Origin of the sequence: Longicatena caecimuris (assembly GCF_004341945.1) — a bacterium.
GTDB classification, from domain to species: Bacteria; Bacillota_I; Bacilli_A; order Erysipelotrichales; family Erysipelotrichaceae; genus Longicatena; species Longicatena caecimuris.
This window is the reverse complement of record NZ_SMBP01000003.1, coordinates 1-115343: the sequence shown is the minus strand read 5'-3', so window position 1 is coordinate 115343 and position 115343 is coordinate 1. Positions and strand designations below refer to the sequence as shown.

General features: G+C 38.0%; 108 protein-coding genes, 2 tRNA genes and 1 riboswitch (1 of these 111 running past the window's edge). Of the genes, 23 read left to right on the top strand and 87 right to left on the bottom strand.

What is annotated here, in order from left to right; genetic code table 11:
- The 3 genes in view from lon to EDD61_RS02920 are tightly spaced (at most 56 nt apart) and all read right to left on the bottom strand, a layout consistent with a single transcriptional unit that may run on beyond the window.
- Positions 1 to 488, bottom strand: the start of a protein-coding gene (lon, locus tag EDD61_RS02930) for an endopeptidase La (protein ID WP_008688966.1). Its footprint begins 1837 nt before the window's first position; only the first 488 of its 2325 coding nucleotides appear in the window; the start codon lies at positions 486 to 488; its stop codon lies off the left edge, out of view.
- A 56-nt stretch (positions 489 to 544) separates the two neighbouring features.
- On the bottom strand, positions 545 to 1822 hold the full coding sequence (gene tig / locus EDD61_RS02925) for a trigger factor (RefSeq protein WP_008688968.1): 1278 nt from the start codon (positions 1820 to 1822) through the stop codon (positions 545 to 547).
- 39 nt (positions 1823 to 1861) lie between these two features.
- Positions 1862 to 2587: a DUF3196 family protein gene (locus EDD61_RS02920; protein WP_008688969.1), complete on the bottom strand. Its 726-nt coding sequence runs from the start codon at positions 2585 to 2587 to the stop codon at positions 1862 to 1864.
- Positions 2588 to 3094: 507 nt separating this feature from the next.
- On the opposite strand from EDD61_RS02920, the gene EDD61_RS02915 reads away from it, so the two are divergent.
- Positions 3095 to 3171, top strand: a tRNA-Arg gene (locus EDD61_RS02915).
- Positions 3172 to 3351: 180 nt separating this feature from the next.
- Positions 3352 to 4653, top strand: coding sequence for a MerR family transcriptional regulator (locus tag EDD61_RS02910; RefSeq protein ID WP_132223889.1), 1302 nt, complete (start codon positions 3352 to 3354; stop codon positions 4651 to 4653).
- Between the two features lie 485 nt (positions 4654 to 5138).
- Here the strand turns inward: EDD61_RS02910 and EDD61_RS02905 are convergent, their stop codons facing one another.
- Positions 5139 to 6440, bottom strand: coding sequence for an alkyl/aryl-sulfatase (locus EDD61_RS02905; protein ID WP_008688973.1), 1302 nt, complete (start codon positions 6438 to 6440; stop codon positions 5139 to 5141).
- A gap of 546 nt (positions 6441 to 6986) precedes the next feature.
- On the opposite strand from EDD61_RS02905, the gene EDD61_RS02900 reads away from it, so the two are divergent.
- Entirely contained in the window at positions 6987 to 8306 is a 1320-nt protein-coding gene (locus EDD61_RS02900; protein ID WP_132223886.1) for an ISL3 family transposase, read from the top strand.
- Between the two features lie 174 nt (positions 8307 to 8480).
- Here the strand turns inward: EDD61_RS02900 and hpf are convergent, their stop codons facing one another.
- A complete protein-coding gene (gene hpf, locus EDD61_RS02895; RefSeq protein WP_008688975.1) occupies positions 8481 to 9014 on the bottom strand; it encodes a ribosome hibernation-promoting factor, HPF/YfiA family in 534 nt (177 codons plus the stop codon).
- A gap of 162 nt (positions 9015 to 9176) precedes the next feature.
- Here hpf and EDD61_RS02890 point away from each other — a divergent pair, with 162 nt between their 5' ends.
- Entirely contained in the window at positions 9177 to 9584 is a 408-nt protein-coding gene (locus EDD61_RS02890) for a DUF1893 domain-containing protein (protein ID WP_008688977.1), read from the top strand.
- An 88-nt stretch (positions 9585 to 9672) separates the two neighbouring features.
- Here EDD61_RS02890 and EDD61_RS02885 read toward each other — a convergent pair whose 3' ends face one another.
- On the bottom strand, positions 9673 to 10635 hold the full coding sequence (locus EDD61_RS02885) for a dipeptidase (protein WP_243642680.1): 963 nt from the start codon (positions 10633 to 10635) through the stop codon (positions 9673 to 9675).
- Positions 10636 to 10664: 29 nt separating this feature from the next.
- On the bottom strand, positions 10665 to 11642 hold the full coding sequence (locus EDD61_RS02880) for a zinc dependent phospholipase C family protein (RefSeq protein WP_008688980.1): 978 nt from the start codon (positions 11640 to 11642) through the stop codon (positions 10665 to 10667).
- Positions 11643 to 12011: 369 nt separating this feature from the next.
- Here EDD61_RS02880 and EDD61_RS02875 point away from each other — a divergent pair, with 369 nt between their 5' ends.
- Positions 12012 to 14285 (top strand): bifunctional diguanylate cyclase/phosphodiesterase, encoded by a 2274-nt coding sequence (locus tag EDD61_RS02875; RefSeq protein WP_132223880.1) that lies wholly within the window; start codon positions 12012 to 12014, stop codon positions 14283 to 14285.
- A 62-nt stretch (positions 14286 to 14347) separates the two neighbouring features.
- On the opposite strand, the gene ftsH is transcribed toward EDD61_RS02875, so the two are convergent.
- Positions 14348 to 16201 carry an ATP-dependent zinc metalloprotease FtsH gene (gene ftsH, locus EDD61_RS02870; RefSeq protein ID WP_008688984.1) on the bottom strand — a complete coding sequence of 618 codons (1854 nt, stop codon included), beginning with the start codon at positions 16199 to 16201 and terminating at the stop codon, positions 14348 to 14350.
- Positions 16194 to 16625 carry a MarR family winged helix-turn-helix transcriptional regulator gene (locus EDD61_RS02865; protein ID WP_008688987.1) on the bottom strand — a complete coding sequence of 144 codons (432 nt, stop codon included), beginning with the start codon at positions 16623 to 16625 and terminating at the stop codon, positions 16194 to 16196. The genes ftsH and EDD61_RS02865 overlap by 8 nt, the downstream gene beginning before the upstream one ends.
- Positions 16626 to 16893: 268 nt before the next feature.
- Between EDD61_RS02865 and EDD61_RS02860 the strand changes: the two genes are divergently transcribed.
- Positions 16894 to 17982, top strand: coding sequence for a peptidoglycan-binding domain-containing protein (locus tag EDD61_RS02860; protein WP_132223877.1), 1089 nt, complete (start codon positions 16894 to 16896; stop codon positions 17980 to 17982).
- 103 nt (positions 17983 to 18085) lie between these two features.
- Here EDD61_RS02860 and EDD61_RS02855 read toward each other — a convergent pair whose 3' ends face one another.
- From EDD61_RS02855 to uvsE, 16 genes are all read right to left on the bottom strand, one after another.
- The gene (locus EDD61_RS02855; RefSeq protein WP_117547301.1) at positions 18086 to 18787 is read right to left on the bottom strand and encodes an LrgB family protein; all 702 of its coding nucleotides are present in this window, start codon (positions 18785 to 18787) and stop codon (positions 18086 to 18088) included.
- Positions 18780 to 19139, bottom strand: coding sequence for a CidA/LrgA family protein (locus EDD61_RS02850; RefSeq protein ID WP_008688992.1), 360 nt, complete (start codon positions 19137 to 19139; stop codon positions 18780 to 18782). Before EDD61_RS02850 ends, EDD61_RS02855 begins: the two co-directional genes overlap by 8 nt.
- Positions 19136 to 21037, bottom strand: coding sequence for a YgiQ family radical SAM protein (locus EDD61_RS02845; protein ID WP_132223874.1), 1902 nt, complete (start codon positions 21035 to 21037; stop codon positions 19136 to 19138). Before EDD61_RS02845 ends, EDD61_RS02850 begins: the two co-directional genes overlap by 4 nt.
- Positions 21038 to 21470: 433 nt before the next feature.
- Entirely contained in the window at positions 21471 to 22091 is a 621-nt protein-coding gene (locus EDD61_RS02840) for a hypothetical protein (RefSeq protein WP_132223871.1), read from the bottom strand.
- Positions 22092 to 22238: 147 nt separating this feature from the next.
- Complete coding sequence (locus EDD61_RS02835; RefSeq protein WP_132223868.1) at positions 22239 to 24725, bottom strand: ABC transporter permease; 2487 nt, start codon at positions 24723 to 24725, stop codon at positions 22239 to 22241.
- Positions 24726 to 24729: 4 nt separating this feature from the next.
- Entirely contained in the window at positions 24730 to 25449 is a 720-nt protein-coding gene (locus EDD61_RS02830) for an ABC transporter ATP-binding protein (RefSeq protein WP_008688999.1), read from the bottom strand.
- A 5-nt stretch (positions 25450 to 25454) separates the two neighbouring features.
- On the bottom strand, positions 25455 to 27926 hold the full coding sequence (locus EDD61_RS02825) for an ABC transporter permease (RefSeq protein ID WP_132223866.1): 2472 nt from the start codon (positions 27924 to 27926) through the stop codon (positions 25455 to 25457).
- A 4-nt stretch (positions 27927 to 27930) separates the two neighbouring features.
- Positions 27931 to 28650: an ABC transporter ATP-binding protein gene (locus EDD61_RS02820; RefSeq protein ID WP_017144623.1), complete on the bottom strand. Its 720-nt coding sequence runs from the start codon at positions 28648 to 28650 to the stop codon at positions 27931 to 27933.
- A gap of 1 nt (position 28651) precedes the next feature.
- The gene (locus EDD61_RS02815; RefSeq protein WP_132223863.1) at positions 28652 to 31180 is read right to left on the bottom strand and encodes an ABC transporter permease; all 2529 of its coding nucleotides are present in this window, start codon (positions 31178 to 31180) and stop codon (positions 28652 to 28654) included.
- 326 nt (positions 31181 to 31506) lie between these two features.
- Positions 31507 to 32433 (bottom strand): magnesium transporter CorA family protein, encoded by a 927-nt coding sequence (locus tag EDD61_RS02810; RefSeq protein WP_008689003.1) that lies wholly within the window; start codon positions 32431 to 32433, stop codon positions 31507 to 31509.
- 9 nt (positions 32434 to 32442) lie between these two features.
- Complete coding sequence (locus tag EDD61_RS02805; protein WP_008689004.1) at positions 32443 to 33297, bottom strand: DMT family transporter; 855 nt, start codon at positions 33295 to 33297, stop codon at positions 32443 to 32445.
- Complete coding sequence (locus EDD61_RS02800; RefSeq protein WP_132223860.1) at positions 33290 to 34756, bottom strand: DUF2779 domain-containing protein; 1467 nt, start codon at positions 34754 to 34756, stop codon at positions 33290 to 33292. Before EDD61_RS02800 ends, EDD61_RS02805 begins: the two co-directional genes overlap by 8 nt.
- Before the next feature lies 1 nt (position 34757).
- A complete protein-coding gene (locus EDD61_RS02795; protein WP_132223857.1) occupies positions 34758 to 35756 on the bottom strand; it encodes a helix-turn-helix transcriptional regulator in 999 nt (332 codons plus the stop codon).
- A gap of 18 nt (positions 35757 to 35774) precedes the next feature.
- A complete protein-coding gene (locus EDD61_RS02790; protein WP_008689009.1) occupies positions 35775 to 36137 on the bottom strand; it encodes an ankyrin repeat domain-containing protein in 363 nt (120 codons plus the stop codon).
- Between the two features lie 162 nt (positions 36138 to 36299).
- Positions 36300 to 36974, bottom strand: coding sequence for a hypothetical protein (locus EDD61_RS02785; protein ID WP_008689011.1), 675 nt, complete (start codon positions 36972 to 36974; stop codon positions 36300 to 36302).
- Between the two features lie 47 nt (positions 36975 to 37021).
- Positions 37022 to 37927 (bottom strand): UV DNA damage repair endonuclease UvsE, encoded by a 906-nt coding sequence (gene uvsE / locus EDD61_RS02780; RefSeq protein ID WP_132223854.1) that lies wholly within the window; start codon positions 37925 to 37927, stop codon positions 37022 to 37024.
- Positions 37928 to 38025: 98 nt separating this feature from the next.
- Here uvsE and EDD61_RS02775 point away from each other — a divergent pair, with 98 nt between their 5' ends.
- Both EDD61_RS02775 and EDD61_RS02770 read left to right on the top strand, forming a co-directional pair.
- Complete coding sequence (locus EDD61_RS02775; RefSeq protein ID WP_132223851.1) at positions 38026 to 38802, top strand: HAD hydrolase family protein; 777 nt, start codon at positions 38026 to 38028, stop codon at positions 38800 to 38802.
- The gene (locus EDD61_RS02770; protein ID WP_132223848.1) at positions 38799 to 39344 is read left to right on the top strand and encodes a GNAT family N-acetyltransferase; all 546 of its coding nucleotides are present in this window, start codon (positions 38799 to 38801) and stop codon (positions 39342 to 39344) included. Before EDD61_RS02775 ends, EDD61_RS02770 begins: the two co-directional genes overlap by 4 nt.
- 119 nt (positions 39345 to 39463) lie before the next feature.
- On the opposite strand, the gene EDD61_RS02765 is transcribed toward EDD61_RS02770, so the two are convergent.
- The 8 genes from EDD61_RS02765 to hrcA form a co-directional block, all read right to left on the bottom strand.
- Positions 39464 to 40837, bottom strand: coding sequence for an MATE family efflux transporter (locus EDD61_RS02765; RefSeq protein WP_008689018.1), 1374 nt, complete (start codon positions 40835 to 40837; stop codon positions 39464 to 39466).
- 222 nt (positions 40838 to 41059) lie between these two features.
- On the bottom strand, positions 41060 to 43123 hold the full coding sequence (locus tag EDD61_RS02760) for a sensor histidine kinase (protein ID WP_132223845.1): 2064 nt from the start codon (positions 43121 to 43123) through the stop codon (positions 41060 to 41062).
- Between the two features lie 9 nt (positions 43124 to 43132).
- Positions 43133 to 43849 (bottom strand): response regulator transcription factor, encoded by a 717-nt coding sequence (locus tag EDD61_RS02755; protein ID WP_008689020.1) that lies wholly within the window; start codon positions 43847 to 43849, stop codon positions 43133 to 43135.
- Between the two features lie 137 nt (positions 43850 to 43986).
- Positions 43987 to 44190, bottom strand: a complete 204-nt coding sequence (locus tag EDD61_RS02750; RefSeq protein ID WP_132223842.1) for a hypothetical protein — start codon at positions 44188 to 44190, stop codon at positions 43987 to 43989.
- Positions 44191 to 44464: 274 nt separating this feature from the next.
- Positions 44465 to 45574, bottom strand: coding sequence for a molecular chaperone DnaJ (gene dnaJ / locus EDD61_RS02745; RefSeq protein WP_008978936.1), 1110 nt, complete (start codon positions 45572 to 45574; stop codon positions 44465 to 44467).
- A 239-nt stretch (positions 45575 to 45813) separates the two neighbouring features.
- Complete coding sequence (dnaK, locus tag EDD61_RS02740; RefSeq protein ID WP_008978935.1) at positions 45814 to 47625, bottom strand: molecular chaperone DnaK; 1812 nt, start codon at positions 47623 to 47625, stop codon at positions 45814 to 45816.
- 18 nt (positions 47626 to 47643) lie between these two features.
- Complete coding sequence (grpE, locus tag EDD61_RS02735; protein WP_008978934.1) at positions 47644 to 48321, bottom strand: nucleotide exchange factor GrpE; 678 nt, start codon at positions 48319 to 48321, stop codon at positions 47644 to 47646.
- 9 nt (positions 48322 to 48330) lie between these two features.
- Positions 48331 to 49347: a heat-inducible transcriptional repressor HrcA gene (gene hrcA / locus EDD61_RS02730; protein WP_020991171.1), complete on the bottom strand. Its 1017-nt coding sequence runs from the start codon at positions 49345 to 49347 to the stop codon at positions 48331 to 48333.
- 247 nt (positions 49348 to 49594) lie between these two features.
- Between hrcA and pgeF the strand changes: the two genes are divergently transcribed.
- Positions 49595 to 50359 carry a peptidoglycan editing factor PgeF gene (gene pgeF, locus EDD61_RS02725; protein ID WP_132223839.1) on the top strand — a complete coding sequence of 255 codons (765 nt, stop codon included), beginning with the start codon at positions 49595 to 49597 and terminating at the stop codon, positions 50357 to 50359.
- Between the two features lie 107 nt (positions 50360 to 50466).
- On the opposite strand, the gene EDD61_RS02720 is transcribed toward pgeF, so the two are convergent.
- The gene (locus EDD61_RS02720; protein WP_008689029.1) at positions 50467 to 51666 is read right to left on the bottom strand and encodes a cation diffusion facilitator family transporter; all 1200 of its coding nucleotides are present in this window, start codon (positions 51664 to 51666) and stop codon (positions 50467 to 50469) included.
- 177 nt (positions 51667 to 51843) lie between these two features.
- Here EDD61_RS02720 and EDD61_RS02715 point away from each other — a divergent pair, with 177 nt between their 5' ends.
- The gene (locus EDD61_RS02715) at positions 51844 to 52737 is read left to right on the top strand and encodes a hypothetical protein (RefSeq protein WP_132223836.1); all 894 of its coding nucleotides are present in this window, start codon (positions 51844 to 51846) and stop codon (positions 52735 to 52737) included.
- Between the two features lie 69 nt (positions 52738 to 52806).
- Positions 52807 to 53658 (top strand): NAD(P)-dependent oxidoreductase, encoded by an 852-nt coding sequence (locus EDD61_RS02710; RefSeq protein WP_132223833.1) that lies wholly within the window; start codon positions 52807 to 52809, stop codon positions 53656 to 53658.
- A gap of 69 nt (positions 53659 to 53727) precedes the next feature.
- Here EDD61_RS02710 and EDD61_RS02705 read toward each other — a convergent pair whose 3' ends face one another.
- The 3 genes from EDD61_RS02705 to EDD61_RS02695 all read right to left on the bottom strand — a co-directional run bounded on the left by EDD61_RS02705 (position 53728) and on the right by EDD61_RS02695 (position 56224).
- Positions 53728 to 54888: an iron-containing alcohol dehydrogenase gene (locus tag EDD61_RS02705; RefSeq protein ID WP_128125226.1), complete on the bottom strand. Its 1161-nt coding sequence runs from the start codon at positions 54886 to 54888 to the stop codon at positions 53728 to 53730.
- Positions 54889 to 54978: 90 nt separating this feature from the next.
- A complete protein-coding gene (locus tag EDD61_RS02700; protein ID WP_020991168.1) occupies positions 54979 to 55722 on the bottom strand; it encodes a copper homeostasis protein CutC in 744 nt (247 codons plus the stop codon).
- A gap of 121 nt (positions 55723 to 55843) precedes the next feature.
- A complete protein-coding gene (locus EDD61_RS02695; RefSeq protein WP_008689034.1) occupies positions 55844 to 56224 on the bottom strand; it encodes a desulfoferrodoxin family protein in 381 nt (126 codons plus the stop codon).
- Between the two features lie 234 nt (positions 56225 to 56458).
- On the opposite strand from EDD61_RS02695, the gene EDD61_RS02690 reads away from it, so the two are divergent.
- Positions 56459 to 57340 carry an RluA family pseudouridine synthase gene (locus tag EDD61_RS02690; RefSeq protein ID WP_132223830.1) on the top strand — a complete coding sequence of 294 codons (882 nt, stop codon included), beginning with the start codon at positions 56459 to 56461 and terminating at the stop codon, positions 57338 to 57340.
- A 31-nt stretch (positions 57341 to 57371) separates the two neighbouring features.
- Here the strand turns inward: EDD61_RS02690 and EDD61_RS02685 are convergent, their stop codons facing one another.
- On the bottom strand, positions 57372 to 58676 hold the full coding sequence (locus tag EDD61_RS02685; RefSeq protein ID WP_132223827.1) for a sensor domain-containing diguanylate cyclase: 1305 nt from the start codon (positions 58674 to 58676) through the stop codon (positions 57372 to 57374).
- Between the two features lie 279 nt (positions 58677 to 58955).
- On the opposite strand from EDD61_RS02685, the gene EDD61_RS02680 reads away from it, so the two are divergent.
- Positions 58956 to 60281 (top strand): class II D-tagatose-bisphosphate aldolase, non-catalytic subunit, encoded by a 1326-nt coding sequence (locus EDD61_RS02680; RefSeq protein WP_008689039.1) that lies wholly within the window; start codon positions 58956 to 58958, stop codon positions 60279 to 60281.
- A gap of 83 nt (positions 60282 to 60364) precedes the next feature.
- Here the strand turns inward: EDD61_RS02680 and EDD61_RS02675 are convergent, their stop codons facing one another.
- The 13 genes from EDD61_RS02675 to EDD61_RS02615 form a co-directional block, all read right to left on the bottom strand.
- A complete protein-coding gene (locus tag EDD61_RS02675) occupies positions 60365 to 61153 on the bottom strand; it encodes a nucleoside phosphorylase (protein ID WP_132223823.1) in 789 nt (262 codons plus the stop codon).
- A gap of 21 nt (positions 61154 to 61174) precedes the next feature.
- Positions 61175 to 61984, bottom strand: coding sequence for a GDSL-type esterase/lipase family protein (locus EDD61_RS02670; protein WP_207900948.1), 810 nt, complete (start codon positions 61982 to 61984; stop codon positions 61175 to 61177).
- Positions 61965 to 63182 (bottom strand): AI-2E family transporter, encoded by a 1218-nt coding sequence (locus EDD61_RS02665; protein ID WP_132223817.1) that lies wholly within the window; start codon positions 63180 to 63182, stop codon positions 61965 to 61967. The genes EDD61_RS02670 and EDD61_RS02665 overlap by 20 nt, the downstream gene beginning before the upstream one ends.
- Before the next feature lie 301 nt (positions 63183 to 63483).
- Positions 63484 to 64788 (bottom strand): patatin-like phospholipase family protein, encoded by a 1305-nt coding sequence (locus EDD61_RS02660; RefSeq protein ID WP_132223814.1) that lies wholly within the window; start codon positions 64786 to 64788, stop codon positions 63484 to 63486.
- A complete protein-coding gene (locus EDD61_RS02655; protein WP_008689046.1) occupies positions 64785 to 65336 on the bottom strand; it encodes a glycerol-3-phosphate responsive antiterminator in 552 nt (183 codons plus the stop codon). The genes EDD61_RS02660 and EDD61_RS02655 overlap by 4 nt, the downstream gene beginning before the upstream one ends.
- The gene (locus EDD61_RS02650; RefSeq protein ID WP_008689047.1) at positions 65336 to 65698 is read right to left on the bottom strand and encodes a DUF1667 domain-containing protein; all 363 of its coding nucleotides are present in this window, start codon (positions 65696 to 65698) and stop codon (positions 65336 to 65338) included. Before EDD61_RS02650 ends, EDD61_RS02655 begins: the two co-directional genes overlap by 1 nt.
- Complete coding sequence (locus EDD61_RS02645) at positions 65695 to 66945, bottom strand: NAD(P)/FAD-dependent oxidoreductase (protein WP_008689048.1); 1251 nt, start codon at positions 66943 to 66945, stop codon at positions 65695 to 65697. The genes EDD61_RS02650 and EDD61_RS02645 overlap by 4 nt, the downstream gene beginning before the upstream one ends.
- Positions 66942 to 68372, bottom strand: a complete 1431-nt coding sequence (locus EDD61_RS02640) for an NAD(P)/FAD-dependent oxidoreductase (RefSeq protein WP_119983522.1) — start codon at positions 68370 to 68372, stop codon at positions 66942 to 66944. The genes EDD61_RS02645 and EDD61_RS02640 overlap by 4 nt, the downstream gene beginning before the upstream one ends.
- A gap of 388 nt (positions 68373 to 68760) precedes the next feature.
- On the bottom strand, positions 68761 to 69198 hold the full coding sequence (locus EDD61_RS02635) for a MarR family winged helix-turn-helix transcriptional regulator (protein WP_008689050.1): 438 nt from the start codon (positions 69196 to 69198) through the stop codon (positions 68761 to 68763).
- 15 nt (positions 69199 to 69213) lie between these two features.
- Positions 69214 to 69582: a 50S ribosomal protein L20 gene (rplT, locus tag EDD61_RS02630; protein WP_008689051.1), complete on the bottom strand. Its 369-nt coding sequence runs from the start codon at positions 69580 to 69582 to the stop codon at positions 69214 to 69216.
- Between the two features lie 18 nt (positions 69583 to 69600).
- Complete coding sequence (rpmI, locus tag EDD61_RS02625) at positions 69601 to 69795, bottom strand: 50S ribosomal protein L35 (RefSeq protein WP_008689053.1); 195 nt, start codon at positions 69793 to 69795, stop codon at positions 69601 to 69603.
- Positions 69796 to 69817: 22 nt separating this feature from the next.
- Positions 69818 to 70369 (bottom strand): translation initiation factor IF-3, encoded by a 552-nt coding sequence (gene infC / locus EDD61_RS02620; RefSeq protein WP_020991162.1) that lies wholly within the window; start codon positions 70367 to 70369, stop codon positions 69818 to 69820.
- Between the two features lie 311 nt (positions 70370 to 70680).
- Positions 70681 to 71847 carry a DUF6348 family protein gene (locus tag EDD61_RS02615; RefSeq protein WP_008689058.1) on the bottom strand — a complete coding sequence of 389 codons (1167 nt, stop codon included), beginning with the start codon at positions 71845 to 71847 and terminating at the stop codon, positions 70681 to 70683.
- Between the two features lie 295 nt (positions 71848 to 72142).
- On the opposite strand from EDD61_RS02615, the gene EDD61_RS02610 reads away from it, so the two are divergent.
- Positions 72143 to 72218: transfer RNA gene (locus EDD61_RS02610), tRNA-Lys, on the top strand.
- 157 nt (positions 72219 to 72375) lie between these two features.
- Here EDD61_RS02610 and EDD61_RS02605 read toward each other — a convergent pair.
- Positions 72376 to 72843 carry a hypothetical protein gene (locus EDD61_RS02605; RefSeq protein WP_008689060.1) on the bottom strand — a complete coding sequence of 156 codons (468 nt, stop codon included), beginning with the start codon at positions 72841 to 72843 and terminating at the stop codon, positions 72376 to 72378.
- A gap of 238 nt (positions 72844 to 73081) precedes the next feature.
- On the opposite strand from EDD61_RS02605, the gene EDD61_RS02600 reads away from it, so the two are divergent.
- A complete protein-coding gene (locus tag EDD61_RS02600; protein WP_008689062.1) occupies positions 73082 to 73282 on the top strand; it encodes a cold-shock protein in 201 nt (66 codons plus the stop codon).
- Positions 73283 to 73325: 43 nt separating this feature from the next.
- Here EDD61_RS02600 and EDD61_RS02595 read toward each other — a convergent pair whose 3' ends face one another.
- From EDD61_RS02595 to EDD61_RS02530, 14 genes are all read right to left on the bottom strand, one after another.
- On the bottom strand, positions 73326 to 74393 hold the full coding sequence (locus EDD61_RS02595) for a glycoside hydrolase family 25 protein (protein WP_132223811.1): 1068 nt from the start codon (positions 74391 to 74393) through the stop codon (positions 73326 to 73328).
- Between the two features lie 220 nt (positions 74394 to 74613).
- Positions 74614 to 75108 (bottom strand): GNAT family N-acetyltransferase, encoded by a 495-nt coding sequence (locus EDD61_RS02590; protein ID WP_119983523.1) that lies wholly within the window; start codon positions 75106 to 75108, stop codon positions 74614 to 74616.
- A 191-nt stretch (positions 75109 to 75299) separates the two neighbouring features.
- Entirely contained in the window at positions 75300 to 75782 is a 483-nt protein-coding gene (locus EDD61_RS02585) for a DNA-deoxyinosine glycosylase (RefSeq protein ID WP_132223808.1), read from the bottom strand.
- Positions 75776 to 77077 carry a 30S ribosomal protein S12 methylthiotransferase RimO gene (gene rimO, locus EDD61_RS02580; RefSeq protein ID WP_132223805.1) on the bottom strand — a complete coding sequence of 434 codons (1302 nt, stop codon included), beginning with the start codon at positions 77075 to 77077 and terminating at the stop codon, positions 75776 to 75778. Before rimO ends, EDD61_RS02585 begins: the two co-directional genes overlap by 7 nt.
- 135 nt (positions 77078 to 77212) lie before the next feature.
- Positions 77213 to 78019, bottom strand: a complete 807-nt coding sequence (locus EDD61_RS02575) for a Cof-type HAD-IIB family hydrolase (RefSeq protein ID WP_117547267.1) — start codon at positions 78017 to 78019, stop codon at positions 77213 to 77215.
- Between the two features lie 356 nt (positions 78020 to 78375).
- Positions 78376 to 78951 (bottom strand): nucleotidyltransferase family protein, encoded by a 576-nt coding sequence (locus EDD61_RS02570; protein WP_119983526.1) that lies wholly within the window; start codon positions 78949 to 78951, stop codon positions 78376 to 78378.
- Entirely contained in the window at positions 78941 to 81217 is a 2277-nt protein-coding gene (locus EDD61_RS02565) for a xanthine dehydrogenase family protein molybdopterin-binding subunit (RefSeq protein WP_132223802.1), read from the bottom strand. Before EDD61_RS02565 ends, EDD61_RS02570 begins: the two co-directional genes overlap by 11 nt.
- Entirely contained in the window at positions 81214 to 81678 is a 465-nt protein-coding gene (locus EDD61_RS02560; RefSeq protein ID WP_132223799.1) for a (2Fe-2S)-binding protein, read from the bottom strand. Before EDD61_RS02560 ends, EDD61_RS02565 begins: the two co-directional genes overlap by 4 nt.
- Positions 81669 to 82445, bottom strand: coding sequence for an FAD binding domain-containing protein (locus EDD61_RS02555; protein ID WP_132223796.1), 777 nt, complete (start codon positions 82443 to 82445; stop codon positions 81669 to 81671). The genes EDD61_RS02560 and EDD61_RS02555 overlap by 10 nt, the downstream gene beginning before the upstream one ends.
- A 6-nt stretch (positions 82446 to 82451) precedes the next feature.
- Positions 82452 to 83225, bottom strand: a complete 774-nt coding sequence (locus EDD61_RS02550; RefSeq protein ID WP_132223793.1) for an ABC transporter ATP-binding protein — start codon at positions 83223 to 83225, stop codon at positions 82452 to 82454.
- Positions 83222 to 84199: a FecCD family ABC transporter permease gene (locus tag EDD61_RS02545; RefSeq protein ID WP_424353160.1), complete on the bottom strand. Its 978-nt coding sequence runs from the start codon at positions 84197 to 84199 to the stop codon at positions 83222 to 83224. Before EDD61_RS02545 ends, EDD61_RS02550 begins: the two co-directional genes overlap by 4 nt.
- Before the next feature lie 57 nt (positions 84200 to 84256).
- The gene (locus EDD61_RS02540) at positions 84257 to 85270 is read right to left on the bottom strand and encodes an ABC transporter substrate-binding protein (RefSeq protein ID WP_132223790.1); all 1014 of its coding nucleotides are present in this window, start codon (positions 85268 to 85270) and stop codon (positions 84257 to 84259) included.
- A 164-nt stretch (positions 85271 to 85434) separates the two neighbouring features.
- Positions 85435 to 85959: a nucleoside-triphosphatase gene (locus tag EDD61_RS02535; RefSeq protein WP_132223787.1), complete on the bottom strand. Its 525-nt coding sequence runs from the start codon at positions 85957 to 85959 to the stop codon at positions 85435 to 85437.
- 1 nt (position 85960) lies between these two features.
- Positions 85961 to 87286: a uracil-xanthine permease family protein gene (locus tag EDD61_RS02530; RefSeq protein ID WP_132223784.1), complete on the bottom strand. Its 1326-nt coding sequence runs from the start codon at positions 87284 to 87286 to the stop codon at positions 85961 to 85963.
- Between the two features lie 56 nt (positions 87287 to 87342).
- Positions 87343 to 87441, bottom strand: a riboswitch (purine riboswitch).
- A gap of 315 nt (positions 87442 to 87756) precedes the next feature.
- On the opposite strand from EDD61_RS02530, the gene EDD61_RS02525 reads away from it, so the two are divergent.
- The 4 genes from EDD61_RS02525 (at position 87757) to EDD61_RS02510 (ending at position 89906) form a co-directional block, all read left to right on the top strand.
- Positions 87757 to 88041 carry an ArsR/SmtB family transcription factor gene (locus EDD61_RS02525; RefSeq protein ID WP_132223781.1) on the top strand — a complete coding sequence of 95 codons (285 nt, stop codon included), beginning with the start codon at positions 87757 to 87759 and terminating at the stop codon, positions 88039 to 88041.
- An 82-nt stretch (positions 88042 to 88123) separates the two neighbouring features.
- Positions 88124 to 89134 carry a permease gene (locus tag EDD61_RS02520; RefSeq protein ID WP_132223778.1) on the top strand — a complete coding sequence of 337 codons (1011 nt, stop codon included), beginning with the start codon at positions 88124 to 88126 and terminating at the stop codon, positions 89132 to 89134.
- Positions 89135 to 89152: 18 nt separating this feature from the next.
- Complete coding sequence (locus EDD61_RS02515) at positions 89153 to 89497, top strand: thioredoxin family protein (protein WP_132223775.1); 345 nt, start codon at positions 89153 to 89155, stop codon at positions 89495 to 89497.
- On the top strand, positions 89490 to 89906 hold the full coding sequence (locus tag EDD61_RS02510; RefSeq protein WP_132223772.1) for an arsenate reductase/protein-tyrosine-phosphatase family protein: 417 nt from the start codon (positions 89490 to 89492) through the stop codon (positions 89904 to 89906). Before EDD61_RS02515 ends, EDD61_RS02510 begins: the two co-directional genes overlap by 8 nt.
- Before the next feature lie 196 nt (positions 89907 to 90102).
- On the opposite strand, the gene EDD61_RS02500 is transcribed toward EDD61_RS02510, so the two are convergent.
- The 4 genes from EDD61_RS02500 to mnmM all read right to left on the bottom strand — a co-directional run bounded on the left by EDD61_RS02500 (position 90103) and on the right by mnmM (position 92689).
- Entirely contained in the window at positions 90103 to 90648 is a 546-nt protein-coding gene (locus tag EDD61_RS02500) for a type IV toxin-antitoxin system AbiEi family antitoxin domain-containing protein (RefSeq protein WP_207900956.1), read from the bottom strand.
- Between the two features lie 126 nt (positions 90649 to 90774).
- Positions 90775 to 91314: a flavodoxin family protein gene (locus tag EDD61_RS02495; protein WP_132223769.1), complete on the bottom strand. Its 540-nt coding sequence runs from the start codon at positions 91312 to 91314 to the stop codon at positions 90775 to 90777.
- Between the two features lie 176 nt (positions 91315 to 91490).
- A complete protein-coding gene (locus EDD61_RS02490; RefSeq protein ID WP_132223766.1) occupies positions 91491 to 92129 on the bottom strand; it encodes an HAD family hydrolase in 639 nt (212 codons plus the stop codon).
- Positions 92126 to 92689, bottom strand: coding sequence for a tRNA 5-(aminomethyl)-2-thiouridylate-methyltransferase MnmM (gene mnmM / locus EDD61_RS02485; RefSeq protein WP_132223763.1), 564 nt, complete (start codon positions 92687 to 92689; stop codon positions 92126 to 92128). Before mnmM ends, EDD61_RS02490 begins: the two co-directional genes overlap by 4 nt.
- A gap of 56 nt (positions 92690 to 92745) precedes the next feature.
- Here mnmM and EDD61_RS02480 point away from each other — a divergent pair, with 56 nt between their 5' ends.
- Together EDD61_RS02480 and EDD61_RS02475 are read left to right on the top strand one after the other, a co-directional pair.
- Positions 92746 to 94104, top strand: coding sequence for a CCA tRNA nucleotidyltransferase (locus EDD61_RS02480; protein ID WP_132223760.1), 1359 nt, complete (start codon positions 92746 to 92748; stop codon positions 94102 to 94104).
- Positions 94105 to 94121: 17 nt separating this feature from the next.
- Positions 94122 to 94580 (top strand): GNAT family N-acetyltransferase, encoded by a 459-nt coding sequence (locus tag EDD61_RS02475; RefSeq protein ID WP_132223757.1) that lies wholly within the window; start codon positions 94122 to 94124, stop codon positions 94578 to 94580.
- Between the two features lie 49 nt (positions 94581 to 94629).
- On the opposite strand, the gene EDD61_RS02470 is transcribed toward EDD61_RS02475, so the two are convergent.
- The 6 genes from EDD61_RS02470 to EDD61_RS02445 all read right to left on the bottom strand — a co-directional run bounded on the left by EDD61_RS02470 (position 94630) and on the right by EDD61_RS02445 (position 99469).
- Entirely contained in the window at positions 94630 to 96375 is a 1746-nt protein-coding gene (locus tag EDD61_RS02470) for a carbohydrate-binding domain-containing protein (RefSeq protein ID WP_132223754.1), read from the bottom strand.
- On the bottom strand, positions 96365 to 97039 hold the full coding sequence (locus EDD61_RS02465) for a DUF4956 domain-containing protein (RefSeq protein WP_132223751.1): 675 nt from the start codon (positions 97037 to 97039) through the stop codon (positions 96365 to 96367). The genes EDD61_RS02470 and EDD61_RS02465 overlap by 11 nt, the downstream gene beginning before the upstream one ends.
- The gene (locus tag EDD61_RS02460; protein ID WP_008689101.1) at positions 97021 to 97740 is read right to left on the bottom strand and encodes a polyphosphate polymerase domain-containing protein; all 720 of its coding nucleotides are present in this window, start codon (positions 97738 to 97740) and stop codon (positions 97021 to 97023) included. The genes EDD61_RS02465 and EDD61_RS02460 overlap by 19 nt, the downstream gene beginning before the upstream one ends.
- Before the next feature lie 133 nt (positions 97741 to 97873).
- Positions 97874 to 98197, bottom strand: coding sequence for a hypothetical protein (locus EDD61_RS02455; protein ID WP_008689103.1), 324 nt, complete (start codon positions 98195 to 98197; stop codon positions 97874 to 97876).
- Between the two features lie 145 nt (positions 98198 to 98342).
- Positions 98343 to 98906, bottom strand: coding sequence for a chromate transporter (locus tag EDD61_RS02450; RefSeq protein WP_008689105.1), 564 nt, complete (start codon positions 98904 to 98906; stop codon positions 98343 to 98345).
- Positions 98903 to 99469, bottom strand: coding sequence for a chromate transporter (locus EDD61_RS02445; protein ID WP_008689107.1), 567 nt, complete (start codon positions 99467 to 99469; stop codon positions 98903 to 98905). Before EDD61_RS02445 ends, EDD61_RS02450 begins: the two co-directional genes overlap by 4 nt.
- A gap of 100 nt (positions 99470 to 99569) precedes the next feature.
- Between EDD61_RS02445 and EDD61_RS02440 the strand changes: the two genes are divergently transcribed.
- Both EDD61_RS02440 and EDD61_RS02435 read left to right on the top strand, forming a co-directional pair.
- The gene (locus tag EDD61_RS02440; RefSeq protein WP_008689109.1) at positions 99570 to 100454 is read left to right on the top strand and encodes a LysR family transcriptional regulator; all 885 of its coding nucleotides are present in this window, start codon (positions 99570 to 99572) and stop codon (positions 100452 to 100454) included.
- Positions 100455 to 100533: 79 nt separating this feature from the next.
- On the top strand, positions 100534 to 101001 hold the full coding sequence (locus EDD61_RS02435; protein WP_008689111.1) for a transcription factor: 468 nt from the start codon (positions 100534 to 100536) through the stop codon (positions 100999 to 101001).
- Positions 101002 to 101258: 257 nt separating this feature from the next.
- On the opposite strand, the gene EDD61_RS02430 is transcribed toward EDD61_RS02435, so the two are convergent.
- From EDD61_RS02430 to EDD61_RS02380, 11 genes are all read right to left on the bottom strand, one after another.
- Complete coding sequence (locus tag EDD61_RS02430; protein WP_008979562.1) at positions 101259 to 102404, bottom strand: amidohydrolase; 1146 nt, start codon at positions 102402 to 102404, stop codon at positions 101259 to 101261.
- A gap of 69 nt (positions 102405 to 102473) precedes the next feature.
- Positions 102474 to 103553 carry a 3-isopropylmalate dehydrogenase gene (gene leuB, locus EDD61_RS02425; RefSeq protein ID WP_008979563.1) on the bottom strand — a complete coding sequence of 360 codons (1080 nt, stop codon included), beginning with the start codon at positions 103551 to 103553 and terminating at the stop codon, positions 102474 to 102476.
- Positions 103550 to 104041 (bottom strand): 3-isopropylmalate dehydratase small subunit, encoded by a 492-nt coding sequence (gene leuD, locus EDD61_RS02420; protein WP_008689117.1) that lies wholly within the window; start codon positions 104039 to 104041, stop codon positions 103550 to 103552. Before leuD ends, leuB begins: the two co-directional genes overlap by 4 nt.
- A gap of 3 nt (positions 104042 to 104044) precedes the next feature.
- The gene (leuC, locus tag EDD61_RS02415) at positions 104045 to 105307 is read right to left on the bottom strand and encodes a 3-isopropylmalate dehydratase large subunit (protein ID WP_008979564.1); all 1263 of its coding nucleotides are present in this window, start codon (positions 105305 to 105307) and stop codon (positions 104045 to 104047) included.
- Between the two features lie 215 nt (positions 105308 to 105522).
- On the bottom strand, positions 105523 to 107211 hold the full coding sequence (leuA, locus tag EDD61_RS02410; protein WP_132223748.1) for a 2-isopropylmalate synthase: 1689 nt from the start codon (positions 107209 to 107211) through the stop codon (positions 105523 to 105525).
- 389 nt (positions 107212 to 107600) lie between these two features.
- Complete coding sequence (pyk, locus tag EDD61_RS02405) at positions 107601 to 108617, bottom strand: pyruvate kinase (RefSeq protein ID WP_132223745.1); 1017 nt, start codon at positions 108615 to 108617, stop codon at positions 107601 to 107603.
- A 364-nt stretch (positions 108618 to 108981) separates the two neighbouring features.
- Positions 108982 to 111609 (bottom strand): pyruvate, phosphate dikinase, encoded by a 2628-nt coding sequence (ppdK, locus tag EDD61_RS02400; protein WP_008689122.1) that lies wholly within the window; start codon positions 111607 to 111609, stop codon positions 108982 to 108984.
- A 318-nt stretch (positions 111610 to 111927) separates the two neighbouring features.
- Positions 111928 to 112575 (bottom strand): YfjL-like protein, encoded by a 648-nt coding sequence (locus tag EDD61_RS02395; RefSeq protein WP_132223742.1) that lies wholly within the window; start codon positions 112573 to 112575, stop codon positions 111928 to 111930.
- Positions 112572 to 113063 (bottom strand): zf-HC2 domain-containing protein, encoded by a 492-nt coding sequence (locus tag EDD61_RS02390; RefSeq protein ID WP_132223739.1) that lies wholly within the window; start codon positions 113061 to 113063, stop codon positions 112572 to 112574. Before EDD61_RS02390 ends, EDD61_RS02395 begins: the two co-directional genes overlap by 4 nt.
- Entirely contained in the window at positions 113053 to 113541 is a 489-nt protein-coding gene (locus EDD61_RS02385; protein WP_132223736.1) for an RNA polymerase sigma factor, read from the bottom strand. Before EDD61_RS02385 ends, EDD61_RS02390 begins: the two co-directional genes overlap by 11 nt.
- A gap of 189 nt (positions 113542 to 113730) precedes the next feature.
- On the bottom strand, positions 113731 to 115005 hold the full coding sequence (locus tag EDD61_RS02380; RefSeq protein ID WP_008689126.1) for a glucose-6-phosphate isomerase: 1275 nt from the start codon (positions 115003 to 115005) through the stop codon (positions 113731 to 113733).
- Positions 115006 to 115343: the final 338 nt, after the last annotated feature.

Genomic DNA, 115343 nt, shown 5'->3' with positions numbered 1-115343 from the left:
GCACTGACCCCTTTTGCCAACTCATTAATCATCTCTTTCGGAATGCTTTGCGAAATTGCTTCAATCTCTTCAAACTGTTTTGCAATTTTGCGAATTAAAGCTACTTCTTCCATCGCATCCTGTGTTACATCATACATAACCTCAGCAGATGTGCTCATCATCTCATCGTCATTGATGATCGTATGAATCTTTACACGCTGAAGCCCTTTAAATTTTACTCGCAGATAGCCATCCATACGACGGATATGGCGAATTTGACACAATGTACCAAAGGAATATAAGTCATCAATGTCTGGTGAATCCATCGCTAAGTCTTTCTGCGCTACCAGAACCACCTGACTCTCAAACTTTTCCTGAGCCTCTTCTACAGCACACGTAGATTTGTCTCGTCCTACATCAATGATTACTTCTTGATTTGGGAAGACAATTACACCGCGCGTACAAACCAAAGGCAGTCGTACAATTGGATTAGCATCGTTTTCACTCATTTGTCTACACTCCTTTCATAAGCCAAAAAAGACGCGGATGCGTCTTTTACGCGGCTTTACTTACCAGCTGTCTCTTTCAATAATTCAAGAGCTTTGCGAATACGCAGATCATACGCAATCGCATCTTTGCTAATCAGCTGTTTCACCTGTTCTAATGGCATGTTGTAAGTAGTTGCAACTGTTTCCAGTTCTTTTTCTACTTCTTCATCGCTGATTTCCATTTTTTCTTCAGCAGCAATTGCCTCTAGAACTAAACGCACTTTTACTTTGTTGTATGCGTCTTTGCCCATTTCTTCACGAATCATTTCATCTGTTTGTCCAGTTACCTGTTTGAACTGATCCAAGCTGAATCCCTGAGACTGTAAACGCTGTGCAAATTCATTTACCAAAGTATCCGTTTCTTCTTCTACCATAACATCTGGAATTTCTACTTCTGCAGCATCCGTTACCGCAGTCAGCAATTCATTTTCAAATTTCTGATTAGCCGCATTTGCTTTACTAGTTTCCAGATTTTTACGTGCATATTCTTTGTACGCATCAACCGTTTCAACATCTTTGATTTCTGCCTGTTTGATTAATTCATCATTTACTTCAGGCAATACCTTTTCTTTAATATCATGTACCGTAACCTTGAAGACCACTGGTTGACCAGCTAATTCTTCTGCCTGATATTCTTCAGGGAAAGTTACATTGATTTCTTTTGTTTCTTCGCTCTTCATGCCTAACAGCTGTTCTTCAAAGCCTGGAATGAAAGAACCGCTACCGATTACTAATGGATAAGCCTCTGCTTTTCCACCTTCAAATGCAACACCATCTTTAAATCCTTCAAAGTCAATGACAGCTGTATCGCCATTTTCAACCTTGCCGTCTTCCTTTATTACTAGATCAGCAAAACGTTCCTGTAAAGAAGTCAATTCTGCTTCAACATCTTCATCGCTAACGGCTGCATCATCTTTTTTAATATCCAAGTTCTTATATGCGCCAAGTTTTACTTCTGGTTTCACTGTAACTGTGAATTTAAAAGTTACTTTATCTTCATCAATACTGTCGATGCCTAAAGAAGGACGAGAAACGACCCACAAGTCATGTTCCTTGATACCATCACTTAAAGCTTCACCAGCAACTTCATCAATTGCCTCCATTAATATATTTTGTGTACTGATTTGTTTTCTAACCAGTGCCTCAGGAGCATGTCCTTTACGGAAGCCTGGCAGATTTACTTTCTTAGAAAGTTTGCCAAATGCTTTCTTTTGAGCAGCTTTCCAAGCATCTCCTTCTACAGTTGTTGTTAATTCACCTGTTGATTTTTCTTTTAATTCCCATGTTGAACTCATGTTCATACCTCCTACGTACCCAATACGATTTTCACATGTTTAAATTTCATGCTTACTTAATAATAATTCATAACCACTGTTTCGCGCAAGTCCTTTTTCATTCAGAAATATTGCAAAAGCATCCATTTCTTCATGTGCCGCAAAGACATATTGTGCAACACCGATTGCAATTCCCAAAGCATCATCTTCTTCGATATTGTATGGCAATCGAAGATATGCCTCTTTTACTAGTGTTTCCACACACATCATCGTGAATGTCGGATTATCGCTTTCAAACCAATCCTTTAGGTATGCGACTGCTTGTATGACACCATCACTCTCCATTGGCGGCTCAATAAAGCATGGAGCAAAGGTTATGACTAACCCATCCATCTCAATTGTGAACTCGTCACTGATGTTTTGTTCCATCATCGCTTCAATTAGATAAGAGCGAATTAAGTAGTGTGGCGCATTGCCAAGGTAATCGCGTATCGCATCCAGATGATTACGAATATTACTTTTTCTTAACTGTTCAATCGCAAGAAACTGTTCTTCCAAGGAACCCTTTAGCAGCATTTCAATATCCTCTTCACTATAGCTTCGCTGTGCTTGTGGTTGCAACTCACTGCGACAGGCATTATAAAGATCGATCAAACGCTGTTCATATTCCTTAGGAATATAAGGCATGGAAAGCTCTTCCTCAAGAATCTGGTAAGCAGCTTGATGGTCATGTTGTTCCATCTGCATTTCTACTTTTTTTAGAATATCTTCATAATAAGTATCCATGGTATCTCCTTTACGACCAAACATACATTAATATAGCATATTTACCTTGTTTTATCAATTAGTATGTCCATAGTTGCGCCAATTTCACGCATTTTTTGTCCGTTATCACATAAAGTGTGTTATTTTCATTTCTTATGTGATGATTTTCCTTTGCCCATCCTGCTTTTACAACAGTCTTTCTAGGCAACGTACACACTTCATGCAGTAAAATCCCTAAAAATGAAAATACTTTTATTTTCTTTAAAATCATAAAAGCGAAGTTTCTTTTACAAACCGCTATATTATATAAGGATATGATATTTTAAAAATGCCAAACACATACTACTATTTTACAAAAAGTATTAATACATATGATTGACTTTTCATATTTGAAGGTGCATATACCTCACTTTACACTTAACATTCTTTGTGTACTGCAGTTGGAAAAACTGTTCAGAAATGAAAAAAAACAAATTATATATTGAAATTCAATATGAAATTTGCTATTATAATTAGGCATTGATTGTTGTCCACGTAGCTCAGTTGGATAGAGCATGCGCCTTCTAAGCGCACGGTCAGGGGTTCGAATCCCTTCGTGGACGCCATATGTGTATTACCCGCTGATGCAAGCGGGTTTTTTATTTATCGCAAAAAGTGACATGTGAAGCAACAACAATCACAAGATGATATAAAAATGTCGTAAATATAGCAAAAAGTTTACTTTTTCCTTGACCTTCCAGCTGCTAGAAGGTGTTTACTACCTCTATAAAAGAAGGAGCATAGCTATGAAAATTGGAGAAATTGAAAAATTGAGTGGCATCTCTGCCAAGACGATACGCTATTATGAAACTAAGGGTCTATTACAGATCAAACGTGGTGAAAATGCCTATCGCGAGTATGGCGAAGAAGATTTAACGCAATTACAAACAATTGCTTTATTAAGAAAATGTGGTTGTTCTATAGCTGCTATTAAGGATGTTACAGACGGAAAATGTACGCTAGTAGAGTTATTAGAAAAACAAATTCATATGTTGGAAAAACAGAAATGGCAAGAAGATCTTCGCCTATCTATTTTATATGATATGCAAAAATCTTTTCAGAAAAGTGATGCCTCTGCATTATCTGCATGGCTACAAACTTTAAAAGAAATCGAAACGGATGAATTCCAACAATTACACGAAGATGTCCAAATGTTGACGCAGCATTCCCCGCTTTTTTATGTTGTATGGACTCTCATTCTTAGTGGCCCTATTCTAACTTTATTTCTTAAAATTAATGAACATAATGTAGAACACCAAGGATTGCTAACCTTACTTTCTCTAGCTGACATGAGCGTGCTAACATTATTATGGCGTAAGTATTTTACTACAAGACACCAATTTAAAGAACGGAAAAAGAGAGGATGGATCTTACTCTTGTGGTTGCCTTTTTCTTTATGCATAGGATTTTTATTCATCTTTGTCATACAGTGGCTAAAAGAGCTGCTTTATCTTAAAGATGGCTACATACTGTGGAGTTCCACGATGCTTGCCGATATCCTTCCCTTTTTCTTCCTCATTGAAGCGATGGTCATAAATGGCGCCTACATTGCCAAGAAAACGCATAATATTGATTTTGAAGACTATCAAGTCATCTTTCACAAACTGAAACACTACCGTTTCCTAATGCTCTTTGTAAATCTCATCGTTCTTTATATATCTTTAACAAACATCAATGTGCTATATCCATCACATCTTGAAACAGCACGCTGGTATGCGCCTATCCTGCAAACAAATGATTATCAAAATATCACAAAAGTAAAAACTGGTTTTCAATCAGCCAAATCCTTTTTATCGCAACACAATAAAGGTGATTTCTATTATTTTCTTTATCTGAAGGATGGTAAAAAGATTGATATTTCCATGCCAAATGCGGCACATGAAAAACGTTATGAAGAGCATACATATTTAGAAATTGAAGAATGTGATGCCATCTTCATGCAACTCGGTATAAAAAAAGAAGGCAGTATGCAGCATTTTCAAGACAATACTTTGGCAGCCGAATATCGAAATCGTTTTAAAAAAATTGTTGAAAATAAAACAAAGTAAGAGCAATAATGGTAGTTTATATTGATGTATTTTAATGAAGATACAAACATTTCTTCTTTAACATAAGTTACATTTCATATATGATTATCTGTATAAAAAATATTTTATCTATGTACCTATTAAGAAATCGGCTTTCCCACAAAGCCGCTATCATAACATGATCATTGAAATGACATTTCATAACAGATAATATAAAAAACATAAGGTGCCAATTATTGATAGACACCTTGTGCTTTTCATTAATAAATATAGTACCTAGATGAAAGACACTGCCTAACCTTAACAACTGTACGATGACTCCTCTAGGTTCTTTCTTACTTTAGGTTAGCTTTGTAAAAGTGGTTTCTAAATGGTTACTATGTATCGTCATTTTGGAAATCTCCATTTTTTAATTCCTATTTTTCAATTACCCATTTTCCAGTAGGGATTCTCTTCTGGAAAGATCCATTTTTATCAATCGTTTAGTGCAAAGCGCTCGTTTGTCCTTATAAGACAACATCATTGTCAGGAAATTCTTTTGAAATTTTATTTCTTAATTCTTTAGCACAAGCGATATAGTAGTGCCGCCCATTGGCACTTGTTTCATATTCTGCAATTTTCTCTAATGCAGTTGCTTTTACTTCCAATATAGTTTTATCTATATCTATTTGTATCAGCAAATCACAAAGTTCTAAACACCATTGATAATCTCTGTCTTTAAGCGCTGTTTGCGCAGCTGCAAACACATTTTCTTTTCCTCCCATTAATTTAACCGTTTTACTTGCTTTTTGCTCAGGAGAAAGAGGGTGAAGATTGGTTGGATTTCCATCGAACCAGCCTAAATAAGCTGCATAGATTTCTCTTACTGTCCACTCTACACAACCATAATATTCACCTAAATATGGTAAGTCAGCATATTCAGCTGGTAAATGAATTTCAGAAGCTAATTGTTCTGCGTTTTTGCCTTCATTCATACCTTTCAGTGTTTCATTCAAGACATAATCCATCGCATTCTTGTAATTCGTTAGTACTTCATGAATTTTTTCTTTTCCCTGTATCAAAGCTGTGTGTCCAGCTAAAAGATATTTGGCAGGATAAGATAACATAAAGTCGATACTGTTAATCCATGTCGCAAGGTTTCGATATTGTCCGCCACGAATAGCGTATAGGTTTGGAAAACAACCAAAATAGTTATCCCCGCAACATAAAACTTCTTTTTGAGGAAGCCATATCATCATCTGATCCTCAGATTCGCCAACAAGTCTAACCAACTCTAATTGTATACCATCAATTTCTCTAATGACTTTATCTTGCTGATAACAAGTGGTCGGTGAAACAAAAGCACGCTGTTCACCATAAACAACTCCCTCACGTATCCCAATTCCTTGAGAAATGGCTTCATTATCATCTAGCGCATAACCAAACTGTCTTGCCCCTCGTAAAGTTTGAATATCCTTTAAAAAAGCTGTTTTCTCTAATTCCGCCATCTTAGGCTCAAATGCAATAATCTCCGAAACACTTTCTGAAAAAGCACCTGCGCCACCTCTGTGATCTGGATGTCCATGTGTGTAAAGAATGGTTTTAACTTTCTTTTCTGTATGATTTCGAATGATATTTGCCAATTTTTTGCCACGTTCTAAAGAATCTAAAGTATCAATCAGAAGAATACTTGTAGCACCTTCAATAAAAATAGCATTACTATGCCCCACGCCAAAAACGAACCATACACCTGATGTTATTTCTATAACAGCTTCTTTATAGTTTTTTGTAAAACTTGTTAATTTTTGTTTTCCATTAGATATTAACATATGATCTCTCCATTCCTTTTATTTTACAATATACCTTCTAACAAGAACAGCACTACTATGATACAAGGAAAAAATCACTTCAAATATACCTGCTTTTTCTTATTATAACAGTTTCAAATACGTGTTACAATTTTATTTGATTTCCACACGGTCTTAAGTCTATCTTTTCCTTACTTATCTTCCCTAAACAAAGCGGTCAAGTCCTGCAAGCACCTACGCTTCATAGCAATGTTGAACTATATGCTTGATTCGGCATGTTATAGTCTATTGGCACAAAGAAACCTTATCATTTAACAAACACCTACCATTAAACAAACAAGAAACCATTAGAAAAGTGTGCGATTGCACACTTTCTTTCATTATGTTTATTCGGATATTTAAATTATCGTGGGGATAAAACCTGCCTCTAAATTATCATGGGGTTTACAGAGAGCTTACCTTTAAACTATTGTGGGGTGGGTTCTTTTGTTCATTTCACAAAAAAACCTTTCGTTGTAGAATATCATTGTCAAACATTATTCTTAACGAAAGGAGTGGTTTTCCACTATGGATATTATAACAGATTTATTGAATATACCTCAAGAAGATGTTTTATCCTCTTCCTCTTCTCAAAGTGAAAACGGTTCTTTGATTATCGACATTACTCTCGTATCTAAAAAGTTTAGCTGTCCTTCTTGTGGTTCTTATTCCACACATATTAAAGACTATAGAACTAAATCTATTACCCATTCTGCGCTGAACAGCCGTTCTTGTCTGATACGCTATCGTGCCAGATGCTTTGTGTGCACTGTATGTGGCAGAACTTTTTTTGAATCAAATCCCTTCCTGCCTTCCGGGCATACTATAAGCAGCCTTACTGTTCTTAATGTGCTGAATGAGCTGAAAGAGTCAAATTCTACTTTCTCCAGCGTTGCACGGCATAATTATATTTCTCCAACTAAGGCTCAGGAAATCTTCGATCTTTATGTCCGTATAAAGCGTAGAACTTTTCCTAAAATCATATGTATCGATGAAGTCTATGCTTTGAAGGATAATCATAGTAAGTATGTCTGCCTTCTTCTTGATTTCAAATCTCATCAGCTGATTGATATGCTTCCTGAGAGAAAAAAGTATTCTCTTCTCAATTACTTTGAAAGGATTCCTATAGGTGAAAGATCAAATGTCCAATACTTCATTATGGATATGTATCAGCCATATAGAGATGTTGTTCATTTCCGTTTTCCTAAAGCCAAAATTGCTGTAGACTCTTTCCATGTTGTTAAAAATATCAATGATTCCCTAAATGCAGTCAGGGTCCGTATTATGAAAGGATATAAGTCAAACACTGTAGAATATTATCTGCTGAAGAATTTCAACTGGCTTCTTCTTGAAAAAGAAGTACGAGAAGGTAAGCGCAGGTTCAATAAACGGTTAAATCAATATATCAATTATCCGCAGCTGCTTGACCGCATATTGGCTATATCCCCAGAATTAAAGGAAGCCTATCAGATCAAAGATAGATACCTTCTCTTCAATACATACAGCGATTTCAGTAATGCAGAAAAAGATTTCAATGAGATGATGTCATTGATACGAAAATCTCATATTCCTGAAATAGTAGTAATCCATAAAATGTTGAATAACTGGAAAGAAGAAATCATCAATTCTTTTATTCTCGTAGATGGAAGACGGTTGTCGAATGGCATCATGGAATCTCGTAACTCTATTGTAAAACTGATCAAGAAAACGGGTAATGGATATGTGAATTTCGCGCGCTTCCGTAACCGTTGTATGTACTGCATGAACAGAGATGCACTGCCTTGCCTCTCTGATGCACAGCTTCCAATCAGAATGAACGGAAAGAAACGCGGTACCTATAAAAAATAACTATCATGCATACAATGTTTGACATATAAAAAAGAAGTAATTTGTTCATTCCCGAACCTTATTACTTCTTTTTTGAAACCCCACGTTAATTTAGAGCGTAGCAGTTAGATGCTAAAACCCCACAATAATTTAGAGCCTTTTTTCGCTCAACCCCACGTTAATTTAGAGCCCCGTTTATTCCGTTTCAATTAAGCCATAGCCACCATCATGACGTTTATAGACAACGGCAATTTCCTTTGTTTCATCGTCGCGATAAATAAAGAAATTATGATTCAACATTTCCATACGCATAATCGCTTCATCTAATTCCATGGTGTCTGGGACAATGGATTTTGTCTTAACGACTTCATCCGCTTCATCATACTCTTCATCTAATTCTTCTGTTTCAAGGAACGCATATGCCAATTTCTCTTTGTTCTTTCTCGTTAATCTTGTTTTTTGTCTGCGAATCTGATCTTCCAGTTTGTCGATAGCCAAGTCAATGGCTGCATATAAGTCATCATGCACAACTTCTGCACGCAGAACTGCAAACTTTGTTGGAATCGTCACCTCTATTTTCTGTTTGTTCGGATACACCCGAACTACCACATTTGCAATCACATTCTCATCAATGATGAAATACTTTTCGAGATGATTTAACTTCTTCTCAATTTTCTCAGCGATTGCTGGAGTTACCGTAATGTTCTTACCGTAGATCTGGACTTTCATAATAAAATCCCTCCTTGTATTTATACCTTTATTATAGTCAAAAAAATTCCTTTTACTAGACTATCATTTTTAGATAAAATATGATAGACTTGTACTGTAAGGGCGATCATGGAAGTTTCGCTTTTTTTATGCAAACTATTTGTAAGAAAGGAAAAGAAAAAAATGGAAAGCCTGATGAAAATTTTAAAGGAAGAACACTTATCCTGTATAGTGTCACAAAACAATCATATTTATAAAGAAAAGGCTGATGGAATACGCCCCATTCTAACCCTCCTTGATAAGGGTGTATTGAAAGATGCGCAAATCGCAGATAAAGTGATTGGCAAAGCGGCAGCAATGATGTTAGTATTCGGGGGCATCAAAGAAGTTCATGCTGGTGTGATATCTGAACCGGCACTGCATTTTTTACAAGCACATCATATTCTTGTTCATTACGAACTACTTGTACCAAATATCATCAATCGCAAAAAAGATGGTATCTGCCCCATGGAAACATGTGTATTGCATATAGACGATATGGAGCTTGCCTATCACAAACTGGTACATTTGCTAGCACAAATGACCAAGTAAGAACGTCTTCCTACAAATAAATTGTTTAAAAAAAGAAAGTCTTAAGGTGAATTTTAAACTACCTGAAAACTTTCTTTTTTGAATGTTTCTATATGGCATTATGGGCCTGCCAAATCTTTTTAAAATAATCGCATGCATTACGATATGCAATTGCTGCAATCTCCTCTTCACTAAAATACTTACGCATTTCCTGAAGGATATTACCAGTCTGCGTACAATCCTTCGCACCCTTTAAATAATCATATTGTTCCTCATAAAAATCCATATAATCAAAGCCAAAAGCAATGCTATCAACCTTATTATGATGAAACTCTTTTAACCAGACCATGTGCTGTACAAGATGGGCAACATCCTGTTTTTCTTTATTGCTATGCACAAATTGTGGTGCTGTATTCATACCAATCAAAGTGCCACGTTTCAGCAATGCTTCAATCTGTTCATTCTTAAGATTACGCGGATGATCACACAATTCTCGAACATTAGAATGACTCGCGATGATATTGGCCTTAGGATGAGAAAGAATATCCCAGAAAGTTTTTTCATTTGCATGTGAGACATCAATGACCATATTCAGTTTTACCATTTCGTCCAATGCTTCTTTTCCCATTGCCGTAAGTCCACGTTGTGTATCACCTTTCACACCGGTTGCCAGCGCATTTTCATCATTCCAGCAAAAGGACGCCAAACGCACACCCTGTTCATACATCCAACGTATCTTTTCACGCGGATGCTCCTTGATTCCACACATCCCTTCTACACTCATAATGGCATGAACCTTAGCAGGTACAAAAAAGTCTTCTGCTTGCAAAAGAAGACAGACATCTTCGCACTCCTGTATGGCTTTTTTGGTATTTTGGATCATATCCTGCATATCCGTCCAATCTTCATGCCCATCAAAAAAAGATGCCATGCAAATATAAGCGATTTCTCCCTGCTCAAATTTAGGCAGATGATACGTTTTTAAAATATTCTCTTTATATCCCTTATTTTTCTTTTGCATAATATCGTAGCCGATATCTGCATGCAGATCAAAACTCTTCAAATCATACACCTCCGTTTAAAAAAGCAGCATATATGCTGCTAATGCTCATAGATGACATCAAAATACTGCATCTTAGGATTGCCATCCATACCAGTATCATATGCCTGATTTTGTAAAATATCCATAACACTTTGGACATTTGCATCATATTCTATACATCCATAGGCCTTTTCCACTACCGCAACTGCCAACGATTGCGCCTCTTGGAATAACTCAAGGAAGGATGCATTTGATCGCATAGCAGAATCACAAGGATGCAGCCATTCGCGTTTTTCTTCATTCAAGATATCATAGCGTTCATCAATCTTTGTTTTAACGATATTGCCACTGATCTTCCATGGTTGTCTAAACAAAGTTTCCACACCTTTAACAATGGGATATTTCAAATTATTAGGATCATACAATAATTTTTGAATATCATACCAGGAATTTAAAGCTTCTCGTATGTCATGTACCTTTACATCTACATGATACACTTCTTTTGCGCTAGGAACATATATCCTGGCAATAGCCTTTAGTATATCTTCATCATATTCACAAATTTCATAACAAGGGAATTCTTTAATATTAATACCCTTATATTTTTCTAACATCATGGTATCCATCATAGATTCAAAACGGTGATGATATCCGGCACTTTTTCCTTTACAGTTCCCGGTACGATAAAAAATATAAGGATGTGTTGTTTTATCTAATGCCCAATGACATAAATGTCCAAACAAATATGCCATCATTGTTTCTTTTATTTGTATGTTTTCCTGAGCTTTCACACAGCGCAGTGCAGTTTCATAAAAAGCGTTGATATGGGTTGCATGCATACGGCTCCCTAGATGATTTAAGACATGGCTCTTATATGCCTCCCAAGGCTTACTATGCGAAAAAAACAGAAAATCCGGTCCGTTACTGCCAATATAATAGCTTTGCGGATGTTTTTCAATAATTGAGCGAATATCTTGTTTTTCTAATTGTTTTAATACCTCTTCAGCAAATATTTTGTGTGTGATAATATTTGGCATGTGCTTCCCTCCTATTGTCGTCTAGTGGTATTATAGCATTTCATTCCTCTTTTTCACAATGCTTTATTATGAAAGCGAAACCCTTCTTTTCTTTTATGCTTGATTCCATAGGATGGTAACTGAAAGAGTAATGCTATATTTTTTATTTCTTATCATTTGCTGAAGGTGGTATCTTATTTTCGGTAATTGTTATCTTCATTCATTACAGATTACTTGTAGAAGTATGATATATACATGATATATGCTAAAAATAAAGTGAATAGATAGGAATTCTTATTCTAGTACCACTCTTTACATAATCCATGCTATAATGTAAGAACTATAACCGATGTAAGGGATATCGGATGATGATTTATATAGGAGATAGTCATGGTAACAAAAAAAACAAGTAGATATTATCGTATTATTCTTATATTATGCCTGTGCTTTTTCGTCTCAGGTGTCGGTTTTATTTTCTATATGATGAAAGAAAGCAATCAGAAAAATATTGCTTATTTTGAAGAGTCTGTAGAAAATATGAAGACAACGGTTAACGAACAAATAGCGAATAATATGGAAACCCTTGACGGTGTGGCACTTACACTTGGTGAAATGAAAGTTATGGATTTAAAACATTTACTTCCTATTATCCGTAAGATCAATGATCGCAACGCGTTTTATCGCATGGGTATCATTCATAGCAATGGGAAAGCCGACATGGTTGATTTAGATGGCACCATTCATCATAAGGTTGATTTTAGTTCCTCTCCTATTTTTCAATCAGGCATGCAAGGAAAACTTACCATTTCTAAGACATTAAAAGATCCTTTCAGTAATAACTACCTCAATTATTATAGTGTTCCTATTATCAGTAATAATCAAAATATCGGTGTGTTACTAGCGGCTGATAAAACTCAGCGACTGCGGAGTGTTTTGGATAATGCCATCTTCAGTCATAGTGGCTATTCCAATATCATTGACAGCAACGGCACTTATATCATTCGTTCTATGAAATCAGCAACGGTGGAAAATATAGGGGATATTGGTAATCTTAGTGAAGAACAATTAACAAGTATTCATCAAAACCTTAAAGATAAAACATCACATTTCTTCACGTATGATGAGGATAAACAAACTTATTGGTGCTTATATACACCATTATCGTATAACGATTGGTATTTATTAAGTATCGTAAATGAAAATATGATTAATGAAGATCATACGCTGATCTATGGAACCATTCTGTTAACAGGCTTTGCCTTATTGATCTTTTTACTACTCTTTTACCTTATTAATCGCACGCACAATCGCACAAAGCAACATCTTGAAAGACTAGCCTTTGCAGATCCTGTGCTCGGTATATCAAACTTTGTCAAATTTTCTATAGATGTGGAAGAACAGATAATCCAAAGAAAAGACGCATTTCAACCATTCGCCTTTTGGTATGGGGATATTGATAATTTTAAAATCTATAATGACACCTTTGGCTATGAGGCCGGTGATGCTTTATTAAAAATCATGTGCAATTGCCTACTTGCCAATATGCAAACACATGATTTCTTCTGTCGTGAAAGTGCCGATCATTTTACGGGTATACGTTTTTTCCAAGAACCTAACCAATTAATCGAATGGCATGAACATATCATGAAAGCTGTTATTGCGAAAGAGCATTGCAATACACATTCTTTCCCTATTTCATTTGCAATTGGTTTTTACTGTGTAACAAAACCAGAAGATGTGTTAAGTGTAAATAAGATGTATAACCGTGCTAAGATGGCGCAACAGTCAATTAAAGCAAATCGTGAAATACGGCAAGCATTTTATTCCGATACCATTCGTCAAAATATCCTACATGTTAATGAGATTGAAAGTCAAATGCAGCTTGCCTTGAAGAATGGTGAATTTAAAATGTATATACAGCCTAAAACGGATACTCATCATAATCATCGCATCATGGGTGGAGAAGTTTTGGTACGTTGGCAAAAAAGTGATGGAACCATCATTCCTCCAAATGACTTTATTCCGATATTTGAACGTAATGGATTCATTGTTCTTTTAGATCGTTATATGTTTGCTTCTGCCTGCAAATGGCTGCACGATTATTTTGAAAATCACACACATCGCATTCATCTAGCAGTCAATGTTTCAAGATTAGACATTTTCCAGGAAGATTTCATAAGCTATTATGTTTCGATAAAAGAACAATATGAACTTTGTGATGATGTGATAGAATTGGAATTCACCGAAAGTCTAGCGATTGAAGACCATGCGTTATTAAGTGCCAAGATCAGTGAACTGCGTACTCATGGATTCCTTTGTTCAATTGATGATTTCGGTGCTGGCTATTCTTCCTTGAATACATTAAAAGAACTTCCTATTCAGGTCATAAAATTAGATATCTTATTCTTTCGCAAAGGTGCTTCTATAGAGAAAGCTCGCATCATTGTTTCCCATATTATTCATTTGGCGAAACAGCTTCATATCGCGGTCGTTGCAGAAGGTATTGAAGAGCCTGATCAAGTGTACTTCTTAGAAAAATGTGGCTGTGATATCATCCAGGGATATGTCTTTGCTAAACCAATGCCGGCAAATGATTTTAAGAAGTTATTGTTGAAAGATCCTGTTGGCTATTGGGGAGAAGGCTTTCTTAAAGAATCTGATTAAGTAAATAAAAAACGTCATAACACAGTTGCTGTTGACATGCATCCTGTCCTATGACGTTTTCTTTATTCCTGCACCGCGCTTGTTTCAATTTGCCGCGGGCGATTCAAAATTGCCATAAACTGCTCACCGGTAATCGTTTCTTTTTCATATAAGAACTTTGCCAGCTCATGCAATTTATCTTTATTTTCTTCAAGTATTCGATATGCTTGTTGATATGCATCCTGTATCAGTTTCACTACTTCTTCATCAATTTTGGTTGCCGTTTGATCACTGCAAGCAAGTGTCGCATCTTGTCCAAGATAGCGATTATTCACTGTTTCTAAAGCAGTCATGCCAAACTGTTCACTCATTCCTAAACGAGTGATCATACTTCTGGCAATTTTGGTTGCCTGTTCGATATCATTTGCTGCACCACTGGTAATGGAATGGAAAATCAATTCTTCCGCAGCTCGTCCGCCACAGAATGTTACGATTTTCGTAAAAGCCTCATCCTTTGTAATCAAATTACTTTCATCTTCCGGTACCTGCATAGTATAGCCAAGAGCTCCACTTGTTCTTGGTACAATCGTAATTTTTGCGACTGGCATGGAATGTTTACTGCGGGCTGCTACTAAGGCATGACCAATTTCATGATAGGATACAATGAGTTTTTCTTTCGCTGAAATCACAGCATTTTTACGTTCATAACCGGCAATCACAATTTCAACAGCTTCTTCTAAATCCTTCTGCAATACTTGATTACGATGATCTTTTACAGCAATCAAAGCTGCTTCATTAATAATATTAGCAAGTTCTGCACCGCTGGCCCCTGCTGTAGCTCTGGCAATCGCGCGGAAATCAACTTGTTTACTGATTTTAACATCTTTCGCATGAACTTGTAAAATTGCTTCACGTCCATGCAAGTCAGGCAATTCCACCGGAATGCGGCGATCGAATCGTCCCGGACGCAACAATGCCTGATCTAAGGATTCCGGACGATTGGTCGCAGCTAGGATGATAACACCGGTACTGCCATCAAAACCATCCATTTCGGCTAATAACTGATTTAACGTCTGTTCTCGTTCGTCATTTCCACCAACGCCTGCACCATCTCGCTTTTTCCCTATCGTATCAATTTCATCGATAAAAACGATGCATGGAGCTTTTTCACGAGCCTGTTTAAATAAATCACGTACTCGGGCAGCTCCGCGTCCAACAAACATTTCAACAAATTCGGAACCGGATATAGAGAAGAAAGGCACATTGGCTTCTCCGGCAACAGCTTTGGCTAATAACGTCTTACCGGTACCCGGTGGACCTACTAATAATGCCCCTTTTGGCATTTGTGCACCAATCTTACTATATTTTTCTGGATCCTTTAAAAAGTCAACCATTTCCTGTAAGGATTCCTTCGCCTCTTCCTGTCCTGCTACATCACGAAAGGTTTTACCGCTTTGACTTTTTACATAAATTTTAGCATCGCTTTTGCCAAAATTACCAAAACCACCGCCAAAACTCATGGCATCGCCACCCATTTTCTTCTGCATCTTTTTAAACATCCGATTACCTAGCCACCATAAGAAAGCAACCGGTAAGATAAATGTCAATAGAAAAGATAACAAAGGATTCATTTCTTTCGTATGAATACGCGTAAATTTAGCTCCGGCATCATATAAGCGCTGTGATAAACTCGTATCTGTTTCCATCGTTTCTGTTTTATACAGCTGTTTCGTTTCCCCTTTAAGTGAATACGTAATATTCTGATCACCTATTTCTACTTCATTTATCTGATGCTGTTCAATTTGTTTCATAAAATCATTGTAGTTCACGTTTTTAATTTTATCCCCACGAAACATAGTAAATACAAGATTAATTCCTAACAGAACGATTAAGATGATTAAATAATAGTAATATAATGGCTTTTTCTGCTTATTCATAGGTAACCTCCTGCAAAAGATCATCAAGTCGTTTCAGACTCTGTATCATTTGCTTAATACTTTCTTCATCTTCTTGCTTCAGAAAGTCCAACTTGGCATCCATACGCTTTTTAATATCCGCAAGGATAGCTGCGCCCTCATTGCTTAAGCGTACATAGACAATACGCTCATCCTGAGGTGAACGGCATCTGCGTATCCAACCATGCTCTTCCATTCGTTTGATAATGGCGGATAGATTTGAATTCGTCATTAGCAAGCGCTGTGCCAATGCCCCCAGTTTACATTCTTCATCATTTGCCACTTCCATCAGTACAAGCCCTTGAATACCCGTCATTCCATAATCTTCATAACAGCGATTCATACAGCTATGCAAATGTGTAGTTATCGTTCTGATCAAACGAACAATACGTTCCTCATTGCCCATAACAGCGTCCTCACTTCCTATTATTTCACGCATGAAATAGTTTATGTGATGAATATACACCTTGCCTTTTATAACGTCAATACCTTTGCTGTTTTCAACATCAAAACTCTATACTTCTCACATAATTCACATATTGAAAAGGTTATCATTCCATTTCCTTCCATTTTTGCTTTTGCTAGGCATTCCACCCATGCCCTTTGTCTAGTGAAACATACCGTAATGTAGGGGAGGTGAAACAATCGCAACCGCATATTTACAAGTTCATGTCATGACACAGGAAACCTTTTCACCTGTTGCCCAAGCCTGCATACGTATTTATCGCAAACAACAAAACATTCTGGTATTTGAAGATTTTCTGTTAAGTGATGCTTATGGTATGACTTCCTGGATTCCCCTTTATGTGGATGGTAAAAACCCCGTGGAATATCTGGTTGATATACGTATAGGAAACTATCGTAATTTACAGCAAAAAGTCATCCTGTATGCGAATGAACGAAGTTGTCTATTAACTTTGATGCGTACAAATACCCAAAAAGGCAATACTCATCAAGTGACAAAAGATTGTCTATGCTTTGCCCATGACCCACCTGTTTCTTGTTTCCCTGCCGGTGTTTTTCAACCCGTCATCAGTAAATTAATGCACCTTTTAAGTGAAAAGATGAATCCTACCTCATCTGATGAACAACTTGAGGCTGCCATTATGAAACTGTTGAGCTTGCAGGAACAAGACTCCACAACAGATGAAGGTGGTAAAGCTGCAACTGCCACTTATTGCTTCTATCCTGACCTTTTAGCAAAAGCCGTACACTATTTTAATGCTTATAGTAATCAAAAAAATCCTATTACTGCTCTATCTGATGAGCAGAAAAAAACCTATCGATTACAGTTTCAACAACAATACCATATCATATCCAGCTTTCACCAGGCATTGCCTATCATCGCTAAGCAGAATGGTCAATGGAACCATGACAGCATGGAAGCACTTCTTGCCTTCCACAGGTATTGGCATCTTCCTTGCATGGATCATTTGACCCCATTTACGATACAATGGGCATATGAGCTTGCTTTTACCATCATGCAGCATACTGCTGGCTCTTTGCCTTTGTTCACCCCCCTATCCATAGCAGCAACAGAACAATTAAACACATTAACAGAAAAGCTGAACATCTTGCATGCCTATTATCCTACGATTCCTTACTGTGCTATGGAAGATGCTCAAACAACAAGACAAGCCATAAAAAGCTTTCAGCGACTGCTCGGCCTTCCAGTCAATGGCATCCTGGATGAGACACAATGGCAGCTGATAAAGCAGATGTGCAAAGAACTTGAAGTCTATGAAAAAGCGATTTCTCCATAAGCAAGCATAATGAAAAAATAGTGATAAAGATATAAAAACACATTAAAAAAGGAAGCAACATGATCATCCAAAAAATTGCATGATAACATGGACTTCCTTTTTTTTATAAAATCGACATTACGATATTCCATACATACGGAGCTATCATGACGGTGATAATACCGCTGACGCCTATTGCCAAAGAGCTCATCGCACCCTCTACTTTGCCTAACGATAAAGCCTTGGTCGTTCCAATGGCATGAGCGCTAGTTCCCAAAGCAATTCCTTTTGCGACAGGATGTTTGATATGAAAAATACGAAAAACGACATCCGCTGCAACTGCTCCAAAAATCCCAGTAACTAAAATTGTCAATACACTAATAGCAGGTATCCCGCCCAGCTGTGCACTTACTTCAATTCCAATCGGCGTTGTGATTGATTTAGGAACTAAAGAAGCAATGATGTCAGCATCAAAATGAGTTAAAAGACATAAAGATATCGTTGAAATCATACCAACTAAGATCCCCACACAAATTCCTATCATGATAGGAACAAAATAATTTTTCAGATTATGTAACTGTTGATACAAAGGAACCGCTAAAACAACTGTCGCCGGTCCTAAAAACAGATTGATAATATCGCCACCAAGCTGATAGCTTTCTAATGGAATGTTACTAATCAGCAACACGATAATGATAAGAGCGATGGCAATCAGTAATGGATTCAGAAATAAGAGCTTTGTTTTCTTTTGGATAAATAACCCTATTTCAAAAGCAAGCAATGACAATAAGATGCCAAACATAGGGGTATTGATAAGTTCATCCATGCTTTTTCCCCCATTTCTCCATCACCTGTTGCATGCTCCATCCACTCAACCCCATCGTAATCACTGTAGTCACCATGCAGATTAAGAGGATTGGAATCCAAATATCGGCGATATGATAAAATTTTGCCATCAAAGCAACACCAGCCGGAATAAAGAAAAATGGTAGATGTCCTAACAAAAAATCCGAAACTGTTGCGATCATATCCAGCCGCAGAATACGAAAAGACAACAGTAACAACAGTAACAGCATTCCTACCAGACTACCTGGCAAGGGTAAATGTAAAAGCGTAGACAGACATTCTCCAATATAGCTAATGCCAAAGATGATGATAATTTCACGAAACAATTTCATCGCTGCGCATTCCTTTCTCTTTTATGTGCGTTTGTCCTTTTCTTTGTTCCTACATTCTTTTTATTCATAGTCTTATCTTTCCCTTTTGCTTGTTTGTGTGAAAAATTATTAGCGGATGGACGACGATATGAGATCAAACACTTTGGACCATTGCCAATCAAATCTTCTCTTCCTGCTTTTTTTAATGCTTTGTACACCAGATCATAATTTTGTGGATATGTAAATTGCATCAAGGCACGCTGCATTGCTTTTTCTTCCCAAGTCTTCGCTACATAAACAGGACGCATCGTCTTAGGATCCAAACCGGTGTAATACATACAAGTAGCCGGTGTCCCCGGTGTTGGATAGAAATCTTGTACCTGTTTCGGTGTATAATGGATCTTCTTTAAATAACAAGCCAATTCTATGGCTGCCTGTAAATCACTGCCTGGATGTGAACTCATCAAATAAGGCACAATATATTGATCCATATGGAACTGTTCATTCTTCTCTTTAAATTTTTCAACAAATTTTAAATAGAGCTCCTTGCGTGGTTTTCCCATTTTATCTAACACAGCCGCATTGATATGTTCAGGAGCTACCTTCAACTGTCCGCTGATATGATATTTTACCAATTCATCAAAGAACTCATCATTCTTATCCTGCATCAAATAATCATAACGAATACCAGAACGAATAAAAACTTTCTTAATTTTAGGTAATTCACGAACGGAACGCAAGATATCCAAATAACGACTGTGATCCACTACCATGTTGCCACAAGGCTTTGGAAATAAACATTCTCGTTTCTTACAGGCCCCAAATTCTCGCTGCTTATCACAAGCTTCTCGTGAGAAATTAGCTGTAGGCCCTCCTACATCATGAATATACCCCTTGAAATTCGGCATCTCGGTTATGCGTTTTGCTTCTTCGACAATGCTTTCCTTACTACGTGTAGAAATTACACGTCCCTGATGATGGGTGATGGCACAGAAAGCACAGGAGCCAAAGCAGCCACGATTAGATACGATGGAAAACTGCACTTCTTCAATTGCCGGGATATAATGATATTTTGGATGGAAGGTGCGTTCATATGGCAAGGAATAGGTAAAGTCCATCTCTTCCTGTGTCAATGGCAATGGTGGTTGATTTTGTACGACATACCAACCATCATAAGGCTCTACCAATACACTTGCCGCAATGGCATCAATATTTTCATGCTGGATATGAAAACTCTTGGCATAAGTGCGCTTATCCGCTTTTACTTCCTCATAGCTGGGCAACAAGATATAATCACTCAAATACTCTAGACTTTTGGTTTTCCAGCAAGTACCGCGTATATAACATAGATCCTTTGCTGCTAAGCCACTTGCCAATGCATCCGCAACCTCAACAATCGTATTTTCTCCCATGCCATACATCAATAGATCTGCCTGTGAATCCATCAGAATACTGCGTCGTACAGCATCATCCCAATAATCATAATGCGATAGGCGCCGTAAGCTAGCCTCAATGCCACCAATCAATACCGGTTTATGTGGAAACAGTCGTTTCAAGATTTGAGTGTATACGATCGTAGGGCGATCCGGGCGTTTTCCCATGACACCATCATCACTATAAGAATCATGATCACGGCGGCGTTTATTTACAGAATAGTGATTCACCATAGAATCAATATTGCCGGCAGATACTAGAAAACCTAACCGTGGTTCTCCAAATTGTAAAAATTCTTCATCCTTATGCCAATCCGGTTGAGCTAAGATTGCACAGCTATAGCCATACGCCTGTAAAACTCTGGTAATGATGGCACAACCAAAGGAAGGATGGTCCACATAAGCATCCCCATTAACATAAACAAAATCTACTTGTTCATATCCCTGTTCCAGCATTTCCTCGCGTGTTGTTGGTAAAAAAGCCATAATAACGCCTCCATCTCTATAAGCCATATAATAGTACCATAGAAGGCATTCATTCGTCACCTCATGAAAGGAATTTTTTGATTATTTTCATGATGCGCGTAATTTAGAAGAAGAAACAAAGGAATGTAGCAGTTTCTATCTTTTCCTTATGATCCAGATATCGCACGGATGCACTTAACTAATTATCAGCCGCTCATACTGTATCCTTTTAATTCTTTAAAACTCATGATCTTCCATTTTAAATTCATGAATCAAAAAACGAATTATGCTTCATAAAGTTTCTAATAAATAATATTCTGCAAATTGTTGATATTTACTTATTTTCAGTATTTATTAGCTATATAACTAACAATCGTAAATCATTAGCTGAATCACTAACAATATACGATCATTAACGAATTAAATTTATATATTTCATAATAAGTTAGCAAAACTAACCTTTTTGTGCCATCTTTAACTTCTCTACTTTCTCTAATTCCTGTAGGATTGCTTTTTCTTTATTACCGTTTGTTGCAGGAGAAGGATTCCAAAATAGAGCCTTTGTATCATAGGCAAATTTTGCTTCTACATAATTTTCTAAATGATCGTTGATATCGTTGCTTTCCATATCTTCAGGTAGCTGATTAGCACCCACATAGGAATCGATATCAATTTCACACCAACAAAATTCCTCACATAGCTGTAACATGCCACGATATTTACAACTGGCTCTATCCATGTAGGTTTGGAATGCAAACAATTTTTCATCCTTATGAAAATAAGCACCTTTCCATACCGCTTTTGGCTCTTGCTGCATACTCTGTAGATTTGATAGTATTTCTGTTTGTATGTTATTGCTGGAACCGACTTCTAAACAGTACCAATATTTTCCATCTTTTCCATCTTTTCCAAACAAAGCCCATACACGTTTTTTATCATTACCAATATCAAGATTGTCTTTAATATCCTTTTTTGCGGAATTAATTGTATCTTTCGTAAATCTGCATATACACTTTATATAGTTTAGCTTACTTAAGTTCAACTTCTTACAGGTTTTCTTTATGCTCTCATCCACTTTATTTACCTTCTTTCATTTCCTAACATCGGGCATTACATACTTTGCAATTAAAAATATACTTCTATTATAAAAGAGAAAATCGTTACGCAATAGCTACAGTAAACAGATTTCCTCATCATACTATGAAATACCTATCTTACACCATCAGATATTGGGTTGTTTTCGTTTTCTGGTTATTACAACAAGCAGCAGGTATAGCAGTACCACAATAACGAGGCAAACAGGAAGAATCCAGATAGCACCTGATGGCAATTCATATAAACCAAGATAAACTCCTAACACCTGGAAATAAGGATATTGTAAAATACCATATAAGAAAATGGCTAAAATCATAGCTGCTACAATAATAATACCTTGATATAAGATATCTCGCTGCAGCCGAATCTTTTTTTGCATACCGATATGTGTATAACAAATATTGCTCATCTTTTGCATAGCTTCATCTGCACGCACATTGGCATACAAAGTCAACAATAAGACAAAACCGCCCATCATTGCAACACTAATCATGACATAGCGTAATTTCAGACTCAAATCGTTATTATTCTCCTGCAAGATGTGTAATACCGTATCATAGCTATCATAGGTAATACCTTTTTCCTTTAAAGCAGCTTCAAAAGCTTGCTTTTGTGAGCTGTCCTTTAGTTTTAGGATAGTCTTAGGCATTTGTGGATAATGCTCTCTATCTAAAGGACTCATGTTACGACTGGCAAATGCCACATAGCCTTGATTTACGATAGACTCTGTAAAGCCATAGATTGGATATCCATTTACTCGCCATCCCTGTGAGAATTCAGCATAGGTGTCATTGGCAACTTCAGGATGTTTTTTCACATAGTCAGAATACATGATATAGCGATGAAAATCATGTTGAATACGACGTGGCACCATAGTTCGCATCTTTTCCATCAATGTTTCGCCACCTTCTGCTCCAACCGGTGGCGGATAAACACCCTCTTTTACCGGTAGAAAATGCTTTAAACTTCCGGTCAAGGTAATGCGCATGCCTGGATAATAATGAAATTCTACACTATCTCGCGTGCTTTTATCATATACCATGAATTCCTTATCAATACTAGTAAAACGCTTTGTTTCATCCATAAACGCAAAGACATCAAAATATTCCTTTTTCAGTTCCATAAAATCATCATAAGCTATCCCATTATACAACTGATAATCAAATTGTAAGCCAAAGGTAGCCGGCGTATACAAATGCCATAAAATACTTTGCGTCATAAACAGCAGCAAGATTGTTAAAAAGATAATAGCTAAAGAAAGAATATTACGCATGGAAGAAAACGGATGTGTTAAAACTTCTCGCCATGCCATATGCAGACTCTGCCAACGATACCGAATACGATGTGTACGTTTTGTAATATGCACGTCTTTCGCCTTCATCGCATGGGATAGATTTGCCTGGAAACAGGCATGTACTTGCCATAGCATCAAAGCGAGCAATCCGATAAAGAAAAGGATGGTAACCGGCAAAAGATATAACACTGTTTTCGTTGATAAAGAAAATAATAGACGCAAGACATAGTTTTGTTGATGTGCCAACACTAGCTGCAACACGATATCAAAAACAATCAGCAGACCAAGCGCTGCAGCAAACAGCTGTCCATATTCCATTCCATATGCCTTTTGAATGTTTTTCTTCATGATCCCATTGGCAATCAGAATATGCAGCTTTTCACGATCTTCAATCAGTTTACGTTTCATAAAGGCAAACAAAACAAATAAACAGCTTACCACCAAGCAAGAGGTAACACTTAAGGATACAAATTGGAAGATACCATCTTGTACATGATTACCATCAATTTCATCCGCAAGTAAACGAAAATCTATCTGAGCGGAAGAAGTACGATCATCATTATACGCATCACTGCGCAGGGCATACTCTTTCTGTGCTGAATAGTCCTTGATTTTCAATTTTAAGATGCGTTCATATAGACCTGCCGCCTTTTCAAGACCATACGTTTTCACATAATGACCGTTTATTTGTTCTATGGTTTTCTCATTAACGATACCTACGGCACGTCTGGTAATCTGATAATCCTGAATAGCTTTACTATTCTTTTGATTGGCATAGCCATCATCGTAATTAGGATAATCAAAAACACTTGTTATCGTAAATTTTTCTTTTTCTTGGAAGGATCCAGTAATTTCAATCTCATGTCCTAAAGGTTCAATGCCCTGTTTTCGTAAAGAACGTGCATAGCTTTCCATGACCCCGATTTCATGCCCCTTTAAATCTTTTAAGGGCTTACCTTCTAATAACGGATAATGCGCATCGCTTTTCACGAATCCTTCTAAATAGATAGGAGATGTTTCTTGCATCCAGCTTGTTGAAAAAACGCCATACGGCCATACCAAACTTTCTTCATAAGTGAAGTCTAAGTTGCCATCTTCTTTATACTCTTGCAAAAAATCCTTGATTTCATCATCATATTCTTTATAAAAGATATTGGTCGTGGCAACATCCATCTTATCGATACGTTCTGCCATATTTTGCCCTTTTGTAAACACTGTAAAGGTGATTTGCAAAGATAATAGGGAAAGAAAGAGCAGCAGTATCAGCATAGCATGCAGGAAAGCTTGTTTCTTATGCAAGGTTTTATATACAAGTTTCATAAGCTTAGCGCTCCGTGATTTCCATCACTCGCTGATAGTTAGCTTCTAGATCATCACCGGTAAAGGCTTCATCGCATTCAAATACCCCACTTTCCACAAACACCATTCTTGTTCCATATGCGGCAATTCGCGGACTATGGGTTACCATCAAGATCGTTTGTCCTTGTTTATTCAGTTCACTTAGGATGTTCATGATTTCATCAGCAGTCTGTCGATCCAAGGCTGCGGTTGGTTCATCCGCAAATAAGATCTTTGGTTCATTTACCAAGGCTCTGGCAATTGCACAACGCTGTTTTTCTCCTCCGGATACCTGAGATGGATAGTTATCCTTTAAATGGTCAATATGCACCTTCTTCAATAGTTCCATTGCTTTATCATACGCTTTCGCATCGTATTGCAAGCGTGTAATCGCTACATTTTCTAAGATCGTCAGATTATCGATCAAATAATTGTCCTGAAAGATAAAACCAAACTGATGCAAGCGCAATTGTTCTAACGCTTTGCCTTTGATTTCATTTAGCTTTGTGCCACCAATTTCAATGCTTCCCTCATCAATCGTATCAAAACCGGAAACACAGTTCAGAAAGGTCGTCTTTCCACTGCCGCTTTCCCCCATGATGATCATAAAATCACCGGGATTTACATGAATATTGATACCTTTCAAGATTTCAACGGTTTTATCCTGCGTCTGATAAGACTTTCGCAAGTTTTTTACATCAATCATACTGTTCACCCTTCCTTTTTATGCTGCGCTTTTCCATAAAACAGCATTCCTGCGCTTAATACGATAACGAAGATTACCATCAGCATAGGCATCATGCTTAACGATGAAGGTAATTCATATACACCAAGATAAATGCCTAATACATTAAAATACGGATATTGTACAAGTATATACAGCAACGCCGTCATAAGAAAGGCCAGAAGCAGCATCAACGCTTCATAAGAAAATTCTTTGCGCCGACGCAAGCTGTTCTTAACACCGATGCGTGCAAAACATGTATACATCGCTTTTTGCTGCGCCTTATCGGCCATGACATTGGCGTATAGCGTAATGGCTAACACAAGGATTTCCATTCCAAAGACAACACTCATGACATATCGCAGCTTCTGGTTCAATTCATCATTATTTTCCTGCAGCATCGCTAAGACGCTATCATAAGAATCATACGTTAATGCACTTTGTTTCATCATCTTTTCCATATCTGCTTTTGCTTTCTCATCCTTGACCTTTACCAACATCTTAGGAAGATATGGATAATGGACTTTGTCAACCGGACTTTTTCTTCGCGATGTAAAAGCGACATAGCCTTGATTCATAATGGATTCTGTAAAACCATAAATCGCTGCGCCATGAACGGAAAAGCCTTCGACAAATTCGGCATACGTATCATTGGCATATTCAGGATGTTGATTTACATAATCCGAATTGGCGATATATTTATCAAAATCATATTGAATGCGCCGCGGCACCATGGCACGCTCTTTGGAATAATCTATTCCGTTATGTTTTTCATCCGGAATCCGTGGATAAGAGCCTTCTCGTAATGGAAGAAATTCATCCAAATCTCCGGTTAATACCAAACGCATCCCCGGAAAATAACGAAAATCTACACTCTCGCGTGTACTGCGATCATTTACCATATATTCTTTCATAATACCATTTTCTTCTTTGTTCATCTCTAGAAGTGCATATTCTTTTATATATGGTTTGATTTTTTCATAATCATCATAAGGCATACCCGCAGCTATTTGATAATCAAATTGTAAGCCAAAGGTAGCCGGTGTATACAAATGTGATAAGATTCCTTGCGTCATGGACAAAAGCAGGATCGTTAAGAAAATAACGGCTAAAGAGAAGATATTCCGTATTCCCATAAATGGATCTGTCTGAAATTGTCGCATTGCCATATGCAGTGGCTGAAAGCGATAACTGATGACACGTCGTTTCCGTTTTACCGACAGATGTTTTCCTTTGATTTGTCGAAATAAATTGCCATGGAAGCAGCGATGCACTTGCCAACGAATCATCAGCATTAAAACAATGATGAAAGCAACTAATAAAGGTAACAACCATTTTGCCGTTTCCCATGACATGGTAAATAGTAAGCGCAAAATATAATCACTTTGCTGCTGAAGAACAAGATATGTGAAAAGATCAAAAAGGATTAGATAAAGGATTGCGAATACAAACAATCGTCCATATTCCAGATCATAAGCTCTTTGGATATTGCGTTTGGTGATGCCATTGATGACAAGAATACTTAATTTTTCCTGATCATCCAGCAGTTTCCGCTTTAAAAAGGCATATAGAACAAATAAGCAGCTTAGCAATAAACATGCCGTTACACTCATTGACACAAAACGGAAGATAGCATCTTGTACTCGATTGCCATTTAATTCATCCGCCAATAAACGAAAATCTGCCGATGACATATAATAGGTATCTAAAGCATCCTGGCGAAATTCATATTCATCCTGCATATCATAACTATCAAAACGTACTTTTAACATCGTACTGAAGGCCCCTGTCGCACCTTCTCCTTTGGCTTTGATAATCTCATTACGTAAGTTTTGCAAAGTTTCTTGTTTTACGATACCAACAGCCGGTGGTAAGATTTGATAATCTTTTATTGCGTCTTCATTTTTATGATTCACATAGCCATCTTCATAGTTTGTATAATATAGGATGCTTTCAATTTGAAAGGTATGCGCATTTCCCATATCATCTTGAATACTAATTTGATGATGCAAGGGTTCTATGCCTTGTTTTCGTAAAGCATTGGCATAGCCGTTCATAACGGCAATCTGATTACCCTTTAATTCTTTGCATGGCTTTCCTTCTAACAAAGGGTATGCATCATCACTTTGAATATAGCTTTCTAAATATAATGGAAATTTTGACTGCATCCAGCTAGTTGAATAAGGCAGGTATGGCCATGCACTACCTTTTTCATACGTGAAGTTAAATTTACCTTGTTCCTGATATTCTTTCAGATACGTATCAAAATTCATCGAAGGACTGCTGAAGATGGTTGTTGTGGCAACATCTAAATGTTCAATACGTTTTGCCATGCTTTGATTCTTCGTAAAAACCGTGCAGGTTACTTGTAAAGACAGCATAGATAAAAACAGCAGTACGATCAATAAGCCATGTGTAAACATCTGTTTCTGATGCAACGTTTTATATACAAGTTTCATAAGCTTAGCGCTCCGTGATTTCCATCACTCGCTGATAGTTGGCTTCTAGATCATCACCGGTAAAGGCTTCATCGCATTCAAATACCCCACTTTCCACAAACACCATTCTTGTTCCATATGCGGCAATTCGCGGACTATGAGTTACCATCAAGATCGTTTGTCCTTGTTTATTCAACTCACTTAAGATGTTCATGATTTCATCAGCAGTCTGTCGATCCAAGGCTGCGGTTGGTTCATCCGCAAACAAGATCTTTGGTTCATTTACCAAGGCTCTGGCAATCGCACAACGCTGTTTCTCTCCTCCGGACACCTGAGATGGATAGTTATCCTTTAAATGATCAATATGCACCTTCTTCAATAATTCAATTGCTTTTTCATACGCTTTCGCATCGTATTGCAAACGAGTAATCGCTACGTTTTCTAAGATTGTTAAATTATCAATCAAATAATTGTCCTGAAAGATAAAACCAAACTGATGCAAACGCAATTGTTCTAACGCTTTGCCTTTGATTTCATTTAGCTTAGTGCCACCAATTTCAATACTTCCCTCATCAATCGTATCAAAACCGGAAACACAGTTCAGAAAGGTCGTCTTTCCACTGCCGCTTTCCCCCATGATGATCATAAAATCACCGGGATTTACATGAATATTGATACCTTTCAAGATTTCAACGATCTTATCTTGCGTCTGATAAGATTTTCGCAAGTTTTTTACATCAATCATATTATATCTCCCTTCCACGATGTCTTCCGATAACCAATAACAGTAAGACACCGCCTGCACATAACAAGGCCATTAGCCATGGCATTATTGAATATGCGGATGGCAACGTATATAAACCTAGATAATCACGCAAAATAGCAAAATAAGGTAGTTTGAATACCGCATATAGCAATAACCCCAGCAAGAACGCCATAACCAGCAAAATAATTTCATGCAACAGCAATCGTTTCTTTTGCATGTTTCTTTGCCAGCCCAGTTTTAACAGATAGCCTTCTTCCCGACGTTTTTCTTCGATGTCACTTTGGACATTTGCATACATCGTCATACAGCCAACTAAGATCGTTAAGCTGGCAACTCCTGCCATAATAGCAAATAAGCGTGCTTGTAAGGCATTGTTATTCTCCTGCAGCACATCTAAGATATCCTTGTAGCGAACATAAGTGATTCCTTGTTGCTTACATGTCGTTTCAAAAGTAGCTGCTTGCTTTTCATCCTTTAAGCGTAGCAATGTCGTTGGAATTTCCGGATACCAATAGGTATTTAAAGGTCTTCGCTTTGCGCGAAAGAATGTAATATACCCATTATTGATAATGGATTCTGTAAAGCCATGTAACTGGGATGCGGATAAGTAATGATTAAGACTATACTCTACATAAGTTTTCGTACGTAATGTATCATCTTGTGCCACCTTTTTATCTTGCATGGTGTATAAGCCAAAATCATGTTCTAAACGTCTGGTCGTCATGCCATATTGTAACTCAAAGGCACGCTCACCTAAGTGCTGCTCATTGGCTTCCTGTGGATAGGTTCCCTTTCGTAAAGGAAGAAATTTATCCAAAGGTCCATCCATGATCATCAATAATCCCGGATAATAATGATAGAGATTTTCATCGCGATTGCTGCGATCATCGACCATAAAACAACGATAGACACTGGTATCTGCACTTTCCGCAGCGACAAACACGAAATCTTCATCCAGATATGTTTTTTGCAGCTTTGTAAAAGATGAAAAGGAGATAGGTCCTTTTAACATATAATCGAAAGATAAACCAAACGTTTCTGGTGTATATAGATGAAATAAGATGGTAGAAGTACCACTTAATACCAGCAAGGTCACAAACACGAAGGCCAAAGAAACGACACTGCGCAGGCTGGAAAATGGAGTGGTTACGATATCACGCAACGCCATTTGTAAGCTTTGATAGCGATAGTGTATGCTCTTATGATGTTTCAAATGCAAAGAGCGCGAGCGTATTGCCGTTACCAAATTGCCTTTAAAACAGGAACGTACCTGCAGTGTTACCTGAAAGAGCAAGGCTGCTAAAAATAACAGTGTACTGCCAATGATCAAGAGCCATCCTTTCATTGATAATGTAAACAGCAATAATAAATCATAACGGTTCAAGACATGCAGAAACCATTGCATCATAAACAGAAGGATAAGATGAATGATAAAGGCCTGTAAAAAGATTTGTACGATTTCCAGCAAATAGGCATTGCGGATATTCAAACGGCGAACCCCATTCATAAACATTAAGCTTAATTTTTCCTGATCCTTTATCAGCTTCCGTTTCATAAAAGCATAAAGCACAAAGCAAGAGCTGATTAGCATACAGATGGTAACGCATAGCGATACAAACTGAAAGATCCCATTCATGATCTTATTCGCATTCATCTCTTCTGCTAACAGACGGAAATCAGGATAGGAAGCCATCTCTCCGGTAATATAGGTATAATCCAGATACATGCGTGAACGTAGGTCATATTCATCCTGCTCATGATAATCATGAAAGCGTATCTTTGCCATGGCATTGCCATAGATAGAGGCTTTTTCCAGCTTCTTGATTGTTTCATAATTTCCAATTGCAACGGCTGGTTTGGCAATCGTGAACATATCGACTTTATTAATATCGTTTTGTCCGATATACCCTTGGTTATAGTTGGGATATTCCATGATGGAAGCAATCACAAAGGAATACGTTTTTCCATTGGGTGGATCTTTGATGACTTCCTTATGACCAAGTACCTGGATGCCTTTATCTTCCAGCTGTTTGGCATAGCTTTGGGTGATGGCAATTTCATTTCCTATTAGCTTTTCTAGAGGTTTGCCATCCAATAAAGGATAGTTAGCATCACTTTTCACATAGCCTTCAATATACAAGGGGAAAGATCCTTGGATAGAGCTTCCTGGATATGGGGCATACGGAAAGACGCTTGTCTTTTCATAATAGTCAAAGCAATGCTCTTCTTTCTGTATGACATCTAAAAACTTATACATTCCTTTTGGTGAATCGGAAATGATTGCGGTATGTGTGGCATGCATCTGATCAATGCGTGCTACGATAGAATCACTACGCGTAAAGACACTAACGCTGATGGATACCGATAACATGGCAAATAACAAAAGGATCATCAATAGAAACTGCTGAAAACGCTGTTGATAATGCAGCGCTTTATATATACATGCGATTTTTGAAAAACACCCTAACCGTAACAGGAAAGGTGTCTTTGTGTGTTCCCTCTTTTTCATATGCTCATTTCCCTTTTCTTATATTGTAGCACAACATGATGGTTTTTTCATAACTCTTTGAAAATTTTCAAGATAATTTTATGAGTTTACAAAAAAAAAGCAGCGAGTGCTGCTATAAAATCTTTTCTTCATACCGATGAAATATCAGGGGCAAAAGAATGCTGTATTTGATTGGATAGAATATTGTATCGTAAAAGCCTTTTTCTCGTATTCATTTTATAACCAATCTTGAATCTAGAAAAGAATAACCAATGCGCTCTTCTGCATCAATTATACAATTACTCTTATCGCTTTTTCTTAACACCATACACATTTTTCATCTGCTCCTATTGTAAGATATCTTTTTTCTTAAAATACCAGATACAACCAACAATCGTAATGAGTGATAAAGCAATCACGAAAAGATAGCCATAGCGCCATGTTAATTCCGGCATAGTCGTAAAGTTCATGCCATACCATCCAACAATCAATGTAAGAGGTAAAAAGATGATGGTTACGATCGTAAAAACATACATCATACGGTTTAGATTCAAATCATATTGTGACTGCTGCAATTCGCGTACTTGTATGATGTAATCTTTTAGCATTTGCACGCTTTGTTCATAGCGTTGCACACGATCGGCAAAAATACGAATATGATGCAACTGATCTTTTTGAAATAGATCATTTTCATCTTGTTGTAACTCCTCGGCGATATCCATCATTTGTGCAAAGTAATGTGACAGCATCGTGATTTCACGACGAATCTTCATGATATTGGCAGTCATCGTCACCTTTTGCATACTCAAAATATCTTCTTCCATCTGCATGATTGTATTCTCAATAGATTCAAATAGAGGATGCATAGGTGCCAAAACACTTTCTAAAAGAATAGCCAAAACATGTTCTAGGCTATAACTGGTGTTTGGTATTAACTCTAACCTGTGTTGAAATCGCTGCAATGCTTTTTCATCTTCACAAACTAGTAAGATGAGGTTCTTTTTAAAATATACACCAATATGAATAAAAGAAAGTTCTTCATCCTGTTTTATAATTTCATGCACAAGACCAAAGCAATAACCAAAATAAGCATCTAACTTATTAACCGTATGCTGATGATGTTCTTTCAATTCCCGCAATGTCTGTGGGGCAAAGCCAAAATGGGCAAGTAATGGTTCCATTTCCGCCATGCGATATACGCCTGCACATAACACGGTATCATTGACATCATCTAGTGTAATAGGAATCATTTTTTGTTCTAATCGATACAGCATATTGACACCTCATTTCTGATATGAATATAAGAGCATAGCACTAAATAATAAGACGATTCCACTTCCCTGCATTCCTGTACACGATTCTTGCAAGATTAGAAAAGATAGTAATATAGCAGTCAACGGATCGAGATAACTATATAATGCACTACGTGCTAAAGCTAAGTGAGCCAATGCATGAAAATATAAATAATACGCCAATGCAGTATGAACAATACCAATGCATAACAACCAGGGAAGTTGGGCTAACGATATATGTAACATGGTGGTATCTTTACTTATTACTAAATATATGCCAAGTAGGATGGCCGCAATCGATAACTGCCAACTTGTCAATAATAATCCAGGCATCGGCTTTCGAAAACGTTGTAGTAATAAAATCATTGCATAACAGAAAGCAGCACATAATCCCATAATCACACCACGTAAGTTAAATGCACTTTGTGGTTGCCATGAAATGAGAATACAGCCAATCAAGGTTAATATAAAACATCCTATTTGACGTTTGGTAAGTGGCTCATGAAAGAATATAAAAGATAATAACAAAGCCAATATAGGAGCTGTATAATACAGCATGGTTGCTATGGACACACTGACATAACGATAGCTTTCAAATAAAAAAATCCAATTACCGGCTAACGCAGCTGCAGATAATACCATAAGCTTTCTTTCACCTTTCGCTAAAGAATGCGTCTGTCGTTTAAAAAGGAGCATAATTTGCAATACGATAGCTCCCAACAAGGTTCTTGAAAAAGCTATGGTGGCACTGGATGTTGCTACATTGCGTACAAATGGAGCAAGTGTGCCAAAGATGATCATTGCTAAGATCATCTCATAATCACTACGTTGCAGTCGCTTAAACATCCATAAATCCTTCTAAAGCATGATAGACGATATATTCTGCATAAGTATCCATTGCACAATATTGTGTTAACTCCTCATAGATTTGTTGTTTCTTAGTACCTTCACTTTCTTGATACTCCCGCCATTTTGCTACCGCATCTAATCCATAAGAAATGGCCAAATCTTCATAATGATAAGAACTGAAAATCGGCACCAACGTCTTTAAAGAAAACAGACCTGCCATACGTACATCATAAACATTTCCGGTGGAAAAAGGCAGGGATAAATCCACCATGCGTTCCCATATCTGCATCAAAGCTTTTTCATATTGCGGAAACTGTTGGGCCAATTGTACCAAGCGCAGTTTCTCAGCCCCCTCCATATTATAAACTAAAATCGTTCCCATTTTCGGTACACTTGCTAACAAAGCTTCTATAAAGGCAAGGCGACAATCTTTCTCACCGATAAAACCAGTATGTTGTAATGTCTTTCCTTTTTCCTCTTCAACATGGAGGCTGAACTGAAAGGTCAAAACATCAAAAGGCTTCATTCCTTCATAAGGTGGAAAGGCATACGTTTCCCATTCAAAATCCAGATAAGAAAGGGGATAACTGATATGATCTTTGCGCCAAGTTTTTAAAGCGGCAACATCCACATACAGCCCGCCATATGTATCCGCCATGATCTGGGCATATTGATGGCGTGTTCCTTCAATACGATCAAGATCGGCATCCTTTAAACGTTGGATTCCCTCTTCTTTCATCGCATATTTATGCTGTGATTGAACTAGATTAGTAATAGCGCCAGGTTGACTTTCTTCTTGAAAACATTCTTTATAAAAAGAACATTTATTTCCTCTAGTACAAAACGATGTCCGCTTTGGTTTTATCTCATCCAATGCATCTAATATACGCATATTCTCAAGCAATGGGCGAATATCTCGCAGTTTCATTTGTACAAGCTGAAAAATATTTTTACCAGGGCGATTATGTGAATTATAAAAATGATCACTGATGGTAAGTAATGCATGTACATCTAATGTTTTTCCCCGTATATACTCCGCATTCAAATGAATGGCATAGATTTCATCTATTCTAATATCCAACAATTGCAACACCGCAATGATATCGGCGATATATTGAGCTTCCTGTTCCTTAGGGTAACAGCTGCGATAACTCATATACAGGATGGTCTTACCTTCCTCCTGTATAAGTACAGGAACTTTGATACGTAAATCTTCATATGCAAAACGGGCATTGACCAATGGCTTTTTCTCTGCGAAAGCCTGCAACGCTAAAGCAGGATCATCATTTGCCTGTCCTTCAAAACAATCATTTGGCAACAACAGACGTTCTTTCATCAGCGAAGTCATACTTTCTGTATATTGCACATAAGGAGTAAATGACTTTTGAACTCTTCTACTTAACCAAAACAAACGTTCACAACGTTCCATCTTTTTTATATCGGTAATATGATACATTTTATTTCTCCACACTTTCTCTATCTTGTATTATATCATAAGTTGGAACCTTCGTTTCATGATATTGTCGAAACATGTCTTCTACAATATGTTTTAGTTCCGCTTTTAAAGAGAGGGGTTTTCTTACTTCGACCTGATTACCCAAAGATAACAGAAACTGCATAGCTGGAATTTTCCCTTCCATGATCGTTGTGAAATGTAAAACATGTTCATCTATCCATTCACCTTTCGGATCGATGCCAATCATTTTTTCACTTACTAACAAAGCACTCTCACCATGTATCAATACATCCAATTCATAAACCTCATTACGAATAAGACCCTTTTTGCCAATATGCTCACTTACTTGAAAATCAGCATCCCGCTGAAATTTCACATCACTTACTTGCACTTTTTTCATACGCTCTTCACTAAACTTAAAATTTCGATAATCCTTTGCCTTCAATGAATATGCTAAACAATAATAGCTCCCTGCATCGTTCAAGATTTCATATGGATGAATACGTACCTTTTCAAAATTTTTAGCATGCATTCCTTTATATACAATATCAACAGCAAGTTGATCATTACGAGCACCATCCATTCGCATGATAAATTCCTTTAACATTGGATTAAGTAATGGGGTATTGCCCTTCACATAAATACTGCCTTCCTTTTTTTCCATAGTAAGCGTTGCCATTAATTTATCCATCGCAGATAAAAATTGTGGCAACAGCAAAAAATCATCATGACTCTTCATATAGCTGATCGCCTCACTCACCGCCTTAACCTCTTCTTGCCGTAAACCGACAATTGGAAAAAGACAGGATGCATCCAGCTGATAACCGCCATATTTGCCGGTCGTGCTAATGATGGAATAGCCTGCCTCTTCAAGTTCTTTGCGATATTCGGATACATTGCGTATATTTGTATCTAATAATGTCGCTAATTCTTCTCTTGATAAAAAACCTCTTGCTTTTAATAGTTGCAACATTTGAATACAGCGTGCACTGCGTTTCATTTCCTCTCATCCTTCCCATTAGGAACGTATGACCTTTGGATGATAGTCCAATGGACTATAGCGGGATGGAAAAGAACCAAAAACCGGTTCAACTTCTTTTTTCTTTGGTACGATACCTTTGGGTGCTAAAGCCGCCACGACTTCACCTATTCCATTTTCTAACGCAAAACCTAATGCCTCTTCCGTGTGATATGCTCCTGCTTCTAAAAATGCCAGAACAGCATCTACATTACGCGTATAGACAGCATGTAATAAGATGGGATAGCCATTGAAAATCCAATTGGGATCCGCCCCAAAATCTAAAAGTTCCTTGATTCTTTCCGTTTCCTTGTTCCAAACTGCATTTAATAATTCCTTTGCCATTTTTCTCTCGTTTATCATATAGCCTCAACCTCTTTCCTTATCTTTACGGCTATATCATAAACCTCATTGTTACATTATTTGTGTAACAATATAAAAATAGTATAAACTTTTTTTTATTATCTGTACAGCAAAAAAAATCTTCCTACAATTCATATATAGAAAGATTTATTTTATATTTACTTAGTTTTCATTTTGTCCTGCAGCATTGGTTCCATTGGTATTGTTGGCATTTGTTTTACCATTATTATTCACATCACCATTTTGATTCCCACTTGTCGTATTACCGGCATTGGGATCGTTTGTTTTGGCATTTCCATATGCACCATCACTTGTTGGCGTATTGGTCGTATCTTTGGCGCTTGTTCCTGCATTTACTCCACCACTTGTATAACCATCAAATGTTGTTAAGACATCGTTCATATCAGCATTTGGGTCATATAACAGTAAGAAATTTCCATTTACTTTTGCTCCATACTCCATTTCTTTATTTTTGATATTTACTCGTACTTTACCTTTTTCTCTAGCCTCTTTTAAGACTTTTTTCATGTTTTCATCATTACTTTTTACACGATATAGATAAGCTGTTTTGCCATTCACCTCAAAGCTTTTTCCTTCATATGCCGCAAATTCCATATTTTTGATTGGCTGCATATTCTCAAGCTCAACTTTTTTGTTATTGAAGAAGCTCATGACATTGTCAATGCTGTCATCAATATCATTTTTTACATCATTTGCAACATCACCGGTATCACTTTGATTTTCCTTACCAGTGGTTTCATTGTTATTACTGCTACAGCCTTGTAATATACCTGTGAACAGAAATGCTGCCAGCAATACTTTCATTGTTTTTTTCATTACTGATTCCTCCTTGTCAATCTTTAGTATGCACAGGGCTTTTTACTTTATTCCTCAAGCAGCCATGGATATTTATTTCGCAATGCTTCTATCACACACAATGCAGAAACATGTTTATCTTTAACCTCTAACATGATATCAACTTCCTCTTTTTGTAAATCTTTGCAGAATTCCAAAAATGTCTCTATGTCAATAGATGAGGCATGGGCACCGGCACGTTTTAACGGATCCTGTTCGCTGTAATGCATCTTCATGCGCCCATCAACGGATTTCCAAGTCTGCTTTACCAACGCTAGACATTGTTTTTCATTAAGATTGGTAAGAGATGGATTTAATTTATGATGCAAATTATCGAAGACCACCGGTATCTGGATTTTTTCCGCGATCCATAAGACATCCTCTAATGTATAATAGCGATCATCATTTTCAATGATCAAACGTCGTTTGATTGTCTCATCCAATTCTCGATATTCTGCCATAAAACGTTTCATCGCTTCCTGTTTATCGCCATATACCCCACCCACATGTAACACCATCTTATGCGTGGCATCCTCACATAAAAGATCCAAAAGCGCACAATGATATTGTAAATCAGCAATCGCTCTTTGTACCACTTCCGGATTAGGAGAATTTATAATCGTATATTGTCCAGGATGCATAGAAATCCGCATATCATAGCGTTTAATTTGTTCTTGTAAGAAAGTAAAGGCTGACTGAAACAAAGTCTGCCAGTCAACACTGTTGATAGGACTAGAGCCAAAAGGTATGATGTCTGAACTAATGCGAAACATTTTAATTCCCTGTTGATGATTATATGTCAGAATATTTGATAAAGCGGTTAAATTGTGATCTATCAGTTCTATTAAACGCAACTCACTCGCATTTTTTGCGATACAGCTACGCATTTTTGTATCATCCTGTAATGCCAGTGTACAAGCATATCCAATTTTCATCTTATCACCTATTGTTAGGATGGCTCTTGTATGGCCCACTATTCTTGTCAAAATTCTTTGTTTCCTGTATGATAATACCAAATAGAAAGGTGATTACAATGAAGAAGAAATATATCTTTTTTGATATTGATGGTACATTAACCGACAATGCTACTAAAAAAATCGTACCTAGTGCTCAGAAAGCACTAGATGAGCTGCAAAAAAACGGACATTTTGTGGCGATTGCCACAGGGCGTGCACATTATAAGGCACGACCCTTTATGGAAAGCGTCCATCTGCATAACATGGTTTGTTGCGGAGGAAATGCACTCGTAGTAAACGATGAACTTATCCAAAACATTCCCTTAGATCGTGAACAAAGTATTGCCTTATATCATCAAGCAATCAATGCTGGATATGGTGTATTAGCAATGCTAGATGATTCTATTGACCTTTATGGGATAGATGACACGTTTGTAAAACAATGTGGAGAACGTCAAGAACCTACACGCTATGTGTATGATCAAAACTTTCGCATTGAGGATGCAAAAGATATTTATAAATTATATATCTCCGTACCTATTGATGAAGAAGATCGCATTCCTTTATTAAAAGAAGTCGGCCAGCTCCGCTTCGTCGATGCTTACTTAACAATTCAACATGACCGAAAAAAAGATGGTATTATAGACATGTTACGCTATATTGATGGAAAAGCTGAAGATGTTGTTGTATTTGGTGATGATACAAATGATTTGGTCATGTTTGATTCACAATGGACAAGTATCGCGATGGGAAATGCTAAAGAAGTCTTGAAGAAAAAAGCGGATTATGTGACAGATACTAATACACGTGATGGAATATGGAAGGCTTGTAAAAAGTTTGGGTGGATTGCATGAGACATGAGAAACAAACAACAGATGTTTTGTATGTACAAGACTGTTATCTTCGTTTGCTACGAAAAGAAGATGCCGCCATGTATTATGAGAAAGGTTTTGCGCAAGAAGATGAGGAAGTGAGACGTTTTACCGGAACGACACAAACGTTTAGCAAAAAGATGATCTACGATTATGTCGAACGTATTGCTGAAGCAGATGATCGCTATGATTTTTTAATATTTACATATCAAGACGAGTTAATTGGGGAAGCTGTTTTAAATGACATTGATTGGGATGCTAACATGGCTGGTTTTCGAATTGCTTTATTTTCAAGTACACAAACAAATAAAGGCATCGGTAAACAGGCCGTAAAAGCTGTTACGGATTTTGGATTGTATACCTTACAGCTTCATCGCATTGAACTGGAAGTGTTTGATTACAATCCTCGTGCCCAACATGTGTATGAATGTTGTGGCTATCAGATAGAAGGACGAAAAAAAGATGGCTTATATTATGATGGCAATTATCACGATATTCTTATCATGGCTATCCTTCATCCATAACAACCACTATGAAAATAAAAAAACATCCAGATAGGTGATTCGCTTGGGAATATCAACGCTTACCAGTACAGACCCTTTCTATTTGGATGTTTTTTATATCTTTATCGCTTACAAAGAACTTAACAAATACTTTTTGATGGATGGTCTTGAACTAAGAAATCCGGTTTTTTCATATCCCATAAAAACCAACCAAACAGTAACACACCTTTAAAAATGGAGCTTATGGTAATGGCCCACCAAACACCGTTTAAACCAAGCCCATTTCCCAGCAACATTGCCAAAGGTATACGAGCGGCCGTCAAGGTTACGGATATAATCGAAGGTGGCAATGTCCTACCTAAACCATTAAAAGCACCGGCAGTAGTAATTTCCATACACATAAACAACTGGGAGAAACCTAAGATACGTAAATAATCTACGCCCATCCAAATGACTTTTGGTTCATTGATGAAAATCTGAAAAATAAACTGCGGAAATAAAAGCAATATCAAATTACAAAGGATGCCCCAGCTTATCATCAATCTCATAGACAAACGATATCCCTTGCGAATACGCTGTGCATTATGCGCACCATGATTTTGAGCTACAAAGCTATTTAAAGCAGCGGCATAGCCTTCCGCACTCATCCAAGAAATGGATTCTATCTGTGAGCCAACCTTTTGCACTGCAACGGCTGCATCACCCCAACCGGCAATAAAGCGTGCTATCACCATAGAGATGCTGCTAAACAACATACTTTGTAATCCAATAGGCAGCCCAATACGAAATATTTCCTTCATTTCTTCCTTGTGTATATGTGAAAGAATATGTACTTGTAAAAAAATAAGTGTATCTTTTCTTATTGCCATTAGAAATAATAGACAAACAATCATTTGGGCCATTACTGTAGCTATAGCTGCCCCACGCACTCCCATCGCCGGTATCCCACCAAAACCAAAGATAAAAATAGGATCTAAGAGGATATTCATGAGCAATCCCAAAGCGGTCACTATAAAGGAAGTCTTAGAATTTCCCATGGCTGTCAAAATACCCGTGAATATCTGATTAAGAAATGAGAAAATCACCAGGCCACAGGTGATGATTAAATAACTTTGTGCATCGCCTGCTACCTGTGCACTGTTTAATTTAAAAAAGCCAATCATTTGCCGTGAAAAAACGACCGTGACAAAACCAAATGCCAATGCGAAAACAATGCCCATCTGTATGGCACTTTGGGCATAACATGCTGCCTTGTTTTGATCTTGTGCGCCTAAAGAATGTGCAACTTTGACCTGAGCACCCATCTTGGCTAAGGTGACTAGGCCATTGGAAAGCCACATGAACATACCGGCAGCACCGACAGATGCCACAGCATTTGCCCCGATTCTGCCAATCCATAGCATGTCGGTAAGATTATATGCCATTTGTATCAAACTGGTTGCCATGATAGGTAGTGCTAATGAGCTTAATGCCGGAAGTATCGCACCATCTAACAAATTTACATATTTCTTCATTATATCCCTCAATTCTATAGTGTGGTTATAGTACCATACCTAGAAGGTTTTTAGCAATTCTTATACTGGATATAAATGAAAAAACTATTATCACAGGTGATGTCTTATAAGAACTTCATCGATTTCCTATGAGCTTCTTTTCATGAAAACGATTGAGGATAAAATAAAGCATGCATAGCTAAGAAATTCTTAAACTAGCATGCTTTGTGCGATTACTGTTTATCAGTTTATATTTGCATCAGAAGGCAAAGCGAATTGCACGATAGCTTTAAATAAGTCCCCATCTACTTCAATATGGAATTGACCATTTTGAATCTCCGTAAAGCTTTTAACGATTGCCAAGCCTAAACCACTTCCTTCTCCATGACGAGAAGAGTCACCTCGTTGAAAACGTTCGACAATTTGCGTTTCATCAAAATTTAATGGTTCCGCGGATATATTTTTCATGGTGATTATCACCGTTTCGTTTTCTGCTTTCACCATCACATAAACTCTTGTATTGGCCAATGCATACTTCCCGATATTGATAAATAAATTTTCAAAAATTCGCATGGTTTTATCGCCATCTAACGCAACCAAATATTGTTCTTGATCAAAGCTAGTAATGACCTGTAAATGCTTCTCTTGTAATAATTCACTACATTCAGCTTGTGCTTGTTCGATTAATGCTTTGACATCTAACTCCATAAGATTTAACTGAATGTTTCCACTATTAACTTTACTAACCTCAAATAAATCTTCAATCAGACGACTTAAACGCTGTGTATATTGAGCAAGCATTTGTACATATTGTGTTCTTGTTTCTTCTGACAATGTCGTATCTTGCAACAATTCAACATAATTTCGCATACCGGTCAATGGTGTTTTTAAATCATGTGATACATTACTGATAAGCTCCGTTTTCATTAACTGCGATTTTGTTTCTTCACGCACAGCTTTTTCAAAACCACTGCGCACTTGGGTTAATTCCTGTTGTAGTTCTTTAAATACACCATCTACATGTGTATATTCATAATCAAAACGTCCTTCTTCCATCGCCTTTGCATTCTCTAGTAATTCTTGATACTCTAATTTTACCTCTTTCAACTTATCACGCAGCCAAAAGAAAAGAGCAATTGTATATCCAAAGGAAAGGATGATACCAAATCCCTGCAAGGAACAAAAGATAATAACGATTAGCAAATTTATCAATAGCAGTTTGATCAAACTCTGATTCAATTTATCTAGTTCTACATCTGCTAAAGCATTAACATAATGCTTAAAACGCCGAATGATACTGCCAATGAAGGTGTCCTCTTTCAAATAGCGAATCACACCATGGACAATTATATACTTTAGCAAAAAGAAAATGATTGATAAATAAGCAAATAACAACATCCATGCCGCAAGGTTCGCAAGTAGGCTTATGCCATCCCATATTTCATATCGTAACAATATTTCAGCCAATAAGCCATTCATCGTATAATTAGAAAGCACCACTACACCCATGCAGCCAAAGGTAATCAGGCAACAGGCTAAAATGGAATTGATTTCAAACTTGATTTGCGCAAAAATTTTGAACGGTTGACATTGTTCTACGATACGAATCGGTACTAGAAGTATGAATAAAGCTAAAATACAAGCACCTACTCCCATAGCGATAAACACGTAAGGAGTATATTCATATCTGTCATAAATTGTATCATAAACATACATACCATTATTTGTTAATTTCTCAGGGATGCGTATAACAACTGTAAAATCATTACGAAAAGAAACCTTTGCATCATTTTTTTGATCATATAAGGAAGGATCACGGATAAACGTATTCATACAATCCACAAAATAATCTTTAGCACCATTCGTATAGTTACCAAAATCTCCGCTCAGCTGTAAAGAACCATCTTTCTTAAAAGTTCCTATGCCATAAAACATACTATTATTTTCACTTAAATCATCCTTGACATTCGCTGCTAATCGTTTTTTTGTATTTGCATCATAAACGATATATTGTACATTTTCATCATTTTGGAAACAGGAGACTGCTCGATCCATCAAGCTTATATACTCATCTTCAAAATGACTTTTTTCAGGAAAATTTGAAAACCTTGGATAGGACCATTGTTCATCCGCAAATTGATTCATACTGAGTGCATAGAAGAACAATTCATCGCCCAGTACATTCTGAATGGTTTTATGCATATTCTCTTTATCCATTTTAGATGATGGATAAAAACTGCATATAGTTATGCTGATCACACTGAGCAACATGATCCATACACTTAAAAATATTCTTTTTTGCTTCATGCTTTTCACCTATCCTTTTTCAATTTTATATCCTACGCCCCATACCACTTTCAAATATTGTGGCTGACGAGGATTCACTTCAATTTTTTCACGCAATTTACGAACATGTACCATGATTGTCTCTGTATTGATGGCTTCTTCTTCCCATACTTGCTCATAAATCTGTTTTGCAGAGTACACTCTTCCTGCGGATTCCATCAACAATTGAAGAATAGCAAATTCTTTCGGAGTCAATTTGACACGCCTGCCATCTACATATACATCCTTTGTATAGGTATCGAGTTCTAATCCGCCGACACAGAAACGATGGGGATTTTTCTCTGTTTTATCTTGTTTGGATGCTGTTTGTAGCGATAATATTTGTTCATACCGGCGCAATTGAGAACGCACACGTGCTAATAATTCCATTGAGCCAAAAGGTTTTGTGACATAATCATCCGCTCCTATATTTAAACCATTGATTTTATCGATATCCTCTGATTTCGCGCTTAAAAAAATCACCGGGAAATCATAGTTTTTACGCAATTCCATCGTCATAGTGATACCGTCCATGATCGGCATCATGATATCTACGATTGCCAAATGTACATCATTGGTATGAATCAAGTCAAGTCCTTCTTTTCCATTTTCCGCTAACAACACTTGATAGCCCTGATTCTTTAGATATATTGCGATTGCCTCGCGGATTCCTTGTTCATCTTCAACAACTAATACGGTATGTTCCATATGTTTCAACGCCCTCTCTTATTTACTTGTTCTATTTTAACCGATTTCTATTCACTTGGAAAGCTTAGATATTCCTATGCAGAAGAAATCCTGCAAACGTGCATACCGTACAGATGCAGTATACAAATAGTTCCATCTTATCCCTCCCACCGTTTTTGTTGCTGTATCATATAGCGCTGTAAGGTGGTTTTTATCATAAAGCCAACTGCCATTGCCAATACGATACCATCCATTGTATCAATCGTTCTTAAAAAGGGGGTAGATGCAATGATGATACATAAGGCAATCGTAACCAGTATACAGATGATGGCAAAACTAATTTGTTTTCTTTGTTTTTTCATCTTCATCTCCTCTTTCTTACTGTTATCAGTATGAAGGATAGTTCTTATCAACTGTTGAAATAAAATCTTAAAAATTTCTAAACAATGACATAACGAAGATGAATTATGATACTTCCTTGCGTTTAATTATTCTCCATCAGCTAGAATCCTTGTATGAACGTAAAACCAACCTAAATTTCGGTATCATAGATTAGATTACTTAAAAGACCAATATTAAATTCAATCTCATATAAAAAAAGACACAACAAGTAATTTGTTTGTATCTTTCTTCTTACTATTTAAACGCATTCTTGAATTTTTCAAATGGACTTTCATGATCTTTACGATTACGTATCTTCTCATATAATTCCTTCTCTTCACGAGAAAGCTTTTTAGGTATTTCAACTGTGATTTCCACATACTGATCACCTTGCGAACCTCTAGGTGATTTTACACCCTTACCTTTCAAGCGGAACTGTTGTCCATATTGTGTACCTGCCGGTATGGTTAATTCTACATCTCCATACACTGTAGGTACATCAATCTTACAACCTAACGTCGCATCAATCGCACTGATTGGTACACTGATTCTTATATCATTGCCATCACGGACAAACTGATTATGACGAGTAACTAAGATTTCGATATATAAATCACCATTAGGACCGCCATTTACACCACGTTCACCTTTGTTTGGCACACGAACCTGCTGACCAGATTGAATACCTGCCGGAATCTTAATATCCAGCTTTACACGCTTATGCTCATAGCCTTTTCCATGACATTTTGGACATTTGTGGGCAATCGTTTTCCCTGTACCATTACAATCCGGACAAACCGTTTGTGATTGGAAAACACCAAATGGTGTACGCTGCTGCTGAGTTACAGTACCTGTACCACCACAACGACTACAAGATTTCACATCAGATTTACTGCGTGCACCGCTGCCCATGCATTCATCACATTGTTCATCCACATCAATTGTAATCGTTTCGGTTTTACCAAAGATAGCATCCATGAAATCAATGCGCATTTGCATGAAACGATCATTTCCCTTACGTGGTCCATTGCTGGCACGGCGACTTCCACCGCCAAAGCCTCCGCCAAAGAAAGAACCGAAGATATCGCTCAGATCTTCAAATCCACCGAATCCGGCGCCACCGCCAAAGCCCTGTGCACCATCCATACCGGCAAAACCAAACTGATCGTAGGTTGCCTTTTTCTGTGGATCGCTCAATACTTCATAAGCTTCATTTATTTCTTTAAATTTTTCTTCTGCACCCGGTTCTTTATTTATATCCGGGTGATATTTTTTGGCCATCTTACGATATGCCTTTTTTATTTCATCCTCGCTTGCACCCTTGCTTAATCCAAGGACTTCGTAATAATCTCGTTTTTCTGCCATGCTCATCACCTTCCTGAATTGCTTGTTATAAATAAATGATAAAATGTTCCATAAATATTCATGTTACATTTCTTCATACCGGGTTTTATTTTATCATACTTTGCCACAAATACCATTCTTTATTTTATTTATGACACATCATTCTCATTATGACAACAAACTCGCTATCATCTTAGATACCGTTTCTAACAACATACAAAACCTAGCGCAAGCACTAGGATTTGTAGTCGTCAAACATTTTATTTCTTTTCTTCAAATTCAGCATCTACGACATTGTCATCGTTAGCACCCTGTGCATTACCAGCATCGTTAGGATTTCCTGCCTGCTGCTGATACATCTGTGCACTAGCTGCCTGTGCTGCTTTTTCCAAAGCATCCAGTTTTTCTTTCACAGCTGCCATATCATTTTCATCCAGTGATTTCTGTAAATCATCACGCAATTTCTGTGTTTCTTCTTTCTGTTTAGCGTCAATCTTATCACCACTGTCAGCTAACATACCATCAATCTGTGCGATAAAGCCTTCTGCACGGTTACGTAAATCAATTTCTTCTTTACGTTTTTCATCTTCTGCTTTGTGTTCTTCTGCTTCACGTACCATACGATCGATTTCTTCATCACTTAAACCGCTAGTGTTCTGAATCGTGATAGACTGTTCTTTACCAGTACCCTTATCCTTCGCAGATACATGAACGATACCATTAACGTCAATATCGAAAGTTACTTCAATCTGTGGAACACCACGACGTGCTGGAGCAATACCATCCAGTTTAAACATACCTAATTCCTTGTTATCATTTGCCATTGGACGTTCACCCTGCAATACGCGGATATCAACGGCTGGCTGATTATCAGCTGCTGTTGAGAATACCTGTGATTTGCTTGTAGGAATTGTCGTATTACGTGGAATCAATACTGTCATGACACCACCCATAGTTTCAATACCTAAGCTTAATGGTGTAACATCCAGCAACAATACATCTTTTACATCACCCTGGATAACACCACCTTGAATAGCAGCACCCATAGCAACTACTTCATCAGGGTTTACTGAACGGTTAGGCTCTTTGCCTAAAGCATTCTTAACAGCTTCCTGAACAGCTGGAATACGTGTAGATCCACCTACTAACAATACCTGATGGATATCGTTCTTTGTTAAACCAGCATCACGCAGTGCGTTGCGAACAGGTTCCATTGTACGATCTACCAAGTGTTTTGTCATTTCATCAAATTTTGCACGTGTTAAAGTAGCTTCAAAGTGCAATGGTCCATCAGCACCTGCTGAGATGAATGGTAAAGAAATCTGTGTCTGTACCATACCGGATAAATCTTTCTTTGCTTTTTCACCAGCTTCTTTTAAACGCTGCATTGCCATTGTATCTTTACGTAAGTCAACACCGTTTTCTTTCTTGAAGGTATCAACCATCCAATCAACAACAACGTTATCGAAGTCGTCGCCACCTAATTTCGTATCACCGTTTGTTGATAATACTTCAAAAGTACCATCTGCTAATTCCAGGATAGAAACATCAAATGTTCCACCACCTAAGTCATATACCAAAACTTTCTGTTCTTTTTCTGTCTTATCGATACCATAAGCCAAAGCTGCAGCTGTAGGTTCGTTGATGATACGTTCTACTTCCAAACCAGCAATCTTACCAGCATCTTTTGTAGCCTGACGCTGTGCATCGTTGAAGTAAGCAGGCACTGTAATCACCGCTTTTTCTACTTTTTCTCCTAAATAATCTTCTGCATAACCTTTCAAATACTGCAGGATCATCGCACTGATTTCCTGAGGTGTATACTGTTTTCCTTCCAATTCTACTTTTTCATTTGTACCCATTAAACGTTTTACAGATGAAACAGTATTTTTGTTTGTGACTACCTGACGTTTTGCGGCATCACCGACAATTCTTTCACCGTTTTTGTATGCGACAACAGATGGTGTTGTACGATTTCCTTCCGGATTTGTAATAACCTTACATTCTCCGCCATCCATCACAGCGACACAGCTGTTTGTTGTACCTAAGTCAATACCAATAATTTTGCTCATATGAATTTCCTCCTTAATTTATTCACTCACTTTTACGAGTGCTGCACGTAATACGCGATCTTTTAACATGTAACCCTTCTGCAGAACTTCAATGACCATACCGGATTCTACGCCTTCTTTGGCCTCCTGCATCAGTGCCTGGTGATAATTTGGATCAAATGGTTTATCCTGTGCTTCAATTACTTTGACACCTTCATTTTCCAAAATGTGTACCAGCTGCTGATAAATCATCTCAAATCCTTTCACATAATTTTTGATGTTAGGATCTTCAACCTTTACATCAAGTGCTCTTTCCAGATTATCCAATACCGGTAATACTTCAGTAGCGAATCCCTGGATACGATATTTTCGTACGTTGTCTGCCTCACTCTGCAAACGCTTCTTTAAGTTTTCTGCATCTGCATATGCCTTGAAATACGCATTTTTGCTGGCAGCGACTTCTTCCTTTAATTTAGCGACTTCTTCTTCTAATTCTTCAATGCGCTTGCGTTTTGAGAACTTCGCGCTTTTCTTTTCTTCTTTTTCTTCAGCTTTGGCATCTTTTTTTGCTTCTTTATCATCTGCCTTCGCATCTTTGTTTACTTCTTTATCCGCTGCCTTTTCGTCTTTGCCAGCTTCTTTTACTTCTTCGGTTTTACACGCTTCTTTTTCACAGTCACATGTTGTTTCTTGTTGCAATTCTTTTTCTTCCTGCATGATGACCTCCTATACTTCTTCCTGTCGATACAAATCTTCAAGAACCTTGCTCATATACTCCATCAAAGCAACGACACGGCTATACTGCATGCGGGTTGGACCAACGATCATCAGCTCACCTTCTTCATTGTCATTAACTTTGAACTTACTGCTGACAACAGCAACATCATTCATATGGATCAATTCGTTTTCACCGCCGATTTCAATTGCCATGTTGCCTTCGTGATTGGCAATCTGACGGAATAAAGAGCTGTCTTCCAACATCTTCATCAATTCCTTGAGCTTTTCGATATCTGCGAATTCCGGCTGGTATAACATATTGGTTTTACCGCTGCAATACACATGCTCCGTAGCGAATTTCATGAAAGCACTGACGAAGGCTTCAAACAAGACTTCATGTCGTGCGACATGACTAGCTAATAAAGGCTCAATTTCCTGCATGCGCTCCACGACCTCATTGATCGGTGTGCCGCTCAGCTTATCATTCAACAAATTGCAGCAGGTCTTGATATCGTCTATACTGACCTCGGTGTTAAAATGGAACGTTTTATTTTCCGTATGCCCATGGTCTGTAATAAAGACGGCGACTGCACTGCGTTCTGTCAAAGGAAATAGCTGAATGTGCTGCAAGGTTTGATACTTGCTTTCCGGTCCTAACACGACAGATGTTAATGATGTCATCTGCGATAGGATGTCACAGCTTTTCTTGACGATTTCATCCATTGAGTAATGGCGTTCCTTGAATACTTCCTGAAGAGAATTCTTAACTCCTTCATCAAGTTGCTTCTCCATCAGATGTTCAACATAGAAGCGATACCCTTTACTGCTTGGAATGCGTCCGCTGGAGGTATGTGTTTTTTCCAGCAAGCCGACATCCTCTAATGCAGCCATTTCATTTCGTATGGTAGCACTGGAACAAGTGAACTCTAACAAATCCATCAATCGCTTAGAGCCAACTGGTTCTGCTGTTCTGGTGAACTCATCAACAATTGCTTTAAATATGGATATCTGGCGATTTGTTAGCATGTCTTTCACTCCTTTCTAGCACTCCACCTCTATGTCTGCTAACAGTATATTCCTTTTTATTAGCACTGTCAACACTTTAGTGCTAATTTCCTAAAAATCCTTTGCCATATGCCTCCTTTCTTAGAGGCAAAGGCGTTTGCATTTTAAAAAAAGCATGCTATACTTTCGCTGTATGTAATTCTATTATGAAAATAAGAAAGTTTTCTTATCAAAATCGTATACTATAGAGAAGAAAGAGAAGGTTATTATGAATAAAATAATATGGAAAGATAATGAAGATATCGTAGCTGGAACAACGCTGCGTGATGTTCAAGTAAAAGAAGACAACAATATGGCTTTACATGTGGGAGGAAACCTGACTGATGTAATTGCGAATCGCCAAGGATTAAGCGAGGATCTTGATATTTCTCTAAATCAATGGGTATTTGCACAGCAGACCCATAGTGATCATATGCATGAAGTAACAAAGGCAGATGCAGGAAAGGGCAGCTTGCTTTATGTGGATGGTATTGCGGATTGTGATGCTTTATATACAAGAGAAAGTCATATTGCCCTTGGTGTTTTTCATGCCGACTGTGTACCGGTGCTGTTGTATGATCCATTCACCCACCTAATTGCGGCGATTCATAGTGGATGGCAAGGTACCGTAAAAGAAATCACACGAAAAAGTGTTGCCTATTTGCTCGCACAGGAAGGGGTACAGCCTGCCCATCTGCATGCCTACATCGGTCCTGCCATTAACTATCATAGCTTTGAGGTAGGTCAAGATGTCATTGAAAAAGTGCAGCAGATGAGCTTTGATACATCCGCTTATATCACCTATTTGCAAAATGGCAAGGCATTGGTAAACAACAAAGGATTAAATAAAGCCATGCTGTTACAGCTAGGTGTTCCCGAAGAACAAATAACGGTAAATAAAAACGATACCTTTCAGCCAAATGAAGCGCTGTTCAGCTATCGCAGAGATCATGACTGTGGCAGACATCTTAGCTTTATTATGATGAAACGTTAAATTAAAAGAAACAAAACCAGCCTTTACTTTCACTGAAAGTTCTGACTGGTTTTTTTTAAATGGATATTTTCTAACAATTGCTTTCTAGCTGTACCACTTTCTGACAACTATTCTTGGGCAGCCTCTGTTTTCGATTGACTGGTATAGGCACGATCAAAGGTCACAACCAAATAATAGGTATGCCCTTTCGCACTTACTTTTTCCGATAACATATCTAAGATGGTCTGGTTGCTCATCTTCACATGGAAAGGTACAACAACATCAAAAATTAAATTGGTGTGGGTTTCTCCAGGTACGATGCGGAAATCATGGATGGTTAGATCTTCATGTATCTCCTTTACAGATGTACGAATGTAATCACGCAATTCATTCGTTAAAGGATCATCAATATTGATGGGATCCATATGCAATACCATTTCCAATCCCATATTGTCTTTAAAATCACGCTCGATGTTATCAATCATATCATGGGACTTTAAGACATCTACTTTACAATCCACCTCTACATGAGCACTGGCAAAAGTGTTATGTGAGCCATAGTCATGGATCATCAAATCATGCATACCTAATACGCCCTCATAACTCATAATCTTTTGCTGAATCTTTTCTACCAAATCTTCACTAGGGGCCTGGCCTAACAATTCATCAAGAGCCTGTTTAATAATACCGGTTCCGGCAAATAGAATGAAAAAGGCAACGATTATGCCCATATAACCATCCAGGTTAAAATGGATCAAAGGAGAAATAATAGAAGATAATAAAACCGCTCCGGTTGCCATAACATCACTGATACTGTCAGCTGCTGTAGCTTCCATGATGCTAGATTGCAGCAATCTGCCATATTTTTTATTATAGGAATACATCCACAGTTTCACCGAGATGGAAAACACCAAGATAACTAAAGACAGCCAGGAAAAGACGACTGCTTCCGGATGTAAAATCTTATCTAAACTTGTTTTAATTAATTCAAAGCCCAACAATAAAATCAGACAAGCCACCACCATACTGGCAATACACTCATAGCGTGCATGCCCAAAAGGATGTTTCTCATCAGCCGGTTTGCTAGATAACTTAAAACTAATCAAAGAAATCACAGAGCTTCCGGCATCCGACAGGTTGTTGATTGCATCGGCTGTGATAGAAACACTATGTGCTAAAGTACCGGCGATAAACTTAAAGACAAATAAAAGAATATTGTTGGCGATGCCTACCGTGCTTGTTAGATTTCCATAGGCACGACGAACCTTTTCATTTTCGATATTCTCATGATCTGGTATCATTTTTTTTGCTAATAATGCTATCATCATATCACCCTTTTTGTTTTCTGAGTTTATAGTTTACCATATTTTATGAAAAACGCAAAGTCCCCTTCTTATTTCCTAAAGGTTTCCTGCAAAAGAGCATGTGGTAATTGCGATTTGTATCTAACGTTGTTTCCCTCATGTTTTTTTCATGAACATCATACGATAGAATAGGTGATGTACATGAAGAAATTCCTGCTTCCCTTCCTCTTATTTAGTTTCCTTATCACACTTTGCTTTGGCTCCTTGACCCTGCAATATGCACAACAAGGATTGACGATCTGGTTTGAAAAGTTGGTTCCCTCGATGTTTGTTACAATGGTACTGGTGAAATTTTTATATCACACACATGCCTTTGCTTTAGTTCCACTGCCTTTTCTTCCGACTTTGCTGAACATGAACAAAGCCGGTGTACAGCTGGTTCTTTGTACAATGCTGTTAGGTTTTCCCACCGGCTCACTGTTAATTGATGAAGCATATCACGAGCATACGTTATCCTTACCACAGGCACAGCGTTTGTTATATACCTGCTGTTTCGCAACTCCTGGTTTTGTCATTATGACTTGTGGTGTAGTATTTTATCATTCGGTAAAGATCGGTATTTTACTTTATGCAGCACAGTTATTCGCTGGCCTTTTTTTATTGTTTTTTACCCGTAAGCAAAGTGTTCAGGCAGCCTTTTCCCCTAGTGCTGCACAGCCCATGATGAAACAGTTGTCTATAGCTGTCAAAGAAAGCGGTCTGTCCTTATATATGATTGGTGGCTACCTCATGTTATTTCTAAGCATCAGCGGGGTGTTACTCTCCTTTTTACCCGAAGCTGTTGCACTGCCTTTGCGTATCAGTGCTGAATTTTCCAGTGGAGCTGTCTTACTCCAAAGTCTTCCTTATGCTCCCATACTAATCCAACTGCTGCTCTGTGTGCTGTTGTCCTTTGGCGGTTTCTGCGTCCATATGCAGATATTCTCTATGGTTGAGCATGTTCCTCTATCCTATGGCAAGTTTTTATTGTTCCGTTTGCTACAAGCCCTTTTTTCCTGCTTGTCCTTTTATATGCTGCAGATGTTGTTTTTATGATGTGCAAGTATTCGCATCTTTGCTTTCAAAAGTTGATACGTTATAATAAGAAGCAAGGAAGGTGATTATATGAAAATTGCTTGGATTGGTACCGGAGTCATGGGAAAAAGCATGCTGCTGCACCTTGTGCATGGCGGACATAGTGTTTCTGCATACAATCGTACCAAAGCGAAAGCATTGGATCTAGCCAAGGATGGTGTAAAGGTTTGTGACAGCATTGAAGAATGTGTGAGCGATGCAGAGCTTGTGTGTACCATGGTTGGCTATCCAAAAGATGTTGTGGAGGTTTATCAAAAAATCTTTTCGGCAGTACAAGCTGGTACTATCTTGATTGATTTTACAACCAGTTCTCCAAAGCTTGCACAACAGCTCTACAAAGAAGCTAAGAACCATGGTTTAGATATCTTGGATGCTCCTGTTTCCGGTGGAGATAGTGGAGCAAAAGCTGCCACTTTATCTATCATGGTTGGTGGAGATAAAAAAATATTTGAAACAGTTACGCCAGTTTTATCCCTACTTGGCAATAGTTTGCATTATATGGGAGAGGCTGGTAGTGGTCAGCATACAAAAGCCTGCAATCAAATCGCTGTTGCTGGTGCAGTCGCAGCCATGAGTGAAGCTATTGTTTATGCTGAACAAAATCATTTGAATGTAGAAACCATGTTAGAAGCAATCAAGGGTGGCGCTGCTGGAAGTTGGCAAATCGCCAATACCGCACCACGTGTCTTGCGAAAGGATTTTGCTCCTGGTTTTTATATCCATCATTTCATTAAAGACATGCATATCGTTCAAGAAGAAATGGCTGGCAAAGTTAATTTACCAATGCTGAATACAGTATGTGAGATGTATGAAGAATTAGCAAAAACCGAAGGAAACAATGGTACACAGGCTCTGGTTCATTATTATCGTACAGAGAAATAAACTATCAAAAGTCGCAAAAAGGTCAGAAGTTCTGACCTTTTTTATGCTTGCCATTTTACTGTTTCTTTTTTAAAGTGCTTTTTGATAAATAGCTTTAACATCCTCTTTGGTTAATGGTACAAAAGCAGCTTCTAAACCAGCACATGCTTTCTCTGCCATTACATCAAAGTAGCGATCATCCACAATGCCAACTTCGCGCAATGTTGTAGGAATGCCCATGGCTACAAAATATTCTCTGGTTTTTTGAATTGCCTGATGAGCAATCGTATAAGCATCTTCATCCTTTGACAGGTCCCAAACGTTGACACCGAATTCTTTAAACTTTTCTACAGTATTATCATTCAATACATGTTCCATCCAATGTGGTGTCAAAATAGCTAACCCTACGCCATGCGTAATATCGTAGTAAGCACTTAGCTGATGTTCCATAGGATGTACACTCCATTCAACAGCCTTGCCCAGCTTGATGAAATTGTTAATTGCCCAACTGCTTGCCCACATCAAGTTCGCTCTGGCTTCATAATCATCAGGTTTAGCAATTGCTTTCACACCAAATTCAATACAGGTCTTTAACAAACCTTCCGCCATACGATCCTGCATATATCCTTGCACATTTGAGAAATAGCATTCCATGATATGTGACATGATATCAGCTGTTCCGGCAGCTGTTTGATAAGCCGGAACACTAAAGGTATAGGTTGGATCTAGAATAGATGCTTTCGGACGCATATCTTCATGAGAAGTACCAATCTTATCATTGCTGTCCATATCGCTAATGACGGCAAAGGTATCCATCTCAGAGCCGGTAGCAGCTAATGTTAGAATGCTAACAATTGGTAAGACACTGACAACTTTGCTTGGATCTAAAACAATATCCCAAGCATCACCGCTATAGCTTGTTGCTGCAGCAATGACCTTTGCACAATCAATCGTAGAACCTCCACCGATTGGCAATACGACTTCAATATTTTCCTTACGGCATATTTCTACACCCTTACGTACGGTTGTAATACGTGGATTAGGTTCTACTCCTGCTAATTCAAAATACGTAATTCCGTTTTCTTTAAAAATAGCTGTAACATCATCATAAATACCATTGCGCTTAATACTGCCGCCACCATATACCAGCAATACACGCTTTCCATACTGTGAAACAATATCACCGATTTGTTTCACCTGTCCTTTACCAAAATAAATGGTCGTAGGTATTGTATACGTAAAATTTTCCATGTTTATCCTTCTCCTTTTTTCTTATTATACACCTCAACATCTCATCACTTCTATAGCTTTGACTATTTTATAAGAAATTTATGTATGCCTTTACATCATGGCTTTTCGCAAAGCGCGTACACGTTCTTCACTAACCACATCATAAGCCATTTCATGAGGTGCTGCAGCATAGGCATAGCTCACCTGCTTGCCGATAGTTGTAGGATCATTTTTCCATACCTTGCAAGAAGAGTGCAGCTGCTGAACCTTCGTTATCTCAATCAGATCTTTGGCATTCATTTCATTAACTCCGCAGCCTGCCAAGATTTCCATCTGAGAACCATAGGTTTTTTGTAGATGGGCCAGCATCTCACTTCCTTTTTCTACATTCGGCTGTCCTCCACTAGTCAATACGCGATCCACCCCTAAAGATATCAATTTCTCCATAGCCCCATCCATATCTTTCACACAATCAAAGGCTCGATGAAAAACCGCACATTTGCCATAAGAATGGATCAAATCACACATGATACGAACAGCTTCTTCATCGATAGTTGCATCTTCCTTTAAATAACCAAAAGCCAAGCCATCCGCCCCATGTTCCAATAAAAGGGCTGCATCTTCTAACATAACTTTTTTCTCTGTTTCATTATAACAAAAACCTGCTCCACGTCCTCTTACCATGGCAATGATTGGGATTTGGCAATCACGTTTAGCCATGATTAAAGATGCCAGTGAAGGGGTTAATCCTCCCATATGTAAAGCCGAATTTAATTCAGCACGATCGGCACCACCGCGTTGAGCCGCACATACATCTTCATAACTGCCACAGCAGATTTCCAGCTTATAGCCCATATTCATATTCCTCCTGTCAATACAAGTGTATTGTATCGCAGGTGAGAAAGTGAATGCAAGAGCATAAAGAAAAAGACTATGTCTCATAGTCAATTTCTTTCCTATCTTCCTTTTTCGTTAATTATGCCTCAAGGTCTGTTTTCCATAAGCCATGCAGATTACAATATTCGTAAACATGGATTTTGCCTTTATAATCACCTAAAGCAAAAACGGCTTCTGGTTTTTCACCTGGCTTTAAGTTTACTCGATACAAGTTATCACCAAATTCTACTAAGATCATTGTAATGAAGTGTTCAGCTAACATAGGATGTTCCATAGAGCCGACTTTCACATGTAAATTACCATCAACAATTTCAGCTACAGGCACATGTTTCTCTAAAGCTCCATCTGTTGTATTGGCTTTTAATTCTTGCATCTGCTGACCACAGCACATGATTGGAACGCCTTTATCTTCTACTACTTCGACAATATTGCCGCATACTGCACATTTTAATAATTTCATTTTCATTTCCTCCTGTTTTATCGTTGTTTATAATCTTACGTTGTCAGTATTTCCTTAATACGTTGTCAGTATACCATCGTCCTTTTAAAATGAAAAATGATATGCACTAAAAATTTTTTGAATGCTGAAGATGGTGTTTGTTTCTTTAAGGACAATCGTTTAAATAAAGTATTTACTCTTTTCATTTTTCCTAATTCATGATACGCTACTTTCAAAAAGATAGGAGTAATCTAAATGAAGATCACAATGAAGTATCATAGTATACAAATCCAAAGCGAACAGGATAGTGATATAGATACACTATTACAAGATCTGCATCAGTCAAAAAAAGCGCGTTATCTCTTATATCAAAACAAGCAATTATATCTCAATGGCTACTTATGCAAACAAAATCAATCGATTACCAAAAATGATGAAGTACAGATTCACTTATCTGATGAAACTTTGTCCTCGATACCGCCAGACTTTACAGAGCTTTCGATTTGTTATGAAGATGAATTATTATTAGCTGTAAATAAGCCAAGTCATCTTTTGGTACATAGCGATGGTGTAGATACATCACATACCTTATGCAATCGTGTACAAGGGTATTATTTGATGCAAGGAATCACTGCACCCGTTCGTCCCTTACATCGCTTAGATAAAGAGACAAGTGGAATCGTTCTGTTTTGTAAAATACCTTTCTTTCAACCATTATTGGATCATATGATGAAAGAAAAACAGATACAACGTGAATATGAAGCTATTGTGGAAGGCAGCATCCATCAGAAAAAACAAACGATCACCTATCCCATTGCCAGAGATCGTCATGATGCGCGGAAAATGCGCGTATCCGCAACAGGAAAACATGCCAAAACAACGATTACTTTACAAAAAAATTATGGAGCTTATTCCTGGATACATGCACGTTTGTTTACTGGTCGCACCCATCAGATACGTGTACATTTGGCTGCCTTAAAACACCCTTTGTTGAGCGATTCTTTATATGGTACACCATCTGATAAAATTCATCGTCTAGCTCTTCATGCCTCATTGTTGACCTTACAGCATCCATTCACAAATAAGAATATACAAGTAACCTGTGAAATGCCCTTGGACATGAAAGACCTGCTTTAAAAAAGCATATCCAACTAAACATACTATACTACTATTTCAACAGCATACAGGCATTATTACGTCCTGCTAGCTTCGATTTATACACACTGCGATCTGCCCGCTTCATCGCATCTTGATAAGTCGTATCATTGGCATAATAATACGCTGCGCCAATACTTGTGGTAACGCGAAACTTCTTACCACTATATGTGAACTGTGCACAGGCAATCACTCTGCGCAAGCGATCAATATACGTATACATATTTTCTTTTGCAATGCCACTGCATAGTAATAAAAATTCATCTCCACCCCATCGGAACAATCGATCACTGCTTCTAATTTCCTGCATAATCAACAAACTAAAACGTTTTAAGACATAATCACCGGCATCATGTCCAAAGGTATCATTATATTCTTTAAACTTATCAATATCGAAAAAGATGATCATATATTGTTCCTTCGTTTCTTTAAAACGTTTAAAGGTATTTAAAAGTGTTACATCGGCACTTCCCCGATTAAAACACCCTGTCAGATCATCACGACTAGCCTTATCTTTTAAGATTTCCTGTTCTGTTATATCATGCAAGGTTCCCAAAACCAGAATACATTTTCCCTCATTATCAATAATAGAATTAAAACTGGTCTCAAAGATAAACTGCATATCCCCATAAGGATTGGTGATATGAATGACGCTGTGATCCTGCTGTGGTTTTTCATGTATATTTTTTAAAAAGTCGTCTAGACGTTCAATTTTTAAGACCTTTTTTAACTCTTTGATTGGAAAGGTTTTATGCGGAACACCAAGTTTTTGGCAAAGTGACTCATTCGCAGAAAACACCTTTTTTCCTACGTCATACTCCCATACAAAAACATTGGCAATGCTCATTAACAGTTCGAATTTTTGTTTATCCTGCAACGCTTTTTGAGCTTGTTCATCTTCATGACGTAATAAACACATCGTCCCTATGATACATTTTTCATAACGACAGGCATGTACTTCATACCAATGCTGACCATTTTTAAAAGGCTTAGCAAAAGTAAAGGTTATTTCCTCACAACTTTCTGTTAACAATCGATGAAAGGCATCTAGCATATTTTGACGGTCTTTTCTATTCAACTCCTTAAGGAAAAGGGTAAGAGAGCATCCACTTGGATGCTTTTTAGACCCTTTCTCATCTGTAAAAAATAACATATTACTCATAGGTTCATATCGCCAGCATGTAATCTTACTTAAAGCAAGCATTCGATTGGCGAAACTGCTTACGTTTGGTTTTTGTTCCTCATCATCTGCTCCACAATCCAACTGCTGTATCAAATGCTGTATATTTTGTAAGATTGCCAGTTCTTTTTTATTCACACAAAACACCTCAAATCACAAATGAATCACATTCTTGCATTAGCCCATAGTATAGCAAGGAATTCTATTGAATACAATGCCTTTTCATAGTCTTTACAAAACTAGTGATTTCTCGACAATATCTGACATAACAGGCTTTGCAAGATGCATCTACTTCATTGTATTCATGAAATTTGCATTTTTGAATAAAACTTTTATACAAACTAGCAAGCCGATATGTATCCGTTTACTTTCTTTTTATTCGTGTTATAATTTGAATTAGATAAGGAGGGTTTTATAATGCCAAACGCAAATCCATTAAAACAAATTGTAGTAAAACAGAAAAATGGTCAGCCGGTAGGAATTTATTCTTGCTGCAGTGCGAATGATTATGTCATTGAAGCTGCTTTAGAGGCTGCAAAACGTGATGATTCCTGTGTGCTGATTGAAGCTACCGCAAATCAAGTAGATCAAAATGGTGGTTATACAGGAATGAAGCCTATTGACTTCATGAACTTCGTTATGGAGAAAGCTGATAAAGTAGGCTTGGCAAAAGATCGTGTATTCTTGGGCGGAGATCATTTAGGACCATTGACCTTTGCTTCTAAACCAGAAAAAGAAGCCATGGCAATGGCTCGTGAATTGGTTCGTTGCTATGTCGCTGCCGGATTCACTAAGATTCATATCGATACCAGCATGAAGGTAGCAGACGATGATCCAAATGTTCGCTTAAGTGATGAAACCATCGCTCGCCGCGGTGCTGAACTTGCACGTGTATGTGAAGATACTTACCAGGAAGTTTTAAAAACCAATCCTGATGCTGTTCGTCCTGTCTATATCGTAGGTAGTGAAGTACCTATTCCTGGCGGTGCTCAGGAAGCAGATGCCGGCATGCAGGTAACACGAGTTGAAGATTTCAAGGCAACGGTTGCAGCATTTGAAGCAGCATTCAAAAAAGAAGGATTGGACGATATCTGGAAGGATGTCATCGCCGTGGTTGTTCAACCAGGTGTAGAAGAAAAAGATGCCGGATGTACGGAATATGATCGCGAGAAAGCAAAAGATTTAATGGCAAGCATTAAAGATTTCCCTAATCTGGTATTTGAAGGACATTCTACCGATTATCAGACAAAATACAAACTACGCGAACTTGTAGAAGATGGTGTTGGCATCTTGAAGGTAGGTCCAGGAATGACCTATGGCATGCGTGAAGCATTGTTTGCATTAGCATATATGGAAGATATGCAGTTCCATGGCAGAGATGATGAAAAATCGCATTTTATTGATGTTTTGGAAGAAGCTATGTTAGAAGAACCTAAGAACTGGTGCAAACATTATCATGGTGATGATAACGCATTATGGTTCAAACGTAAATTCAGTTTCTCTGATCGCAGCCGTTATTATATGCCAAATCCTAAGGTTGCAGCAGCGAAAGATAAATTGATTGCTAATCTGCGTAAAGAAGGTATCTCTCTCGCCGCTTTATCACAGTTTATGCCAATTCAGTATACAAAAGTACGTGAAGGTGTTTTAGAAAATGATCCGGAAGCATTGATCAAAGACCGTATCAAAAATACGATTGATGAATATGTTTTTGCATCCCATCAGGAAGAATTATTCAAATAATAACAAAAAAACAGAAGGCAGCTCATCAAGCGAATTTGCCTTCTGTTTTTTTATGTGTATCAGAAGAGATGTTTTCCATCCATTCATTTCGTTATTTCTTTATCACTGGATAAGCGTTGTACACAAGAAATACAAGTACGTGTAAAAGCCTCTCGCATTGCATCTGTCACCTTCCATTCCCAAGCGCAATGCTCTGTTTCATGTGAATGAACATCAGAAACCATAAGAATTGCTGCTGTCTGCAAATGCCGGTAATTTCCAATGCTCATAATGGCAGAGGTCTCCATATCAACACCGACACAGCCTTGCCTACGCCATTGCTCTTCTTTTCGCAGGGTTTGACGATAAATAGCATCACAGCTCACAATTGGCTCACTTTTCGCTTGTGGCAATAGATTTTTTAACTCTTCCCATAAAGGATGCGCAGGATACGCAAAGATGAGATCTTCATAGTAATGATGAGAAGTTCCTTCTTCAGCTAACGCATGGGAAGGGATAAGTATATCACCAACATGGAAAGCAGGATGAAAGGCTCCTATCATGCCTACAGATATAATCGTTTTTACTCCTAGTTCCGCTAACGTTTCCAAAGTATCTGCAGCCTGTGGTGCTCCTCTGCCTCCATCCAAAAAACATGCTTCCATGTTCTTAAAACGATATATTGGGCATGGATTTAAAAAGCGTGGAAATTTGGCGGATAGCTCATCACATTCATAGGTGCGCAAAACATAAGGTATAGCTTTCCCTATGAAGAACAGAATAGCAATTTCCGGCAACTTTTGTATCATCTTTACATCATGGTGAGAACTTTGCATATTACGCTTTGCCGTTATGATGGCATTTGTTGTATCTTCTTTCTTGCACCACGGCATTCTCATTCCTCCTCGGCACTCTTATTTTGCTTCAATAAGTATTTTCATCGCTTTGATCTCCCAATTTACAAAGGTACGTAAGAAGGCTTCTAGCTGATCTATCACAAGTCTGTCATAGACTGTTTGTGCGATGAAGGCTGCTCCATCTGCATTTGGATGTATACCATCATAACGATAATACTCTTCATGTTCAGCTGTGACACTATGAATATCAATAAGCGGCAGCTGTTTTTCTTTTGCGATGGATTTAATAACGGATTGTATTTCCTTCATGTTACTTTGTGAAAATTGGTGAATTAATGTACCGTCTTCACGGATTGAATACATTGTCGAAGGTAACATTAGGTATATAACAGCTTTAGGCAATGCTTGTTGATATGTTTCAATTAAGGATATATAATCTTTTTTAAAAACCTCAGCATTTTGCCAATTTACATTTTTAGAATCATTTGTACCAAGCATCAAAAAGATGACATCGCTTTGATAAGAAAGACTTTCGCTCATTTCCTTACAATTCCAATACGATAAGATTGCTGTTTTCTGTACAGCTGCACCATCAACACCAAAATTTTTGACTTGGATGGTGTTCCCGAATCGTTTTGATAACTGTGATGGATAACTTTCGCTTTTCCTATCTTGTAAAGTGGAGCCATATGTGATGCTATCCCCAACACAAGCAATTTTTTGGATACTTGATTTTATCGCAGGAAAGGAAGGCAAACGAACAGCTACTTTTGATGTTTCCTTTTCTTTACAACCTCCTACTAGCATTCCTATAATAAGAAATACTAACGTGAATTTTGACACAACTTTATGAAATTGTTTTTTCATCATGTATTTCCTCTTGAACTAACGTATCATTTTCAATACGCAATCGTTTCTTTCTTAATCGATTATTTATAAATTCAGCAAAGAATACATACAAGCAAGCAGTTGTAGGAACAGCCATCACCATACCAAATACGCCCCATAAATCACCAAAGACAAAAATACTCAATAATACCCATAAGCCTGGCAGGCCAACAGAATTCCCAACCACGCGTGGATAAATTACATTGTCTTCAAAATAACTGATTACCTGATAAAAGACAATAAACCAAATACTTTGCAAAGGATCGTGTGAAAGCATCATGACAGCACCAACACTCATCGCAAACATGGATCCAAATACAGGAACTAAAGAACAAACGGCAATAAGGGTACAGATAAGTTCCGGATATGGGAATTGAAACAGACGCATGCATACATAATATAATACCCATAAGATACATGCCTCGGTTAACTGTCCACCAATAAAACTTGAGAAAATACGATTTACACGACTTGCATATTGGAAGACAATTAAAGATGCATCATATCCACAAAAGGCAGCTGTTACCTTACGCAATTGGCGGATAAAATTTTCTTTCCCACTTAATAAATATAAAGAAAACATAAAACCCGTAAAACCAACGGCAAAAGATGAGATGAAATTAGAGGCACTAGATAAAATGCCACTGGCACTACCCGAAAGAAAGGCTATCGCATTGCTGACAATCTTCTCCCATGGCATTTGTATGAATTGTTCCACCTGTTGAATGTCTTCAATACGATAATCAATATGAAAATATTTTAATATCTCATCTATATTTTTAACAATATCGGTAAAAAACGACGAAAGATTTTGCATAAGTGAAATCAGTGAATCGATAATGCTTGGCAAGATGATGCTGCCAATAATGATTAGTAACAAAAAAGCAATTAAAAATGTCAGAAACATGGAAACCATGCGTTTTCTTTTACGCAAAAGCGATGTTTCTTTTGTATGGCGGATGATAAAAGATTCAATCTTTTTCATCGGTAAATTTAAGACATAGGCAAATACGATAGCATATAACAAAGAGCGAAACAAAGATAACACAAAGTCAAAACCATTTACTACATCTTGTACATGCATAAGAAAAAAAGCCAACAGCAATATATAGGTCGACAGATAAACCCATGGTTTTATTCTGTGCAACACTTTTTCATCATGAAATTTATACTTCATAGTTAAACACACCTTTCAAGTACCATTATATCATAGTGGAAATACCTGTGCCAACAAACAGTGGAAGGTATCGCGCATAGATCATCTTATGATGATGCAAACTTATTAGCTTCCTTTATACCCGTTAAAGTAAACAAGATCGTTTTTTTCTTGATCATAGATAACATGCGTACTATCATATGAATAAAAACGCATCCCTATAAGAATGCCAAGATTCTTTCAGGATGACGTTTTATCTTTTTAATAAAGTTTTTTAAAAAGAGATTTCTTGCATCTTCAGCTATACATGAGCATTCTTTTCTTACCCTTCCATCTTCAAAAAATTCATATGCAAGGCATATAGCATGTAAGCCTTCAAAAAAGAGTCATTAAATACGACACTGATAGCTTTTAACCCAGTGAAACGATCACTTTGCTTATTTTGAGTATCCAATAGATACTGATAAATATAACAAATGATTTCTAATTCACTTTCATTTTTCAATGCCACGATGATGTCACCCACGGAAATGCGGCTAGCCTTCATCTTTTCAAATATGCTTATATGCGCGTCAGCAACATGTAAGATTTCAATTACAAATGCTTGTAACTGCCAAATGCCAATATCTGCTAATCCAAATATCCATGCCGTTTTTTCTAACAAGGCAAAGAAAGGAAACGTATGGTATTGATAAGGCGCAAGACCTTTCAAGACGCGATGATGAACAACCTTTTCTACCACATTAAGCATAGTTTCATGATCCAATAGATCATCAATTTGTTCCAATGCTTTTTGTAGCTGATCATCCAAATGCGCAATGGCTTTTTCATCGTTTAAGGAAAAGGTATAAATAGAACCAAGAAGCTTATGAAATTTCTTCATAGTATCTTGATACCCTAGCTGCATATTGCGATGAATTCGTTTCGTATCAAATAGCAGAAAGCTTCCTAAGGGTACATAGGGTTCTATGTAAATAGTATCTTCCTGTGGTTCATGAATTTGATTTTTTCCAACAGCTTTTAAATCAACGGCTACGATTTGTTGAGCGCCTAAGCTGCGTGCCAGTTCAATCGGTACATTGTCATGATAGCCACCATCAAGATAGTATTCCCCATCAATCTCTTTCATTGGAAATGCCGGGAAACATGAAGCGCTAGCTAAAACATAATCAATGACACGATCTCTGTCCATCTTTTGCTTTAGAAATGGATGCGGTTGGCGGCGTGTGAAATTAACGGTCATACAGGCATAATCAATGTCACTGTTGAAAAAGGCATCTGCATCAAATAAAGGTGTGATTGTTTCAATAAACGGTGTAATATCTGCACCTTTATGATGGATATAGCTTGATAAAAAGTCGGCATATTTCCCTTTCTGAGACATGATCAATTCGATATCTTTATCCAAATTAACACCATTTACCATGATATCTTCCACCTTCAGATCTTTCCACAGATCATAAGCCTTAGGATAATCATGCTGCACATACAATACCCCGATCATTGCCCCAATGCTTGTTCCACAAACCAGATCAAATTGCTGATGCATCTCATCTAAAGCCTTCCATACACCGATTTCATAGGCACCTTTACTTCCGCCACCACCTAACACCAATGCTCTTTTCATTTCTCCACACTTTCCCATAGTTCTCTATGACTAGTTGATACTGCCTGCATACCACCGGATAAACACTTGGCGATATCTTCTTGATTCTCGATCATACCACCGCCAATGACTGGAATATCGCAATAGGCATGCAACTTTTTAACAATCCCCGGTAATAAGGCTGGTAAAACTTCAATATAATCCGGCTGTAAAGCTGATGCCATGTGTACAGAACGCATAAAGGAGCGTGAATCAATCATGAAAATACGTAAGATCGAAATGCATTGATTGCTTTTAGCAGCTTCAATCGCTTTCGGCTTTGTTGATATAATTCCATCAGCATGTACCTTCTGACACATATATTGTGTACCATATTGATCATTGGCAATACCATGAATCAAATCCATATGCACAATGCCTTTTTTGTTATGCTCATGCAACTGTTTTACCAAGTCCTCCATAAAGTTCATATGAAAATCCATGAGGATGCACCATGTATAAGACCCCTTTAGAAAGGCTTCAAATGTCTTCCAATCGGATATCACCGGCAAGATGTTCTGTATGATCATCAAATCCTTCTTTCCATGCTTCTTGATGCCAATAAGTCTGCGCCGCTGTCCGCAATATTTTTTACAATCACATCATTTACATGCACCGGCGCACTTACGCAAACGTGTTTACATGCTTCCATTATAGCAAATAATTTAGCTTTTGGAACATTTCTTGAAGTAATCACCGGCAGTAATGGATAGATAGCATGTTCTATACGTATGGTCGTCGTTAACATGCGCATAGGTTCTATCATCTCCTGACGAGCAAAGGCTGCTCCTTTCAAACAGCTATTTCCTCTGACTTGTATATCATCTTTTTGCTTCGTCACTTCTAAATGACAACTCATTGGGCAAACAATACAGTCAAATGTCTTTTTCATGACTCTTTTACCTCCACAATTAATGATTCCTCTAAAATACCAATATCTGATGGTTTTAAAATAATTCGTTCCATTTCAGAAGGTAATAGATAGCGTTTTGTTATGGTTTTGATAATACGATCCCCTGTTCGTATGTTGATCATCACCTGTTTATAAGGTCTAATGGAACGAACACAAAGGGTGATGTTTTGTGAAGGCTGGGCATCAACAGAATGCGGCAATACATAGGAAATACCTGACCCAGCTTGCGTAGAAAATTGTTTCTGTCGGTGATACTGCCCTTTGATATCTTGAACGGCACATAAAGCCGCTTCATGAGCCTCCATACTGACAAAATCCACAATATCATGGACATGCAAAGCATTCCCACAAGCATAGATATGCGGAATACTTGTTTCATAATGTGCGTTTACTTTTGCCCCTTTGCTCTTACTATCCATTTCCATATCCAAATGATCTGCTAATGACATTTCCGGAAGCAGCCCAATGGACAATAATAAGGTATCAACCGCAAAGCTTTTCTGTGTCTTTGGAAGAATGTTGCGATGTTCATCTACCTGGGCAATGACTACACGTTCCACATGAAAATCCCCTTGAATATCAACGATTGTATGTGATAAATATAAAGGAATCGCAAAATCTTTTAAGCATTGTACAATATTTCGATTTAAGCCATTGGAATATGGCATAATTTCAGCTACCCCCAACACGTTTGCCCCTTCCAGTGTCATACGTCTTGCCATGATGAGTCCGATATCACCACTTCCCAAGATGAAGATGTTCTTGCCAACGAGAATATTTTCAAGATTTAAAAAACGCTGTGCGCTGCCTGCCGTATAGACACCAGGCAGCCGTTTTCCAGGAATACTGATGGCTCCGCGATTACGTTCATAACAGCCACAAGCTAAAAGAATCGTTTTCGCCTGTACCCATACATAGCCTTCTTCTGCATTAACATATTGTACACGTAATCTCTCATCGATCCATACAACATCACTGCATAAACGATAGGGAATTCGATAAGCATGAATTTGATCTATAAAGCGTTGCGCATACATAGGACCACTTAACTCTTCATGAAAAGTCTGTAAGCCAAAACCATTATGAATACATTGCTGCAAAATTCCACCGAGTTCTTCCTTACGCTCTAAGATCAAGATATTATCTATACCAGCTTCTTTGGCCGCAATAGCTGCACTCATTCCAGCACTGCCACCTCCGATAATGATCATATCTACCTGTTTCATCGTCTCCCCTCCTTTGCCACCTCATAATAGCTGTCTTCATCATATTGCACTTCGTGCAATGGTATTTGCAATTCTCTTGCCAATAGTTTAGCGATTTCTACTTCACAATACCCTCCCTGACATTTCCCCATTCCTGGGCGCACACGCATTTTTACCCCCGCAATGCTATGGGCACCACACTTTCGATGGATACAATCGACCACTTCTTGCTCACTGATCTGCTCACAATAACAGACGATATGTCCATAGCCCGGATGCTTTTGTATGAGGGCTTGCTGTTTTGTTTCACTTAAGTTTCGCATAATGAGTGGTTTTTGACGATGCACAATATGTTTTTTCTTATGAAAAGTCAACGGAAGTTTCATGAGATCTACGATCACATATTCACTTATGGCAGGTGCTGATGCTAAGCCTGGTGAATCAATGCATCCTAAATGAAAAATCCCCTTGCACCTTCTTGATTCTTCGATATAGAAATCATTGTTATTACCAGTAGGCCGACATCCGCTGTAACTATGGATAACTTCTTGATAAGGTACATGTTGAATGATTTTTTCCACCTTTTCCTGTACTTCTTGTAAGCCTGACGTTGTTGTGCCATTATCCACCTTCTTTAATACTTCACTCGTTGGTCCTAACAAAATATTACCATGTATGGTAGGCACTGCCAAAACACCTTTTCCCGCTTTAGATGGGGCAGGATATAACACATGGGATACATAAGGTTGACTACGCTTAGCTAGAACATAATATTGACCACGTTTTGGTGTAATCGTAAATAAGGATTCTGCCTCCACCATTTCCATGATCTTTTGTGCACCTAAGCCAGCAGCATTCACAAGCATATCCACAGAATATTGTCCTTTATCACTTCTTATGACATATCCCTTTTCGCATGCTTTAATATCCAACACTTCTTCATGCAAATGAAGCTGTAAGCCATTCCATAAAGCCTCTTCTACAAGAGCCTCGCATACTTCCCATGGAGTGATGATAGCTGTATCTGGCACCCACAAAGCTTTACGAATATGTTTACTCAAGTTTTTTTCATTCTTTACTACTTCTTCACGTTCTTTTATCTCCACAGTGATACCGCGCTTTTTACCTCTTGCATACAATTCCTGTAAGATTTCTACCTCTTCTTCATTGCTTGCCAATACATAGCCTCCACAAGCCTGATAACCACAGCCTAACTGCTTACATATGTTTTGATACATCTTGGCTCCGCGTTTATTTAATTTTGCCTTTAAAGTACCATCTACAGGATCATATCCAGCATGAACAATAGCACTATTCGCCTTACTTGTTTCTTGTGCAACATCCCCATGTTTTTCAAATAATATTACCTCTACTTCTTCATATTGTGTCAGATCATATGCTAAAAAAGATCCGACAATGCCAGCACCGATAACAGCAATCGTTTTCATGCGATTCTCCTTTCCCATACGCTAAAAAAGCGACATGATAAAAACAGTCTGTTCTGTTTCTCATCTCGCTTTCTCGTAATTTTTTATTAACTTGTACTTATAGTATAGCATAAAACTGTTTTGAATTATGACGATGTTTTACTTTTTTATTTTCTTTTTGCGGACATGATAGTCACGATAATAGCAAATCGCATGAAATAATGTGCTTAACCTTCTCTTTTTCTTTTCAGATTTCACAAGAACACGTTATGAGGACAATCACAAAAGTAACTATGCTTGTTCACATATCGCAAGTATAAGAAATTCTAATAAAACCTGCATATGTTCTAGTTCGTATTCATAAAAGGTGTCATAGAATAGAAAAACGCCTGTATGAACAGACGTTATATTAGTAATGAGATTTAAAGAAATCCATCAGATTTCGTAAAGACTGTATCAGTTCCTGTTCCTTATCCAGCTCCAGCTCATTTAGTAGCTTATCAATCATCTTCGCATGAAAATCATTGTGAACTTCAAGGACATGTACTGCTCGATCAGTCAATTGAAGACGCACGATACGTTTATCACGTTCATCCTTGACACGCTCCACATATCCTTTTTTAACAAGCTTTGAAGCTGAAACGGTGAGTGTTCCTTGTGTTACCATCAATCGCTTGGCAATTGCGGACATCATCTTGGATTCACTTTTGTCAATGGCTTCCAGAATATGTACCTCTGTCATGGATAAGCTGACACCTTGATCCCGCAGATTCTTCTCTTCAATCAACAGGATGTAATTAAAGAGATCTACCAGAAGTTCATTCAGCGTATGCCGTGTGTCATTCATTTATACATACCTCAATTAAGCAGCAGCTTTTTCCAATGCAGCCTTTGCTGTTTCAACGATTTTTGTGAATCCTTTTTCATCGTGAATAGCAATTTCTGACAGCATTTTACGGTTGATCGTTACGTTAGCTAATTTCAAACCGTGCATCAATCTTGAATAAGAAATGTCATTCATTCTTGCTGCAGCGTTGATACGTGCGATCCATAATTTACGCATTTCACGTTTTAAATCTTTACGGTCATTGTATGCGTATTTGAAAGAGTGCATTACCTGCTCGTGTGCAGTTTTATACAGCAAGTGTTTTGCTCCATAATAACCCTTTGCTAACTTTAATACTTTCTTTCTTCTTTGACGTGTTGTATATCCACCTTTAACTCTAGCCATGTTTATATTCCTCCTATCTTACTTCACCAGCATCTGTTTGATACGTTTGAAATCTGTGTTGTGTACCGTAGATGCTTTTCTTAAATGACGTTTCTGTTTCTGTGTCTTACCGTGGAAACGGTGAGAAGTATAAGCGTGACTTCTTTTCAGTTTACCGGAACCAGTTGTTTTAATACGTTTTGCTAAACCTCTATGTGATTTCATCTTTGGCATAAGTAGTACCTCCTATAAATAACTATTTCTTCTTCGGTGCCAGAACACATGACATCGTATTACCTTCCAGAATTGGTTTCTTTTCAATAACTGCGATATCAGAAATTTCTTCAGTGAAGCTATTCATAATCTTTTTACCAACCTCGAGTCTCGTAATCAAGCGTCCGCGGAATCGCATATCCACTTTAACTTTCATTCCATCCTCGATCCATTTGCGTGCATGACGCATTTTGGTTTCAAAATCGTGGCGGTCAATGACCGGAGACAGTCGAATTGGCTTCACCTCGGTTACATGCTGTTTCTTCTTCGCTTCTTTTGCTTTCTTCTGCTGTTCGAAGTGATATTTACCATAATCCAGCACTTTACAAACCGGTGGCTGTGCTTTTGGAGCTACACACAATAAATCCAGTTCCTGGTTGTATGCAATCTCTAAAGCTTCACGACGCATCTTAACTCCAAGTTTATCGCCATTAGCATCAATCACCATGACTTCCTTGAACTTAATCTTTTCATTTACTAAATCGTCGTTTACATTGTTAGGAATAACTCTCTTGTTTATAATAGACACCTCCATTTTGTTGCCATAAGAAAAGCGGGTACTCACTATGCACCCGCTAATATCATCATGTAATTCTTAATATGATGTAGCATTTACCTACGTCTTCAGACATCAGGTGAGAAGGGGTGCTTCTAACTTTCCACTAACTTTTCTGCTTGTTAAGCATACCATGAATTCACTGCCATGTCAAACCTTTTTTAGAAACTGTACTTCATCTTTGCATTCGCTGTTTTCTTTTATGCAGATGATTCTTGCGTATGTACACGCTTTTCTTCATTCAGCTTTACGCTTATACCATATACGAACCATCTTTTAAATGGATGGCGCTATCTTAATTGATAACCATCGCGGACAAAATAGCCAATTCCAGGTACGAATAGATCCGCTGGAGAATCCCCTTGTTCAATAGCTTTCTGGATTGCTTTGGCATTCGCACTAAAAGCTAATACATTCTGGATACATGAATTCTCAATATCATCCTCTTCAAAATGTTGTTTAACTACCTCTTCAATATACGCATAAGACTGTAGCTGACTCTGATATAATTCACGCGTTTTTTCATTTTTCTTCACTAAAAAGAGTTTTTCACCAAATTCTACATAAGGATATGCATATTTACAATATAATTCCGGAAGAAAGCAGAAAATCTCATATGCTAAAGAATCATCCTCACACCATTTTATGAGCTGAGAACGTATCTTTACATGTTCTTGTTTACCTTTGCATGTTTCAAAAGCCTGCAATGCTTTGCGTGTATATTCCTGTATTTCATTCTTCGTGAAATCACTTTTTTCATAACTGCGTTCCTGTTGAACAAACAGAAAACACTGTTTTTCCGTATGAATAGCACTGATGGTATCCCAGTTTATGGCATATGCCAAAAGCTTTTGACTAAGCTCTTTAGCCTCTTTGCCATTGATCCATACTTCAGCTGTGGCATTTTCTTTGTCCTTTGAAGCAAACACTTTTACCCAATACACCTTTTTATTGCCTAAGCGCAAACAGATTGCCTCTTTCAGCATTGCCCAATAATCTACATCCGGTCCTTCTTTTTTTCCGATACCGCCAAGTTTACTGGCAAATACATCGAAAAAATGACGTTCTTGTGTAAATCCCTCACAAGTATATTGTTTCTCATCATTGCGGATGGCTTTTCTATATAACGATAAAACTTGATCATAATACTGTTTACAGGCGTTTAAGATGGCATCATGTACACTACTTCCACTTGCTGCTATGGCTTCAAATATCGTGTCTTCTAACCAGTCATGATGTAACTGAAATAAAATCTGCACCACATTATCATGGATGGATAAAATATCAGCATATACATAAATATCTTCATCTGATAAAACAAAGGCATCTTCATAACTAATTCCATCTTCACATATCGCGATTAATGACTCTATCATTTCCTCATGTAAGTCCTGTGTGTCTGCTACGATAAAATCTTCATTCTTTTCCGGTTTTGCTTTATTTTTTCTGAAAAACATGGATATCCTTCCTTCCATAACTGTTACCATTATACAATAAATTCCTAAACCTTTCCATAAATGCTACCGGATACCACATAATCACATATTTATCATTTCTATCCATCTTCACTATTCTTTTTCATTTATGAATTTTTTCCTACACATCTGTTTGAGCAAGCCATGATAGCATTATGGTAATGAACTGTAATAAGATATCTACGTGATAAAAATGCGCTAACTTTTATTACTTTTTTAAAGAAAACACTTGAAATTTGTTTTATATTTGGTATAATAACTGAGCAAGTTAAGTCATGACTCCTTAGCTCAGCTGGCAGAGCAACTGACTCTTAATCAGTGGGTCCAGGGTTCGATTCCCTGAGGGGTCACCATTACATAAACAAACGGAAATTTAATAAAATTTCCGTTTTTTATATTTCTATGCCGCTCTTCTGGACCCACAATAAGAAAGCTTGCTCTGCCATAGCATATCATCTATGGTGCTCATATGATAATAAAAAAAATGAAAGAAAAACGATCTTTCATTCATTAAGCTAAATTTTCATAACAGGCAATTAAATGAGCAATGAGTTGTTCCTTCCCTACATCTAACACAAATGCCAGTTCATCACAAAGGCGCTCCTGAATACGCTCCAAACACTCCTGATTTTTCATGCCACATTTTCTTTCTGCATATTTCCAATTCATTAAATAAATATAAACATCCACCAGTGCATTCATATCAATATTCGAATAATTCCGCATTTTTAAAAGTTCACTTAATTCTTTTCCATAATCCGCGTGAATCGCCGGATGAAAAATTCTGTCTAGAATCAATCGCGCTGTAGCAATATCCATGATTTCTCTGACACCGGCCTTATCCATATTTTTATATGGAATGACGCTTTGGTTGCCATCTAAAGATATCATCGTGATACGATCACTTTTACGGTCATATTCCGTGATGGTACAAATGCCCAATGTGGGATGAAACACTTTTTTTTCGTTAGTTGTCATTTCCTTACCTCATATAGTAAGTGTATGCTTTATTTACACGCTTGTCAAACGAATTCTTTTTTAAAACACTTGCTATTTGAAATTATTATGTTATACTGAAGAAGTAATAACGAGCAAAATAACTATGATTTCAATATTCACATATCAGAAATTGTAATTATCTCAAAGTACAATTTCACATATGTGTTTTTTAATACCTTGAGGCGCCTCTTATACAGAAAAATGGAGGTACTATAACATGAGTACAGGAAAAGTAAAATGGTTTAACGCAGACAAAGGATTTGGATTTATCACTTCTGATGAAGGAAATGATATTTTCGTACATTACACAGAAATTCAGGGTAATGGTTTCCGTACATTAGAAGAAGGAGCGAAAGTAAGCTTCGATATTAAAACAAATGATCGTGGAGATCATGCCGCAAACGTAAACGTTCTATAATCATCACTTGTTTATGTAGACATCCCAGATGGGGTGTCTTTTTTTATATATGGTGTAGCACAGCTGCGGATGCCCAGCCCAATCCATTATTGATAAGGAATGGATGCTTTGCACCTTTTATTACTTTTGTTATCCTTCCTGATTTTATCAATAATTGATCTTTTGAATACCAGATACCTCCATCACTGGCTGTCCATAAGCCATCAAAGCGAACAAGCTCACCCACATGGAAATGAATGGATGGTTTTTGTGCATCTTCAATTACCTGATTATTTGCCCAGCCAATATTATGCTCGATAAGATACGGATGTTGCGCTGTTTTTATCACTTTTGTTATCGTGCCTTCTTTCACCCTCAGTGAGCTAAGAGGATACCAATTGCCACCATTGCTTTGTGTCCATAAACCACTGTAATGTACATGATCCCCTACATGATAGCGTAAATATGGTTTTGGTTTCTCTGGTTTCGAGGAATTTCCATCATCTTTACTGAACCCATTGAAGCCTTTTTCCTTGATAATTTTTGGATAATCCTTATAGGCATAGTCAAAATCCAACCATCCACGATATCCATTAATTGTTCCCTTATCACTAAATTGCCACATGCCATATGGTTTATCATATGTGATTTTGCTAGCCCATTGTGCTACCCATTTATCAAATCGATCTAATCGCGGCGAATTTATACGATGCTCAAGCCAATCCAAATTTGCATAAACACCGGGATAATATCCTGCTTTTTCTAAGGTATCACAAGTATAATATACCGTTTCGATATTCATTGCATCACTCACACCATGTCTGGCTTTCCAACCATCAGCATCTTCCATATCAATAAAACAAGGATACGCTGGCTTACAGGAACGACACTGTCGTAAAAAACCTTCTGCCTCCTCTTTCATTTGTGCATGATTGGCAACATAGGAATAATGATAAAGGCCATATGGTATCTTATATCTTTCACATTCTTTTACATTACGACGAAATTGCTGATCTTCTACAAAATGTCCATAACTTGATCGTATAATGGCAAACTCTACTCCAGCCCTTTTTATAGCTTTCCAATCAATGATGCCATTATGTTCAGAAACATCTATCCCGAATCGTTTCATTTTCTTCACCTCTTGTTTTACTCTATGTATCTGAAAGAAAACGGTTTAGGTTGCAGCCATGATACCATCATAAAAAATGAAGATGATATAGGGCATAGCATCTTCAGGTAAAAAAGCCATAAGCAGAACAAAAAAAGTAACTATCAAATAAACCTTACTAAAATAAAAAAGAAATAATATAATCTTTGATAAAACATCAAAAGATCTTTATTTCCTTTTTTTATGATAACACCTTTTCCAAGATATAATCATCCATGATGAAACCACGACCGATATCTGTCTGCACTGCATCGATATCCTGAAATCCCTTGCCATGATATACATCCAAGCTATGCTGATTATATTTATTACAAGTCAGATAAATCGCTTGTTTATTTTGTTCTTTCGCAAACTTGATTGCTTCCTTTAATAAATAAGAAGCCAAGCCCTGCCCACGTTTATCTTTTCTTAAATACAGCTTACTTAAAAATAAGCGTTCCTTTTCCGGTTTCACCCCACAATAGCCAATCAATTCAGTTTCCTCAAAGGCTAAGAAATACGTATACTGTTCTTCCTCTATGGCTTTTTTTAATGCCGGATAGCTTTGAAATTTCTCCACCATATATTCTATTTGTTCGAATGAAATAATATCTATAAAATACTCATGCCATATCTCATTTGCCAGCTTTGCTAACTGTTGGATATCCTCATCACTTTGACACTTGCGTATCTGCATATGCCTCGCTCCCTTCTTATATAGCCATTATTATAGCACTTTCTTCCTAAAAAGCAGACATCAAAATAAAAAGCTATTCCCTTTTTGTAACTTATCTTGTCGTTATCATTTGCTTCTTCTATCACCCTTTCATCCTAGAAACGTTTTCAGCTTTCCATCAAGCATGAAAAAAAGTGCTAATCATCAGCACTTTATAAATCATATGCAGATAACACCTGCATCCATTTTGCAAATAATGCATCCTCTTTGATCGTGCGATTCGCATTGCTGGTACTAGGCAAATAAATTACTTGCTTATCCAAATGCGCAAAATGTTTTTGAAACAGTTCATAGCTTTTACGACCATTGCAGATAATGATTGAAATTTCCGGATACGCTTCTAGCAGCTCATCAATCGGATTTACTTTTTCATTGCGAATTGCCGAATCCAAGCTGCCTTCTCGTTCACATTCTCCAATGACATCCCATAAAATCATATGATGCGTTAAAATGATTGCCTTCTTTTGCTCATAGGTAGCTATTGGCATCCCAAATTGTGCATGCAAGATCTTCCAGAAGCGATTATGCGCAAACCCATAATATTCTTCCTTCTCTAAAGAAGTCACAGACGGCATAGAGCCTAAGATCATCACTCGCGGCTGTTTGGCAATAATAGGGGCAAAGCCTTTTAACACAAAGCTTCTCCGATCACATCATGAGGGAGGGCCTCGGTAATCTTAACCTGGACAAAACTTCCCAGGGCTAATGGTTGTTTACTTGTAAAAATGACCATACCATCCACTTCATCCGGTGCACTGTTTGCTCCACGTCCACGATATTTGCCAGTCAAGCCATCCTGTGCTTCTACCAAAACTTCCATCACCGTACCAATACGTTTTTGTTGATTGGCTAAAGAGATTTCTTCCTGGCGCTGCATCAAAATTGCTAAACGCCGCTGTTTTTCTTCTTCTGCAACACTTTGTTCCATATCAAAAGCCGGTGTATCTTCTTCCGGAGAATAGGTGAAAGCACCCATGCGATCCCAATGAACCTCTTCTACAAACTGCATCAATTCATCAAAATCTTCCTGTGTTTCTGAGGGAAAGCCCACGATAAAGGTCGTACGTAAAGTAGGATCCGCATACGTCTTGCGAATCTTTTTAATCAATGCCAAGACTTCCTCTTTAGTGCCTCGACGATTCATAGCTGCCAGCATACGATTATTGGCATGCTGCATTGGAATATCAAAATATGGCAATACTTTCGATAACTTCGCCATACCTTCAATTAAGTCCTCATCAATTTCATCCGGATACATATATAAGATACGAATCCAATGAAAGCCATCAATCTCATGAAGCTTTTGTAACAGTTCTAATAAAGAACGTTTGCCATATAAGTCAACTCCATACTTTGTCGTATCCTGGGCAATTAAAACCAATTCCTTAACATCGCGCTGTGCCAGTTCTTTGGCCTCTTGGACCAATTGTTCCATGGGAAAGGTTACATTATCACCGCGAATCAAAGGAATTGCACAATAGGTACAGCGATTGCTGCAACCTTCGGCAATTTTCAAATATGCCGTCCATGGCTTGCTTGATACCATACGCTCACTTTTGCCATAGCTGACAAGCTCTTTCCCATCCAATAAAGAGTGAAGAATCTCATGTAGATGCGGGTATTCGCGAATACTGATGACGGCATCGATTTCTGGAATTTCTGCCTCCAAGGTTTCCTTATAACGTTGCGCCAGACAGCCAACCACAATCAACTTTTTACAATTTTGTTTTTTATATTCCGCCATCTTAAAAATCGTATTGATGGCTTCTTCTTTCGCAGAATTAATAAATCCGCATGTATTAATGATGATGGCTTCTGCTTCCTGCGCATCCTTAACCAATTCATGATGTCCACTTTTCAACATGCCCATCATCTTTTCACTATCAACTAAATTTTTACTACAGCCTAAAGAAATAAAACCTATTTTCATATACTACACCTCGCTAGGTACTACTATACCATGTTTTTTCCTATCCTAAAAGCCATTTCCTTTTATTACCTCATTAGGTATGGAAACAAAGAAAGCTCTTTTTCAAAAACTGAATTTCTCTTTGTATAATTGCTTCTATAAGATGTGTTCCTCTAAAAAACAGCCAACGCCACTTTCTGTATTCGCCTTTGCCACAGCATCTGCCATGGCTTTGGTATCTTCACTGCCATTGCATAACCATACGCCCAAACCAGCATCACGCAGCATTTCATTATCATTACTGGTATCCCCAAAAGCAAGAACCTCTTGCATCGTTATTCCAATATCCTCACACAGCTTTTGGATGCCACTGCTTTTATTTACTTGTGGATTTACAAATTCAAATAGATCTGCCGCTGTTTTAAAACAAACACATTGTGCATTGTGATACTGCTTACCATGAGCCTCTACCTTTGGCATATCTTGTGGATAGCATTGCACAATTAGCTTATTACGTGGGACATCACATAAAGTAAACATGTCTGTCTGTACTTCCTGTTCACAATATGATGCGGCAAGCCTTTTGGTTTCTTCATCACTATAGCTGACATAACGCTTAGCACCATCAAAGATGATAAAGCGTACTTTCCAGCCAGCATAATGCTCCATGATTGCTTTAATGATCGCGCCATCTAAACGATGATATTCTTTTTTGATTGCTGTTTTACAATGATAAACAACACCGCCATTCATGCCAATGACATAATCGACCATCTCTTCCATCTGCCATTGTTTGATGAGTTGTAAGATCCCCTCCACCGGACGTCCGCTGACGATGGCAAATTGCATGCCTTGTTTACGACAGCGTTGAATCATTTCCTTATTCTTCTCACTAACTTCATCCTTCTCATTTAATAAGGTTCCATCTAAATCGCAACAAATCAATTGATACGCTTGGTTCATATTCTTCTCCTTTTTCTTGTTTGCTTTCCTAATAAACGATTGAGCTATTCCATATGCTTTTCCCAGTTCTAAATATCTTGTTAATGCCGGTAGCACCTATGATTGTTTCCTGTTGATGCAGTTAGCACCTTTGCAATTCACCTGTTGAGGCAGTTGGCTTTTACCTGTACATGCTCATTAAAAGAAATAGCTCTGTTTATTTCTCAAAAGCTTTCCCAGCAAAACATCTCATGATGTTTTCTATATCTATTATAGCGAAAAATCACGCAAATACCTACCTGATTTTTATGTATCTAAACCACATTACTTTCTTTGTATAAGCATGCTTTTCAAGAACAAAAGTGGCTAGTTTTTCACTAACCACCTATTGCATTGTCAAATTGTTGTAAATCTTCTCTGGTGTCAATATCCTGTACTTCTGCTTCATTGACTTCCATTAAGATACAAGCTTCTTGATGTCGCATGGCAATCGTTTTTCCACCTTCCTCATGTACTAAGCTATCAAATTCTGAAAACCAGCAGCTTGGAAACAGCATGGGATTGCGAATAGCTCCATGAACCGCAGCACAGATAATATGTTGTGCATCTGCCATATGACATAATTTTTGTAAAGTTTCTGCCTTGATTTTAGGCATGTCACCGGTAAGAAAGACAATGGCATCCGCATCTTTGGCGGCTTTTTGACCTAATTGAAGAGAAGATGACATTCCTTTTTGTGGATGATCATTCTTAACAGCGTGCATACCTCTTGTATGAGCCAAAGCTAACACTTCTTCATATTGACTTACCACATGAATCGCATGAAAGTCCACTTGTTGACAAGTATCCATCACATGTGCCAGGATGGGTTTTCCTTGCCAGACATGTAACAATTTGTTTCCTTGAAAGCGTCTGGCATAACCGGCAGCTAAGATAACCAGATCAATCTTCATCTTTTTTCAACAGGATTTTTTCTGCGGTAATCGGTAACGTTCTGATTTGTACACCACTGGCATGAGCAATCGCGGAGGCAATGGCTGGTGCCGGCGTATTGATGACAACCTCACCGATGGACTTTGCCCCAAAAGGACCATGGTCTTCATAACTGCTTTCAAAGTCCACACGAATCGTGCCGACATCCAATCGTGTTGGTATCTTATATTGCAGGAAGCTGCGATTGCGCATCTTTCCTTGTTTGCTATAGCTGATATCCTCATACAAGGCCATACCGATACCTTGCGCGATACCGCCTTCCGCCTGAATTTTAGCCAGATTCGTATTGATGACCGTACCACAATCGACAACCGAAACATAATCCACTAATGAAATTTCACCAGTCAGTTTATCGACATCCACTTCAGCAATTCCAACCATGAACGGTGGTGGTGAGGTAGGTGAGCAATGGGATGCGTTGGCAATCAACACTTCCCCTTTGCCTCCTTCAAAACAAGTATTGGCAAAATCTTTTAGGCTCATCTGTTTCTTATCTTCAACGGCTGTAATCAGTTCACCATCAAAGCAGATATGTTCTTTGGGCACTTCCATCAAGATGGATGCTTCGTTGATGATTTTTTGTTTCAGCTCTTCACATGCTTTCACCACCGCCATGCCGGTGACATAGGTCGTTGCAGAAGCATAGGAGCCGGTATCATAAGGAGATGCATCGGTATCAACCGCCTGTGTAACGACTTGCTCAACTTCACAGTCTAAACATTCTGCTGCTATCTGTGCTAAGATCGTATCACAGCCGGTACCCATATCGGTAGCACCGATAGATAAGGTGTAGAAACCATCATCCTGTAGCTTGATGATAACCGAGGCAATATCGACATTGGCAATGCCGCTTCCCTGCATGGATAAGGCAACACCCAGACCACGCCGCTTATTCCCCATATCACGACATAACTGTTTTTCTTTCCAGCCGATCATTTCCATAGCTTTTTTCAGACAGCGATCTAAAGCACAGCTGTTGAGATGTTCATTATAGTATTGGGACATGATTTCATTTTCACCAACGATATTCATGAAACGCAGTTCACAAGGATCCATATGAAGGGCATCGGCCAATTCATTAACAGCTGATTCAACCGCAAATTGTCCTTGCGTTGCCCCATATCCTCGATAAGCACCGGCTTGCATCGTATTGGTGTATACAACATCATAGGTAAAACGGCTAGCTTTGACATGATTGTACAGCGGCAAGGATTTATGACCGCTTAAGCCAACCGTTGTTGAACCATGCTCACCATAAGCGCCGGTATTGGATAAGGTATGTAAATCAATCGCCAAAATCTCACCGTTTTTCTTCGCTCCGATCTTTACATGCATCTTCATCTCATGACGAGAATTGCTAGCCGTAAAAGTTTCTTCACGACTATAAACGATATAACTAGGACGCTTTAATTTCCACGTCACAAAGCCGGTGAAGATTTCACAACAACCGGTTTGCTTTGCGCCAAAGCCACCGCCAATGCGTGGTTTTACGATACGTATCTTAGCTTTTGGAATCTCTAAAGCATTGGCAACCATACGGCGAACATGGAAAGGTACCTGAGTAGAGCTGACGACATTCAAACGATCAAAGGCATCGACATAGGCATAAGAGCGAAAAGTTTCCATCATCGCCTGAGCATTGGCTTTTGTATGATAATCTCTTTCTAAGATAACATCACAATCCGCAAACGCCGCATCAATATCACCGACACAGCTTTCCCCTTGCGAACAGATATTGCGCATGCGCACATTCCCTATCTCACATAGCGTACGATAATTATCTTCTTGATGTACGATGATGTCATTATCGATAGCCTTGGTAAAGTCTAATAATGGTTCATATACCTCATAATCAACCTTGATCAACTTCATCGCTTTTTCAGCTGCATCTAGCGTTTCTGCGGCAATGATGGCTACTTCATCGCCTACATATCGTACGATTTCATCTAAGATCTTACGATCATAAGGAGAAGGTTCCGGATAGGTTTGTCCGGCTAAGGTAAAGCGTACATCCGGGACATCTTTCCATGTATAAACAGCCACAACACCGGGCATTTTCAAAGCTGCACTTGTATCAATTGCTTTGATGCGCGCATAGGCATGCGGAGAGCGTAACAGCTTTAGGATCAAGGCATCTTTGGGCACCATATCGCCGGTATAGACAGGCTTGCCACTTAATAAAGCATAAGCATCCTTTTTTACAACGGGCTGTGAGATATGTTTCATGCCTGTTCGCCTCCTTTTTCCTGCAAATAAGCTTCAATAGCTCTTAGCTGTCCCATATAACCGGTACAGCGACACAAATTGCCAGCTAGATAATGATTAATTTCTTCACGTGTGGGTTGCTGCAATTCCTTTTTCATTGCTAAAACATTCATGATCAAGCCGGGAGAACAAAATCCACATTGCTCAGCACCTTGTTTTGCCATATAGTCCGCAAATTCATGTGCTTCTTGTTCAACGCCTTCTAAAGTCGTAACGGCATGTCCATCACAGCGAACAGCCAACATACTGCAGGATAAGATGGGTTTACCATCTAGCCAAACCGTACATAACCCGCAATTGCTTGTTTCACAACCGCGTTTGACACTGTAACAGCCATGTGCACGTAAAAAATCTAATAAAAGCATATCCGGTTTGATATCATCTATGACACGCCGTCCATTGATCATCATTGTTATCTGCATGTTGTTTCCTCCTGAAGTGCTATATAGCCTTTTTGTACAAAGGCATATACTAATGCTTTGCGATATTCCTTAGAGCCACGCATGTTATCTTGCAACGTAATATGGGAAAGCGCTTCTTCAATCTGCTTATCATCATAGCTTACCGGTAAGACCACCAATTCTGCACGTTTTGGTCTGGCACCAATAGCAATGCGATAGTTTGTCTCCGTTTTGGCAATGGCAAAATTTAATACCGATAAATCCGTAGCACTTTTACGCATACATAAAAATTTTGTCAAAATGTTTTCTTTACGGATACGGATATGCGTCAAGATATCGCGCTCATAAGGCATCTTGCAATAATCACTCAGCTTTATTTCTCCTTGATGATACAATACCACACTTGTATCTAATACCATGAAAGCTGTAAGTATATCAGAAAAGCCAAAGCGTGAATACAAACTGCCTCCCAACGTTGCCGTATTACGAAATTGTACCCCTACGATATCTTTGATACTATCCTGTATCAGTGTACCAAAGGTTTTTAAAAGAATCGGACTTGTTTCCAACTGGCGCAATGTACACATCGCACCAATTTCAATATAGTCATCCTGTTCCTTAATTTCATCCAGATGCAAGGCCTGCAGATCAATTGCCATCGGTACCACACGATCTTGCATTTTCAGCCACTGCATGCCTCCTAAAATTTGATGATTACGATTTTTCATTAACAGCGTATACGCCTCATCCAGCGATGACGCTTTTACATATTGTTGTATATGCAGCATGATTTCCTACTCCTTCCATACCAGATAGCCAGAGCTATCATCCCCTGCCAAAGCAAAGTGTTTTCCATATATTGTATTATAACATTCACAGCACCTTCTGCGTAAGAAGGGTTCTTCTTTTTTCAAATGCGTATATATCCTTCCTTCATGCAGAATGTAAATATCATCTGCATATTGTAAAGCCAAATTAGGATCATGGATGCTGATGAATAAGGATGTTCCTTGCTGTGCCAGCTGTTTTGCCTGTTGCAAGAAAAGATGCTGGTGCTGGAAATCTAGATAAGTACATGGTTCATCCATGAGAATGACCTCACTATCCTGTAAAAAAGCTCTGGCTACATAGGTCATTTGCAGCTCTCCTCCACTGATTTCATGTAAATATTTATCCTTGATATGGGCAAGCTGAAACTTTTTTAGGACAGCGTTTGCTTTGGCATAATCCTTTGCGTCAGGAACTTCAAACAGTGACAAACGTCGTGTACAACCGGCAACAATACAATCCATCACCTTGATATCCGCCACCATTTCCTTGATCTGGGGAACATAGCTAAAACAGGCAGCGCGTTGCTTTTCGTTGAGCTTGCGCAAGGATTCTTGCTTCCATAAGATATCCCCTTGCACGAAAGGAAGCTTATCCAACATGGCTTTCATCAGCGTTGTTTTGCCACTGCCATTTTCTCCTAACATCATCACGATGCGACCTTTGGGAATGGTTAAGCTGATATCATGCAACACTTCTTTTTGCTCATATGCCACACTAACATGAACCACTTCGATCATAATGAAAACCTGCCTTTCACAAAGACGATGATCAGAAAAAACGCACCAAACAAGGAAGTCAATATACTGATGGGCAGCTCTATCGCTAATACAGCTCGTGCTAAGGTATCACAAACCAAAAGGAAACAGGCTCCCCCAAAAAACGTCTTGCCAAGTGCCTTGCTTAAAGGCTGATGATAGAGCAAGCGTACGGCATGCGGTATCAAAAGACCGACCCAGCTCACGATACCAGCTACACTGACAACGGTGGCAATCATACAGGTAGATAACAATAACGCTATCCAGCGAATCTGCTTTTCTCTAACGCCTAATGTTGTCGTTTCTTCACCAAATGACAGCATTTGAATCTGCCAGCGTAGAAGATAAAGCGAAATCATACAAATCGCACTAACACCGATGCATAGTAAAGCCTGTGTCCAAGTAGCATCGCCAAAGCCCCCCATCAGCCAGTATTCAATGCTAGCTAATTCCTGATAAGGATCTGCGGCTAATTTCAATAACATCAGGAATGAAGTTGCTACAGCTTGTAAGATGATGCCGGCAATGACTAAATTCAAGATGCGATTTCCATGTACTTTTGTTGCCAATAGCATGGTGAAAATAACAAGCAGCAATCCACAGCCAAACGCCAAGAGCATCGTAATCCATGGTTCATCATGAAATAGCACGATGGCAAGGGCAGCCCCTAAGGAACAGCCACTGCTTGCCCCAATCACATCACCGGAAGCTAATGGATTCTTGAAGATGGTTTGATAAATCAATCCACTGACAGCCAACGCCCCACCACCGGCAAGTACCAATAAAATACGCGGTATGCGAATATTCCAAACAATAGCCTGTGTACCGGCATCTCCATGGAAACAAAGGGCAGCCAACATGTCCTGCAGATTTGTACCATAGCGCCCTGCCAGTAAAGCAATCACAAGCAGAATCAGCAGCAGGAGTCCACAGCTGAAATATCTTTTCATATGCATCACCTACTCCTTTCTGCCCTTGGCATTAAGCATATACACATTCCCCGTTCTTTTCGCTTAACATCCCAGCTCTTCTACATCTACATCTATTTGGTAAAATTGTTGATAAAAGCATCTTGCTTCCTGTTTTACGATATCCATAGAAACACGTTCAGGATACAAAATTGCATAGGTCCATAAAACGCCTAAACAGCTTGATAAATTAGGGGTATCCCAAGTTTCTAAATGTGCCGGGAAAACATAGACTTGCTTATGTTTTACAGCATTGACACTCGCGAAAGCTGCATCTTTTGTAAAGTCACTCACCTTAGCACCTTTTTGTTCAATAAAAATAATATCCGGATTCGCTTTGATAAGTGTTTCCTTATTGATATGCAGCCAATTGCCCTTACCATTTTCTTTCATGACATTCTCAGCACCAGCCACCTTCAACAATTCACTTTGAAACATATCTATACCTGCGCTCTGCAATGCCTTTGTTCCTGCAAAATATACTCTTTTATTTGCGTTTCCATCTTTGATATATGTTTCATATAAGTTTTTACGATATGCAAAATAAGCCTTTGCCTGCTTTTGTGCCCCACAAGCCTTGGCGATGATATCCACTGCCTCATCATAGCTATCCATGGTTTCCGGCTGTAACAAGATTACCTTGATATTCAGACTTTCCAATTTCTCCACATAGCTTTTCAGACTTACCGGCAAAAACACAACATCCGGTTTCACTTTGGCACATTCTTCTACATTAAACATTTTCTTATTGCCCATGGCTGGCAACTTAACGATTTCGGGCGCTGCCATTTTATAGATCGGACGTTTATCCGCTTTCATCTCTACCCCAACCAGCTTGTCCTTTTGACCTAATCCAAGCAAAGTAGAAGTCGCAATATAATAGCCACTAACTACCTTTTCCGCTGGTTTTTCCAATGTCACTTTACGACCTGCTTGATCAATGATCGTAATACCTTCTGTTTTTGTTGTTTCCTTATTAGGTTGCTGCGTACAGGCACTCATGCCAACAAGCAAACTCATGGTCGTCACTAAGATTCCTAATTTTTTAAATATCTTCATTATATCACCCTTCTTCATCGGTTTTGTTGATATGGCACAAGCTTGTGAACGTGCGTTCTATGAGCTAATCTGTATACACAATATTCACCATCCAACACTTATGGTAGAAACACTATAACATCTTTATAAAAGATTATCGTTTCTTATAAAGAATCACGATAGTTTCATCGGCTTTTTAATAATGCCAACACCTTGTCATAAACCTCATCATAACTCATCACATCCAGATCAAAAACTTGCACATCTTCTCTGGCGGCAATCGCTTGTATATATTGTACCTCACATTTCTTCAAAACACCAAGAACGTTTTGCGCCTTCGCAATACTATCTTGTAAAAGTTTTAAATACGCTTTTTCCTGTTGTTCCAAACGCCCGATTTCATCTACTATCAAGACTGGTTTTTGTTGTTTCTTTTCTATTAAAAATTGTCTTGCATGCTGTAACACCGCTACTCCAAATTGATCAAACACCTGAGGGATGACCTCATTATATGTAGGATGCTGTATCGAAAAACGCACATCGTTATAAGGATTCTCCCATAAAGCGTGCATATAAAAGCCAAGGCGTATCCCTTGTTCATAAAAAGGAAGTGTCTGAAAGCCGCAAACGGCTAACGAACACTCCTCGATAAGTTGTTTGATACAGGTTGATTTTCCACACTGGATACGACCTGTCAAAAACACCTTCATATTATGCCTCTTCGATTTGCTTAGGATCTTCTTTATCTTTAGGTAAGACAAGATTTAATACAGTTGCTATCACAAAGGTCATGATAATGCCATTCTGAGCAAAGATATTGCCTACCCAGCTAGGCAGCTGTGCTAAGACTGCCGGTACATTTCCAATACCGACACCCAAGCCGATTGCTAATGCCACGATCAGACCATCACGTTCCGTTAATGGCTTTCTGGTCAAAGATTGAATACCACTCACTAAGATCATCGCAAACATGATAACTGCAGCACCACCTAATACAGACTGTGGCATAACAGAGAACAAAGCACTCAGCTTTGGACAAAAGCCACATAAGATCAAGAAAACTGCGCCAGTCATGATGACAAAACGATTCACGACCTTGGTTACCGCTACCAAACCAACATTCTGAGAAAAACTAGTATTTGGCAATACACCGAAAATTGAGCCTAACACAGAGCCAAGACCATCTGCCATGACACTGCCCTGCAATTCTTTATCTGTCGCTTCTCGATTCAATCCACCATTCGCTACTCCGCTAGTATCACCAATCGTTTCAACCGTTGTCGCAATAAACATGATGCCCATCGCAATGATGGCCTGCATATTGAAATCAAAACCTACCGGCATAAAGGATGGCAACGCAATCCAATCTGCTTCTACCACCTGTGTAAAATCGACCATACCTAAGATGATAGCCAAAAGATAGCCTGCAACGATACCAATCAAGATAGATGCGTTATTGATAGCTCCCTTGAACTGTTTTGCTATCAAGATAACCAAAATGACAAAGGTACCAACAGCCAAATGATTTACGGCACCAAAATCGGCAGCTCCACTGCCGCCGCCAAAGTAATTAATACCAACTGGCAGTAAAGATAAACCAATAGAAATAATAACTAAGCTTGTAACAACCGGTGGAAACAACTTACGCAATGGTTTAATGAAATACCCAAGTACCATTTCAAATAAACCACCAACAAAGCTAGCTCCCATCAACGCCCCATAACCAAAGGCTGCCCCAATGGCTTTTGCTGTACCGATAAAACCAGAGCTTGTTCCCATGACGATTGGTAAACCACTACCAATTTTCCAGAAGGGATACAGCTGTATCAAGGTTGCAACACCGGCAACAAACATGGCGTTCTGAATCAAGGTCATCTTCAACGCGCCGCTCATCTGCAGCATACCGCAAATGATGATCAATGGTGAGACATTGCCAAGAAACATGGCTAAAATGTGCTGAATACCCAAAGGCAAGGCTTTTTTCAAAGGTACTCTGCCATCAAGTTCATAAATTGTATCTTTTTTTCTCTCTTCCATAATTTCCTCCATAAAAAAATTCTCGTATACGGCATACGAGAATCAGTCATTCCATTATAAAAACGTCTGATTTTCGTAGTCCCAAAGTATGGATCGGGGTAGAAACATCTGCCCCATACCGGCAGACGTATACGAAACTATGACATTTTATCACAAATTTCGACAATTTACTATAGTAAGTATAGAATGCATCTTCTTATCTGAAATGTAAAGTTAAATTCAACTTCAAAAGGCCAAACAGTGCGTGTTTTCTATGCAGCATAACATGTTTTTCTCATGCGGCAGCATATCGCTTAAAAATTTATTCGCAAGCAATTAAAATGTTACATTCATGGCATGTAGAATTGGTAAGAAAATGGCTGTTTCCGCGTATTTCTTTATGATATACAAATAAGTTTCTTTTGTCTTGACTTTCACAAAAACATACCGTAAACTTATCATATCAAATAATTTTGATATGAGGTGATAAGATGCAAGATCGTTATACAGAAGATGCAATCATTTTTAAGGCTTTATGTGATGAGAAACGCTTACGTATCATAGCGTTATTAAGGAATCAAGAAAAATGTGCCTGTTCGCTGATTGAAGACATGCAAATCGGTCAATCTTCTTTATCTTATCATATGAAGATCTTATGCGAATCCGGCATCATAGCCAGTCGCCAGGATGGGAAATGGACACATTATCGAATAAATCCTGAAGGTTGTGCCTATGCTTTGAAACGTTTACAAAAGATTCTTGCAGGAGATGATTAAAAAAACAAAGTCATGCTAGCTATGACTTTTCTTAACATCACTCACATCAATTTTTTTTGATATGAAAACAAGGAGGTATTTCATGCGCATTGTACAAAGCGTAATATTGTTTCTACAAGATCAAGTGCTTGGCATGCAATGGTTAAAAGATATGTTTGCGGCATTTCTTCAAGCCATTGGCGTCGATATACAAAGTCGTCTTGGCGCAAGTCTGCATTTTTTCTTTTATGATGTGGTAAAGATAACCTTGTTATTGTACTTGCTTATCTTTCTCATCTCCTATATTCAAAGTTATTTCCCTCCGGAAAAAAGTCGTTCTATCGCTGCACGTTATCATGGCATCAAAGCAAATCTGATATCGGCATTGTTAGGAACCGTAACCCCTTTTTGCTCTTGCTCTTCTATCCCCTTGTTTATTGGCTTTACCAGTGCAGGGTTACCTTTGGGTGTTACCTTTTCGTTTTTAATATCTTCCCCGATGGTTGATTTAGGCAGCTTGGTATTATTAATGAGCATTTTTGGCAGTGAAATTGCAATCCTATATGTTTTGTTAGGATTGCTCGTTGCGATTCTTGGTGGTGCCTTCATCGAAAAGATGCATCTTGAACAGCAAGTGGAAGACATCATTTCGCAAGCCAACTGCATGGCGATACATGAGGTGCAGCTCTCACGCAAAGATCGTCTGCAATATGCCAAGGAGCAGGTAAAAGAAACCTTTCAAAAGGTATTTCCTTATATTGTTGTCGGCGTTGCTCTCGGCGCATTCATTCATAACTGGATACCAAAAGAATGGATAACTTCTTTGTTAGGAAGCCATAATCCCTTTGGTGTTATTCTTGCTACCATCGTTGGCATTCCCATGTATGCCGATATTTTCGGGACTATCCCCATTGCTGAAGCTTTATTGGCAAAAGGAGCAGATCTTGGCAGTGTCCTAGCTTTCATGATGGCGGTAACTACCTTAAGTTTGCCATCTTTGATTATGTTAAGAAAGGTTTTGAAACCTAAACTGTTAGGTGTCTTTATTGCCATTTGCACCTTTGGTATTATCGCTGTTGGTTATTTCTTTAACATCTTACAAAACTTTTTATAGAAATGAGGTACGATTATCATGCACATATTTAAGAAAAAAGAAAACAACTCTTGCTGTAACACAGATTTTACAAAAATGAACCAAACTGAATTCAATAAGGATGCTTCTGAATTACTGATACTAGGTTCAGGATGTGCGAAATGTCAGAAATTAACATCTTCTATCATGACAGCCTTAGAGGAACTGCAATTGCAAATTCCTGTCCGTCATGTAACTGATTTTGCCCAAATTGCTGCTTTTGGTGTAATGAGCACACCTGCTATTGTCTATAAAGGAAACCTATTATCTTATGGGAAAGTATTAAGCGTAGAGGAATGTAAACAGCTACTCACACAAACATTCCGCAAGGATACCCATGAATAAGCCTAAAGTCGCCTTTATCTGTGTGCATAATGCATGTCGCAGTCAAATAGCTGAAGTATTGGGAAGACATTTAGCAGGTGAGATATTTGAAAGCTATTCAGCGGGGACGCATATCAAATCTAATATAAATGCGGATGCAATTCGTTTACTGAAACAGCACTATCAAATTGATATGGAGAAAGAACAATATCCAAAACTTATCAAGGACATTCCTTCGGTCGATATCGTCATTACCATGGGCTGTCATGTACAATGTCCTACCATAAGTTGTCAATATCGTGAAGATTGGGGATTACTTGATCCGACAAATCAAGATGATGATGTGTTTATGGATATCATTTTGCAAATCGAAGCCAAAGTGATCACTTTAGCAAAACGAATTTCTGATAAACAACTAAATATAAATTGAATAAAAAAAGAAAATGTCATATGCTGCTTTCAGACGTAAGCATATGGCATTTTTATATGAATTTATCACTTTAATCATTGTTTACATATAGACATTCTGTTAGATGGTTGATAGCTTCGATTGCTTGAGAAAATGAAATGTCTGCTGCATAATTAAATTTTTTCTGATATTTATTCCACATTCATTGCTTTTGCGGTCATAACAACACCTCAAGATATTTTTTTAGTGTTTTATCAACTCGCAATATAGAAGCATATGTAAAAAGACGATTCAAGTCCTTATCAGCATACCTTGCATAATTTTTCACTCCACTGATAACAGTTTCCTCATCACACCGATTTCGACTTCTAAGCAAGTCACATACAGTACGTTCCGCATTATAACAATTTACAGTATTACCAAAAGTTGTTTTTTCCTGAATCATACCGAGCTTATGAAGTTCGGGTTTAATGTAATAACATACACAATCTTCTTTTATACTTTTAGATAAAGACGTATTACTAGGAATCGTTATGATATGCATAAATGGTGTTCGATCAGATAAGCCATTTAAAAACAATGCTGTATCATGAGAAAAAATTATGTTATCTGACCTGCACTGCAATAGAAACATGTCATCGATAATTGTATGTGGTGTTGTGTAAACTCCATGTCCAATTCGTTCTAAAAGGCCTTTTTCCACATATTGCGATAGCAACATTCGTGAAAAACCGAGTTTCACCGTTTGTTCTGTAGTTAAGATTTAAATGATAACTCAATACAAATATCAGCGACTTTTTGGTTTATCAAACAAGAAAGACATTATGAATTAAAAAACATCTTTAAAAATCCGAATACATTCTTTAATAAGCATGAAAGTCAAGTCACTTTATGCCTGCTTTCCTAGCTTATATGCCTGCAACAAAAATTCCTCTTTTTCCTTCATCTCATTGACATCGGTAACCCCAACACCTCGTACAACACCTTTTAAAACCGTTTTATCAAAACACTCGATCCAACCACCAAGACTTTGTATTGTACGCTCCATGATGTCTTCCTCTTCTTCAGCAGCACTCATTAGTAAATAAATATCGCGGAATTGATACTCCGCTGAAAATAGTGGATTACTGCGATCCAATAAGGTTTTCATCTGCCCACTCATCTCATAATAATAAGTTGGTGTAGCAAATACGATACTATCTGCAGCTTTCATGGCCGCTAAAATAGATGTCATATCATCTTGCAACACACAGACACCACTTTTCTGACAAGCTAGACAACCGATACAGAAATGGATATTTTTATCCAACAGGCGAATATAGGTAACTTCATGTCCCGCTTCGATAGCCCCTCTGGCGAATTCCTTTGCTAATCTATCTGAATTACTGTTTTGACGAAGACTTGTTGATAAGATAACGATTTTTTTCATTAAAACACCTCCATAGTATCTTTATCCATATTATATAGTCAACTTCTATCCTAGACAAATGCTTAAATGGTAAAGTAATCTATGCCTATAAAGCATATAAGCCAAAAAAAGAGGACAATACCCAATGCACGATCCTCTAATATACTACGTTTTCTTAAATCCTGATTTATCACTACTTACTTCAAATAGGCTACAACATCACGCATATCATCAATAATGCTGTCTGCTTTGCTTTGATCAACACCGTAGCGTTCATCACGATACGCAAAGACTTTCATTCCGGCACGTCTTGCCGCTTCGATACCATAAGAAGAATCCTCGATGGCTAAACATTCCGCTGGTTTTACTCCCAAAGCCTGTGCCGTATGCAAATAAATTTCCGGATTTGGTTTGCTTTCTTCAAACATCTCACCACTGATTTTCACATCAAAACAACCATCCAAGCCACAATCTTGCTCCATCTCTTCAATCTGTGATAAGAAACTGCTGCTTGCGACTGCGGTTTTATATCCATGTTCTTTTAACCAATCCAAGGTTTCTTTTACATAAGGATTGCCGACTTCACCATAACGAAATGGATGCTCAGCCGCATAGGCTTCATAAATTTCACTGAATTCTTTTACGCTCCAATCCTTTTCCATGATACGAATGCATTCCTCACATGTAAAGGTATAAGAACTGCCAACTAAAGAAGCTAAAAATGCATCATCTGCATGCACATTATAGCCTTCCATAAACTCCTTTAACAATCTTAAATTTTCTGGTTCGCTATCCACCAGCACACCATCCATATCAAAAATAACTGCTTTTATCATTTCTTCTTTTCCTCCCTAATACGTTGTATTGCTAAAATATAAGGTGCTTGTTTGCGATTCACCATACGCATCTGCAATACATTGAAACAATGTCCATCCAATTCTTCACACCAGCTGTTAAAATATGCACTTTCTTTTTGTCCCTGTTCATGTCCTGGATACACAACCAAAACTAACAAGCCATGTTTATGTAAAAGCTTTAAAGCCTTTGCTACCGCTAGTTTACTGGTATCTAGCATCGTGGTAATGGTTTCATCTCCATGGGGTAAATAACCAAAATTAAAAATTCCGATATCATAACCATCAAGAAACGCATCACAATGCTCATGCCCAACAAGATGTAGTTTTGCCTTTTCTAAAAGTCCGGCTGTTTTCAGCTTTTCTTCACTCATCTTCACAGCTTCCTCTTGAATATCAAAACCATGAACAATCTTTACGTCAGGGAGTTCTGCAAGAAACAGCAAATCATTGCCCTGTCCCATCGTAAAATCAACTGCTATACTATGTTCACCTACATGTTCTTCTATCAGTTGATGTGCCATTTCAACTATTTTTTTCATTGTTTCTCCTTTTTTCCTGAACGATATCATTATATAATAACCCTGAGGTAAAAGCTATGAAAAATAACATTCCACCATCTATGATCAAGATTCTAACCATATTAAAGGAAGCTGGCTATGAAGCTTATTTTGTTGGCGGCTGTGTTCGTGATATGCTAATGCAACGTAAAACGCATGATTATGATATCACCACCAACGCCCTACCCCAAGAAACCATGCAGATTTTTGCCGCAAAAGGTTATCAAGTGATTCCTACAGGCATCAAGCATGGCACCATAACAGTTTTAGTAAACAAAGAACCTGTGGAAATCACGACCTATCGGATAGAACAAACTTATCATGATCATCGCCATCCTAGCGCAATCATCTTCACAAAGGATCTAAAAGAAGATTTAAAACGTCGCGATTTCACCATGAATGCCATTGCTTATGATCCTACCTATGGCCTTTACGATCCCTTTCATGGAGCGCAAGATATTGCACAAAAACGCATACGTTGCGTAGGTGATGCTACCACGCGGTTTCAAGAAGATGCCTTGCGTATGCTTCGTGCCTTACGCTTTTCCTGTGTCCTTGATTTCACACTTGATAAAGCGTGCGGAAAAGCCATACAGCAAAATCATAACTTATTACATTATGTTTCCAAGGAGCGTATTCGAGAAGAATTCAATCGTTTGTTAATGGGAGAAAAAGCAAATACCTTACAGCTGTTATACGACTTCCATGTACTGGATGAAATCTTACCAGGCTATAGTGCTTTGTATGGGCATGAACAAAAAACACCTTGGCATATTTACGATGTGTTTCAGCACACCGATATCGCTTTAAATCATACCAAAGGATATCCCTTAGAAAGTAAGCTTGCTATTATTTTTCATGATTGGGGCAAACCTGCTTGTGAAAGCTTTGATGATAACGGCATTGCGCATTACAAAAAGCATGCTTATGTCAGTGAACAAATCGCATATGAGCAAATGAAAGCTTTAAAGTACGACAACAAAACGATTGAAACCGTATGTCTGTTTATTCGCTATCATGATTACTATGTGCATGAAAAGCGCTCTACTTTACGACGCTTTGTTGCTCATTTTCACAATGACTTCACCTTGGCAAAACAGGCTCTAGATATCCAGCTTGCAGATGATATGGCAAAAAATCGAACAAAATCTGATGAAAAAATCGTCATTATAAAAAACTGCCAAAGACTTTTGTCAATCATGGAAAAAGAGAAAGATATGCTAAGCATGAAAGATTTGGCGATTAATGGCCATGATCTCATACAGCTTGGCTTTCAAGGTAAAGCCATTGGCGATGTATTAAAAGCGGTTTATGAGTGGGTGTTGGAGGAGCCATCACGCAATGAAAAAGATATTTTAGAAAGATATATTGAAACAGAATTTCTTACTCGTTTGTGAATGCATAGGAGATGCTTATGAAAACTAAGAGATTACATATCCGAAGATTTCAACCAGATGATCTTGCGGATTTATTTAAATTACTTTCCGATAAAGAGGTTATGCGGTATTTAGAAAAACCATATACCTTAAAAAGAACAGATCAGTTTTTACAAGAAGCAGGTTTACACAAACATCCGCTTATCTTCGCAGTAGAAGATATGTGTGGAAATTTTATCGGATACATCATCTATCACCCGTATGATGAAAGCAGTTATGAAATAGGGTGGGTATTGTATAAAACAGAATGGCGAAAAGGTTATGCACAAGAATTGACAGAAGCTATGCTATGCGATGCTAAGCAAAAAAGGAAAAACTTAGTTATTGAATGTGTTCCAGAACAGGAATCAACAAAGCGCATAGCCCTTAAAAACCATTTCCGTTTTATTGATCATATAGATCATTGTGATATTTATAAATTAAATCTATTTTCGTAATGAAGCTGTTTATCAGCTTTTTCTATTTCCTTTTTTATTATCTGCTTTTTTATGGTCTTCCGCCCCTTGGAGGCATACCACCACTGGGCTTTCCCATCATACCACTGTTTCCATAAGTGGTAATGGTTTCTTCTATCGTTAAACTGGTAAGCTTGTCACCATTTGTTGCATTCGTTGCCATGATATCACGCTTTTTATTTGCCGTACCATTTGTCATGATTTGATAAACAGCGTTTTTCTTTATATCAGAAGAGCTAATAACAATGGATTGTATCGTACGCGTAGGAACTGCACCTATCACAAACTTTCCATCAGCATCCTCTAAATATATGGCTTTTCCTGCCGCTAATGAAGCATCGACATTAAGCATTACACTGTTTTGTTTACTATCGCTAGATGGAGCCATTGCCATGCCACTACTACCTAAGGCAATAAGTGTTCCACCATTCATTTGAAAACGGCCATCATAATCCAAAGCACCATTCCCGCCAGTATCAGGTCCCATGATAAGCAACATACCATCTTCCATTACGATATCCTGATTGCTATCCACACCATCACCATAAGCATCGACATACGTATAACCACCGAAAATCTCCAATACTGGATTGCCTTCTCCTGCTGCATTTATTCCATCATCGCTGGCACATACTGAAATTTTACCACCTTTAATAACGATATGTAAGGCTTCCAAGCCTTCATAGCTTTGTTTCACCTGGAGCGTACCATCCTCGATTGTAAGCTTTTGATCCGCATGGATACCATCATCATCACTCTTTAAAGTAAATGTTCCTTTTTTTATTTGTATTGTCGTATTGCTATGAATTGCATCATCATGGGCATTGATAGAGAAACTACCATTTTCAATAAGCATCGCTTTTCCACTCTTCATACCTTTACTGCTTTTTTCATCTGTCTCCTCATGATCCTTAAAATCACCCCAAGGCTGCTGATTCTGTGCCACTTCATTAACACTTCCTTCACCACTTACAATCGTGTACGTTCCATTTAAGATACGTAAGGTCGTAGCTGCCTGAATGCCATCTTGCTTTGCTGTGATATGAAAAGTTCCTTTTTCAAGGATCATGGCACCTTTTTCCTGATTCGTCGTCACGATTCCATCTTTATTTGCTTTGATCGTATATGTGCCATCGCAAATATACAATGCATCTTTTCCTTTTACTGCATCATTAGCTGCACTTATCTGTAAGTTTGCATCTAGCAATTTCAGTTTATCTTTGCTTTGAATACCATTTTTATATGAGGCATTCACCTGTAATTCGCCACTGCCATTGATGGTCAAATCAGCCTTGCTAAAGATGGCTGCCGTCGGTTCTTTATCTATATTGACTTCATAGCTATCCGTGTCAGTTATACTATTTTTAGTTCCTTGTGGTAAGGATAGTATGACCTTCTTTGCCTTTTTTACATAAATAGGTGCTGTAGAAGCACTTTGTATGCTAGCATTCTGTAATACAATACGCACTACATCATTCTCCTTGGCATCTACGATGATACTGTGCTTCTGTAAACTTCCTTCTAAAACATAACAACCAGCACTTGTAATCTTGACATCTGTGGTTTGGGAAGATAATGCAATGGTCGTTGTTTCTTCCGTTTGATAATCGCTGTAATAATCATTTTCCTTAAAGACATCTAAGCTGCTTTTCTTTGTTGTCGTTTCTTTAGTGGCGGATGTTGTTTTTTTCGTTGTTGCTTCTTGTGATTGTGTACAACCACTCAAGCATAATATCATCATGATACATAAAAAGGTTTTCTTTGTTCTATAGTTCATCTACATTCACCTGTCTTCTTGCACAGATTACGCTTAAATTCCCATTTCTAACCCGAATCGCGTCAATCATTTCTTTTTCCATCATGCTATCCTTTAATTCTATCTCATATAGCAATTCAATCATGGAGCCTAACTGCATGGTCTTTACCCGTATTAACTCTTGTTTCTTCGTATACGTTGCTAAAATATCCGTAAAAACTTCTGTGTAATCTAAATCTTCAGGAATGACGATCTTTAATTCTTTAAACTGCGTGAATGGCTTTAATAAAGGGATTTTTTGTAAAGCGATGGAAAATATAGATATCAATAAACTCATAAAAAAAGCAAAACTAACAAAGCCCATACCGATGGCTAAGCCGATGGACATCGCAAAGAAGATAAAGGTAATCTCACGGCTGCTGCCAGGCACTGATCGAAAACGAACCAAAGAAAAGGCTCCTACAACTGCAACACCAGTACCTAGATTTCCATTTACCATCATGATAACAAACTGGACCAAGGAAGGTAAAATAGCCAGCGTTAACATAAAATTACGCGAAGCCACATGCTGTATACGATAAACTAAAGCAATCAAAATGCCTAAACCTAGTGCACTAAAGGTACAGATAACTCCCTGTCCTATCGTTAATCCTTCACTTAAATCTGTTAAAATGCTTGTAAACATGTTTGTCTTCCACCTTTCTGTTTTGCTTCCTTCATTACGATATTGGCAACTTTAGAAAAAGAAGTTGGATAAATCTGCAGCTTAGATAAAGCCTCTACCAACCAAAAGGGATAACTTCCACATGCTTTGATTTCCATCAGCACTTGATCTTTTTCAAATAAAGGAAATGTCCCTTCTTCATCCTGTAAATTTAACTTATGCATGCGTCCTCTGATGTGTTTGTCAAATGTAATGCGTAATCCTGGTTCTTGCTTACCTACATAAGAGCATCGATCGTAGGCGATATATACTTTAGGTAAAGCTGCATGAAAGGCTAGTGCATAACACAATTCACGTGCAATCTGTGAATCCTTTCGATCATGTCGTTCTAGCATATACATGGCTTCCTGCAAAGGCAGTTCTAACCGTCGCTTACATACGGTTTGTCTATATTTTTTCTTTATTTCCAGAAAAACCATACTATTATCTTTTAAGCTCATTGGTGCATAACTACGCAACCGTAATTTTTCTTTATATAACGGCTTCTGCATAGAAGTTGTAATCATATGATAATCATCTCCATCTAGATATAAATTATAAATATGACTGGTTGGATATATATCCTTCATAAGATAGGGTGCTATCTGCGTAAAGATCGTTTCATAAACAGCTGTTGATAATACATATTTCTTTTCTACCCGTTGAATCGTCTGTTGTTTCATTCTCATCACCTCCACTTAAGCATATCGAAGTTTAGCGATGTAAAGATGGCTGTTGTCTGAAGATTATGTGAAAATACTGTTTGCATTTGTTCTTTTTGCTTCTTTCAACACAACTATGAAAAAAAGCATGATGTCATGCTTTCGTCGTATTCGTCTTACTAAGTTTTGCTAGATCCTCACAAAGAGCATCTAAGGTTTCTTCATCCAGCTGTGATAAAATATAGCTATGGTAACGACAATACTTCCTTTTGATATCTTGTATCGTTGCCAACTCATTTGGATCGTCTATCCGATTTTCTAAAACCGTTAAAACATCACCGCATAATTGAATCGGACGATCATAGATCATCGTAATATCTGTTAGCTCCTTTATTTGTATATCTGTGCGTATGCGCATCGCCTGTTGTAAATGCTCTTCCATTCGTACTGCTTTTGTATGTATCTGAAAACCTTTCATAACTATCGCCATCCTTTCTGATAGTTTCATTTTAGAATACTTTGTGACAATATCTATGTAACAATAAAAAAATACCTAAAGTTTTTATTTACTTTAGGTCATAAACTTATCGTTCCTATAAATAGTCTTCTAAATAGCTTTATGCTTAACTTATGCCAAAAAATGAAAGTAGTACAGCACCTACACCACATAAAAACATAACGACGATCGGACTTTTTTTATACTTGCGCAAGATAAAGAAAGCAACAGCAAACAAGCCAACACTTTCCCAGCTGATGGTTGCTAACTGCATTTTTCCATCCGGCCAGAAAGCTGACATTGCTAATGATAAACCTGCACTGGCGATCAAGGCAACAACTGCTGGTCTTAAGCCTTTTAAGACCGCTTGTATGGTATCCAACTGACGATATTTATAATAGATAAATGCCAGGGTTAAAACAATGATGAAACTAGGAATTACCACACCGACACTTGCCACGATAGCACCGGGCAAGCCCGCTATTTTCGTACCGACAAACGTAGCACCATTGATAGCGATAGGACCAGGCGTCATTTGTGAGATCGTTAAAATATCCGCAAACTCACGCATCGTGATCCAATGATGTAAATCAACAACCTGACTTTGGATGATTGGCAAAGCTGCATATCCACCGCCAATACTAAGCAAGCCGATCTGTAAAAAGCTTAACAATAACTGTAAATAAATCATTGAATTGGCCTCCTTTTCGCATAACGTTCAATTAGAAAACCAAGAATTCCACAGCCAATGATGATAATTAACAAATGCAGATGCAATACCACATTCGCAAAAAAAGCTATTAACATGACGGCAATATAAATTTTCTGAGGTTGTGACGCCACTTCTTTTGCCATCGTCCAAACAACATCGCAAATAACAGCCGCAACACCTGCCTGCATACCAAATAACATGATCTGAATCCATTTAATGGATACAAAGGCCTCATAAAAATAAGAAATTACAGAAAGAATGATCAAAGGCGGTAAGATTGTTCCAAAAACAGTAACAAGTGCCCCTAAGACACCACCACAGCGATATCCGATAATGACAGATGCATTTACTGCTAACGCTCCAGGACTGGACTGGGCGATTGCTACCATGTCCATCATTTCTTTCTCATCAATCCATTTCAGCTTTTCCACAAATTCCTTACGCATCAAAGGAACTATGACATAACCGCCACCAAATGTGAATGCACTCAAATAAAATGTTGAGGTAAACAATTTTCTATATAAAGTAAAATTTCTTTCCATTCCATCACCTTCTGCTTCTATTATATGCTTTCTTAGTTTATAATGAAAATAGTATTATCATATATAGTTTATAAGATTTTATTATGAAAGGGGCTTTTTTATGACATTGCGACACTTACGCATCTTTGCGGCTGTTTGTAGATGTGGCAGCGTTACAAAAGCTGCTGCTATGCTCCACATTGCACAGCCTAGCGTATCCTTAGCCATTCGCGAATTGGAAGAATACTATCAAATCACCTTGTTTGATCGTATATCACGCAAGCTTTATATCACAGAACAAGGTGAACGCCTTTTAAAGTATGCAACACATATCACCTCTTTATTCAATGAAATGGAGGAATCCATTCAAAGTGTCAGTGAATATGAACCATTGCATATTGGCTCTAGTATCACCATAGCGAACTCTTTTCTATGTGATTTTCTTGCCCAATATCAACAAAATTATCCAAAACGAAACTGTCAGGTTTTAATTGAAACAAGCGCTATGCTGGAAAGTAAGATCTTAAACAATGAATTAGATCTAGCAATGGTAGAAGGTATCCCAACACATCCATCCATAGAAAAATTACCTTTCTTTCAAGATGAGCTGGTCATCTTATGTGCCAATGAGCATCCGTTTACCAAACATGAACATTTAAGTTTTGCGGATCTCTTGCAAGAACCTTTTTTGTTAAGAGAACGCAGCAGTGGTACCAGAGCTGTCATTGATTCTATCCTACAGCTTTACAATATGAATGTCACTCCTATTTGGGAAAGTGCCAGTACCAGAGCTTTGGTAAAAGGAGTGCAACGAGGCTTTGGCATTTCCATATTGCCCTATCAGATGGTGAAAGAAGACTTACAAAACCAATCCATCCAGCGTCTGTATGTAGAAGACATTAATCTGCAGCGTAAATATTTCATTATCTATCATCACAATAAATATGTTACTCCTGCCATGCAGGATTTCATCAACATTGCTTTACAGGTAACAACCTTACAATAATGATATTCATACTGCCTGTATCCTATGGTATACTTAAAAATGTGATAAAACAAAATGAAAATAGGAGGTCTTATACTTTATGAAAACAACTACATGTCCCATTTGTGCATACACCCTTGATGATACCAATGATGAAATCATCTATTGTCCTGTATGCGGTACTGATTTAATAAAGGTAAACAGTGAAAAGATTATAAGAAATTCGCCAGGCACTTATACTATGGAGGATAAGCAATTTTTTGGAAAAATGAGTGCAAATGCGACGATCATACTTACGAATCAGCGCTTTCTTGTCATACCGGAAAAATTAGAGGGTTTTAATCGTTCCACGGTTCTCACTGCTTCCATCATGAATAAAATTACAAGTAATTATGGTGTAGTTTCGGTTCCTATTACAATGATAAAGGAAGTACGTGATGGAAAATTCGGTCTGTTGGGAAAAGCTTTGATTGTTGAAACGAAAGAAGCAAATGTGATTAAAATCACCGCACCGAAATTAAAAGAATGGAAAGAAGTATTAAGTAACACCCTACAAGCTTCTTCATAACAAGAAAGATAATAAGAGACAAAGCAAAAGAAGATTAGCAAAGCTATTTAATTGATGATGTAATAGCTTGTAATCTTCTTTTTTCCTATATCATCTACACTTTTTGCTTGTTATTTACCCTTCATGAGCCCATTCACAAATAGTTCTTTTGACATCATCAATACAATAAAACATCTTCCAAAATTGATATGTATTTTTCAAATACTGTGATTCTCTCAAATACGTAAAGTAATAACAGTTCTACTTGCTGTTCTTTCTTATGCCTTGGAATAAACGATTTCCCCATCAATAATGGTATGGTATACCGTTGTTTGCGGATCCAATATAGAACCATCACATATTACCATATCTGCATCCTTACCAACCTTTAAGCTGCCAATGCGCTCATCCAAGCCTAATATTTTTGCTGCATTAATGGTAATCGCCTTGACTGCTTCTATTTCCGGTAATCCTTCTTTCATCGCCAATCCTGCACACAATGGCAAATATTCCTGAGGTACTACCGGAGAATCCGTAGTTATCGCAATCAGAATACCTTCTTTATATAATTCATAAGGTGTTTTAAAAGATTTATTAGCTAACTCATATTTTGATTTGTGGGTTAAGGAAGGTCCAACAATTGCCGCAAAACCGCTGTCTTTTATTTGTTTCTTAATTATTTCCCCATCCGTACAATGATCCAAAGTCACCTTAATATCAAATTCTTTCGCAATTCTTAAAACAGTTAAGATATCATCACAGCGATGGGCATGGCATTTTAAAGGCAGTTCCCCCTGAATCACCGGAATCATCGCTTCTAGTTTCATATCAAAAGCAGGCATCTTCGTGATATCCCCTTGTGCTGCTTCTTTTCTTGCAAGATATTCCTTGGTCTTAAATAAGGTTTCTCTTAATAAAGCAGCTACGTTCATTCGTGTTTTGATACGAGAATCCTGATACACACGTTTTGGATTTTCACCAAAAGCACATTTCATAGCGACCGGATTTTTAATTGCCATTTCATCCATGCTGACACCATACGTCTTATATGCAACAAAGGTTCCACCAATGACATTGGCACTTCCAGGACCAGCTGCTACTGTTGTAATACCGGCATTACGTGCATTTACAATCGTTTCATCCAACGGATAGCAGCCATCAATGCCTCTTACCTGCGGTGTGATAGGATCACTGCTCTCATTTACATCATTACCTTCACTGCGAATGGCACTTTCTTCCATACCTAAATGACAATGAGCTTCTACCATTCCCGGGTAAACGCGTTTTCCATTCAAATCAATGCATACTTCATCTTCCGTTTCCACATGCCCAATTGCCGCAATTCGCCCATTTTGAATTAAGATATCGCCTTTTATGACCTGTTCTTCTTCCATTGTATAAATCTGTGCATTTTTTAATAACATTATCCATTCTCCTTTTATTTATAACTTATTTATTACCCTAATACTTCTTATGACAAAAGACATAGTTGCCTATGCCTTATTCAAATATTCGACGATTTTATCTCCCATCTCGCTGCAAGACAGATGTTTTTTCCCGTCTTCCATGATATCGGCTGTGCGATAGCCATCTGCTAATACATCTTCTACTGCTTTTTCTATTTGCGCATATTCCGTATCTAAATCGAATGCATATTTCAACATCATACCTGCCGCTAAGATCGTTCCAATCGGATTCGCAATATTTTGCCCTGCAATATCTGGTGCAGAACCATGGATTGGCTCATACATACCACGCTTGCTATCCCCTAAAGATGCACTTGGAATCAAACCGATACTACCAGTAATCATGCTTGCTTCATCACTTAAGATATCACCGAACATATTTTCTGTGACGACAACATCAAACTGCGCAGGATTTTTTACGATTTGCATCGCCGTATTATCTACCAGCATATCCGCAACCTCAACATCAGGATATTCCTTGGCAACTTCATGTACGACCTTACGCCATAAACGTGAGGTATCTAATACATTTGCTTTATCCACAGATATGACCTTATGATGACGTTTACGGGCAGTTTGGAAAGCCGTATGGGCAATACGGCGAATCTCATGTTCCGCATAATTCATATGATCACTTGCGACAAGTTCGCCATTGATTTCTTCTGTCTTCTTTTCCCCAAAGTATACACCACCGATTAACTCCCGTACGACCATAAAATCAATGCCTTTTGCTACAATATCCTGACGTAATGGCGATGCATCTGCAAGTTGCGGAAAGATTTTAGCTGGACGTAAGTTTGCATACAAGCCCAATTCCTTACGAATACCCAACAAGGCCTTTTCAGGACGAATACTAGGATCTACATCATCCCATTTAGGACCGCCAACAGCGCCTAATAAAACCGAATCAGAATTCAAACATTGCTGCAGACTTTCTTCTGGCAGGCTTTTACCAAATTGATCAATGGCACAGCCACCTGCAATGACATGCGTATACGTAAATTCATGATCATACTTTTCAGCAATACAATCTAACACTTTAATAGCTTCTTTTACAATTTCCGGACCTATTCCATCTCCGGGAACTACTGCGATATGTTTTTTCATTCCTTCCCCTCCTTGATAGCATTCATCAAACCATTATGTTTCATAATGTTTTGGATAAAAGCAGGAAATGGTTCTGCCTGATAACTTTCCCCTTTCGTATGATTGATAATTTCACCCGTATCGAAATTAATTTCAATTTCATCCGCAGTATCGATTCGCTCACTGGCTTTCGGACATTCTAATATCGGCAAGCCGATATTGATAGCGTTGCGATAAAAGATACGTGCAAAACTTTTTGCAATCACGCAGGAAATTCCACTAGCCTTAATGGCAATTGGTGCATGCTCTCTTGAAGATCCACAACCGAAATTAAACCCTGCCACCATAATATCGTTGGCTTTTACTTTATTTACAAAATCCGCATCAATATCACACATACATTTTTCGGCCAGTTCTTTTGGATCACTAGTATTCAAATAACGTGCCGGAATGATAACATCCGTATCTACATTATCACCATATTTATGTGCATAACCTTTTGTTTCCATCCTTTATTCTCCTTCCCAAACAGCAATATGACCGGCGATTGCACTTGCCGCAGCCGTTGCCGGACTTGCCAGATATACTTCAGATTCCACATGTCCCATACGTCCGACAAAGTTACGATTTGTCGTTGCTACACAGCGTTCCCCTTCAGCTAAGATTCCCATATAGCCGCCTAAACAAGGGCCACAGGTTGGTGTTGATACTACACAGCCAGCATCGATAAAGATTTCCATATACCCACGTTTCATACATTCTTTATAAATAGCTTGCGTTGCCGGTATGATAATCGTACGTACTCCTTTTGCCACATGCTTTCCTTTTAGAATTTTTGCCGCTGTTTCCATATCAGATAGGCGACCGTTCGTACAAGAACCGATGACGACCTGATCAATGACGATGTTTTCTTTTATATCCTCCATCGTTTTCGTATTTTCTGGCAGATGTGGAAACGCAATTGTCGGTTTAATGGCACTAAGATCAATATGATATACGTTTGCATAGTCTGCATCACTATCTGCTTCATATGTTTTATATGGACGATGAACACGCTCTTTCACATAAGCTTCGGTAATTTCATCATAGGCAAAGATACCATTTTTTGCCCCTGCTTCAATTGCCATATTGGCCATCGCTAAGCGATCATCCATTGTCAAATTTCGCAAACCCACACCGCTAAATTCCATAGACTTATATAAAGCACCATCTACACCAATCATCCCGATGATATGAAGTATAACATCCTTCCCACTGACATTCGGCGCTAATTTCCCACGCAAATCAAACTTGATCGCTTCAGGAATTTTAAACCAACATTTGCCCGTTGCCATACCGGCTGCCATATCGGTACTGCCTACACCTGTTGAAAATGCATTTAAAGCTCCATACGTACATGTGTGTGAATCTGCTCCAATGATACATTCTCCGGGACCGACGATACCTTTTTCTGGCAATAACGCATGTTCAATGCCCATTTCGCCTACATCATAAAAGTGTTTGATGTTCTTTGCGTATGCGAAGGTACGGCAAGCTTTACATTGCTGCGCAGCTTTAATATCCTTGTTCGGCGCGAAGTGATCCATCACCATCGTCACCCTACCAGGATCAAATACCTGTTCAAATCCATACTTCTCAAATTCTTTAATAGCAACCGGTGATGTGATATCATTCCCTAATACCATATCAAGATCAACTTCAATCAGTTGTCCGGCTTTGACCTCAGCAACATGTGCATGCTCTGCTAAGATCTTTTGTGTCATTGTCATACCCATTTTGTTTTACCTCCTACACGATGTACATGAAGTACATTGAAATATCGTCATTTTGTTCACTATGATATAAAACTTTTGTATTATTCTTGCTTGTATGTTTTCATACGCGAAGCCAATCCTTATGCAGATGGCTCTATTGTCTCTATCTTTTCTTATTAGAATCTTAACTATCCCCTTATCAGAGACAACCCTTTACTGTAGTTAATCAATTTTCCCTAGTTCTGTTGTTGTGTTGCTCGTTTTTGTATAACAGCTCGATTAATAGCCGCAAATAAGGCCTTCACACTGGAAGCGATGATATCCTCATGTAAACCGACGCCCCATTGGTTCTTTTGGCGGCAGTCAATGATTTTGACATAAGATACTGCCTTTGAAGTAGATCCCTTGCTTAAGGCATGTTCCTTATAATCTAAGATATCAAATGTTAAATTCATGTTATCACGCAAAGCGTTGCTAGCAGCATCTAAACGTCCATTTCCAACACCGGTAATGTATCGATTCATCCCTTCATAGGTGATGTTCATCGTACAAGTAACTTTATCATTTTCCCTTATAAAATGATAATCGTTTAACGCATAAGGTGCATTCACATTCATATATTCTTTTTGGAATAAATCATTGATTTCATTTGGCAGCAATTCCTTATGTTCATGATCGCTCACATTCTTCATGAAATAGCCAACTTCTTCTCGCATATCATTTGGAAGTTCATAGCCATAATATTCTTCCAGCATATAACCAATGCCGCCTTTGCCACTTTGTGAATTGATGCGAATGACATCTGTTTCATACACTCTGCCGACATCTCTTGGATCAATTGGCAAATATGGAACGGTCCAGTGTTGTGGGTCTTTGGCATCGCGATAATGCATCCCTTTCGCAATAGCATCTTGATGTGAACCGGAGAACGCTGCAAATACCAATTGCCCAGCATAAGGCTGACGCATACCGACTTTCATGCGTGTACAGGCTTCATATACCTCAACGATATGTGGCATATTTGAAAAATCCAATTCAGGATCGACTCCCATCGCATACATATTCATTGCTAAAGTGACAATATCGACATTTCCAGTACGTTCGCCATTACCGAATAAGGTACCTTCAATACGATCAGCACCTGCTAAAATACCCATCTCTGTATCCGCAACACCACAGCCACGATCATTATGCGGATGAAGGGAAACCACAACATTTTCCCGATAGTTCATATGCTTACACATGTATTCGATTTGACTGGCATACACATGTGGCATGCTCATTTCCACGGTTACCGGAAGATTAATGATAACCTTGTTATCCGCTGTAGGCTGCCAAACGTCCAAGACCGCATTGCATACTTCTAAAGCATAATCGACTTCGGTTCCTGTAAAGCTTTCCGGAGAATATTCAAAGCGATAATTTCCACCATCTTCTTCGGTCAGCTGTTTTAACAGTTTTGCCCCTTCTACCGCAATCTTTAATACTTCTTCTTTGCTTTTCTTAAACACCTGTTCCCTTTGTGCATAAGATGTGGAATTGTATAAATGAATCACAGCATTTTTTGCACCTTTCACTGCTTCAAAGGTACGGCGGATGATATGCTCACGTGCTTGTGTCAGCACCTGGATCGTAACATCCTCTGGAATGCGGTTCTCATCGATAAGTTTCCGTAAGAATTCAAATTCGGTTTGTGAGGCTGCAGGAAAACCAATTTCAATTTCTTTAAAACCAATTTCTACTAGTAATTCAAAGAAATCCAGTTTTTCATCTAAGCTCATTGGCACGATCAATGCTTGATTGCCATCTCGTAAATCAACACTGCACCATGTTGGTGCTTTCTCAATATATTCTTTTTTGGTCCAATCCATACAATCCGTTGGAGGCATATAATATTGCCGTTTGTACTTTTGATATCCTTCCATGTGATGTCCTCCTCTTTCTACCTTGTAATAAAAAAGCCTTCCATCTTCTTATTTTGAAGACGGAAAGCTGTCTGCTTTATCCGCGGTACCACTTCACTTGATGAACACTCATCCACTTAGTTCTTATCCTGTTGAATAAGAGCTCAATGATAACGGTAGAGCAGTCCCGGTGATGCTTACTTATGCAATGCATGTTCAGATCACAGCTCACGGGTGAGTTGATTCCAGTGTCCACATGCCTTTCACCAGCCGGCAATTCTCTACGGTGTGACGTATCTTTCATCTGGTCCCGATCAATGCTATTTCATCATTACCAAAAGGATATATCATTCTATGTAAAATGTCAACAGAAAAAGTAAATTTCATTTAATTTTTTTCTGAAAATATTTTCAATGTTGATTTTTCTGATTTGCTGCTTCCCTTTTCAATACGTTTTGAGCCGAACGTGCCGTTTGTGCAAAAAATGACATAGCTTCTTTCGGATAAGCTCCAGCTGCTGTTTCTCCTGTCAGCATAATTCCAGATGCTCCATGATATACCGCATAAAAAATATCACTCACCTCAGAGCGTGTAGGCGTTGGTTGTGTCATCATAGAATGCAACATCTGTGTTACGACCATATAAGGCTTATGATAAGCATGACAAATATCCTGGATATGTTTTTGTACCATCGGCAGTTCATACAATGGCATGGCATTGCCTAAATCTCCACGTGCTATCACAATATGATCGCAATAGGGCAGCAATTCTGTTAAATGTCTGACTCCATCCATGTTTTCAATCTTTGCATAAATTTCTAAAGATTCCGCATCCAATTCTCTCACTATTTGTTTCAATGCTTTTAAATCTTCTGCATTTCTGACAAAAGGCTGCATAATACCCGTAATTCCATATTTTTTAGCCAGGCGCAGATTTTCCATATCACTTGGTGTCAAAACCGGCATCTGGATATGCTGTTGCGGCAGTGCCAAAGATTTTCTAGAAGTGAGTTCACCACCATGAAGAACCTTACAAATAATATTTTTTCCTTTTACTTCCTGCACTTCCAATAAGAATTTACCATCGTCTAATAAAATCCTTTGCCCAACCGGTACATGTCCATAAACTTGTTCAGGAACTGCTATTTCTGTTCCCAAACAAACGATACCTCCTTCGATTAAATGTATAGGCTTATCTAATTTTCCTATACGCAATTCCGGCCCTTTCATATCGATCAACAGTTTTGGTTCCACATTTGCTTCTTCTGCGGCCTCATGTAAGATTGTCAGCCATTCTTGACTATCTGTTAAATTCACATGTGATAAATTCAATCGAATACCATTCATACCACTGAAAAACATCTGTTTCAGTATTTCTTTGTTTGCACATGCTGGACCTAATGTACCATAAATTTCTAATTTTTCCATATACCCTCACACTATTTCTTTTTTTACATTATAACAAAGCCGCTCAAAAATAACTATTAGATTTTTTATGCATCTATAACATAAACGTAAACGATACCACCTAGTATCACTTACCGTGTTTTTTAACCTTAACATGTGATGCGGCATAACCGTTTTATCCGATTAGCTGTTTTCCTTTATCTTTCGATAATATTAGAAGTCACAATCATGATGTTTTGCATCATCTAAAGCGATTTTAAAGGAAGTATCACTTTCTCATAAATTTTCTTTCACTAAAAAGAAAAAGGAAGCGTTAAAATCATTAATGACGATTTATGACTTTAATCTTCCTTATTTGATATTAGGAAATTACTATTCCATAAGTTTAACCGTTCGTAATAGCGGCCTGTGCTGCAGCTAAACGTGCAATTGGTACACGGAATGGGCTACAGGATACATAGGTCAATCCCATACGATGACAGAAGTCGATAGAACTTGGATCTCCACCATGTTCACCACAAATACCAAGCTTGATGTTTGGACGTGTTTTACGTCCGCCGGCTACTGCCAGTTCGATAAGTTTGCCGACACCCTTTTGGTCAACTCTGGCAAAAGGATCTTGTTCAAAGATTTTCTTTTCATAGTAATCATTCAAGAATCCACCGGCATCATCACGAGAGAAACCAAATGTCATCTGTGTTAAGTCGTTTGTACCAAAGCTAAAGAATTCAGCTTCTTCGGCAATTTCATCTGCCAATAATGCTGCACGAGGAATTTCGATCATGGTACCAACATGGTATTTCATATCAATATTTTCTCTTGCTAAAATTTCATCTGCTGTACGTACGACAACATCTTTTACATATTTCAATTCTGCTTTATCACCAACTAATGGAATCATGATTTCCGGTTCAATGTTCCAATCCGGATGTTTTTTGTTTACATTAATTGCTGCTTCAATAACCGCTGTTGTCTGCATTTCGGCAATTTCCGGATAAGAGATAGCCAAACGACAACCACGATGTCCCATCATAGGGTTAAATTCATGAAGTCCACTGATAACATTTTTCAATTCATCCAGATCGATCTTCATATCTTTTGCTAACTGTGCAATATCATAAGAGCTTGTTGGTAAGAATTCATGCAGAGGTGGATCCAAATAACGAATGGTTACCGGCATACCTTGCATTGCTTCATAAATACCTTCAAAGTCGCCTCTTTGCATAGGCAATAATTTCGACAGCGCTTTTCTTCTTTGTCCTTCTGTCTTAGAAACGATCATTTCACGAACCGCTTTGATACGATCACCTTCAAAGAACATATGTTCCGTACGAACCAAACCAATACCTTCCGCACCGAACTTCACTGCCTGTTGTGCATCACGAGGCGTATCGGCATTTGTACGAACCTTTAACGTACGGCGTTCATCTGCCCAATTCATGAAACGTTCAAAGTCACCGGAGATTTCTGCTGGCACAGTCTTGATCTTTTCACCATACACATTACCAGTAGAACCATCTAGAGAAATATAGTCGCCTTTATTATAGCGGTTTCCTTTTACTTCAAAATATTTTTCTTCTTCATTAATCGCGATATCACCACAACCGGATACGCAGCAAGCACCCATACCACGAGCAACGACAGCTGCATGAGATGTCATACCACCGCGCACGGTTAAGATACCTTCAGATACATGCATACCTTCAATATCTTCCGGAGAAGTTTCCAAGCGAACTAAGATAACCTTATGTCCTAATGCTGTTTCCGCGATTGCTTCTTCAGCAGAGAAAACAATCTGTCCGCAAGCTGCACCAGGAGAAGCAGGCAATGCCGATGCAATTGGTTTTGCCTTCTTTAAAGCTTCTGCATCAAATTGTGGATGTAATAAGGCATCCAACTGTTTAGGTTCTACCATCATCAATGCTTCATCTTTGGTGATCATACCTTCATCTACCATGTCACAAGCAATCTTTAATGCGGCAGCTGCTGTACGTTTACCATTACGTGTCTGCAACATGAACAGATTACCTTTTTCAATCGTAAATTCCATATCCTGCATATTCTTGTAATGTTTTTCTAAGGTAGAACAGATTTCTACAAACTTATCATAAGCAGCAGGAGCAATTACCTTTAATTGATCAATGGTCTGTGGTGTACGGATACCGGCAACAACATCTTCGCCCTGCGCATTCATCAAGAATTCACCATACAGCTTGTTTTCACCGGTACTTGGATTACGTGTAAAGGCAACACCGGTACCGCAATCATCACCCATATTACCAAATACCATCATCTGCACATTTACCGCAGTTCCCCAATCACCCGGAATATCGTTCATCTTACGATAGAAAATCGCACGTTGGTTGTTCCAAGAACGGAAAACGGCTTCGATTGCACGATACAATTGTTCTTTAGGATCTGATGGGAATTCCTCATCTAAAGATTCCTGATAGAACTTCTTAAAGCGTTTTACCATGACCTTCATATCTTCAGCATCTAATTCCGTATCCTGTTCAACGCCCTTTGTTTCTTTCATTTCATCAATGATCTCTTCAAATTTAGCCTTGTTTAAACCCATGACAACATCAGCAAACATCTGAATAAAACGGCGGTAAGAGTCATAAGCGAAACGAGGATTGTCCATCAGCTTGGCAACACCTTCTACCACTTCATCATTCATACCTAAATTTAAAATGGTATCCATCATGCCTGGCATAGATGCACGCGCACCAGATCTTACGGATACTAACAATGGATTCTTTGGATCACCAAACTGTTTTCCAGCCAGTTCTTCTAATTTCATTAAATATTCAAAAATTTCTTTGCGAATTCCTTCATTAATAGTTTCATTGTCTGCATAGTACTGATTGCAGGCTTCGGTTGTTACAGTGAAACCATAAGGCACAGGCATTCCAAGATTCATCATCTCTGCCAGATTGGCACCTTTACCACCAAGCAGCTCACGCATGTTTTCATTTCCTTCACTGAAAAGGTAAACATACTTTTTACTCATCAAGCATTCCTCCTCTTATGTAATCGTTTACATTTACTTGCTTACATTATACCAAAGTTTCGTGTGTTTTCCTAGTGCTAATTTCACTATCCCTTCCTTTCTCACTTGCTAAAAACTAATAACAGCTTATGAACAAAGGTTTTTTCGCATGCTAAAATAATTTCGACAAAATTCGCAAAATTTAATGGACAAGTTCCAGTTCTAACATTAGCATGTAAGTACCTTCTCGTTTTTGATAAGGCACTTACATGCATTACACGAACAAAAGAAACAATTCTATATGTTCACTATGTTTGCCGTATATAGCTCCTTTTTATCCTATGGTTTGTTGACATACACGATTTCCACTTCCACAACATGAATACCGAGTTTTTCATACGCTTGTTTGCATTGCTCTTGTATCTTTTTTGTTTGATACTTTTTTTGCGCTGCTTCTGATTTTACATAAATACGTAAAGTGATTGGCTGTGTTTTCACAATGGTCTCACTCGGTGTATCATTCGCTATCTTCGCATATGGGAATACCTTTTCTTTATCTTCATCTTTGATCTGTAATAGGATATAATCTAGATCTTGCTTTTCCACAAGTGCAAAAATCGGCTGCTCAAATCTTTCTTCATTTAAAAATGCTGCTACCCGATTTTGCATATTGCCTTTTTCTAAGACCATCCAATCATAATCATCTTGGATACCTATATCACCTCGATAAGATAATCGAAAGTCTTTATCTATACTGTTTGCCACATCTATTTTCATGACATATGAACCGGATTTAAAATTATAGAATACCTCATAATCTGCAATATCTAATTCTGTATGATGTGTTTTTAAATATTCTTTCATATGTCTGGTTGCTATTTCTTTTGCGATAAAATTGCCATTAAAGCTATTATAAAGCAGTAACAAAAAGATGACTCCGGCGGTTGCAATGATGAATGCGAGCACTTTTAACACTTTCTTTTTCATGAGTTTTCCCTCCTTAAGGCATACGCATAACCAACATAAATAAGAATGCCAATACTCATAAAAAACCAATATATTAGCGTATAAGGCGCCAAGGCTTCTTGATAAGATGCATCTATCATTTCTAATAAAAGATGCATGATGGGAATCATTAGATATAATAGGAAGACATAGCGTTTCAATAGCCAATACCCTAAGGCGCCGATTATTGGCAATAGCAGAAAATTATGGAACTGGTATTGTGTTGCTGAGAAAGAACAAGCGAAAAGGATCATCAAACAAATTACACCCACCATCATGATACGCAAGCGTTTTACTAATTTCTTTTTAATTGCTTGGGAATTGACGGTAATGCTTTCCTGCGCCAACAGCTTTTTACATTCTTCACAATGGCGGCAATGCTCTTGTACAAAGGCTATGCTTGCCTCACTGGCTACATCATCTTTAACTAACGGCAACAGATCTTGCACGATTTGACATTCATCTTTCATGATATCCCTCCTCACTTAATTTTTGACGCAAATATAGACGATTGCGATAATCAATCACACGCACAGAGTTTTCATTTAACTGTAAAAATGCTGCGATTTCCACATAGGAATAACCCTCTTGTTTCATTTTAAATATTTCTCTTGCCCGTGTAGGCTGTGCCTGCATCCATTCCATCAACTGCTCCATCAGCGCTTCATAGTCATGTTGCCTATCTTTATCGGCAACAACAAAACCATCTTGCATGACATCATAGTGCACTTCTTTTTTACGTTTGCGTAATTCTTTGAACGTCACATGTCTGGCAATCGAAAATAACCATGTTTTCAGACTTGCCTTTCCTTTGAAAGTCGGCAAGGATAGGATCATCTGGTAAAACGTTTCCGATGTCAGATCTTCACTTAAACTGGCATCATGACACAAGGAGTAAATATAGATATAGACATCCTTGTGATATGCTTCATACAATTCTTCTATCATCTATGTTTTCCTCCTTCCACCTATATGTACCACAACCTAATAAAAACGTTACAAACTTTATAATTTAGTATAGCATAGTATCAGCATGGGATATGGTTTCCTGTGCTTTAACTTTACGTATTACTTTTATTTAAAACTTAAAAAAAGTGCTTGCTACAGCACTTTTTTTAGGTTTTATTATTTGCTTTTTTAGTTCTTACCTAATAAACGGAACATATTCTTCTTATAAACTTCTACACCCGGCTGATTGAATGGATTGATATCCAACATATAACAAGTCATAGCGCAAGCACGGAAGAAGAAATAGCACATATAGCCAAAGCTTTCCGCACTCATATCGGGCATCGTAATAATCAGATTTGGTACATTTCCGGTTACTTCATGAGCTTCTAAAGTACCTTTTGCTGCCATCTTATTTACCCAATCAACCGATTTACCTGCTAAATAATTCATGCCATCCGCATTGTCAGGATCACTTGGGAAAGTGATATCCAACGTTGGTTTTTCTACTAACAACAAGGTTTCGTACAGTACTTTTTTACCTTCTTGGATAAATTGACCTAAAGAATGCAAATCGGTAGAGAAGTTTGCACTGGTTGGTAAGTTTCCTTTTTCTTCCTTACCTTCACTTTCACCAAACAGCTGCTTCCACCATTCCGCAACCATGGTCATTTGTGATTCATAGCTTACCAGCATTTCCACATTTTTGCCCTGATTCTCTAAAATGCGACGGCAGACTGCATATGCATAAGCATCATTCTTAGCCAGATCAGGATCCGCCATATCTTCATATGCCTTCTGTAAACCAGTCATGATGGCATCAATATCGATACCAGCTACAGCGATTGGGAATAAACCTACCGGTGTGATAACAGAAAAGCGTCCACCGATATCATCTGGAATTACAAAAGTTTCATAGCCTTCTTTATCAGCAATTGCCTTCAATGTTCCTCGTGCTTTATCGGTTGTCGCAACAATTCTTTCACGTGCACCGTCTTTTCCATATTTATCTTCCATGAACTGTTTCAGTAAACGGAAAGCCAATGCTGTTTCCGTCGTTGTTCCGGATTTAGAAATAACATTTACACAAACTTCCTTATCTTTTATATAATTCAGGACCTGTGCGATATACGTACTGGAGAACGTATTTCCCATAAAGATAATTTCTGGTTTTTTATCAGCATACAAGCCATTGATCATTTCAATAGCAGCACGTGCTCCCAGATAAGAACCACCAATACCACAAACAATACAAACATCACATTTCTCACGGATTTTTTGGGCAACCTTCTTCATACGGTCAAACTCTTCTTTATCATAGGTATGTGGCCATTCTACCCAACCTACAAAGTCATTCCCTTTACCGGTACGCTTCATCAGCTGTTCGTGATATTTATTAACGACTTCCTGATAGCTTTTTACGTCTTCTTTTAAAAATGCATGCGTAGTGTCTAATTTCATCATATGCTTTTTCTTGTATTATTTAATTAACCAAGAAACAGGTAATTAAATAGTATCTTCCTTTCTTGGGAATTCATTAAGCTATATAATTAGCTTAGGGCTGTGGATTTGTATCTATATTTTTGTGGCGTAGACCATTTAAAGGAGAATCAGACCACAGTTTTTATTTACAAACTTTAATTAGTTAGATAACACTTGATGTTTTATTTCGCACAAGATTAGGTCCGAATAAACAACTGTGATTTTCCAACAGCCCTTATTTCAAAAGGAGGTATTTCATCATGTATTACGTAGGCATTGATATTGCCAAGTACAAACACGACTGTTACATCTGCACTTCT

Coding starts and splice junctions, on each gene's coding strand:
- tig (WP_008688968.1), bottom strand. CDS start 1,822: ATGAGTTCAACATGGGAATTAAAAGAAAAATCAACAGGTGAATTAACA.
- EDD61_RS02920 (WP_008688969.1), bottom strand. CDS start 2,587: ATGGATACTTATTATGAAGATATTCTAAAAAAAGTAGAAATGCAGATG.
- EDD61_RS02910 (WP_132223889.1), top strand. CDS start 3,352: ATGAAAATTGGAGAAATTGAAAAATTGAGTGGCATCTCTGCCAAGACG.
- EDD61_RS02905 (WP_008688973.1), bottom strand. CDS start 6,440: ATGTTAATATCTAATGGAAAACAAAAATTAACAAGTTTTACAAAAAAC.
- EDD61_RS02900 (WP_132223886.1), top strand. CDS start 6,987: ATGGATATTATAACAGATTTATTGAATATACCTCAAGAAGATGTTTTA.
- hpf (WP_008688975.1), bottom strand. CDS start 9,014: ATGAAAGTCCAGATCTACGGTAAGAACATTACGGTAACTCCAGCAATC.
- EDD61_RS02890 (WP_008688977.1), top strand. CDS start 9,177: ATGGAAAGCCTGATGAAAATTTTAAAGGAAGAACACTTATCCTGTATA.
- EDD61_RS02880 (WP_008688980.1), bottom strand. CDS start 11,642: ATGCCAAATATTATCACACACAAAATATTTGCTGAAGAGGTATTAAAA.
- EDD61_RS02875 (WP_132223880.1), top strand. CDS start 12,012: ATGGTAACAAAAAAAACAAGTAGATATTATCGTATTATTCTTATATTA.
- ftsH (WP_008688984.1), bottom strand. CDS start 16,201: ATGAATAAGCAGAAAAAGCCATTATATTACTATTATTTAATCATCTTA.
- EDD61_RS02865 (WP_008688987.1), bottom strand. CDS start 16,625: ATGGGCAATGAGGAACGTATTGTTCGTTTGATCAGAACGATAACTACA.
- EDD61_RS02860 (WP_132223877.1), top strand. CDS start 16,894: ATGACACAGGAAACCTTTTCACCTGTTGCCCAAGCCTGCATACGTATT.
- EDD61_RS02855 (WP_117547301.1), bottom strand. CDS start 18,787: ATGGATGAACTTATCAATACCCCTATGTTTGGCATCTTATTGTCATTG.
- EDD61_RS02850 (WP_008688992.1), bottom strand. CDS start 19,139: ATGAAATTGTTTCGTGAAATTATCATCATCTTTGGCATTAGCTATATT.
- EDD61_RS02845 (WP_132223874.1), bottom strand. CDS start 21,037: ATGGCTTTTTTACCAACAACACGCGAGGAAATGCTGGAACAGGGATAT.
- EDD61_RS02835 (WP_132223868.1), bottom strand. CDS start 24,725: ATGAAACTTGTATATAAAACCTTGCATAAGAAACAAGCTTTCCTGCAT.
- EDD61_RS02830 (WP_008688999.1), bottom strand. CDS start 25,449: ATGATTGATGTAAAAAACTTGCGAAAGTCTTATCAGACGCAGGATAAA.
- EDD61_RS02825 (WP_132223866.1), bottom strand. CDS start 27,926: ATGAAACTTGTATATAAAACGTTGCATCAGAAACAGATGTTTACACAT.
- EDD61_RS02820 (WP_017144623.1), bottom strand. CDS start 28,650: ATGATTGATGTAAAAAACTTGCGAAAATCTTATCAGACGCAAGATAAG.
- EDD61_RS02815 (WP_132223863.1), bottom strand. CDS start 31,180: ATGAAAAAGAGGGAACACACAAAGACACCTTTCCTGTTACGGTTAGGG.
- EDD61_RS02810 (WP_008689003.1), bottom strand. CDS start 32,433: ATGCTGTATCGATTAGAACAAAAAATGATTCCTATTACACTAGATGAT.
- EDD61_RS02805 (WP_008689004.1), bottom strand. CDS start 33,297: ATGTTTAAGCGACTGCAACGTAGTGATTATGAGATGATCTTAGCAATG.
- EDD61_RS02800 (WP_132223860.1), bottom strand. CDS start 34,756: ATGTATCATATTACCGATATAAAAAAGATGGAACGTTGTGAACGTTTG.
- EDD61_RS02795 (WP_132223857.1), bottom strand. CDS start 35,756: ATGAAACGCAGTGCACGCTGTATTCAAATGTTGCAACTATTAAAAGCA.
- EDD61_RS02790 (WP_008689009.1), bottom strand. CDS start 36,137: ATGATAAACGAGAGAAAAATGGCAAAGGAATTATTAAATGCAGTTTGG.
- EDD61_RS02785 (WP_008689011.1), bottom strand. CDS start 36,974: ATGAAAAAAACAATGAAAGTATTGCTGGCAGCATTTCTGTTCACAGGT.
- uvsE (WP_132223854.1), bottom strand. CDS start 37,927: ATGAAAATTGGATATGCTTGTACACTGGCATTACAGGATGATACAAAA.
- EDD61_RS02775 (WP_132223851.1), top strand. CDS start 38,026: ATGAAGAAGAAATATATCTTTTTTGATATTGATGGTACATTAACCGAC.
- EDD61_RS02770 (WP_132223848.1), top strand. CDS start 38,799: ATGAGACATGAGAAACAAACAACAGATGTTTTGTATGTACAAGACTGT.
- EDD61_RS02765 (WP_008689018.1), bottom strand. CDS start 40,837: ATGAAGAAATATGTAAATTTGTTAGATGGTGCGATACTTCCGGCATTA.
- EDD61_RS02760 (WP_132223845.1), bottom strand. CDS start 43,123: ATGAAGCAAAAAAGAATATTTTTAAGTGTATGGATCATGTTGCTCAGT.
- EDD61_RS02755 (WP_008689020.1), bottom strand. CDS start 43,849: ATGGAACATACCGTATTAGTTGTTGAAGATGAACAAGGAATCCGCGAG.
- EDD61_RS02750 (WP_132223842.1), bottom strand. CDS start 44,190: ATGAAAAAACAAAGAAAACAAATTAGTTTTGCCATCATCTGTATACTG.
- dnaJ (WP_008978936.1), bottom strand. CDS start 45,574: ATGGCAGAAAAACGAGATTATTACGAAGTCCTTGGATTAAGCAAGGGT.
- dnaK (WP_008978935.1), bottom strand. CDS start 47,625: ATGAGCAAAATTATTGGTATTGACTTAGGTACAACAAACAGCTGTGTC.
- grpE (WP_008978934.1), bottom strand. CDS start 48,321: ATGCAGGAAGAAAAAGAATTGCAACAAGAAACAACATGTGACTGTGAA.
- hrcA (WP_020991171.1), bottom strand. CDS start 49,347: ATGCTAACAAATCGCCAGATATCCATATTTAAAGCAATTGTTGATGAG.
- pgeF (WP_132223839.1), top strand. CDS start 49,595: ATGAATAAAATAATATGGAAAGATAATGAAGATATCGTAGCTGGAACA.
- EDD61_RS02720 (WP_008689029.1), bottom strand. CDS start 51,666: ATGATGATAGCATTATTAGCAAAAAAAATGATACCAGATCATGAGAAT.
- EDD61_RS02715 (WP_132223836.1), top strand. CDS start 51,844: ATGAAGAAATTCCTGCTTCCCTTCCTCTTATTTAGTTTCCTTATCACA.
- EDD61_RS02710 (WP_132223833.1), top strand. CDS start 52,807: ATGAAAATTGCTTGGATTGGTACCGGAGTCATGGGAAAAAGCATGCTG.
- EDD61_RS02705 (WP_128125226.1), bottom strand. CDS start 54,888: ATGGAAAATTTTACGTATACAATACCTACGACCATTTATTTTGGTAAA.
- EDD61_RS02700 (WP_020991168.1), bottom strand. CDS start 55,722: ATGGGCTATAAGCTGGAAATCTGCTGTGGCAGTTATGAAGATGTATGT.
- EDD61_RS02695 (WP_008689034.1), bottom strand. CDS start 56,224: ATGAAATTATTAAAATGTGCAGTATGCGGCAATATTGTCGAAGTAGTA.
- EDD61_RS02690 (WP_132223830.1), top strand. CDS start 56,459: ATGAAGATCACAATGAAGTATCATAGTATACAAATCCAAAGCGAACAG.
- EDD61_RS02680 (WP_008689039.1), top strand. CDS start 58,956: ATGCCAAACGCAAATCCATTAAAACAAATTGTAGTAAAACAGAAAAAT.
- EDD61_RS02675 (WP_132223823.1), bottom strand. CDS start 61,153: ATGCCGTGGTGCAAGAAAGAAGATACAACAAATGCCATCATAACGGCA.
- EDD61_RS02670 (WP_207900948.1), bottom strand. CDS start 61,984: ATGAAAAAACAATTTCATAAAGTTGTGTCAAAATTCACGTTAGTATTT.
- EDD61_RS02665 (WP_132223817.1), bottom strand. CDS start 63,182: ATGAAGTATAAATTTCATGATGAAAAAGTGTTGCACAGAATAAAACCA.
- EDD61_RS02660 (WP_132223814.1), bottom strand. CDS start 64,788: ATGAAAAGAGCATTGGTGTTAGGTGGTGGCGGAAGTAAAGGTGCCTAT.
- EDD61_RS02655 (WP_008689046.1), bottom strand. CDS start 65,336: ATGATCATACAGAACATCTTGCCGGTGATATCCGATTGGAAGACATTT.
- EDD61_RS02650 (WP_008689047.1), bottom strand. CDS start 65,698: ATGAAAAAGACATTTGACTGTATTGTTTGCCCAATGAGTTGTCATTTA.
- EDD61_RS02645 (WP_008689048.1), bottom strand. CDS start 66,945: ATGAAACAGGTAGATATGATCATTATCGGAGGTGGCAGTGCTGGAATG.
- EDD61_RS02640 (WP_119983522.1), bottom strand. CDS start 68,372: ATGAAAACGATTGCTGTTATCGGTGCTGGCATTGTCGGATCTTTTTTA.
- EDD61_RS02635 (WP_008689050.1), bottom strand. CDS start 69,198: ATGAATGACACACGGCATACGCTGAATGAACTTCTGGTAGATCTCTTT.
- rplT (WP_008689051.1), bottom strand. CDS start 69,582: ATGGCTAGAGTTAAAGGTGGATATACAACACGTCAAAGAAGAAAGAAA.
- rpmI (WP_008689053.1), bottom strand. CDS start 69,795: ATGCCAAAGATGAAATCACATAGAGGTTTAGCAAAACGTATTAAAACA.
- infC (WP_020991162.1), bottom strand. CDS start 70,369: ATGGAGGTGTCTATTATAAACAAGAGAGTTATTCCTAACAATGTAAAC.
- EDD61_RS02615 (WP_008689058.1), bottom strand. CDS start 71,847: ATGTTTTTCAGAAAAAATAAAGCAAAACCGGAAAAGAATGAAGATTTT.
- EDD61_RS02605 (WP_008689060.1), bottom strand. CDS start 72,843: ATGACAACTAACGAAAAAAAAGTGTTTCATCCCACATTGGGCATTTGT.
- EDD61_RS02600 (WP_008689062.1), top strand. CDS start 73,082: ATGAGTACAGGAAAAGTAAAATGGTTTAACGCAGACAAAGGATTTGGA.
- EDD61_RS02595 (WP_132223811.1), bottom strand. CDS start 74,393: ATGAAACGATTCGGGATAGATGTTTCTGAACATAATGGCATCATTGAT.
- EDD61_RS02590 (WP_119983523.1), bottom strand. CDS start 75,108: ATGCAGATACGCAAGTGTCAAAGTGATGAGGATATCCAACAGTTAGCA.
- rimO (WP_132223805.1), bottom strand. CDS start 77,077: ATGAAAATAGGTTTTATTTCTTTAGGCTGTAGTAAAAATTTAGTTGAT.
- EDD61_RS02575 (WP_117547267.1), bottom strand. CDS start 78,019: ATGAACCAAGCGTATCAATTGATTTGTTGCGATTTAGATGGAACCTTA.
- EDD61_RS02570 (WP_119983526.1), bottom strand. CDS start 78,951: ATGAAGATTGATCTGGTTATCTTAGCTGCCGGTTATGCCAGACGCTTT.
- EDD61_RS02565 (WP_132223802.1), bottom strand. CDS start 81,217: ATGAAACATATCTCACAGCCCGTTGTAAAAAAGGATGCTTATGCTTTA.
- EDD61_RS02560 (WP_132223799.1), bottom strand. CDS start 81,678: ATGCAGATAACAATGATGATCAATGGACGGCGTGTCATAGATGATATC.
- EDD61_RS02555 (WP_132223796.1), bottom strand. CDS start 82,445: ATGCTGCATATACAACAATATGTAAAAGCGTCATCGCTGGATGAGGCG.
- EDD61_RS02550 (WP_132223793.1), bottom strand. CDS start 83,225: ATGATCGAAGTGGTTCATGTTAGTGTGGCATATGAGCAAAAAGAAGTG.
- EDD61_RS02545 (WP_424353160.1), bottom strand. CDS start 84,199: ATGCATATGAAAAGATATTTCAGCTGTGGACTCCTGCTGCTGATTCTG.
- EDD61_RS02540 (WP_132223790.1), bottom strand. CDS start 85,270: ATGAAGATATTTAAAAAATTAGGAATCTTAGTGACGACCATGAGTTTG.
- EDD61_RS02535 (WP_132223787.1), bottom strand. CDS start 85,959: ATGAAGGTGTTTTTGACAGGTCGTATCCAGTGTGGAAAATCAACCTGT.
- EDD61_RS02530 (WP_132223784.1), bottom strand. CDS start 87,286: ATGGAAGAGAGAAAAAAAGATACAATTTATGAACTTGATGGCAGAGTA.
- EDD61_RS02525 (WP_132223781.1), top strand. CDS start 87,757: ATGCAAGATCGTTATACAGAAGATGCAATCATTTTTAAGGCTTTATGT.
- EDD61_RS02520 (WP_132223778.1), top strand. CDS start 88,124: ATGCGCATTGTACAAAGCGTAATATTGTTTCTACAAGATCAAGTGCTT.
- EDD61_RS02515 (WP_132223775.1), top strand. CDS start 89,153: ATGCACATATTTAAGAAAAAAGAAAACAACTCTTGCTGTAACACAGAT.
- EDD61_RS02510 (WP_132223772.1), top strand. CDS start 89,490: ATGAATAAGCCTAAAGTCGCCTTTATCTGTGTGCATAATGCATGTCGC.
- EDD61_RS02495 (WP_132223769.1), bottom strand. CDS start 91,314: ATGAAAAAAATCGTTATCTTATCAACAAGTCTTCGTCAAAACAGTAAT.
- EDD61_RS02490 (WP_132223766.1), bottom strand. CDS start 92,129: ATGATAAAAGCAGTTATTTTTGATATGGATGGTGTGCTGGTGGATAGC.
- mnmM (WP_132223763.1), bottom strand. CDS start 92,689: ATGAAAAAAATAGTTGAAATGGCACATCAACTGATAGAAGAACATGTA.
- EDD61_RS02480 (WP_132223760.1), top strand. CDS start 92,746: ATGAAAAATAACATTCCACCATCTATGATCAAGATTCTAACCATATTA.
- EDD61_RS02475 (WP_132223757.1), top strand. CDS start 94,122: ATGAAAACTAAGAGATTACATATCCGAAGATTTCAACCAGATGATCTT.
- EDD61_RS02470 (WP_132223754.1), bottom strand. CDS start 96,375: ATGAACTATAGAACAAAGAAAACCTTTTTATGTATCATGATGATATTA.
- EDD61_RS02465 (WP_132223751.1), bottom strand. CDS start 97,039: ATGTTTACAAGCATTTTAACAGATTTAAGTGAAGGATTAACGATAGGA.
- EDD61_RS02460 (WP_008689101.1), bottom strand. CDS start 97,740: ATGAAACAACAGACGATTCAACGGGTAGAAAAGAAATATGTATTATCA.
- EDD61_RS02455 (WP_008689103.1), bottom strand. CDS start 98,197: ATGAAAGGTTTTCAGATACATACAAAAGCAGTACGAATGGAAGAGCAT.
- EDD61_RS02450 (WP_008689105.1), bottom strand. CDS start 98,906: ATGATTTATTTACAGTTATTGTTAAGCTTTTTACAGATCGGCTTGCTT.
- EDD61_RS02445 (WP_008689107.1), bottom strand. CDS start 99,469: ATGGAAAGAAATTTTACTTTATATAGAAAATTGTTTACCTCAACATTT.
- EDD61_RS02440 (WP_008689109.1), top strand. CDS start 99,570: ATGACATTGCGACACTTACGCATCTTTGCGGCTGTTTGTAGATGTGGC.
- EDD61_RS02435 (WP_008689111.1), top strand. CDS start 100,534: ATGAAAACAACTACATGTCCCATTTGTGCATACACCCTTGATGATACC.
- EDD61_RS02430 (WP_008979562.1), bottom strand. CDS start 102,404: ATGTTATTAAAAAATGCACAGATTTATACAATGGAAGAAGAACAGGTC.
- leuB (WP_008979563.1), bottom strand. CDS start 103,553: ATGAAAAAACATATCGCAGTAGTTCCCGGAGATGGAATAGGTCCGGAA.
- leuD (WP_008689117.1), bottom strand. CDS start 104,041: ATGGAAACAAAAGGTTATGCACATAAATATGGTGATAATGTAGATACG.
- leuC (WP_008979564.1), bottom strand. CDS start 105,307: ATGGGTATGACAATGACACAAAAGATCTTAGCAGAGCATGCACATGTT.
- leuA (WP_132223748.1), bottom strand. CDS start 107,211: ATGGAAGGATATCAAAAGTACAAACGGCAATATTATATGCCTCCAACG.
- pyk (WP_132223745.1), bottom strand. CDS start 108,617: ATGGAAAAATTAGAAATTTATGGTACATTAGGTCCAGCATGTGCAAAC.
- ppdK (WP_008689122.1), bottom strand. CDS start 111,609: ATGAGTAAAAAGTATGTTTACCTTTTCAGTGAAGGAAATGAAAACATG.
- EDD61_RS02395 (WP_132223742.1), bottom strand. CDS start 112,575: ATGAAAAAGAAAGTGTTAAAAGTGCTCGCATTCATCATTGCAACCGCC.
- EDD61_RS02390 (WP_132223739.1), bottom strand. CDS start 113,063: ATGAAAGATGAATGTCAAATCGTGCAAGATCTGTTGCCGTTAGTTAAA.
- EDD61_RS02385 (WP_132223736.1), bottom strand. CDS start 113,541: ATGATAGAAGAATTGTATGAAGCATATCACAAGGATGTCTATATCTAT.
- EDD61_RS02380 (WP_008689126.1), bottom strand. CDS start 115,005: ATGATGAAATTAGACACTACGCATGCATTTTTAAAAGAAGACGTAAAA.